At 40.0% G+C, this 115,343-nt stretch carries 106 protein-coding genes, 5 pseudogenes and 1 riboswitch (2 of these 112 cut by a window edge); of the genes and pseudogenes, 83 read left to right on the plus strand and 28 right to left on the minus strand.

The features are described from left to right. The 4 genes in view from FBF73_RS02760 to FBF73_RS02775 are tightly spaced (at most 10 nt apart) and all read left to right on the plus strand, a layout consistent with a single transcriptional unit that may run on beyond the window. Positions 1–223 carry the final stretch of an ABC transporter permease gene (locus FBF73_RS02760; RefSeq protein ID WP_124788148.1) on the plus strand. Its footprint begins 1,274 nt before the window's first position, so only the last 223 of its 1,497 coding nucleotides appear in the window; the start codon falls outside the window, past its left edge; it ends in the stop codon at positions 221–223. Further along, positions 223–1,149 carry an oligopeptide ABC transporter permease OppC gene (gene oppC, locus FBF73_RS02765; protein WP_124788147.1) on the plus strand — a complete coding sequence of 309 codons (927 nt, stop codon included), beginning with the start codon at positions 223–225 and terminating at the stop codon, positions 1,147–1,149. The genes FBF73_RS02760 and oppC overlap by 1 nt, the downstream gene beginning before the upstream one ends. 8 nt (positions 1,150–1,157) lie before the next feature. Continuing rightward, a complete protein-coding gene (locus tag FBF73_RS02770; protein WP_124788146.1) occupies positions 1,158–2,225 on the plus strand; it encodes an ABC transporter ATP-binding protein in 1,068 nt (355 codons plus the stop codon). Between the two features lie 10 nt (positions 2,226–2,235). Then, positions 2,236–3,162: an ATP-binding cassette domain-containing protein gene (locus FBF73_RS02775; protein ID WP_124788145.1), complete on the plus strand. Its 927-nt coding sequence runs from the start codon at positions 2,236–2,238 to the stop codon at positions 3,160–3,162. A 90-nt stretch (positions 3,163–3,252) separates the two neighbouring features. Here the strand turns inward: FBF73_RS02775 and FBF73_RS02780 are convergent, their stop codons facing one another. Both FBF73_RS02780 and trkA read right to left on the minus strand, forming a co-directional pair. After that, complete coding sequence (locus FBF73_RS02780) at positions 3,253–4,692, minus strand: TrkH family potassium uptake protein (RefSeq protein WP_136936911.1); 1,440 nt, start codon at positions 4,690–4,692, stop codon at positions 3,253–3,255. A gap of 3 nt (positions 4,693–4,695) precedes the next feature. Continuing rightward, positions 4,696–6,045 (minus strand): Trk system potassium transporter TrkA, encoded by a 1,350-nt coding sequence (gene trkA / locus FBF73_RS02785; RefSeq protein ID WP_136936912.1) that lies wholly within the window; start codon positions 6,043–6,045, stop codon positions 4,696–4,698. A 187-nt stretch (positions 6,046–6,232) separates the two neighbouring features. Between trkA and FBF73_RS02790 the strand changes: the two are divergent. The 12 genes and pseudogenes from FBF73_RS02790 (at position 6,233) to pheT (ending at position 17,854) form a co-directional block, all read left to right on the plus strand. After that, positions 6,233–6,618, plus strand: a pseudogene (locus FBF73_RS02790) (SAM-dependent chlorinase/fluorinase). Positions 6,619–6,633: 15 nt separating this feature from the next. Further along, entirely contained in the window at positions 6,634–7,179 is a 546-nt protein-coding gene (locus FBF73_RS02795; RefSeq protein WP_000795929.1) for an ECF-type riboflavin transporter substrate-binding protein, read from the plus strand. 167 nt (positions 7,180–7,346) lie between these two features. Then, a complete protein-coding gene (locus FBF73_RS02800) occupies positions 7,347–9,029 on the plus strand; it encodes an ABC transporter ATP-binding protein (protein ID WP_136936913.1) in 1,683 nt (560 codons plus the stop codon). After that, a complete protein-coding gene (locus FBF73_RS02805; protein WP_136936914.1) occupies positions 9,014–9,844 on the plus strand; it encodes an energy-coupling factor transporter transmembrane component T family protein in 831 nt (276 codons plus the stop codon). Before FBF73_RS02800 ends, FBF73_RS02805 begins: the two co-directional genes overlap by 16 nt. A gap of 315 nt (positions 9,845–10,159) precedes the next feature. Beyond that, positions 10,160–10,672 (plus strand): GNAT family N-acetyltransferase, encoded by a 513-nt coding sequence (locus FBF73_RS02810; protein ID WP_136936915.1) that lies wholly within the window; start codon positions 10,160–10,162, stop codon positions 10,670–10,672. 283 nt (positions 10,673–10,955) lie between these two features. Next, entirely contained in the window at positions 10,956–11,459 is a 504-nt protein-coding gene (locus tag FBF73_RS02815) for a tRNA (cytidine(34)-2'-O)-methyltransferase (RefSeq protein WP_125392910.1), read from the plus strand. A 59-nt stretch (positions 11,460–11,518) separates the two neighbouring features. Further along, positions 11,519–11,753: riboswitch (FMN riboswitch) on the plus strand. A gap of 164 nt (positions 11,754–11,917) precedes the next feature. Beyond that, a complete protein-coding gene (locus tag FBF73_RS02820) occupies positions 11,918–12,481 on the plus strand; it encodes an ECF transporter S component (protein ID WP_000185823.1) in 564 nt (187 codons plus the stop codon). Further along, positions 12,471–13,121 carry a phosphatase PAP2 family protein gene (locus FBF73_RS02825; protein ID WP_136936916.1) on the plus strand — a complete coding sequence of 217 codons (651 nt, stop codon included), beginning with the start codon at positions 12,471–12,473 and terminating at the stop codon, positions 13,119–13,121. The genes FBF73_RS02820 and FBF73_RS02825 overlap by 11 nt, the downstream gene beginning before the upstream one ends. A gap of 27 nt (positions 13,122–13,148) precedes the next feature. Further along, a complete protein-coding gene (locus FBF73_RS02830) occupies positions 13,149–13,568 on the plus strand; it encodes a hypothetical protein (RefSeq protein ID WP_000867293.1) in 420 nt (139 codons plus the stop codon). A gap of 4 nt (positions 13,569–13,572) precedes the next feature. Continuing rightward, positions 13,573–14,022 carry a GNAT family N-acetyltransferase gene (locus FBF73_RS02835; RefSeq protein WP_025171197.1) on the plus strand — a complete coding sequence of 150 codons (450 nt, stop codon included), beginning with the start codon at positions 13,573–13,575 and terminating at the stop codon, positions 14,020–14,022. Positions 14,023–14,293: 271 nt separating this feature from the next. After that, on the plus strand, positions 14,294–15,340 hold the full coding sequence (gene pheS / locus FBF73_RS02840) for a phenylalanine--tRNA ligase subunit alpha (RefSeq protein WP_031237702.1): 1,047 nt from the start codon (positions 14,294–14,296) through the stop codon (positions 15,338–15,340). A 108-nt stretch (positions 15,341–15,448) separates the two neighbouring features. Continuing rightward, positions 15,449–17,854, plus strand: coding sequence for a phenylalanine--tRNA ligase subunit beta (gene pheT, locus FBF73_RS02845; protein ID WP_136936917.1), 2,406 nt, complete (start codon positions 15,449–15,451; stop codon positions 17,852–17,854). Here pheT and FBF73_RS10205 read toward each other — a convergent pair. Further along, positions 17,851–17,973 (minus strand): hypothetical protein, encoded by a 123-nt coding sequence (locus FBF73_RS10205; RefSeq protein ID WP_276605822.1) that lies wholly within the window; start codon positions 17,971–17,973, stop codon positions 17,851–17,853. The genes pheT and FBF73_RS10205 overlap by 4 nt on opposite strands. Before the next feature lie 116 nt (positions 17,974–18,089). Between FBF73_RS10205 and FBF73_RS02850 the strand changes: the two genes are divergently transcribed. The 4 genes from FBF73_RS02850 to rpsI all read left to right on the plus strand — a co-directional run bounded on the left by FBF73_RS02850 (position 18,090) and on the right by rpsI (position 21,252). Next, positions 18,090–18,983: an ABC transporter ATP-binding protein gene (locus FBF73_RS02850; RefSeq protein ID WP_124788135.1), complete on the plus strand. Its 894-nt coding sequence runs from the start codon at positions 18,090–18,092 to the stop codon at positions 18,981–18,983. Further along, positions 18,980–20,179 carry an ABC transporter permease gene (locus FBF73_RS02855; RefSeq protein ID WP_136936918.1) on the plus strand — a complete coding sequence of 400 codons (1,200 nt, stop codon included), beginning with the start codon at positions 18,980–18,982 and terminating at the stop codon, positions 20,177–20,179. The genes FBF73_RS02850 and FBF73_RS02855 overlap by 4 nt, the downstream gene beginning before the upstream one ends. Positions 20,180–20,394: 215 nt before the next feature. Continuing rightward, on the plus strand, positions 20,395–20,841 hold the full coding sequence (gene rplM / locus FBF73_RS02860; RefSeq protein WP_001044624.1) for a 50S ribosomal protein L13: 447 nt from the start codon (positions 20,395–20,397) through the stop codon (positions 20,839–20,841). A gap of 18 nt (positions 20,842–20,859) precedes the next feature. After that, positions 20,860–21,252, plus strand: a complete 393-nt coding sequence (gene rpsI, locus FBF73_RS02865) for a 30S ribosomal protein S9 (RefSeq protein WP_049512020.1) — start codon at positions 20,860–20,862, stop codon at positions 21,250–21,252. A 106-nt stretch (positions 21,253–21,358) separates the two neighbouring features. Here the strand turns inward: rpsI and FBF73_RS09975 are convergent, their stop codons facing one another. The 7 genes from FBF73_RS09975 to FBF73_RS02900 all read right to left on the minus strand — a co-directional run bounded on the left by FBF73_RS09975 (position 21,359) and on the right by FBF73_RS02900 (position 27,201). Next, positions 21,359–22,576 (minus strand): site-specific integrase, encoded by a 1,218-nt coding sequence (locus FBF73_RS09975; RefSeq protein ID WP_169435164.1) that lies wholly within the window; start codon positions 22,574–22,576, stop codon positions 21,359–21,361. 66 nt (positions 22,577–22,642) lie between these two features. Further along, positions 22,643–22,906 carry a helix-turn-helix domain-containing protein gene (locus tag FBF73_RS02875; RefSeq protein WP_136936919.1) on the minus strand — a complete coding sequence of 88 codons (264 nt, stop codon included), beginning with the start codon at positions 22,904–22,906 and terminating at the stop codon, positions 22,643–22,645. 48 nt (positions 22,907–22,954) lie between these two features. Next, complete coding sequence (locus FBF73_RS02880) at positions 22,955–24,346, minus strand: Rep family protein (RefSeq protein ID WP_136936920.1); 1,392 nt, start codon at positions 24,344–24,346, stop codon at positions 22,955–22,957. Between the two features lie 213 nt (positions 24,347–24,559). Continuing rightward, positions 24,560–25,309, minus strand: coding sequence for a type IV secretory system conjugative DNA transfer family protein (locus tag FBF73_RS02885; protein WP_084920340.1), 750 nt, complete (start codon positions 25,307–25,309; stop codon positions 24,560–24,562). After that, positions 25,303–25,899: a hypothetical protein gene (locus tag FBF73_RS02890; RefSeq protein WP_240798238.1), complete on the minus strand. Its 597-nt coding sequence runs from the start codon at positions 25,897–25,899 to the stop codon at positions 25,303–25,305. The genes FBF73_RS02885 and FBF73_RS02890 overlap by 7 nt, the downstream gene beginning before the upstream one ends. Positions 25,900–25,972: 73 nt before the next feature. Continuing rightward, positions 25,973–26,365, minus strand: a complete 393-nt coding sequence (locus tag FBF73_RS02895; RefSeq protein ID WP_125416924.1) for a hypothetical protein — start codon at positions 26,363–26,365, stop codon at positions 25,973–25,975. A gap of 500 nt (positions 26,366–26,865) precedes the next feature. After that, positions 26,866–27,201 (minus strand): helix-turn-helix domain-containing protein, encoded by a 336-nt coding sequence (locus tag FBF73_RS02900; protein ID WP_125416926.1) that lies wholly within the window; start codon positions 27,199–27,201, stop codon positions 26,866–26,868. A gap of 144 nt (positions 27,202–27,345) precedes the next feature. Between FBF73_RS02900 and FBF73_RS02905 the strand changes: the two genes are divergently transcribed. Further along, a complete protein-coding gene (locus FBF73_RS02905) occupies positions 27,346–29,955 on the plus strand; it encodes an SEC10/PgrA surface exclusion domain-containing protein (RefSeq protein WP_136936922.1) in 2,610 nt (869 codons plus the stop codon). A gap of 376 nt (positions 29,956–30,331) precedes the next feature. Here FBF73_RS02905 and FBF73_RS10085 read toward each other — a convergent pair. Together FBF73_RS10085 and FBF73_RS02920 are read right to left on the minus strand one after the other, a co-directional pair. Next, positions 30,332–30,688, minus strand: a pseudogene (locus FBF73_RS10085) (tyrosine-type recombinase/integrase); the annotation flags it as partial. Positions 30,689–30,766: 78 nt separating this feature from the next. Then, the gene (locus tag FBF73_RS02920) at positions 30,767–31,975 is read right to left on the minus strand and encodes an ATP-binding protein (protein ID WP_136936923.1); all 1,209 of its coding nucleotides are present in this window, start codon (positions 31,973–31,975) and stop codon (positions 30,767–30,769) included. A 363-nt stretch (positions 31,976–32,338) separates the two neighbouring features. On the opposite strand from FBF73_RS02920, the pseudogene FBF73_RS10230 reads away from it, so the two are divergent. From FBF73_RS10230 to FBF73_RS02935, 3 genes and pseudogenes are all read left to right on the plus strand, one after another. Further along, positions 32,339–32,608: pseudogene (locus FBF73_RS10230) on the plus strand (type ISP restriction/modification enzyme); the annotation flags it as partial. Between the two features lie 307 nt (positions 32,609–32,915). After that, positions 32,916–33,986, plus strand: coding sequence for a PD-(D/E)XK nuclease family protein (locus FBF73_RS02930; protein ID WP_136936924.1), 1,071 nt, complete (start codon positions 32,916–32,918; stop codon positions 33,984–33,986). A 186-nt stretch (positions 33,987–34,172) separates the two neighbouring features. Beyond that, on the plus strand, positions 34,173–35,606 hold the full coding sequence (locus FBF73_RS02935) for an ATP-binding protein (protein WP_102210587.1): 1,434 nt from the start codon (positions 34,173–34,175) through the stop codon (positions 35,604–35,606). 523 nt (positions 35,607–36,129) lie between these two features. On the opposite strand, the pseudogene FBF73_RS02940 reads toward FBF73_RS02935, so the two are convergent. From FBF73_RS02940 to FBF73_RS02975, 7 genes and pseudogenes are all read right to left on the minus strand, one after another. Beyond that, positions 36,130–36,889: pseudogene (locus FBF73_RS02940) on the minus strand (tyrosine-type recombinase/integrase); the annotation flags it as partial. 192 nt (positions 36,890–37,081) lie between these two features. Continuing rightward, entirely contained in the window at positions 37,082–43,585 is a 6,504-nt protein-coding gene (locus tag FBF73_RS02950; protein ID WP_136936926.1) for an alpha-L-fucosidase, read from the minus strand. Between the two features lie 338 nt (positions 43,586–43,923). Further along, positions 43,924–44,400: a glutathione peroxidase gene (locus tag FBF73_RS02955; RefSeq protein WP_136936927.1), complete on the minus strand. Its 477-nt coding sequence runs from the start codon at positions 44,398–44,400 to the stop codon at positions 43,924–43,926. Then, positions 44,400–44,975, minus strand: a complete 576-nt coding sequence (locus FBF73_RS02960; RefSeq protein WP_136936928.1) for a DUF3278 domain-containing protein — start codon at positions 44,973–44,975, stop codon at positions 44,400–44,402. The genes FBF73_RS02955 and FBF73_RS02960 overlap by 1 nt, the downstream gene beginning before the upstream one ends. Before the next feature lie 12 nt (positions 44,976–44,987). Continuing rightward, positions 44,988–45,329: a hypothetical protein gene (locus FBF73_RS10090; protein WP_136936929.1), complete on the minus strand. Its 342-nt coding sequence runs from the start codon at positions 45,327–45,329 to the stop codon at positions 44,988–44,990. A gap of 9 nt (positions 45,330–45,338) precedes the next feature. Continuing rightward, positions 45,339–45,881, minus strand: coding sequence for a DUF3278 domain-containing protein (locus FBF73_RS02970; RefSeq protein ID WP_136936930.1), 543 nt, complete (start codon positions 45,879–45,881; stop codon positions 45,339–45,341). 15 nt (positions 45,882–45,896) lie between these two features. Then, on the minus strand, positions 45,897–46,091 hold the full coding sequence (locus FBF73_RS02975; protein ID WP_001082471.1) for a helix-turn-helix transcriptional regulator: 195 nt from the start codon (positions 46,089–46,091) through the stop codon (positions 45,897–45,899). Positions 46,092–46,256: 165 nt separating this feature from the next. Here FBF73_RS02975 and rsmH point away from each other — a divergent pair, with 165 nt between their 5' ends. From rsmH to mraY, 4 genes are read left to right on the plus strand one after another with little or no spacing between them, the layout of a single operon-like run. Continuing rightward, positions 46,257–47,207: a 16S rRNA (cytosine(1402)-N(4))-methyltransferase RsmH gene (gene rsmH / locus FBF73_RS02980; protein ID WP_049551041.1), complete on the plus strand. Its 951-nt coding sequence runs from the start codon at positions 46,257–46,259 to the stop codon at positions 47,205–47,207. Positions 47,208–47,218: 11 nt separating this feature from the next. Continuing rightward, on the plus strand, positions 47,219–47,536 hold the full coding sequence (ftsL, locus tag FBF73_RS02985) for a cell division protein FtsL (RefSeq protein WP_136936931.1): 318 nt from the start codon (positions 47,219–47,221) through the stop codon (positions 47,534–47,536). Between the two features lie 3 nt (positions 47,537–47,539). After that, a complete protein-coding gene (pbp2X, locus tag FBF73_RS02990; RefSeq protein WP_136936932.1) occupies positions 47,540–49,795 on the plus strand; it encodes a penicillin-binding protein PBP2X in 2,256 nt (751 codons plus the stop codon). A 1-nt stretch (position 49,796) separates the two neighbouring features. Continuing rightward, a complete protein-coding gene (gene mraY / locus FBF73_RS02995; RefSeq protein WP_124788474.1) occupies positions 49,797–50,777 on the plus strand; it encodes a phospho-N-acetylmuramoyl-pentapeptide-transferase in 981 nt (326 codons plus the stop codon). 72 nt (positions 50,778–50,849) lie between these two features. Here mraY and FBF73_RS03000 read toward each other — a convergent pair whose 3' ends face one another. Further along, positions 50,850–56,243 carry an SIALI-17 repeat-containing surface protein gene (locus FBF73_RS03000; RefSeq protein WP_136936933.1) on the minus strand — a complete coding sequence of 1,798 codons (5,394 nt, stop codon included), beginning with the start codon at positions 56,241–56,243 and terminating at the stop codon, positions 50,850–50,852. A gap of 316 nt (positions 56,244–56,559) precedes the next feature. On the opposite strand from FBF73_RS03000, the gene FBF73_RS03005 reads away from it, so the two are divergent. From FBF73_RS03005 to yidD, 10 genes are all read left to right on the plus strand, one after another. Then, on the plus strand, positions 56,560–56,808 hold the full coding sequence (locus FBF73_RS03005) for a YneF family protein (protein ID WP_000364990.1): 249 nt from the start codon (positions 56,560–56,562) through the stop codon (positions 56,806–56,808). Positions 56,809–57,008: 200 nt separating this feature from the next. Then, complete coding sequence (gene racE / locus FBF73_RS03010) at positions 57,009–57,803, plus strand: glutamate racemase (protein WP_136936934.1); 795 nt, start codon at positions 57,009–57,011, stop codon at positions 57,801–57,803. Beyond that, on the plus strand, positions 57,800–58,771 hold the full coding sequence (locus FBF73_RS03015; protein ID WP_000182419.1) for a nucleoside-triphosphate diphosphatase: 972 nt from the start codon (positions 57,800–57,802) through the stop codon (positions 58,769–58,771). The genes racE and FBF73_RS03015 overlap by 4 nt, the downstream gene beginning before the upstream one ends. Next, positions 58,747–59,268 (plus strand): metallophosphoesterase, encoded by a 522-nt coding sequence (locus tag FBF73_RS03020; protein WP_020902175.1) that lies wholly within the window; start codon positions 58,747–58,749, stop codon positions 59,266–59,268. Before FBF73_RS03015 ends, FBF73_RS03020 begins: the two co-directional genes overlap by 25 nt. Next, entirely contained in the window at positions 59,265–59,726 is a 462-nt protein-coding gene (gene cbpB, locus FBF73_RS03025) for a cyclic-di-AMP-binding protein CbpB (RefSeq protein WP_124788472.1), read from the plus strand. Before FBF73_RS03020 ends, cbpB begins: the two co-directional genes overlap by 4 nt. Continuing rightward, entirely contained in the window at positions 59,723–60,457 is a 735-nt protein-coding gene (gene xerD / locus FBF73_RS03030; RefSeq protein ID WP_311766544.1) for a site-specific tyrosine recombinase XerD, read from the plus strand. Before cbpB ends, xerD begins: the two co-directional genes overlap by 4 nt. Then, complete coding sequence (locus FBF73_RS03035; RefSeq protein WP_124788470.1) at positions 60,457–61,185, plus strand: segregation/condensation protein A; 729 nt, start codon at positions 60,457–60,459, stop codon at positions 61,183–61,185. Before xerD ends, FBF73_RS03035 begins: the two co-directional genes overlap by 1 nt. A gap of 18 nt (positions 61,186–61,203) precedes the next feature. Beyond that, positions 61,204–61,773 carry an SMC-Scp complex subunit ScpB gene (gene scpB, locus FBF73_RS03040; protein ID WP_124788469.1) on the plus strand — a complete coding sequence of 190 codons (570 nt, stop codon included), beginning with the start codon at positions 61,204–61,206 and terminating at the stop codon, positions 61,771–61,773. Next, positions 61,760–62,482 carry a pseudouridine synthase gene (locus FBF73_RS03045; RefSeq protein ID WP_001222228.1) on the plus strand — a complete coding sequence of 241 codons (723 nt, stop codon included), beginning with the start codon at positions 61,760–61,762 and terminating at the stop codon, positions 62,480–62,482. The genes scpB and FBF73_RS03045 overlap by 14 nt, the downstream gene beginning before the upstream one ends. Next, positions 62,482–62,724, plus strand: coding sequence for a membrane protein insertion efficiency factor YidD (gene yidD / locus FBF73_RS03050; RefSeq protein WP_084927008.1), 243 nt, complete (start codon positions 62,482–62,484; stop codon positions 62,722–62,724). Before FBF73_RS03045 ends, yidD begins: the two co-directional genes overlap by 1 nt. Positions 62,725–62,834: 110 nt before the next feature. On the opposite strand, the gene FBF73_RS03055 is transcribed toward yidD, so the two are convergent. The 4 genes from FBF73_RS03055 to FBF73_RS03070 all read right to left on the minus strand — a co-directional run bounded on the left by FBF73_RS03055 (position 62,835) and on the right by FBF73_RS03070 (position 66,556). Further along, complete coding sequence (locus FBF73_RS03055; RefSeq protein ID WP_136936935.1) at positions 62,835–63,806, minus strand: siderophore ABC transporter substrate-binding protein; 972 nt, start codon at positions 63,804–63,806, stop codon at positions 62,835–62,837. Between the two features lie 95 nt (positions 63,807–63,901). After that, positions 63,902–64,654: an ABC transporter ATP-binding protein gene (locus FBF73_RS03060; protein WP_136936936.1), complete on the minus strand. Its 753-nt coding sequence runs from the start codon at positions 64,652–64,654 to the stop codon at positions 63,902–63,904. Next, complete coding sequence (locus FBF73_RS03065; RefSeq protein WP_061864536.1) at positions 64,651–65,607, minus strand: iron chelate uptake ABC transporter family permease subunit; 957 nt, start codon at positions 65,605–65,607, stop codon at positions 64,651–64,653. Before FBF73_RS03065 ends, FBF73_RS03060 begins: the two co-directional genes overlap by 4 nt. Beyond that, positions 65,597–66,556, minus strand: coding sequence for an ABC transporter permease (locus FBF73_RS03070; protein ID WP_061864537.1), 960 nt, complete (start codon positions 66,554–66,556; stop codon positions 65,597–65,599). The genes FBF73_RS03065 and FBF73_RS03070 overlap by 11 nt, the downstream gene beginning before the upstream one ends. Positions 66,557–66,786: 230 nt before the next feature. Here FBF73_RS03070 and pepA point away from each other — a divergent pair, with 230 nt between their 5' ends. Together pepA and FBF73_RS03080 are read left to right on the plus strand one after the other, a co-directional pair. Then, positions 66,787–67,851: a glutamyl aminopeptidase gene (pepA, locus tag FBF73_RS03075; protein WP_124788465.1), complete on the plus strand. Its 1,065-nt coding sequence runs from the start codon at positions 66,787–66,789 to the stop codon at positions 67,849–67,851. A gap of 19 nt (positions 67,852–67,870) precedes the next feature. Further along, on the plus strand, positions 67,871–68,167 hold the full coding sequence (locus FBF73_RS03080; RefSeq protein ID WP_124788464.1) for a bacteriocin immunity protein: 297 nt from the start codon (positions 67,871–67,873) through the stop codon (positions 68,165–68,167). A gap of 97 nt (positions 68,168–68,264) precedes the next feature. On the opposite strand, the gene FBF73_RS03085 is transcribed toward FBF73_RS03080, so the two are convergent. Continuing rightward, positions 68,265–69,896 (minus strand): Na/Pi cotransporter family protein, encoded by a 1,632-nt coding sequence (locus tag FBF73_RS03085; protein WP_124788463.1) that lies wholly within the window; start codon positions 69,894–69,896, stop codon positions 68,265–68,267. 337 nt (positions 69,897–70,233) lie between these two features. Between FBF73_RS03085 and FBF73_RS03090 the strand changes: the two genes are divergently transcribed. The 14 genes from FBF73_RS03090 (at position 70,234) to dnaJ (ending at position 87,231) form a co-directional block, all read left to right on the plus strand. Next, complete coding sequence (locus tag FBF73_RS03090) at positions 70,234–75,222, plus strand: endo-beta-N-acetylglucosaminidase (protein WP_136936937.1); 4,989 nt, start codon at positions 70,234–70,236, stop codon at positions 75,220–75,222. A 282-nt stretch (positions 75,223–75,504) separates the two neighbouring features. Beyond that, positions 75,505–76,701, plus strand: a complete 1,197-nt coding sequence (locus tag FBF73_RS03100; protein WP_136936938.1) for a phosphoglycerate kinase — start codon at positions 75,505–75,507, stop codon at positions 76,699–76,701. Positions 76,702–76,779: 78 nt separating this feature from the next. Beyond that, positions 76,780–76,995, plus strand: a complete 216-nt coding sequence (locus tag FBF73_RS09980) for a hypothetical protein (protein WP_169435165.1) — start codon at positions 76,780–76,782, stop codon at positions 76,993–76,995. A 135-nt stretch (positions 76,996–77,130) separates the two neighbouring features. Next, entirely contained in the window at positions 77,131–77,658 is a 528-nt protein-coding gene (locus FBF73_RS03110; RefSeq protein ID WP_000119915.1) for an FUSC family protein, read from the plus strand. 76 nt (positions 77,659–77,734) lie between these two features. Continuing rightward, positions 77,735–78,091 (plus strand): transcriptional repressor GlnR, encoded by a 357-nt coding sequence (glnR, locus tag FBF73_RS03115; protein ID WP_000659548.1) that lies wholly within the window; start codon positions 77,735–77,737, stop codon positions 78,089–78,091. Between the two features lie 36 nt (positions 78,092–78,127). Next, the gene (gene glnA, locus FBF73_RS03120; protein WP_125447809.1) at positions 78,128–79,474 is read left to right on the plus strand and encodes a type I glutamate--ammonia ligase; all 1,347 of its coding nucleotides are present in this window, start codon (positions 78,128–78,130) and stop codon (positions 79,472–79,474) included. Positions 79,475–79,587: 113 nt separating this feature from the next. Continuing rightward, entirely contained in the window at positions 79,588–79,908 is a 321-nt protein-coding gene (locus tag FBF73_RS03125) for a PadR family transcriptional regulator (RefSeq protein ID WP_045612791.1), read from the plus strand. After that, the gene (locus FBF73_RS03130; protein WP_136936963.1) at positions 79,908–80,483 is read left to right on the plus strand and encodes a DUF2812 domain-containing protein; all 576 of its coding nucleotides are present in this window, start codon (positions 79,908–79,910) and stop codon (positions 80,481–80,483) included. Before FBF73_RS03125 ends, FBF73_RS03130 begins: the two co-directional genes overlap by 1 nt. A 34-nt stretch (positions 80,484–80,517) precedes the next feature. After that, entirely contained in the window at positions 80,518–81,030 is a 513-nt protein-coding gene (locus FBF73_RS03135) for a DUF2812 domain-containing protein (protein WP_136936939.1), read from the plus strand. A 160-nt stretch (positions 81,031–81,190) separates the two neighbouring features. Beyond that, positions 81,191–82,225, plus strand: a complete 1,035-nt coding sequence (hrcA, locus tag FBF73_RS03140; protein WP_004261010.1) for a heat-inducible transcriptional repressor HrcA — start codon at positions 81,191–81,193, stop codon at positions 82,223–82,225. Between the two features lie 26 nt (positions 82,226–82,251). Then, positions 82,252–82,785, plus strand: coding sequence for a nucleotide exchange factor GrpE (gene grpE / locus FBF73_RS03145; protein ID WP_136936940.1), 534 nt, complete (start codon positions 82,252–82,254; stop codon positions 82,783–82,785). A 371-nt stretch (positions 82,786–83,156) separates the two neighbouring features. After that, positions 83,157–84,980, plus strand: coding sequence for a molecular chaperone DnaK (gene dnaK / locus FBF73_RS03150; RefSeq protein WP_000034661.1), 1,824 nt, complete (start codon positions 83,157–83,159; stop codon positions 84,978–84,980). A 216-nt stretch (positions 84,981–85,196) separates the two neighbouring features. After that, positions 85,197–86,081, plus strand: coding sequence for a hypothetical protein (locus tag FBF73_RS03155; RefSeq protein WP_136936941.1), 885 nt, complete (start codon positions 85,197–85,199; stop codon positions 86,079–86,081). Between the two features lie 13 nt (positions 86,082–86,094). Then, entirely contained in the window at positions 86,095–87,231 is a 1,137-nt protein-coding gene (dnaJ, locus tag FBF73_RS03160) for a molecular chaperone DnaJ (protein WP_136936942.1), read from the plus strand. A gap of 278 nt (positions 87,232–87,509) precedes the next feature. Here the strand turns inward: dnaJ and FBF73_RS03165 are convergent, their stop codons facing one another. Both FBF73_RS03165 and FBF73_RS03170 read right to left on the minus strand, forming a co-directional pair. Then, positions 87,510–87,797: a hypothetical protein gene (locus tag FBF73_RS03165; protein ID WP_049487998.1), complete on the minus strand. Its 288-nt coding sequence runs from the start codon at positions 87,795–87,797 to the stop codon at positions 87,510–87,512. A gap of 9 nt (positions 87,798–87,806) precedes the next feature. Continuing rightward, the gene (locus tag FBF73_RS03170) at positions 87,807–88,217 is read right to left on the minus strand and encodes an HIT family protein (RefSeq protein WP_001278317.1); all 411 of its coding nucleotides are present in this window, start codon (positions 88,215–88,217) and stop codon (positions 87,807–87,809) included. 67 nt (positions 88,218–88,284) lie between these two features. Between FBF73_RS03170 and FBF73_RS03175 the strand changes: the two genes are divergently transcribed. Both FBF73_RS03175 and FBF73_RS03180 read left to right on the plus strand, forming a co-directional pair. Next, positions 88,285–89,016 (plus strand): ABC transporter ATP-binding protein, encoded by a 732-nt coding sequence (locus FBF73_RS03175; protein WP_124788454.1) that lies wholly within the window; start codon positions 88,285–88,287, stop codon positions 89,014–89,016. After that, positions 89,013–90,062 carry an ABC transporter permease gene (locus FBF73_RS03180; protein WP_136936943.1) on the plus strand — a complete coding sequence of 350 codons (1,050 nt, stop codon included), beginning with the start codon at positions 89,013–89,015 and terminating at the stop codon, positions 90,060–90,062. The genes FBF73_RS03175 and FBF73_RS03180 overlap by 4 nt, the downstream gene beginning before the upstream one ends. 61 nt (positions 90,063–90,123) lie before the next feature. Here FBF73_RS03180 and FBF73_RS03185 read toward each other — a convergent pair whose 3' ends face one another. After that, positions 90,124–90,453 (minus strand): hypothetical protein, encoded by a 330-nt coding sequence (locus FBF73_RS03185; RefSeq protein WP_049510125.1) that lies wholly within the window; start codon positions 90,451–90,453, stop codon positions 90,124–90,126. Positions 90,454–90,748: 295 nt separating this feature from the next. On the opposite strand from FBF73_RS03185, the gene FBF73_RS03190 reads away from it, so the two are divergent. The 27 genes and pseudogenes from FBF73_RS03190 to FBF73_RS03325 all read left to right on the plus strand — a co-directional run. Next, positions 90,749–91,486: a response regulator transcription factor gene (locus FBF73_RS03190; protein WP_136936944.1), complete on the plus strand. Its 738-nt coding sequence runs from the start codon at positions 90,749–90,751 to the stop codon at positions 91,484–91,486. Positions 91,487–91,499: 13 nt separating this feature from the next. Further along, positions 91,500–92,838: pseudogene (locus FBF73_RS03195) on the plus strand (GHKL domain-containing protein). A 68-nt stretch (positions 92,839–92,906) separates the two neighbouring features. Beyond that, complete coding sequence (locus FBF73_RS03200) at positions 92,907–93,263, plus strand: hypothetical protein (RefSeq protein WP_070481788.1); 357 nt, start codon at positions 92,907–92,909, stop codon at positions 93,261–93,263. Positions 93,264–94,123: 860 nt separating this feature from the next. Continuing rightward, positions 94,124–94,528, plus strand: coding sequence for an immunity protein (locus tag FBF73_RS03210; protein WP_125411463.1), 405 nt, complete (start codon positions 94,124–94,126; stop codon positions 94,526–94,528). A gap of 45 nt (positions 94,529–94,573) precedes the next feature. Beyond that, positions 94,574–94,822 carry an immunity protein BlpZ gene (gene blpZ / locus FBF73_RS03215; protein ID WP_125411462.1) on the plus strand — a complete coding sequence of 83 codons (249 nt, stop codon included), beginning with the start codon at positions 94,574–94,576 and terminating at the stop codon, positions 94,820–94,822. A 29-nt stretch (positions 94,823–94,851) separates the two neighbouring features. After that, positions 94,852–95,457: a CPBP family intramembrane glutamic endopeptidase gene (locus FBF73_RS03220; protein ID WP_125411461.1), complete on the plus strand. Its 606-nt coding sequence runs from the start codon at positions 94,852–94,854 to the stop codon at positions 95,455–95,457. A 271-nt stretch (positions 95,458–95,728) separates the two neighbouring features. Then, on the plus strand, positions 95,729–96,340 hold the full coding sequence (locus FBF73_RS03225; protein ID WP_125411460.1) for a CPBP family intramembrane glutamic endopeptidase: 612 nt from the start codon (positions 95,729–95,731) through the stop codon (positions 96,338–96,340). A gap of 162 nt (positions 96,341–96,502) precedes the next feature. Beyond that, positions 96,503–97,297 (plus strand): cell cycle regulator CcrZ, encoded by a 795-nt coding sequence (gene ccrZ, locus FBF73_RS03230; RefSeq protein ID WP_000362999.1) that lies wholly within the window; start codon positions 96,503–96,505, stop codon positions 97,295–97,297. Continuing rightward, entirely contained in the window at positions 97,294–97,929 is a 636-nt protein-coding gene (trmB, locus tag FBF73_RS03235) for a tRNA (guanosine(46)-N7)-methyltransferase TrmB (RefSeq protein ID WP_125411459.1), read from the plus strand. The genes ccrZ and trmB overlap by 4 nt, the downstream gene beginning before the upstream one ends. Before the next feature lie 126 nt (positions 97,930–98,055). After that, positions 98,056–98,535, plus strand: a complete 480-nt coding sequence (gene rimP / locus FBF73_RS03240; protein ID WP_136936945.1) for a ribosome maturation factor RimP — start codon at positions 98,056–98,058, stop codon at positions 98,533–98,535. Positions 98,536–98,578: 43 nt separating this feature from the next. Further along, positions 98,579–99,715: a transcription termination factor NusA gene (nusA, locus tag FBF73_RS03245; RefSeq protein WP_000032285.1), complete on the plus strand. Its 1,137-nt coding sequence runs from the start codon at positions 98,579–98,581 to the stop codon at positions 99,713–99,715. A gap of 21 nt (positions 99,716–99,736) precedes the next feature. Then, a complete protein-coding gene (rnpM, locus tag FBF73_RS03250; protein WP_125411458.1) occupies positions 99,737–100,030 on the plus strand; it encodes an RNase P modulator RnpM in 294 nt (97 codons plus the stop codon). After that, on the plus strand, positions 100,023–100,322 hold the full coding sequence (locus FBF73_RS03255; RefSeq protein ID WP_001041390.1) for a YlxQ-related RNA-binding protein: 300 nt from the start codon (positions 100,023–100,025) through the stop codon (positions 100,320–100,322). Before rnpM ends, FBF73_RS03255 begins: the two co-directional genes overlap by 8 nt. 16 nt (positions 100,323–100,338) lie before the next feature. Then, a complete protein-coding gene (gene infB, locus FBF73_RS03260; protein WP_136936946.1) occupies positions 100,339–103,131 on the plus strand; it encodes a translation initiation factor IF-2 in 2,793 nt (930 codons plus the stop codon). A 251-nt stretch (positions 103,132–103,382) separates the two neighbouring features. Further along, on the plus strand, positions 103,383–103,733 hold the full coding sequence (gene rbfA, locus FBF73_RS03265; protein WP_001273601.1) for a 30S ribosome-binding factor RbfA: 351 nt from the start codon (positions 103,383–103,385) through the stop codon (positions 103,731–103,733). Positions 103,734–103,940: 207 nt separating this feature from the next. Continuing rightward, on the plus strand, positions 103,941–104,123 hold the full coding sequence (locus FBF73_RS03270; RefSeq protein ID WP_136936947.1) for a hypothetical protein: 183 nt from the start codon (positions 103,941–103,943) through the stop codon (positions 104,121–104,123). Between the two features lie 265 nt (positions 104,124–104,388). Beyond that, on the plus strand, positions 104,389–104,622 hold the full coding sequence (locus FBF73_RS03275) for a DUF1858 domain-containing protein (RefSeq protein WP_136936948.1): 234 nt from the start codon (positions 104,389–104,391) through the stop codon (positions 104,620–104,622). After that, the gene (locus FBF73_RS03280; protein ID WP_136936949.1) at positions 104,622–105,956 is read left to right on the plus strand and encodes a DUF438 domain-containing protein; all 1,335 of its coding nucleotides are present in this window, start codon (positions 104,622–104,624) and stop codon (positions 105,954–105,956) included. The genes FBF73_RS03275 and FBF73_RS03280 overlap by 1 nt, the downstream gene beginning before the upstream one ends. Positions 105,957–105,965: 9 nt before the next feature. Next, a complete protein-coding gene (locus FBF73_RS03285; RefSeq protein ID WP_049540673.1) occupies positions 105,966–106,220 on the plus strand; it encodes a DUF1912 family protein in 255 nt (84 codons plus the stop codon). 95 nt (positions 106,221–106,315) lie between these two features. After that, positions 106,316–106,711, plus strand: coding sequence for a helix-hairpin-helix domain-containing protein (locus tag FBF73_RS03290; protein ID WP_000038635.1), 396 nt, complete (start codon positions 106,316–106,318; stop codon positions 106,709–106,711). A gap of 282 nt (positions 106,712–106,993) precedes the next feature. Beyond that, positions 106,994–107,572: a flavin reductase family protein gene (locus FBF73_RS03295; protein WP_125452855.1), complete on the plus strand. Its 579-nt coding sequence runs from the start codon at positions 106,994–106,996 to the stop codon at positions 107,570–107,572. Further along, positions 107,559–108,119, plus strand: coding sequence for a GNAT family N-acetyltransferase (locus FBF73_RS03300; protein ID WP_136936950.1), 561 nt, complete (start codon positions 107,559–107,561; stop codon positions 108,117–108,119). Before FBF73_RS03295 ends, FBF73_RS03300 begins: the two co-directional genes overlap by 14 nt. Next, a complete protein-coding gene (locus FBF73_RS03305) occupies positions 108,119–108,697 on the plus strand; it encodes an AAA family ATPase (RefSeq protein ID WP_136936951.1) in 579 nt (192 codons plus the stop codon). Before FBF73_RS03300 ends, FBF73_RS03305 begins: the two co-directional genes overlap by 1 nt. After that, positions 108,690–111,341 (plus strand): valine--tRNA ligase, encoded by a 2,652-nt coding sequence (locus tag FBF73_RS03310; RefSeq protein WP_136936952.1) that lies wholly within the window; start codon positions 108,690–108,692, stop codon positions 111,339–111,341. Before FBF73_RS03305 ends, FBF73_RS03310 begins: the two co-directional genes overlap by 8 nt. Before the next feature lie 78 nt (positions 111,342–111,419). Next, positions 111,420–112,802 carry an Eco57I restriction-modification methylase domain-containing protein gene (locus tag FBF73_RS03315; RefSeq protein ID WP_136936953.1) on the plus strand — a complete coding sequence of 461 codons (1,383 nt, stop codon included), beginning with the start codon at positions 111,420–111,422 and terminating at the stop codon, positions 112,800–112,802. A gap of 10 nt (positions 112,803–112,812) precedes the next feature. After that, positions 112,813–115,212, plus strand: a complete 2,400-nt coding sequence (locus FBF73_RS03320; protein WP_136936954.1) for an ATP-binding protein — start codon at positions 112,813–112,815, stop codon at positions 115,210–115,212. Position 115,213: 1 nt separating this feature from the next. Then, a protein-coding gene (locus FBF73_RS03325) for a hypothetical protein (protein WP_049493614.1) crosses the window boundary here: on the plus strand, positions 115,214–115,343 show its 5' end (the start). The gene runs 506 nt beyond the window's last position; only the first 130 of its 636 coding nucleotides appear in the window; its start codon is at positions 115,214–115,216; the stop codon falls past the right edge of the window.

The following is a 115,343-nucleotide window of genomic DNA, read 5'->3' on the forward strand; positions in this document are numbered from 1 at the left end:
CGTTATCGGGGTTATCGGTGGTGCAACTCTTACTGAAACAGTCTTCGCCTTCCCAGGTATGGGTAAAATGTTGATTGACTCTGTTAAGGCGTCAAATAACTCGATGGTAGTTGGTCTTGTCTTCATCTTCACATGTATTTCTATCTTCTCACTCTTTGTAGGGGATATCTGGATGACAATGCTTGACCCACGTATTAAATTGACAGAGAAAGGAGGCAAATAATGTCAACAATCGATAAAGAAAAATTTCAGTTTGTAAAACGTGACGATTTTGCCTCTGAAACGATTGATGCACCAGCTTATTCATACTGGGGGTCTGTCTTCAGACAGTTTCTGAAGAAAAAATCGACAGTTGCTATGCTAGGTATTTTGGTCGCTATTATTTTAATGAGCTTTATTTACCCAATGTTCTCAGATTTTGATTTCAACGATGTAAGTAAGGTAAATGACTTCAGTGCTCGCTTTATCAAGCCTAACGCTGAACATTGGTTTGGTACAGATAGTAATGGTAAATCCTTGTTTGATGGGGTTTGGTTTGGTGCGCGTAACTCTATCCTCATCTCTGTAATTGCTACTTTTATTAACCTTATAATTGGTGTTATTGTTGGTGGAATTTGGGGAATTTCAAAATCCGTTGACCGTATCATGATGGAAGTTTATAACATTATTTCAAACATTCCATCTCTCTTGATTGTTATTGTCTTGACGTACTCAATTGGTGCTGGTTTCTGGAATTTGATTTTTGCCATGAGTGTGACAACTTGGATTGGGATTGCTTATATGATTCGTATCCAAATCATGCGTTATCGTGATTTAGAATACAACCTCGCTTCTCAAACTCTTGGAACACCTACCTTTAAAATCATCGTCAAAAATATTATGCCACAATTGGTATCTGTTATTGTATCTACGATGACATTGATGTTGCCAAGCTTTATCTCTTATGAAGCCTTCCTTTCCTTCTTTGGATTAGGACTACCTGTGACAGTTCCAAGTTTGGGACGTTTGATTTCAGACTATTCACAAAACGTTACGACCAACGCTTACCTATTCTGGATTCCATTAACAACATTGATTTTGGTATCCTTATCTCTCTTTGTTGTTGGTCAAAACTTAGCGGATGCTAGTGATCCACGTACACATAGATAGGAGTAAATATGACAAAAGAAAATAATGTAATATTGACTGCTCGCGATATTGTCGTGGAATTTGACGTTCGTGACAAAGTGTTAACGGCTATCCGAGGAGTGTCTCTGGATTTGATTGAAGGGGAAGTTCTTGCCTTAGTAGGTGAGTCTGGTTCTGGTAAATCTGTATTAACAAAAACTTTTACAGGAATGTTAGAAGATAATGGGCGTATTGCTCAAGGAAGTATCGACTATCGTGGACAAGACTTGACTGCTCTGGCTTCTAACAAGGAGTGGGAGAAGATTCGTGGTGCTAAAATTGCGACCATCTTCCAAGATCCTATGACAAGTTTGGATCCAATCAATACAATCGGTAGCCAAATTACAGAAGTTATCGTTAAACACCAAGGAAAAACAGCCAAGGAAGCTAAAGAAATGGCAATCGACTATATGAAAAAAGTCGGAATTCCAGAAGCTGAGAAACGTTTTGAAGAATATCCTTTCCAATATTCGGGTGGGATGCGTCAACGTATTGTTATTGCGATAGCTCTTGCTTGTCGTCCAGATATCTTAATCTGTGATGAACCTACAACTGCCCTTGATGTAACTATTCAAGCACAAATTATTGATTTGCTTAAAACCTTGCAAAATGAGTACCACTTTACCATTATCTTTATCACACATGACCTTGGTGTGGTAGCAAGTATTGCAGATAAAGTAGCGGTTATGTACGCTGGGGAAATTGTAGAATATGGAACTGTTGAGGAAGTCTTCTACGACCCACGCCATCCATATACCTGGAGTCTCTTATCTAGCTTACCTCAGCTTGCTGATGATAAAGGTGAATTATACTCTATCCCAGGAACACCGCCATCTCTTTATACTGAGTTGAAAGGTGATGCTTTTGCCCTTCGTTCAGATTATGCTATGCAAATTGACTTTGAACAAAAAGCACCTAAGTTCTCTGTTAGTGATACTCACTGGGCTAAGACTTGGTTGCTTCATGAAAATGCTCCTAAAGTTGAAAAACCAGGAGTTATAGCAGATTTGCATGACAAGATTCGTGATAAAATGGGCTTTGCTCATCTAGAAGACTAGGAGGAAGGAAATGTCTGAAAAATTAGTAGAAATTAAAGATTTAGAAATTTCCTTCGGTGAAGGAAGTAAGAAGTTTGTTGCAGTTAAAAATGCAAACTTCTTTATCAACAAGGGAGAGACATTCTCTCTTGTAGGTGAATCCGGTAGTGGAAAAACAACCATTGGTCGTGCTATTATTGGTTTGAACAATACAAGCAAAGGTGAAATTATCTTTGATGGTCAGAAGATTAATGGGAAAAAATCACACAAGGAATCATCAGAGCTGATTCGTCGTATTCAGATGATTTTCCAAGACCCTGCAGCCAGCTTGAATGAGCGTGCGACAGTTGATTACATTATCTCGGAAGGTCTTTATAACTACCATTTGTTTAAAGATGAAGAAGATAGACAAGAAAAAGTTCAAAAGATGATTCATGAAGTTGGGCTTTTAAAAGAACACTTGACCCGTTACCCACACGAGTTTTCTGGTGGTCAACGTCAGCGTATCGGGATTGCCCGTGCCCTTGTTATGGAGCCTGATTTCGTTATTGCAGATGAGCCCATTTCAGCCTTGGACGTTTCTGTGCGTGCCCAAGTTTTAAACTTGCTTAAGAAATTCCAAAAAGAGTTAGGTTTGACTTATCTCTTCATTGCTCATGATTTGTCAGTTGTTCGCTTTATTTCAGATCGTATCGCAGTTATTTATAAGGGTGTTATTGTAGAGGTTGCAGAAACAGAAGAATTGTTTAATAATCCAATTCATCCATATACTCAGGCCTTGCTTTCAGCTGTACCAATTCCAGACCCAATCTTGGAACGCAAGAAGGTCTTGAAAGTATATGATCCAGATCAACATGATTATGAGACAGATAAGCCATCTATGGTAGAAATTCGTCCAGGTCATTATGTTTGGGCTAATCAAGCGGAAGTAGCTCGTTATACAGCAAATCTTAGATAAGATAATACTACGAGAGGACTATTTGGTCTTCTCATTTTTAGTTTAAAAAATCCCCTTTTACGATTTTGTAAAAGGGGAGTAATGTTGTAATTAACGTTTAGACCAAGTTCTCTTCATAAAGAGAAGTAGGATTGGATAAATCTCCAAACGACCTGCAATCATTGCAAAGGAGAGGAGAATTTTTGAGATAGGACTAAAGATTGAGAAACTAGAAGTGGTTCCTAGAATAGGTCCTATATTATTGAAACAGCTAAAGACAGCGCTGGTCACAACCAGAAAATCGTTGCTATCTAGGCTGACAATAAAGATAAGGGATAGCAAAATCATAGCATAGATAACAAAGTACTTGAGAATCTTATGCTGGGTATCTTTGTCAATTACCGTTTTATTAACATGGAGGGTCAAGACACGGTGGGGCGATAGGATTGACAAAATTTGATTTTTAGCAATTTTTGAAAGGATAAGGCCTCGAATAATCTTGAGTCCACCTGCGGTTGAACCAGCAGAACCACCGATTGCCATGAGGAAGAGAAGGATAAACTGAGAGAAGAGGGGCCAGTTGGTAATATCTCCGTAACCAAAACCAGTCGTTGTAATGATATTGGAAACCTGGAAGAAGGCCATTTCAAAGCTCTTTGAAAATCCTGGGTAGAGATAGAGGGTATTAAGGCTAATCAAGCCTGTAGAAAGTAGCACGATGAGCAAGTAAGCACGAAGTTCCTCGTCACCAAAGAAGGCTTTGACGCGGCGGAGCATGAGGTAGTAGTAGAGATTGAAATTTATCCCAAAAACCAAAACTCCGATACTAACTAGATAGGTAATCAGTGAGCTACCATAGTGGGCGATTCCATCGTTATAGACTGTAAAACCTCCTGTACCTGCTGTTCCCATGGCAATGACAAAACTATCAAATAGGGGCATGCCAGCCAGATAATAGATGATGACAAAGAGGGAAAAGAGAGCTAGATAAAGGAGATAGAGAATCTGGGCAGTGTTTTTTAGTTTGGATACAACCTTGCCAAAAACAGGGCCAGGAACCTCAGCCTTCATCACTTCTAAGTGGCTATTCTTGGCATTATCCATAATAGCAAGTGCAAAAACAAGTACTCCCATCCCTCCAATCAAGTGGGTAAAACTTCGCCAGAAGAGGAGGGAACGACTGAGAACCGAAACGTCGTTCAGAATAGTTGCTCCAGTAGTTGTAAAGCCCGAACTGATTTCAAAAAAGGCATCGATAACGCTGGGAATTTGACCAGCAAAAACAAAGGGGAGACCGCCAAAGAAAGACCAAAGGATCCAACAGAGGGCCACAATCAAGATTCCCTCCTTGGCATAAATCCGTTGATTTTTTGGCTTTTGTAAAATTCCTGAGCCACCTAGTAATACGAGAATCCCAATCGTTGTAAAGAGGGATGTAAAGACTTGGCTCGATTCATGGTAGTAGATGGCAATCGCAACAGGAACCAAGAGGAGAACAGCTTCAATCAAAAGTAACTTTGAAAGGAGGTAACGAATCATACTTTTATTCATTTCTTACCTCACGATTAAATCATAAATCTTGGTGATGTTTGGCAACAGGGTTGTTACTAGGAGCTTGTCTCCGACTTCAAGCGTATCCTCCCCAGTAGGGAAAATAGTCTTGCCCTTTCGAATGATAGCTGCAATAAGAACCCCTTTTTTCAATTTCAGTTGAGAAAGAGGTTTGGCAGTCATTTTATTGGCTTCCTTGATATGGAATTGTAGGGTTTCGATTTGGCCATTTGCTAGATGGTGCATGGCTTGAAGGTCTGAATACTGGGCATTAACACGGCCACGAATAAAGTGCATGATTGTATCTACAGCGATGATTTTCGGAGTGATAATGCTTGAGAAATCAGGCGCATGAATAATTTCAAGGAGACTAGTTCTGTTAACCTTGCTAATATTTTTTTGCACCCCGACACTATCCAGGAACATAGAAGTAATAATATTCTCTTCGTCAACTCCTGTTAGGGTTGCTACTGCATCATAGTTTTGGGCACTTTCTTCTAGCAGGATATCTTTTGCGGTACCATCTCCTTGAACGATGTAGAGATTTGGGAATTTCTCACTAAAGAAACGTGCCCGTTCAGGGTTAATCTCGATGACTTTGGTATCGATACGACTGTCTTTGAGAATACCTAGTAGATAATAGGCAATTCTACCTGCTCCAACGATGAGAAGGCTCTTCACGGCACGAGATTTGAAATAATTATGGAAGAGCATCATATCAACACGGTTACCAGTGACAAAGATTCTATCTTTATCATGTATGGTCATATCACCACTTGGGATGATAATTTGATGATCCCTCTCTATGGCGCAGACAATGACGTTGCCAAATTTTTTCCGAAAATCAGAAATGGGCATTTGGCAAAGACCGCTAGTGGATTTGACGACAAATTCCATGAGGCTAACGCGTCCACCAGCAAAGCGTTCGACAGATAGAGCGTTGGGAAAGTCAATGATGTTGGCGATAGCGCGGGCAGCCAAGAGCTCAGGGTTAACGATAAGAGAAAAGCCGAGAATATTCTTTTCTTTGAAATAAGAGTTAGAGTATTCAGGATTTCGCACTCGAACGATGGTTTCTTTAGCCCCCATTTTCTTAGCTAGAACGGCTGCAATCATGTTCACTTCATCGTACTCAGTCAGGGCGATAAAGATATCACAATCTTGGACACTGGCTTGCTCAAGGATGGTAAAATCAGCCCCGTTACCAAGGATACCCATGATATCAAAGCGACTGACAATATGATTAAGGACGGCTTCGTTTTGTTCAATCAGCAAAACATCGTGCTTTTCTGCAACCAAGGAGCGACAGAGGGCAGAACCAACTTTTCCCCCTCCGACAAGGATAATTTTCATAATAAAACCTACTTCTTCATTATGTAACTATCATACCTTTTTTCAAGAAAAAATGCACCTACTAGCTAATAACAAGAGCTTTTAGTGAAATTTTGCTATAAGGTAAAACTATAGACTAACCAATTGAAATAGCTATTAGCGACTTTCTAGAAAATATGGTATGATAAAGGACATACAGGGAGACAAAATGAATAATAATTTACTGGTATTACAATCAGATTTTGGTCTGGTTGATGGTGCGGTATCGGCTATGATTGGAGTAGCTTTAGAAGAGTCTCAAACCTTAAAAATTCATCATTTGACGCACGATATCACACCTTATAATATTTTTGAAGGGAGCTATTGATATTCTGGATGTTCGTTTTGGACCTCTATCACGCTGATATGCTGGTCTATCAAAATCAGGTTGTTTATGGCAAATCATTTGCAGATGTGAGAATTGGGCAACCAATCCTTTACATCAACTCTCTCTATCGTTTAGGTCTGGCTATCAACCAAGGTTCCTTTGCCAAGGCCTATAATGTGGGTGTCGGTTCATCTTGGACCATTGAAATAAAGAAAATAGAATCATAAAATAGGAGAATATAGATGAAAAATCAATCAATTAAACAAGTTGTTGCTATCGGTGTTGGAGCTGCGCTCTTTGTTGTCATCGGGATGATCAGCATTCCGACACCCGTTCCAAATACAAGCATCCAGCTTCAGTATGCGGTACAGAGCCTCTTATCTATCATTTTTGGCCCTCTAGTGGGACTACTTGTTGGTTTAATTGGGCATGCAGTGAAGGACTCTCTTGCTGGCTACGGTCTGTGGTGGACTTGGATTATTGCTAGTGGTCTCTTTGGTCTAGTCGTCGGACTCTTTAGAAAATACATTCGAGTAACACAGGGTGTTTTTGAGTTGAAGGATATTGTCTTCTTTAACCTCATTCAGATTGTTGCAAATGCTCTTGTTTGGGGTGTCTTGGCACCACTTGGAGATGTTGTGATTTATCAAGAAGCAGCAGAAAAAGTATTTGCCCAAGGGATTGTTGCGGGAATTGCTAATGCTGTAACTGTAGCTATCGCAGGTACTCTTCTCTTGCTAGCTTATTCACGTACGCAGACTCGTTCAGGAAGTTTGAAAAAGGATTAACATAAAGGAAAAGGCTGGGCAACCAGTCTTTTTGCTGTTTATAGGCTAGTCGGGTAAGCAATTTAGGCTAGGAATCTTGTTGGCGCTAAGTTTTTAAGAGAAGAGACTGCAAGAAGGGTTCGATTTATGATAAAATAGAAGTCTAAGAAGCGAATGAAGAGAGTAAGATGAAAGAAGCTATAATTGAGTGGAAGGATTTCTCTTTCCAGTATGAAACGCAACAAGAACCGACCTTGCAAGGAGTGGACTTAACTATTTATAAGGGAGAGAAAGTTTTAATTGTTGGGCCATCTGGGTCAGGCAAGTCTACCTTGGGTCAGTGTTTGAATGGGATTATTCCAAATATTTACAAGGGTCAGACATCTGGAGAATTTTTGATCAAAGGACAAGCAGCCTTTGATATGAGCATCTATGATAAATCTCATCTGGTCAGTACAGTTTTGCAGGATACAGATGGGCAGTTTATCGGTCTGTCCGTGGCAGAAGATTTGGCTTTTGCTCTGGAAAATGATGTGACAGCTCTAGATGAGATGAAAAATCGTGTTCATAAATGGGCAGAAAAGTTGGACCTTATTTCTTTACTGAATCAGCGTCCTCAGGATTTGTCAGGTGGACAAAAGCAACGGGTTAGTCTGGCTGGTGTTTTGATTGATGAAAGTCCGATTCTCTTGTTTGATGAGCCACTCGCCAATCTGGATCCCAAGTCAGGTCAGGATATTATCGAATTGATTGATCAGATTCATAAGGAGGAGGGGACGACGACCCTTATTATTGAGCACCGTTTGGAGGATGTTCTGCATCGCCCTGTTGATCGGATTGTCTTGATAAACGATGGTCGTATCCTCTTTAATGGTGACCCTGATCAGTTACTGGCGACTGATTTATTGACACAAAATGGAATCCGGGAACCCCTTTATCTAACCACTCTCCGTCAATTGGGTGTGGATTTAGTCAAGGAAGAACAATTAGCAGATCTGGATAACTTGTCTATCTCAAAAGGTCAGGTTCAGTTGCAGAATGAACTGGTAAAAGAAACTCCAGAATTGCAGTCACTCTTTAAATTAGAGGAACTGTCTTTTTCTTATGATGATAGACCGATTTTAAAATCCATTTATCTGGATATTAAAAAGGGCGAAAAGATTGCCATTGTCGGGAAAAATGGAGCAGGGAAATCAACCCTAGCCAAGGCCATAAGTAGCTTTATCCAGACGGAAGGTCGCTATCTGTGGGAAGGGCAGGATATCAAAGGAGATTCAGTTGCAGAGCGGGCGGAACGAGTAGGCTATGTGCTGCAAAATCCTAATCAAATGATTTCAACCAACATGATCTTTGATGAGGTGGCTTTGGGACTTCGTTTGCGAGGTGTGGATGAGCAGGAAATTGAAACGAGAGTCTATGAAACCTTGAAAATCTGTGGTCTCTATGAATTCCGTAATTGGCCCATTTCTGCCCTGTCATTTGGTCAGAAAAAACGTGTGACTATTGCATCGATTTTGGTCTTGGGGGCTGAAATTATCCTCTTAGATGAACCAACTGCAGGTCAAGACCAGAAGAACTATACTGAGATTATGGAATTTCTCGAAGAGTTGCATCAAAAAGGTCATACCATTGTCATGATTACCCATGATATGCAATTGATGCTGGATTATTCAGACCGAGCCCTTGTCATAGTGGATGGGGAATTGATTGCTGATACTGATCCAGCTAGTCTGTTGAGCAATCCTGAGCTGTTAGTAAAAGCCAACCTAAAAGAAACTTCAATCTTTAATTTGGCCAAGAAACTAGACGTGGATCCACTTGCTTTAACGGCATTTTACAAAGAAAGGAGAGAAGGATGCAAGCAAAATTAATCGGTTACCAGTATAGAGATACTGTGATTCATCGCTTGTCAGGAGCTGGGAAACTCCTCTTTTTCATTCTGGTATCATTGGCGGCCATGATTAGCTATGATACCAGACTGCTTGTTCTGATTGCTATCTTTTCGGTCTTTCTCCTCTATTTGTCAGAAATCCGTTTTAAAGATGTTTCCTTTGTAGCCGTTTTTGCGACGGTATTTGCCGTTTTAAACGTCTTGATGGTTTATCTCTTTTCTCCCGAGTATGGGGTGGGACTTTACGGAGAGAGAAGTGTGATTTGGCAGGGAATCGGTGCCTACACTCTGACCAGCCAAGAGCTCTTTTATCTGCTAAATCTGGCCATTAAGTATCTTTGCACCATTCCTCTGGCTATTATCTTTTTGATGACAACCCATCCTAGTCAGTTTGCTTCCAGTTTAAATCAAATCGGTGTGCCTTATAAGATTGCCTATTCTGTCAGCCTGACCTTGCGCTATATTCCAGATTTGCAGGAAGAATTCTTTACTATCAAGATGTCTCAGGAGGCGCGTGGGATGGAATTATCTAAGAAAGCTTCTCTCATGCAACGAATCAAAGGCAATCTGCGCATTATTACGCCCTTGATTTTTAGCTCGCTAGAACGCATTGATACTATAGCTACAGCTATGGAGCTTCGGCGCTTTGGGAAAGAGAAAAAACGCACTTGGTATAGTTATCAAGCCTTGAGAAAAGGAGACTATCTTACCTTGCTCTTGGCAGCCTTGTTTTTAGTAACTAGTTTACTACTTATCTTGCAGAATCAGGGACGATTTTACAACCCTTGGAAATAGTATTGTCAAAGTTTTTATTAGATAAGTAAAGAGAAATTATTCTATAACTTTTTATTGATAGATTGTATGAGAAATAAAGTTAATAATTGTATGCTTGAAACTTTTTGACAAAATATGAATTAGTTTGTCTACTTTATAGTAGAATTTACACTACAAAATCAAAGTTATTCAAATATAATCATTTTCAACTAAGTTCAGTGTCATAATGTGGAGACGATATAAAATAGTAAAAGTACTTAATTTAAATCGTGTTAATTTCACTTTGTGTAAACATGAGAAAATTTGAATGTATATAATGACGGGAGATGATTTACAATGATAAGTTTAGAGCTGTTGTCTGAAGAAAATAGTTTAGACGTCTATTTTTTTGAAAAAGAGAATCAAGAGTATTTTGAACGAAATTTATCTCCTAGACCAGCTAACTATTTTGATTTAGAAGGTTTTAAAGAAATTACGAGGGAATTGTTAACGGAACAAACGAATCGGGATGTCTACATGTATCTTATCAGAGATTCGCAAGGCGTTATGGTTGGAAGAATTAATTTAAGTGTTTTAGAGAATAATCGAAAAACAGCAGAGCTTGGGTATAGGATTGGGGAAAATGTTAGCAATTTAGGTTATGCCAGCGAAGCGGTTAAATTCGTTTTAGAAAAGGCCTTTACTATTTATGGTTTACATAGGATTATCGCAGGGACGGCAACGGACAATCTGGCCTCTCAGAGAGTGCTTTTAAAAAATGGCTTCATCTTTAGTAGGGTTATAGAAAATGACTTACAAATTCATAATGAGTGGCTTCATACAGCAGTATTTGAAATAACGAGGTCATAATATCATCATTCCCAGTCCACAGATAGGTATAAAAGAGTAAGCAATTTTTGCAGATATTTAAGAATTTTCTCCTAGAAACCCCAAGAAATAGCTTGAAAAAATTGAAAAAATCAAGTCGTTTCTATTGACAATGATTCTGAAAGTGTTATACTAAGAAAGTAGTTTCGCTGATTTACTTCAAACCTGTTGTGAGGTAAGTTAACGATGCCTTAACCACGCTGTTTGCTGAGCTTGACTCCGGGCAGTGTGGCTATTTTTTTGCAATGGTAAAAGGAAGCAAGTCATGACAAATCACATTGTATTATTTGAACCACAAATTCCACAAAATACAGGCAATATCGCGCGTACTTGCGCTGCGACTAATTCTTTCCTCCACATCATCAAGCCCATGGGCTTTCCTATCGATGACCGCAAGATGAAGCGAGCTGGGTTGGATTATTGGGATAAGCTAGAGATTTATTTTTACGACAGTTTAGAAGATTTCATGTCTCAGATGAAGGGAAAACTCTATCTGATTTCGAAATTCGCTGAGAAAGTGTATTCTGATGTGGATTTATCGACTAACGAAGACCATTATTTTCTCTTTGGACGCGAAGACAAGGGTTTACCTGAGGACTTTATGCGAGAACATCCTGAGAAGGCTCTCCGTATTCCTATGAATGATGAACATGTTCGCAGTCTCAATGTGTCTAATACCGTCTGTATGATTGTCTATGAGGCTCTTCGCCAGCAGAACTTTGCAGGTCTTGAGCTTGTTCATACCTATGAAGTGGATAAATTGAAATAAAAAATGAAAATGAAAATGAACAAAATGCTTGCGCTTGCAAGCGTTTTTTGTTATGATAAAAGAGTCTTCAGGGCAGGGTGTGATTCCCGACCGGCGGTGACTTTAACTAGGAAATGATCTTTTCCTTTTATACTTTGTTGACAAGCTTTGCCTAACCAGAAGTTATGCCTACAGCTTGTCGCCTAGTCTAAAAGAAAAATCTCTATTTCCTTCTCTTTAAAGAAGTCCGCGAGCGCAAGCTGATGTGGTGAGATTCCACAACCGACAGTATAGTCTGGATGGGAGAAGACGAAAGAATAGCTTTGTCTGTTCTGATAGATTTATAGCTAGATTGTAACCGCTTGCTTTTATTTTCTTTGATAGAGTGAGAGGGAACTTTTGGGATATAAAAAGTGAGAATAGATAGAGGAATCCTTTCTAACTTCTTCTGATTTTATAGAAAATTGGAGGAACCTGTTATGACAAACACACGTCGACTTTCGACCATTGCAATTTTATCAGCCATCTCATTTGTGCTGATGTACTTTGACTTTCCGCTTTTACCAGCGGCGTCCTTCCTCAAGATCGAATTTAGTATCTTGCCAGTCCTTGTGGGTCTGGTGGTCATGGATTTGCCTGCTGCTCTAGGAATTCTCTTGCTTCGCTCACTCTTGAAATTGCTTCTTAATAGTCAAGGAGTGAATACTTACATTGGTTTGCCGATGAATATCGTAGCTTTGGGAGTTTTTGTCATCGTATTTGCTTTGATTTGGAAAAAGGAACGGACAACCCTTCGTTTCCTACTAGGCTCTCTAGCTGGGACTATTGGTTTAACCGTGGCTATGTTGGTTCTCAACTATGTTTACGCTGTTCCTTTGTACGCTAAGTTTGCTAACTTTGATATTGGAAAAATTTTGGGACTTTCCAACTACCTAATGACCATGGTATTACCTTTTAACTTGATTGAGGGTGTAATCTTTTCCGTTTCATTCTGGTTGTTGTACGTCCTTTTGAAACCAACCTTAAAACATTATGAGAGATAAACAAACATTTTTAATGAAGGGCAGTTTTGCCCTTTTACTTTTCGTTATTCTTGGCTACATGGTCAAATTTTACCCTGAAACGCTGGTCGGTTTTGACCAACCGATACAGACTGCCGTTCGAGGAGACTTACCAGATTATTTGACTATTCTTTTCCGCGCCATCACACGCTTGATTGATATTCCAGTGATTATCACTTGGGTTGTCATTACAGCTTTTGTCTTTTATCGTAATCGGTGGAAGATAGAAAGTTTCTTCATGCTGGGAAATCTGGCTTTGGCAGGACTTTTAATCGTGACCTTTAAAAATATCTACCAGCGCCCGCGACCAGCTATTTTACACTTGGTTGAGGAGAAGGGATTTTCTTTCCCAAGTGGCCATTCTCTGGCTGTAACCTTGATGGTAGGCACTCTGATTGTCATTCTCAGTCAACGGATGAAAGACCCAGTCTGGAGAAAAATCGTACAAATCGTCCTTGGCCTCTACCTAGTCAGTGTGTTGGTATCAAGGGTCTATCTGGGAGTTCATTATCCATCAGACGTTCTTGCCAGTCTCTGTGTGGGCTTGGGAGTCTTGTTTATCGAGTTTCCCTTCTATGACAAGCTACGCTTCCAATGGCGATTTAAAGGCAAGCAGAAGTGAGTATCAAATTCCCTTGAGGAGAAAGAAATGAAAGTCAATATAGCAGATCTTCATCCGACTCAACTATACTTATCAGAAAAGAAGTTGCAAGATATTCAGATGCTTTACCAGTCGGCAGAAACAATCCAAGTCGATCCAATCAGTATTCTTGCCTTTGGAGATTGCTTGTTGATTACAGATGGGCATCACAGGGCTTATCAGGCTTTATTGGCAGGTCGGGATACGATTTCTGCTGAGTGGGATAGAGATGGTGGTGATGAACTATATCATCTCTATGCGCAAGCCTGCGAAGAAAGAAAAATTTACTCTGTTCTGGATTTAAAAAATCATATCTTAGCTCAAGATGAGTATGAAGCAAAATGGTATAACTGGTGTGATGGTTTTAATCAAGCAGCAACTCTTTTGTTGAAAAGGAAAGCAGATGAAACAGACCCTACAAATAGATAATTCACTGCGTCTTGTTCCTTATTATAAGGTCAATCATTGTGAAGAAGCTCTTGCTTGGTATCAGGATGTGAACTTGGTTCACCTCGTAGATGGGGTGAAGCTTCCTTATAGTCAAGAAACTTTGGAAGCCATGTATTCCTATTTGGATCAGCATGGTGAGCTTTTTTGGATTGAAGTCAAGGAGAAGGGTGAATGGTTTCCAATTGGGGATGTTACACTATCTCAGGACAATCTCCCCATTGTGATTGGAAATCCCGCTTACCAACATCGAGGACTTGGAAAAAAGATCCTAAGTACTTTGATTGAATTGGCTCGAATAAAAGGATGGAAAGAATTGAGAGTCAAGGAAATCTACACTTACAATCATGTATCTAGGCGCTGTTTCAAGTCGCTTGGATTTGTGGAAAATGGAGCAACAGAAAAAGGAACGAGTTTTGTATTGAAATTAGTCTAATCTAACTTGTTTTTTAACTCAAAATCTGATAAACTATGTAGTAATTGAATAGAAATCTGCAAGACTAGTAACTCAAGGGAAGTATATCAGGGAGGAGAGCCGTGACTGCAAGCTCTTTATATGAAAGCTGGGTGAATTCACTTGCGCATGGATTTAGAAATGAAGGTCTGACTTGTCAGATGAAAACGGATGGTACCGCGTGTCAACGCTCCGAGTGGAGTTTTTGGCATGTGGTTTTCTTTTTATCTGATAAGCGACTGATGGAGGAATTATGTCAACTATTGAAGAACAATTAAAAGCGCTTCGTGAAGAAACGCTGGCTAGCTTGAAGCAGATTACTGCTGAAAATAAAAAAGAGATGCAAGATTTGCGTGTCTCTGTCCTTGGTAAAAAGGGTTCGCTCACTGAAATCCTCAAAGGGATGAAAGATGTTTCTGCTGAGATGCGTCCAATCATTGGGAAACACGTCAATGAAGCTCGTGATGTCTTGACAGCAGCCTTTGAAGAAACAGCTAAGCTCTTGGAAGAAAAGAAAGTCGCAGCTCAACTGGCTAGCGAGAGTATCGATGTGACGCTTCCAGGTCGCCCAGTTGCTACTGGTCACCGTCACGTTTTGACACAAACCAGTGAAGAAATCGAAGATATTTTCATTGGGATGGGTTACCAAGTCGTGGATGGTTTTGAAGTGGAGCAAGACTACTATAACTTTGAACGTATGAACCTTCCAAAAGACCACCCAGCTCGTGATATGCAGGACACATTCTATATCACAGAAGAAATCTTGCTACGTACTCACACGTCTCCAGTTCAGGCGCGTGCTATGGATGCCCATGATTTCTCTAAAGGTCCTTTGAAAATGATCTCACCAGGGCGTGTGTTCCGTCGTGACACAGACGATGCGACCCACAGTCACCAGTTCCACCAAATTGAAGGCTTGGTTGTTGGGAAAAATATCTCTATGGCTGATCTTCAAGGAACCCTTCAGTTGATTGTGCAAAAAATGTTCGGTGAAGAGCGTCAGATCCGTCTGCGTCCATCTTACTTCCCATTCACAGAGCCATCTGTTGAGGTGGATGTTTCTTGCTTCAAGTGTGGTGGAGAAGGCTGTAACGTATGTAAGAAAACAGGTTGGATCGAAATTATGGGTGCCGGTATGGTTCACCCACGTGTCCTTGAAATGAGTGGTATCGATGCGACTGTTTACTCTGGATTTGCCTTTGGTCTTGGACAAGAGCGTGTAGCTATGCTCCGTTACGGAATCAACGATATCCGTGGATTCTACCAAGGAGATGTCCGCTTCTCAGAACAGTTTAAATAAGATTGAAACATGTAATACAGTCCTAGTCAGGTAAATGGTAAGGGCTGACTCGAAGAAAAAGAAAGGAATTGAAAAGGTCTTACTTGGTGGGATCTTACAATCAGAATTATGCTTGTATCTTATAAATGGTTAAAAGAATTGGTGGACATTGATGTGCCATCACAAGAGTTGGCTGAAAAAATGTCAACTACAGGGATCGAGGTAGAAGGTGTGGAAACACCTGCTGCCGGTCTCTCAAAAATTGTCGTCGGTGAGGTCTTGTCTTGCGAAGATGTGCCAGAAACTCACCTCCATGTTTGTCAGGTTAACGTTGGCGAAGAAGCAACCCGTCAAATCGTCTGTGGTGCCCCAAATGTGCGTGCTGGTATCAAGGTTATGGTGGCTCTTCCAGGAGCTCGCATCGCTGACAACTATAAAATCAAAAAAGGAAAAATCCGTGGCTTAGAGTCACTTGGGATGATCTGTTCGCTTGGCGAATTGGGAATTTCTGACTCAGTTGTGCCTAAGGAATTCGCAGATGGCGTTCAAATTTTGCCAGAAAATGCCGTTCCAGGTGAGGAAGTCTTCTCATATCTAGACTTGGATGATGAAATCATCGAACTTTCCATCACTCCAAACCGTGCGGATGCCCTTTCTATGCGTGGGGTGGCTCACGAAGTGGCAGCCATCTATGACAAGGCAGTCAACTTTAAAGAATTTACTCTAACAGAAACTAACCAAGCTGCGGCAGATGCCCTTTCTGTGGGCATTGAAACAGACAAGGCACCTTACTATGCGGCCCGCATCTTAGACAATGTGACTATTGCACCAAGTCCACAATGGTTGCAAAACCTTCTCATGAACGAAGGCATCCGTCCCATCAATAACGTTGTAGACGTGACAAACTACATCTTGCTCTACTTTGGTCAACCTATGCATGCCTTTGACTTGGATACCTTTGAAGGAAATGACATCCGTGTGCGTGAAGCGCGTGCTGGTGAAAAATTGGTGACTTTAGATGGTGAAGAACGTGACTTGGACGTGAATGACTTAGTTATCACTGTCGCAGACAAGCCAGTAGCCCTTGCAGGTGTCATGGGCGGTCAAGCAACAGAAATTTCTGAGAAATCTAGTTGTGTCGTCCTTGAAGCTGCAGTCTTCAACGGAAAATCAATCCGTAAAACCAGCGGTCGTCTTAACCTTCGTTCTGAGTCATCTTCTCGCTTTGAAAAAGGAATCAATGTGGCAACAGTCAATGAAGCACTTGATGCGGCAGCTAGTATGATTGCCGAACTTGCCGGTGCGACGGTGCGTAAAGGCATCGTTTCAGCGGGTGAACTTGATACCTCTGATGTGGAAGTTTCTTCAACTCTTGCTGATGTTAACCGTGTCCTTGGTACAGAACTTTCTTACGCGGATGTAGAAGACGTCTTCCGTCGTCTTGGCTTTGGTCTTTCTGGAAATGCAGATAGCTTTACAGTCAGCGTCCCACGTCGCCGTTGGGATATCACCATCGAAGCGGACCTCTTTGAAGAAATTGCTCGTATCTATGGATATGACCGCTTGCCAACCAGTCTTCCAAAAGATGACGGTACAGCTGGTGAATTGACTGCGACACAAAAACTTCGCCGTCAAGTTCGTACCATTGCTGAAGGAGCAGGTTTGACAGAAATCATCACCTATGCTCTAACAACTCCTGAAAAAGCAGTTGAGTTTACGGCTCAACCAAGTAACCTTACTGAACTCATGTGGCCAATGACAGTGGACCGTTCTGTCCTCCGTCAAAATATGGTTTCAGGTATCCTTGATACGGTGGCTTATAACGTAGCTCGTAAGAACAAAAACTTGGCCCTTTACGAGATTGGAAAAGTCTTTGAACAAACAGGTAATCCAAAAGAAGAACTTCCAAATGAGATCAACAGTTTTGCCTTTGCCTTGACAGGCTTGGTTGCTGAAAAAGACTTCCAAACAGCAGCAGTTCCAGTTGATTTCTTCTATGCTAAAGGAATCCTTGAAGCCCTCTTTGCTCGTTTGGGACTAGAAGTGATCTATACAGCTACAGCTGAAATTGAAAGCCTCCACCCAGGTCGTACAGCTATGATTTCACTCGGTGATCAAGTTCTTGGTTTCCTTGGTCAAGTGCATCCAGTCACTGCCAAGGCTTACGATATTCCAGAAACTTATGTAGCTGAGCTCAACCTTTCAGCCATCGAAGTAGCCCTTCAACCTGCTACTCCATTTGTAGAAATTACTAAATTCCCAGCAGTCAGCCGTGACGTTGCCCTTCTCCTCAAGGCAGAAGTGACTCACCAAGAAGTTGTGGACGCCATCCAAGCTACAGGCGTGAAACGTTTGACAGATATCAAACTCTTTGACGTTTTCTCAGGCGAAAAATTGGGACTTGGTATGAAGTCAATGGCTTATAGCTTGACTTTCCAAAATCCAGAAGATAGCTTAACGGACGAAGAAGTCGCACGCTACATGGAAAAAATCCAAGCTTCTCTCGAAGAAAAAGTGAATGCAGAAGTGCGTTAAATCATCAATCCATCCTTTGGGGTGGATTTTTGCTTTTCAAATAACAATTCAGGATTAAAAATGGACAGTTGAGGAACAGAGAAGATAAATTGGAGTTTACCAGTGTATAATGTACTCATAACTCAAAGTACCCTAAGATTTTTTACTAAAATGAGGATGATAAAAATGGACATAAACCATTGTAAAGGCTATCAAAAAGGAGTATAATGAGTGCAAGACATTTCGGAGGTGAAAGATGCTAGAAGTAAGAAGTCTAGAGAAAAGTTTTGGACCCAAGCAAGTTTTGTTTGGTATTGACTTTCAAGCGCGACCAGGTCGTATTTTGGGACTAGTCGGAAAAAATGGTGCTGGGAAAACAACGATTTTCCACAGTATTTTGAAGTTTTTAGAATACCAAGGAGAAATTAGTCTGGATGGGCAGGATATTCGTCAGGAGACCTATGCTCGGATTGGCTATCTGCCTGAAGAACGCAGTCTCATGCCTAAATTGACAGTCCTTGAACAAGTTCGCTATTTGGCGACTCTAAAAGGTATGGATGCCAAGGAGATCAAGGAAAAACTCCCTCAATGGATGAAGAGGTTGGAAGTGAAAGGAAAGCTGACTGATAAAATTAAGAGCCTGTCAAAAGGAAATCAGCAGAAGATTCAGCTCATCATTACTCTGATTCATGAGCCAGACTTGATTATTTTGGATGAGCCTTTCAGTGGATTGGACCCAGTCAATACAGAATTGCTCAAGCAAGTCATTTTTCAAGAAAAAGAACGTGGGGCAACTATTATCTTTTCTGACCATGTCATGACTAACGTCGAGGAACTTTGTGACGATATTCTCATGATTCGAGATGGTCGTGTGGTCTTGCATGGACCAGTTCAGGATGTCCGCAATCAATACGGGAAAACGCGTCTCTTTGTTTCAAGTGAACGAAGCAAGGAAGAATTGGAAAGTCTTCCTCATGTCAAGCAGGTGAGCTTGACCAAACAAGGCAGTTGGAAATTAATCTTAGATGATGAGAGTGCTGGAAGAGAACTCTTCCCAATCTTGACTCAAGGGCAATATATCGCAACCTTTGACCAGCAAGCGCCAACAATCGATGAAATCTTTAAACTAGAATCAGGGGTGGAAGTATGAGAAATATGTGGGTTGTAATGAAAGAAACCTATCTTCGACACATCAAGTCGTGGAGTTTCTTCTTTATGGTGATTTCACCATTCTTGTTTATCGGTCTCTCTGGGGGAATTGGCTATCTTCAAGGCTCTTCTATGGCTCAGAGTGGCAAGATAGCAGTAGTCAGCACTGTTCCAGCTGTGACAGAAGGTCTTAAATCTACCAATGGTCTCAATTTTGATTATCAGGATGAAGCAAGTGCTCAAGCTGCTATCAAGGATGAAAAATTAAAAGGCTATCTGACCATTGACCAAGAGGATAGTGTCTTGAAGGCAGTTTATCACGGTGAAACTTCCCTTGAGATTGCTATTAAGCTAGGAGTAACGAGTAAGTTAAATAATCTTCAAGGTCAACTCAATCGTTCGGCAGCTAATTTGTCACAAGAGCAGGAAAAACGCTTGGAGCAAACAGTTAACTTTACGGAGAAAATTGATGAATCCAAGGAAAATAAAAAAATGATTCAAACCTTTGCGGCCGCAGGGCTTGGTTTATTCCTTTATATGATTTTGATTACCTATGCTAGTGTCACTGCTCAGGAAGTGGCTAGCGAGAAAGGAACCAAAATTATGGAGGTGGTCTTCTCTAGTATCCGAGCTAGTCATTATTTCTACGCTCGCATGCTAGCTCTGCTTCTTGTGATTTTGACCCATATTGGCATTTACGTCGTGGGTGGACTTGCTGCCATTCTTCTCTTTAAAGACCTACCAATCTTGGCACAATCTGGTATTTTAAACCATATAGGAGAGGCTTTCTCGCTCAACACCTTATTGTTTGTCTTGGTTAGCCTCTTTATGTACGTTGTTTTAGCAGCCTTCCTAGGTTCTATGGTTTCTCGTCCTGAGGACTCAGGAAAAGCCTTGTCGCCTTTGATGATTTTGATTATAGGTGGTTTTTTTGGAGTGACAGCTCTAGGTGCAGCTGGTGACAATCTCATCTTGAAGATTGGTTCTTATATTCCCTTTATTTCGACCTTCTTTATGCCATTTAGAACCATTAATGGCTATGCAGGGGGAGTAGAAGCATGGATTTCACTTGCTATTACAGTGATTTTTGCAGTGGTAGCAACAGGATTTATCGGACGCATGTATGCCAGCCTAGTCCTTCAAACGGATGATTTAGGCCCTTGGAAAACCTTTAAACGTGCCTTATCTTATAAATAGAAGAGCCTCGCGAAAGCGAGGTTTTTTAGAGATAAAAAGAGTGGAATTCAGAAAAATATTTTTCATATCTATTGACTTTTAGGGGTGAAATTTGGTATTATAGTAGGCGGTATTGTTTACCCCATTTGAAAGGCCCCGGAACCTTCCAAATACTTTTCGATGGGAAGGAACACCCATCATCGTAAACAAAAATCGAACTATATATAGGAGAAATCATGAACAAAACAACATTTATGGCTAAACCAGGCCAAGTTGAACGTAAATGGTACGTAGTTGACGCAACTGATGTACCACTTGGACGTCTTTCTGCAGTAGTTGCTAGCGTACTTCGCGGAAAAAACAAACCAACATTTACACCACACACTGATACAGGTGACTTTGTGATTGTTATCAATGCTGAAAAAGTTAAATTGACTGGTAAAAAAGCAACTGATAAAATCTACTACACTCACTCAAACCACCCAGGTGGATTGAAACAAATCTCTGCAGGTGAACTTCGTTCTAAAAATGCAGTACGTTTGATCGAGAAATCAGTTAAAGGTATGCTTCCACACAATACTCTTGGACGCGCTCAAGGTATGAAGTTGAAAGTATTTGTTGGAGCTGAGCACACTCACGCTGCACAACAACCAGAAGTTCTTGATATTTCAGGACTTATCTAAGGAAAGGAACAATAAAGTATGTCACAAGCACAATATGTAGGTACTGGACGTCGTAAAAACGCTGTTGCACGCGTTCGCCTTGTTCCAGGAACTGGTAAAATCACTGTTAACAAAAAAGATGTTGAAGAGTACATCCCACACGCTGACCTTCGTCTTGTAATCAACCAACCATTTGCAGTTACTTCAACTGTAGGTTCATACGACGTTTTCGTTAACGTTGTAGGTGGTGGATACGCTGGTCAATCAGGAGCTATCCGTCACGGTATCGCTCGTGCCCTTCTTCAAGTAGACCCAGATTTCCGCGATTCATTGAAACGCGCAGGACTTCTTACACGTGACTCACGTAAAGTTGAACGTAAGAAACCAGGTCTTAAGAAAGCTCGTAAAGCATCACAATTTAGTAAACGTTAATCAATCCGATTATATCAACGTTTCAAAGCACTCAAAAGTTTACCTTATGGGTGCTTTTTTCGTTTTTTTTTGAAAAGTTTACCTCAAAGTTTACCTTATTTTTACCTTATTGTTTTAGAGACTTTAAAGCAAATTCACCAACTGCCATAGGAACTACATTAGAAGTATTGACATAAATCTGTGTTGTTCCTGTGTCACTGTGTGTTAGAGCTTCAGAAATAGCTTCTAAGCTCATTCCTGCTTGTTTAGCAAGCGTTGCTCCTGTATGTCGCAGTTTATGAGGTGTAGCATGTGCCAGCTCTTTATGTCGCTTTCTAATGCTTTTCATTTTATTGTTTAGATAGTCAGCATGTAAAGGCTTGTTGATGTTTCCTTTTGTGTCGATATATGTAAAAACAAATTGTTCTGGATTACTGATGATACCAAACTTTGCTAGTTCATATCTTTGTTGTTCTTTCCAAGATGTAAGAAGCTGAAGTAAGTCATTAGAAATAGAGAAAATAGTTTTCTTATTTCCCTTAGTAGATTTTACTTGTCCATATCTATCTAAAGCTTGAATTAGCTGAATCTGTGATTTTGAAAAGTCGATATGTTTCCATTGAAGAGCATAGGTTTCAGATTTTCTATCGCCTAAGAAAAAAGTAAGATAAAATAGGACATAATCTTTAAGGGTTATTTTATCATTGTCTAAATCTTCTTGAAATGCTGAGAACCATTCTTGGAGTTGTTCATGAGTTAGATATAAATCTTCCTCTCTCTTTGACTCTGCAAGCTGAATCTTTTTAGTGGCTTTTATTCTTCTTAATATTTTTGCAACTTTATTAGCTTCTATATACTCAAGTTCTTCGGCCCAGTCAAAAATGGAAATTACATAACTACGTAAAGATTTGAAGTTTGCATATTCATTAGCCTTAGATGTCATTAGATTTAGGATAACTTGCTTATTTTGGTTTAAAAACTGTATCGTATAGTTTCCAAGAAGTGGCAGTATATGTTTTTCAAAACAGGTTTTGGTATTAGCAATTGTTGACCTGCTTGGTGGTTTAGAAGTAGATGTAGTTTGACCTGCTTTATAAGAGTCCCACCAGATATTGTTATAGAAGTCTGAGAAAAGAATATCTCCTTTTGCAAGTCCTGTAAATTCATTATCTTCTATTTGATTTAACTTGGTAAGCAAGTCTATCTCAGCTTGCCTTGCCTCCTTTCTAGTTTTAAATCGCTTATCGTAATAGTTGCTATTGACAATTCCAAGTGGCATTCGTGCTTCTATTGGGATATAGATTTTTAAACGAAAAGTACCGTTCTTTGTCTTACTGATAGGCATGATACCCTCCTTGTGTATCGAACCAGAAAATATCATGACTATTATAAAACAAAAATATAGATATTTCTAGTTTTGTGAGTAAAGCCATGAATTAATGGCTTCTTTATTAAATCGTATAGTCTTGCCTATTTTTATTGTAGGCAGTCCTTTCTTGATCCAACTATCTAGAGTATTGTTTGATATACTCAAGTAGTGGCAAGCCTGCTGTTTGTTTAAAAAAGGGCTTTCAAGGTTACTATGGTGCAGCTTCTTTTTAATTTCTTTTTCGATTAGTTCAGCGAGTAAGTGCTGAATTTGTTGAACTTGTTCGTCTGGTAAAATGACTTGCATGTATTCCTCCGATGTATGGTATAATAGAGGTATCAAGAGATACCCTGTTTACTTTTCTTGATTATCTGTAACCTCGTCCTCGCTCGCCAAAGTTTCGGATGGGGTTTTTATTTTGTTATAATCCCAGTGCTCCCATTTATTATATAGTCCAACTGTAGATACTAACATGGATAGTAATTCTTCTTTACTTGTCGCTTCGTTGTCAGTTGTGAAATCGTATGATAACGATGTCGTTTGGTCAGTGCCTGGAATTTTCACAATTCTGTCTATAGTTCGTTTAGGTTGTGATTCATGGAAAGTAATGTTATCGCTGTTTCCCCTTAAGGTTACTAGATGAGCGATTCTTCTAATGTATTGTGATAAATCTTCACGATTATTGCCTTTGGTGTGGTAGAAGAAGGTCAAAGGATGTTTAGAACTTGTGATAATAATGACCTTAGCAGCGCCTATTTTATTTTGATAACGAGCTGAGATAGGGCTAATATTATAAGGGTCTAATAGTTTCAGCCAGTCTGAAGCGGTTAGGCTATCTCCTCGAACGTCATCAAGAAAAAGAATCTCTTCTCCGTTTACTTCATCAAACATATTTGTACCTGCAGTCAAGACTGATTTCCAGTTTTGATTATTCAGTTTTGCTAACTGAATAAGACTTTTTGCTATCTCTTTTGCAAATGTTGACTTGCCAAGTCCAGAGGCACCATGTATGAATAGGATTGTCTTCTTGAATTTCTTGTTTTCCAGTTCATCCTGTGTCATAGTTCCTTTGATTTCTCCAATGGTACGAAAGGTATCGTTTATCTTAGTTTTGTGGACTGCATAAAGCATGTGATAGTCTTTATTCAGAAGCATTTCCTTTTTGGTGATGTTTCCGTTCAGAATGTTATCGATTAGCAAATCAATATCTTTGTAGGTTTGTTTTACCTCTTTTTTGGCTTTACCTTTCAGCCAGCTTACATGTCTTTCGTGATAAACTTCTAAATAGTTTTTACCTGTTAGAGTAATCACTTCATCAGGGCTGTATTGATACTTATCTTTATCTTTGGCATGAATTAAGTAAGCTAACAAGTTATCGTAGCCATATCTACCAGATTTAGCTTTCTCAAGATACTGAGGTTCTAATCCTATTTTTACTGCTAAATCAGTAAGTGTAGCACCTTTTGAAAATTTTAGTAAGGCATGGATATGAGGTTCTTTTAGTTTGGAAATTGTTGTTCTAGTTACGCTGTCAAAAGCAAGTGATGTATCTTTATCATGCTTAATTGTATATGCTTCAGTAACCGTTGCGACTTCACTAACTCTTCTGACTATTTCCTCAAGAATTTTTTCGATATTTTCGGACTTAATGAGTTCTTCATTCCAACCATTCTTCCAATAAGTCGTATCAAAATATTGTGTAATTGCTACAGAAGTCAAAAGTGCTTCTTTTTTCTTTGTTGCCATGTATAATTAACCTTTCATTATTAACTATTCTTTAATTATTCTTTTAACTATTCTAGTGTTAGACCGTTGACAAGCCCAGTCTAACACGCGTAAAGAATAGTTAGAGTTAAAATCTTAGATGTTTTTTGCCTACCGTAGGTGGGCAAGTCATCTGAGCTAGTCCATGCTGGAGTAAAATGAACGACCTCTTCGGGTCGCCCCAGCCTGCCCAATCTAGATGACTTGCTCTTTGGGTTTATATCTATCCAACATTTCTAGTAAAACTGCCTGCATTTTTGACATATCTCTGATATTAGCAACTTTAACTTTAATTGGTTGACTACCATCAAAAACTTGAAACCAACCATGTTGCTTGGGTAGAGTAGCTAGTTTTTGCCCTGGGGCTAGATCAAAAATACTGCTCGAAATAGTTGAGCGACTAGCAATAGAGCCTAAGCCCAAAACTGCTCCAAATTGATTTCTTAGCGAGCTATTGCCCAACACCTCTGCCATGAGGTCTTGGCTGACGCAGAGTAATTTTATACCAATAGAACGTCCTTGCAAGAGTATGATTTTCAGCTGATGTTGAGTCTCTTTTTTCTGCTTGCTAGGTAATGATTCTATAAGACTTGTCGTTTCTTCACAGAAAAGTATAAGAGAGTTTCTAGGTCGGCTTCTATCAGCTTTTCTACTTAAAAGTTCATTATAAACTACCTCAATCGCTTTATATGAATTATCTCCAAAGAAACAGTTCGGAGATGATTCAGCGAATAACCAGTCCTCTGATTTAGGGTCACAGGCGACTAGCATCGCTCTTTTATCACTTGGTAAACGAGAAGTTTTATAGGCAATGTCAGCAAGCATTGCGTGAGCTACAATGCTCTTCCCGCTACCAGTTTGTCCTAGTATCAGGAGATGTGGGATAGTTTTCTCCCAACCTATTCTTTGACCTGTAAGGGGTATCAAAGGTTTTGTATCTACCATAAATCAATATCCTCAAACTCTTCCTTAGTTTCAACTTTAGATGCTCGAGCCATTCTATTATAGCTTGCTTCATCTATTATTTTAACATCGAATTTAGCAACCCAACCAGCACCAATATTCATTTCTATGTGCATATAGTCAAGAGCAAATTCATTTGTGTATTTAGCCAACACACCCATGAAATACTCTTCAAGCTCTTTTTGAGAGTTTGTGTCAAGATTATGAGCGAGATAGACCCAAACATCTACACCACCAGTAGTAGCAGGATTTATAGTTTTTAACTGTAAATCTTGAGATAAGTTTTGATTGAGATGATTGACTACGTTGTGTAAGATAGTAGCTTTTCGAGCTTGTAATTGTTCATCAGATTTTTTCTTCAACAACCAAAGAATGACATTTCGGATCAATGTGGTTATAGTCTTAACTTGCTTGCCTGTTAACAAAAGACATTGTTCCCATAGATTTTCATTTCTCTTAACAACCTCATCTGACAAAATGAGAAACTGTCGTTTTAGAGAGATGTGTAGAATATTAAGACCTTGCCATAGGAACAGTACAATAAAAAGATAGGATAGTATTTTTATTAGCATATGTTTTATCTCCTTTTTATAGTGAGTAGTTATCATCTACACAATGCAGATGATAACTCACTATTTTTATCACTTATTTTAATGAAATATCGGAAAGCTCAGCTACAAGAGCGAGTCCGACTGGTTGCTTCAACTTGTCAAGAACAAATGACAAGTCATACTTGTTAAGTACGATATCAGCGTTTATCAAACCATCTAAATTTTCGTTTTGATAGTTCTTCAGCTTTACTCGGAAGGTTGGACAGTAAGCTGATTGAAAGATGCTAGAGAACTGTTCATAGAGTTCGACATCTACGCATGTAAGAGATGCCCATGAACGTTGATTTTCTTGACCTTCATTGATGATTCCGCTATTTGTATCAACTACTTTGATTTCTGAGGGGATATCAACAGAAGTTGATAAAGCATTTAAAAATGCTCTTGCGCTTTCGTGGTTGCCGACGATTAAATTTTTTTCTTTTGACATGTTAATTCCTCTTTGTCTTTACATGGTCAGACTTTTTAGAATGCTGACAAGTGATTTTAATCTTTAATGATAACAAGTTATTAAATGTTATCAATTTAACTCATATAGTACATTTTTCATCACCCCAAACGTTTAGTTTCAAATACTATATCGCGAGGGGGTTCCTTCAGTTACGTCATTTTAATATTAAAAATTAAATTATCTCAAAAATACGCCATTGTATAAATATTATAGTATAGGTAGTCAAAAATTTACGCCAGTGGATATATATTATGGCATGATGTTGTTCTAAATTTTCGTCAGACTCTTCTTATTTTGCTCAGGTAGTTAGACCTCTTCGCTGGGATACCCATTTTTTAAGTTGTTTTGATTAGTCATTTTCGGTAGGGAGAAAGAATTTGAGCTAGGGTCTTAGAAATTTTTTAACCATAGCGAAGAACATTCGGTTTTTATTTACAGGAGAATAAAATAAAACCAAGTCAATTTTTTTGTGACTTGGTTTATGTTTCTATTTCGTCAATAAGCTGTATCATTAGCTTGAGAACTCTTTCTTGTTTACTAGGTGTTAGTTCCTTAATTTTATATATTAGTTTATTTATTAAAGGATTGCTTTCGGTTACGGATATATCGAAAAAAGTCTCTATATCTGTATCAAGTGCATCCATAATTTTTTGTAATGTTTTTATTTTTATATTAGGCTCAAGATTTTCTAGTTTGTACGTGTATTTCAATGGTAGATCCGCCAGCTCCTCTAGTTGCTGTTGAGTCAAATTTTTTTGAAGTCTCAGTAATCGGATTCTCTTACCTAGATAAGATTGTAGATTTGTTTTTGTCATATCAGTACCCCTTAAATCCTATCATACTCAATTTTATAGTCTTAAAAAACTACTATAAAAGAGAAATGCTATATAAAATAGTTTTAAAACACTACAATGTGTGATAAAATAGGACTATAGAACTATCAAAAGGAGATTTATAAGATGGAATTACAAAAAGGTCACGGAACCATCAAGAAACTGCGTACTGGCGCAGTTATTTCAACGCTTGCAATCTCGGCTCTAGGGGTATCTACTGGGGTATCAGCAAGCGAGGTTGAAGTAGCTGTTAACGAGCCTGCAACTAGGGTTGTTGCTAAGGACGAGGTTGTTCCTAAAGTTCCTAGTCAAGCTGATGTTGACAAGGCTAAGGATGAATCGGATAAGGCTAGTCAGAATGTAGCTAAGCAAAAAGAAGTTGTTGCAACTACTGAAGCAAAGATTACCGATGCTGAAAAGGCTATCTCTGACACTACTAAAAAAGTAGAAGAAGCTAGTTCTGTTACACCTGAGAAGGTTGCTGAAGCTAAGGCTGACGCTGACAAGAAAGCCAGTGAGCTTGCGACTTCTGAGAAGACTGTAGCTGATGCTGATAAGTCTGTATCTGCCACTGCTGAAAAGGTTGCTGACCAAACTAAGGTAGTATCTAATGCTGAGAAAACTGCCACTGCTACGGCTAATAAGGTAGCTGACGCTCAGAAAAAAGTAGATTCTCTTTCATCTACTACTGACACTACCCAACTTGAAAAAGAGGTAGCTAAGCTTACTAACAAAGTCGCTGAAGACACTAAAGCCGTATCGACTGCTCAGACTAAACTTGATAATGGTAAAAAAGCTCAATCTAACAAAGACCAAGCTATCAAAGACGCTCAAGCTGGGGTATCTAGCGCTGAAACTAAACTCGGTCAAGCCACTACAGCCCTTGCTAATGCTAAAGCTGACCAATCTAACAAGGATAAGGCAGTCACTTCTGCTAAAGCTGACCTCGAACGTGCTAAAGAAGAGTTGGCAAGTGTTGACGGAGGTCAGGCAAAACTTAATATTAGTTCTGAGTATGTTAGACTTCTAAGAGAGTACTCTAATACTAAAAATATGTCTTTCTCAGACCAGCTAAAGGCTTTAGGTAAAAAAGAACTAGAAAACTGGGGTATTCTCGGTGCAGAAGGTAACCCTAACAAGTATAAGGCTCCAGAAAAAGATAAAAATGTTCGTGTAGACATTAAAAATCTTACTCCCGAGGTAGAGCGTGAAATCAACCTATTCACTGCTGACCTTATCAACCAAATCCGTGATGCTTTTGGCAGACCACGTGCTATCGTAACAGAAGACTCTATGCGTATTGCTCGAGAAGTTGCAAAAGCATCTAAAGAAGAAGAAAACCACGACTTTGAAGCTATGGACAAGGTAGGTAATGCTAATGGTGTTCTTATCTCAGAAAACCTTGGTTTCAGAGATAAAGGGGTATCAAACTTAGCAGAGCTTAAAGAATCTATCTACGAAAACATTCTTATCGGATTATTCCTAGATTCTGACTCTGAAGAACGTTTAAATTGGGCGCATGCTCTTAGTTTTGCTCGTCTAAGTGATATTAACAAACCTGACCTAGTTTATCAAAACTACATAGGTGTTGGTTTCCAACCTACAAGCGAAGGTAACTTCAATATCCACATCGACGGTACATCTGATAATGGTATTTCCGAAAATGCCAAATTCAATAAAACCAAAGTAGTTGAAGCAAACAACAACACTAAGGCTCTCCAAGAAAAACTCTCACTGGCTCAATCAACTTATGATGATGTAGTCAAAGCCTCTCAAGAAGCTAAAACAGCCGTTCAATCAGCCCAAACTGCCTACACTAATGCAGAAACAGCTCTTGCTAATGCTCGTACTCATCTCTCTGACTTGCTAGGTAACAAGATTGATGTTCCAGTTCTTGAAAAGGCTCTTGCTGACGCTAAAGACAAATTAGCACAGGACACTAAAGCTTTGCAAACTGCTAAGGAATCGCTTGCTCTAGCTAAATCAAACGCTACTGACAAGGCTAAGGCTCTTGCTGAAGCTAAGACAGCTCTTGCAACTGCCAAAGCAGAGCAATCAAACGCTAACCAATCACTTGAAACTGCCAAAGGTGAATTGGAAGTCCTTACTAAGGCTCATGATGTAGCAGTCTTGGCTCGTAAGTCAGCTGGTCAAGACCTTGCTCGTAAACGTGAAGCGTCTAAAGAGGCTACTGATACTCATACAGTGCTTGAACTTGCTCTTACTAAGCGTGATGAAGTCCTTAAGGCTTTGGACAAAGAGCTTACTGATGCTAAATCTAAGCTTGGTGTACTTCGTGCTGAGTTGAAGACTGCTAAGGACGAGTTGGCTCGTCTTGAGGGTATCGCTGAAGCTAAGGCTCGTGTCCATGCTAACTTCAAGCAACTCAAAGCCGACCATGACGCATACCTTGCAGAACAACAACGCTTGCAGGCTTTGAAAGAAAAAGAAGATGCAATCCGTAAAGCAGGTGGAGAAGTTAAACCTGTCCTTGATGCTGACGGTAAAGTGGTTGATGTTGTGGATGCGAAGGCACAAAACAAACCAGTTAATGTGGCTACAGTAGGAACTAAAGACGATAAAACATATCAAGCTCCTGCAAAAGCTACAAATACAAAAGCAGAACCTAAGAAACAACTTCCAAATACAGGAACAAAGGATTCAGGACTTTTAGCATTGCTTGGAGCAAGTCTTGGACTCCTCGCTTTAGCAGGAAAACGAAAATATAATAGATAAAAAGAAAGAGAGCGGTGGCTCTCTTTTCTAATGGAAACAAATTAGTATACATGTAAAAATTTTATATAAGGTAAATTTTTGATATTCTGGTTCGATTTTTGCTTATTTTTTATGAAAGTTTACCTTATTTTAATGAAACTGATTGAAATTAGTTGAAATTTTATTTTTTGAAAACTTATGAAAACGTTGATTTTAAAGCACTTTGAAATTAGATGAAATAAGTGGTGCCCCAACCAGGTCTTAAGAAAGCTCGTAAAGCATCACAATTTAGTAAACGTTAATCAATATGACTATATCAACGTTTCAAAGCACTCAAAAGTTTACATTATGGGTGCTTTTTTCTATACTTTCTAAAAAAATTTGCCCTAAAATTACCCTACTTGTTTTTAAGATGTTGGTAGGCAACTTGTCCAGCAGATAATGGAACTATGTTTGAAGCATTAACATAAGTTTTAGTTGTAATTGTATCGCTATGAGTTAATGCTTCAGAAATGGCTTCTAAGCTCATTCATGCCTTTTTAGCAAGTGTCGCTCCTGTATGTCGTAATTTATGAGGTGTAGCATGTTTAAGTTCTGGATGACGACGTTTGACAGATTTCATTTTATTATTAAGATAGTCAGAGTGTAGAGGGCTATTAACATTACCCTTCATATCGATATAAGTAAAGACATATTGTTCATCGGATTGGATAATTCCAAACTTTGATAGTTCAGCATTTTGATGTTTTTTCCATATATTTTGTTAGGATTTGGGTAGAATCATTGATAACAGACTGTTGCAAATCTAGTTAGCTATATGATTTATGATTATCTACTTTTCTAGTAACCAATCTATGATATTTTTCTTCTCAATTCCATTGTAATTGGCTGTTGGCTGAATCGTATCCATTGTTAATAGATACTTGGGGAATTGATCTTTAATGGCTTCTAGTGGTCTAAGTTCTCTGTCTAGTGTTTCTGGAGCAAGTGTTGTTTCACTGACTTGATAATAAGCGTAGTGGCCAAGATCAGTTACAACAACAAAATCAACCTCATATTTATCTAAATTACCAACATATACCTGTGAATATCTACGTCTCAATTCCAAATAGACAATATTTTCCAAGATATGCCCAATATCTTCTTTGTGGTCTGGTAATAGGAGATGTCGTAAACCTAAATCAACGGGATAATATTTTTCTAAGCGTTGCAATAATGCTCTGCCTTTTACATCAAAACGTGGAACGGAATAAAAAAGTAAACTGTCTGTCAAAGTCGTCAAATAATTTTCCAAAGTATTATGGGATATTGAAACATTTTGGCTGAGCAGGGTATTACGAATCTTATTTGTTGATATTAAGCTACCTGTACTACTGAGAAGGGTTCGGACAATGCGCTCAATAATAGTAGGATTTGGATTTCCTAATCTAGTGACAATATCATTTAACAGTATTGAGTTATATATTCCTCTTAGATAGTCAATTTTTTCAGCGTAAGATGATGTTTGCAATAAGTAAGGGAAAGCACTAAAGAGATAATTGTTAAAAATTTCTGTTGTATTCAGATTTTCTGAGAGAGATTGACCTGATAGGTATTCTTCAAATGACAATGGAAGAACTTCTATCTCAACATACCGACCAGTCAAGTTTGTTGCTAATTGGCTACTCATAAAGTAGGCGTTTGATCCAGTCAAATAGAGGTCAACATTTGGCAAGATGAATAGACTATCTGCTACCAGTTCAAATTTTTCAACATGTTGAATTTCATCTAAAAAGATATAGTATGTTTTTTCCTCAACTAATCTTTCTTTTATATAAGCGAATAATGTTTGAAAATCTCGCAGGTCATAATAACTCAGATCTTCAAAATTGATGGATATGATTTGATCCTCGTCTACTCCAGTTGCTAGTAACTCCTCTTTATAGAGTTGAAAGAGAACAGATTTACCAGCTCGTCTAACTCCACTCACAACTTTGATGATTGGCCGATCACGATGTCTTCTTAAAAAGTCTAAATAATGTGGTCTTTTAATATAGTTCATAATAGTTACCTCAAAGATAGTATAATATAAATAGTAATTATTTTCAAATATTTAGAAATAATCTGTTATTTGTTTTGTTATTTTTAAATATATAGAAATAATATCTTCAGAATAGAAAAAGAAATTGTCCAGGAATGAAGAAACTGTACATTTGTTGTTAAACTGTACATCATCTTTGTGATACAGTAGTTCGTCTTTCTTAATTACATAAGCTCCGAAAACTAAAAAAGTGATAACCCTTTGATAACCTCTCGATTTTTAAAAGGGTTATATATGTAAAAATTGAGGATTTATCTCTCAAAATTACTTGATTTTAGTGATAATTTACCATAAATATAATAATGTAGAAAAAACAAAGTTTTATATATTGAAACTGGGAGAAGATTATCCGATATACACCTTCATTATGAAGACGTTCCTGTTTATGAAGATGTAATTGTTGATAGAGCAGATAAACTATCTTATAAGGTAACTAAAATGAAGTTTGCTAATAAACGTGATGAAAATGGTAAATCAGTGAATGACTTATCCGTAATCATATTTAATAGTGATATCACTATTAGTAATATCCCCGAAAAGGCCTATGAATATGTTGTAAATGGGTGCTCTGCTATTGGATGGATTATAGATTAGTATCAAGTCAAAACTGATAAAAAATCTGGAATCACTGATGATCCAAATGATTATAGTGATGATGAAAAGTATATTTTCAATTTGCTATTGAGAATTATTAATATATCTATCCAAACGATTGATTTAATAAATAGTTTATCTAAATTCGAAGTTGATGAATAGTTTTTAATAAGGAGATAAATACATTGTCTAATGTGTATTTGTCTTCTTTTATTTAAATTAAATTTTCAATAAATTGATTAATTTATTTTATGGTATAATAAAAACAAGTAAATTACATTAATTATCATAGTAAAGGAATTATTAAATGGAAAATTATAATGAGTTATTAATTCTTAGGAATAAAATAGAAAATACACTGAATTATCAACTGTCACTAAGTAATTTAGAATTATATCATAGCAATCTATTTGCTGTTGTTCTGGAGAAGTCTGAATTTATTAATCATAAGTTTTTTAGTAATGTTATTGATATTAATAAAAAATATACAGATTTAAAGGTTTACAGAGAAAAAAATTCGATTGATTTAACTATCGAGGTTATTGATGAGGATAGAAGGGCTCATGTTATTTTTATAGAAAATAAGGTTAAGTCTTTACCAGAAAAAAGTCAATTAATTCGTTATTCTGAAAAAGATTCTAATGCTAAAGGAATACTTCTTAGTTTAGTTAACCCTGGATTTGATTTGCCTGGTAGTTGGTTTAGAAAAAGTTATGGTGAGCTAATTTACTATTATCGTGATTTGCTTGATAAAGTAGATGAGACTTTTAGATTATTCTTAACAGATTATATTGATTATATGGAGAATATAGAAGAGTTTATTGGAATGGTAAGTTATAGTGAATCATACTATTTTGAAGAGTCTATTAATAAAGTCCTTGAAGGTATGAGATTAAGGTCGCTTATAGAGAAGATTCATTATACGAATTTAGAGAATCAGATTGCAAGTTCAAAGTATGAAACATACTCAGGTCGAATAAGAGGAGCACATTTTTTGGGAATTAATCTTCCTATCGATGGTACTACGTCATCATTTGATATTCAGATACAAGGAAATCAATATAGACATAAGGTTAATTTTTCTCTTGAAGATAAAGCGAAATTAGGTGATTTAGAAAGAATATGTGAGATTATAAAAGAGAAAACTTGTTTATATAATTTCAACCTAGAGGATAATCCAATTTTAGAAAAATCATCTTCAAGAAAAAAATGGAAAACATATGGTAAAAAAGATTATTATGATTATGCTCGTATAAAAAAACAGGTATCTAGTGAAGATTTGATTAATTATATAAGAACGGATATTAAGAAAATTGAAGCGGATCTGAAAATTGTTAAAGATATTATTTTAGAAAATATTAAATCAACAACTAAATAAAAAAATTAAATACTGGTGGAGCAGTATTGATAAGTATAAATCTTCTAAAGTATTTATATATTAAGGTTGAAAAGTGTATTCGCCCTCATCATAATGAAAACCCTAGCCTATTATCTTAAGGAAAACAGATTCAGTAAGGAATGCAGAATAATCATTATTATTTAACCAAAAATTAGGAGAAAACAAATGAAATATGATTTTAGTTACTGGCAATTTTCGCCGGAAAATCAATATTTGGATAGAAAATCAGCGCGTAAGAAACCACAAGAATTGCTTAAGCATTTGATTGCCTTTGCTAATGCTGATGGAGGTCAGTTGATTATTGGGATTGAAGATGAAAAGCAGGACAATATTATCACTGGTTTTAAGGATGGGAAAGCCTATCCGATTGATGATTTCAAAAAGATAGACCGAGAGATGCGGGATACACCGTTGGACTTATCTTTTGAGGAAATACCTGTGGTTAATCATAAGGGAGAAGACGACCTGATTCTAATTATCTCAGTTGAATTATCATCGAATCGAGTGATTGCCGCTCCAAATGATGAAGTTTATCTACGACAGGGAGACGAATCAGTCAAGTTGAGTTATGAGCAACGTATACAACTTAGTTACGATAAGGGACAGCGTTTCTTTGAAGATGAGATCATTGAAGATGCTACATTAGATGATATTGATGAACTGTTAGTTCAGGACTTTAAGGAACATTTTGATATTTCAGAACGTTCAACTGAGGAGATATTAAAGGCAAGGCGGTTTCTTATTAATGGTAAATTGACAAAGGCAGCTATTCTTATCTTTGGTAAGTATCCTTCCGCATTTTTCCCTCAAGCACGTGTTCGTTTTCAACGATTTGATGGAGTAGATGTAGGTACAGGAAGTGAATTTAATGTTATTAAGGAAGTAACGTTTGATGATGCATTGCCTAAATTAATTGTTAAAGTTAGAGATTTTATTCGAACCCAGCTACGAGAGTTTCAGTATCTAGATAGTGATGGTAGATTTCAGATACTTCCAGAATATCCTGAATTTGCTTGGTTTGAAGGAATTGTAAATGCAGTAACCCACAGGAATTATTCAGTATACGGAGATCATATCAGGGTATTGATGTTTGATAATCGTCTAGAGATTCATAGCCCAGGAAAACTACCGAATATTGTAACTGTTGAGAATATAAGACATGAACGTTTTTCTAGAAATCCGCGTATAGCTCGTACCTTAACTGAATTTGGATGGGTCCGAGAAATGAATGAGGGAGTAAAACGAATCTATTCTGAAATGGAATCTGCTTTTCTCCATGAACCGTGTTACTCTGAACCAGGTAACAAAGTAGTTTTAACATTAGAAAACAGTATTACAAGTAGAACATTGAGAACACGTGATTCTTTGGAAAGTAAACTTAGAGATTATAGTGATTTAAGTGTTGATGAAAAACTATTGATACAGTATATGTACAATACAGCAGAACCTATGACAACTAAAAAAGTAGCAGAGTTCTTAGGTAGGAGTGTTTCTTACTCGTCGAAATTATTGAAAACGTTGAGAGCAAAAGGCATTTTAACATGGTATGGGACAAGTACGAAAGATCGCAGTCAATACTATAAATTAGAAATGAAATAAAAACGAAGAAAAACGAAGAAAAACGAAGAAAACATAATTACTAATTAGTGAACTTATAAAGTAAGCTTTCTTATAAATTCATTAAATTCATTCGCTTTATAGTTTTGCAATTCAGTTGTTTGTATGGGAATGTGATTTGTATTATACATCATTTCACAACAAGTAACGAAACGAAGAAAAACGAAGAAAAACGAAGAAAAATAAATCGTTGTTTCTCAATTACATAAGCTCCGAAAACTAAAAAAGTGATAACCCTTTGATAACCTCTCGATTTTTAAAAGGGTTATATATGTAAGGATTGAGGATTTATCTCTTAAAATTACTTGATTTTAGTGATAATTTACCATAAATATCATGATGTAGAAAAAACCAGGTCTTAAGAAAGCTCGTAAAGCATCACAATTCTCAAAACGTTAATCAATACGATACTATCAACGTTTCAAAGCACTCAAGAGTTTACCTCATGGGTGCTTTTTTCATGTTTTTTTGAAAAGTTCACCTCAAAGTTCACCTTATTTTCACCTCATTGTTTTAGAGACTTTAAGGCAAATTCACCAACTGCCATAGGAACTACATTAGAAGTATTGACATAAATCTGTGTTGTTCCTGTGTCACTGTGTGTTAGAGCTTCAGAAATAGCTTCTAAGCTCATTCCTGCTTGTTTAGCAAGCGTTGCTCCTGTATGTCGCAGTTTATGAGGTGTAGCATGTGCCAGCTCTTTATGTCGCTTTCTAATGCTTTTCATTTTATTGTTTAGATAGTCAGCATGTAAAGGCTTGTTGATGTTTCCTTTTGTGTCGATATATGTAAAAACAAATTGTTCTGGATTACTGATGATACCAAACTTTGCTAGTTCATATCTTTGTTGTTCTTTCCAAGATGTAAGAAGCTGAAGTAAGTCATTAGAAATAGAGAAAATAGTTTTCTTATTTCCCTTAGTAGATTTTACTTGTCCATATCTATCTAAAGCTTGAATTAGCTGAATCTGTGATTTTGAAAAGTCGATATGTTTCCATTGAAGAGCATAGGCTTCAGATTTTCTATCGCTTAAGAAAAAAGTAAAATAGGACATAATCTTTAAGGGTTATTTTATCATTCTCTAAATCTTCTTGAAATGCTGAGAACCATTCTTGGAGTTGTTCATGAGTTAGATATAAATCTTCCTCTCTCTTTGACTCTACAAGTTGAATCTTTTTAGTGACCTTTATTCTTCTTAATATTTTTGCAACTTTATTAGCTTCTATATACTGAAATTCTTCTGCCCATTCAAAGATAGAATGAACTGCAGCCCAAAAGCTAGATTTTTTCTGTCTAACTTTTTGGGGTCAGTTCAATAATCATTCTGTTTTATATATACTAAGCCATCCATAAAAATTTATGGATGTTTTTTGATTTATATATAGAAAAAGAGAAGACCGCTGGTCTTCTCTTTGGGGGAACTAGAATCATTGAAAAGAATTAAGTAAAGATTTTAATTAGTCTTTGAAATTCTTTTGGAAGATGAGTAGAGACAATACTGAAGTAATAGCAGCCAAGAATAAGAAGGCATTTGCTTCTTGCTCTCCAGTTTCTGGGAGTTGTTTTTCCTTGTCTTGTTTAACAGTAGTAGCAACAGGTGCTTTTTCATCTTTTCTTGGTGAATCTTCTGTTACAACTGCAGGAGCTGGTTTTTCAGTTTCTCTAGGTAGAACATACTCAGGGAGAGTAACAACTGGTGGCGCCTCTTTTCCTACAGAACTTTGTTTAGTTCCGACTTCAATCACTCGGTCTAGAGCTGGAGTTGATTTGGTTTGGACTACCCTGCGATTGCTGCCATCTACTTCTACATACTCAATTAGCAGGCTGTCTTTCCCTTCTGCTAGAACTTGTTCTTTCCCTTTGTCTAAGTTTGGATTTTCGCGACGGATAGTCTTGAATGGTACTGCCTTCTTGACAATATCCAAACTTGGAAGTTTAAAGATAAGGTCCTTAACTCCCTCTTCAGGACTTGAAGAAGTAATTGGTTTTTCAGGTTCTTTTGGTAGAAGGTACTCAGGAAGAGTTACAACTGGTGGAGTATCTGTTCCTACAGAGCTTTGTTTCGTTCCAACTTCAATCACTCGGTCTAGAGCTGGAGTTGATTCAGTTTGAACTACCTTACGATTGCTGCCATCTACTTCGACATACTCGATTATAGCACCATCTTTCCCTTCTGCTAGAACTTGTTCTTTCTCTTTGTCTAATTGTGGATTTTCGCGACGGATAGTCTTGAATGGTACTGCCTTCTTAACAATATCCAAACTTGGGAGCTGGAAGACAAGTTCTTTAACCCCTTCTTCAGGACTTGAAGAAATAATTGGTTTTTCAGGTTCTTTTGGTATAAGGTACTCAGGAAGAGTCACAACTGGTGGTGTCTCTGTTCCTACAGAACTTTGTTTCGTTCCAACTTCAATCACTCGGTCTAGAGCTGGAGTTGATTCAGTTTGAACTACCTTACGATTGCTGCCATTTACTTCGATATACTCGATTATAGCACCATCTTTCCCTTCTGCTAGAACTTGTTCTTTCCCTTTGTCTAATTGTGGATTTTCGCGACGGATAGTCTTGAATGGTACTGCCTTCTTAACAATATCCAAACTTGGGAGTTGGAAGACAAGCTCTTTAATCCCTTCTTCAGGATTTGAAGAAGTAATTGGTTTTTCAGGCTGTTTTGGTTCAACTGGTTGTTCTGGTTGGCTAGGTTGCAATTGCTTGATTTGTTCAAGAGCGTTATTGAGGGCTTTATTGACGTCTTCTTGAGTCTTAGCGTCTTGGATAGCTGCGATCGCTTTATCAGTAATTTCAACTAATTTTTTCTTAGCATCGTTGTTAGCACCAAGTTCAGCTACTTTTTTCTCGATAGCTTCAGTCAGGCTAGCCATAGCCTTATCATAATTGATTTCAGGCTGTTCCGGTTGTTTTGGTTCAACTGGTTGTTCTGGTTGGCTAGGTTGCAATTGCTTGATTTGTTCAAGAGCAGTGTTGAGAGCTTTGTTGACATCTTCTTGAGTCTTCGCTTCTTGGATAGCTGCGATCGCTTTATCAGTAATTTCAACTAATTTCTTCTTAGCATCGTTGTTAGTACCAAGTTCAGCCACTTTTTTCTCGATAGCTTCAGTCAGGCTAGCCATGGCCTTATCATAATTGATTTCAGGCTGTTCAGGCTGTTTTGGTTCAACTGGTTGTTCTGGGCTTGTTTCGTCTTCAGGTTTTTGGTAATTTTCGTCTTTGCTAAGAATGTCTTGCAAAGCAGTGACTGTTGACATCACATCTTGTACATTTACCGTATCAGAACTTAATTGTGCAGTGAGTTTATCAAGATTAGACTTGAACGCTTGGCGTGCAGTTGCAGTATCTTTTAATCCAGCAGGGTTAAAATTAGACAAGTCTTCTTTCCATTTAGAGATAGATTGAAGGATTTCTGCTTTGCTGTATAGCTCGCTGCCTTCGCCTTTTGTAATGAATTGATCCACTTGCATACCGATATTTTTGGTTAAATCATTCTTGTCAGGGTCTAGTTGGAGAGTTACTGCGTGCAAGTTTTCATCAAGTCCTTTTAGGCTGACTAGAGTCTGGTCACCTTGGCGTTGGGCAGCGTGACCGCTAAAGTATTTCTTGCCATCAATAATGGATGCATTTCCCATTCCATCTTGATAGGTGACTTCCTTACCGTCAAGGAATACTTTATAGACACCATGACCTGGGTCAACAAATCCTTTGATTTCTAAGCCTGTACCATAGAAATAAGCAGTCACAGTTGTCTTTTTCTTCTGATCCTCTGTCAGATGTCCAAATGATACCCATGATTCAGTGTTTTGGTATTTGCCAGAAGAGTTGGTTTCGTGTCTCCAGCCAGGACTGTAATCTAATTGGCTAGCCTGGTCGTCGTAATTTGTCTGATTCGTCTTCAATAAATCAGCCTTCATTACTCGAATAGTTGCGTCGGTAGCAAAACCGAGTAGGGCACCATCAGACGCAGAAGTGAGTTTGGCTTTGAAGTCAAAGATTGAGTCAGCTTGTTCGGTGAAGTCGATAGTTGGAATGGTAACAGTTTTCTCTGTTTCACCATCTGCAAAGGTCACATCTTGAGTTGTATCTTGGTAAACCTTACCGTGAACACCTGTTCCAGGTTCTGTAATGAAGCGAACGGTAGCAGCTCCCTTGCTTCCACCAACACGCTTAATTGTAACAGTAACAGGTTTTCCTTTTTCGACATCGTAAGAAGTTGCTTCAAGCTCAAACATACCCTTGTTGTTATTGTTTAGAGTGTAGATTCCTTCTGTAGCAATTGGTTCACCTGTTTTGTTAACGAGAGTAATAGTGTGTTCTCCAGGCGCTAAATCACCAGTTTCGTAAACTTTTTGGCTACGTTTACGGCTACTGTTCTTGGTTTGTACATCTGCGACTTTTTGACCATCCACGAATACAGACATTTCACCATGGCTTGGATCTACTGTTGATACGATGTAAGCCTTGGTTCCTGTGAAACGATAGGTGACTTTGGCGTCTTTCTTGTTGGTCCACATAGAAGTACCGCGGATACCTTCCGATTCATTGTACCAAGTTGTACCTTCCTTGTCAGCCGTTGTATTTGAGTGGTATTCTAGTCCAAGAGGATATCCATCATTCTTTTCGATAGTGCTTGGGGTTTTATAGACTGAGAAGTTGGTTAGGATTGGTGTAGCTTGTGAGCCAGTAATCGTAACTCGGATTTTTTGTGCTTCTACAGGTTGGCCCTGGATCAAACGACGATAGCCTACGGTTGAACCTTCACCATATGGAACCCAACGTCCGTTGATCTCGACTTCAATTTTGAATCCAGAAATACGTTGCCCTTTAGCAATATCTTCTTTTAGTTCAACGACATCAAAGCGTCTCTTTTGTCCCAAATCGACTGTGAAGCTACCAGTTGTAGCATCATTTGAAAGTGCCCAGCTGGTATCGTCTTTACCATCAGTCAGGTGGCTTTCCTTGTAGAGATGGTTCTGACGAGTAGAACTTGCTGTGACAGTCGCTCCTTTGGCAAAGTCAGTCGCATACATTTGGTCTAGGGTCGCCTTGAATTCTTTCAAGCGAGCCACGTCAGCATCTGCGAATTTACCTTCTTTGTTTGGTGGAATGTTGAGAAGAAGTGGCGTTCCACGACCAACAGACTTGAAGTAGATATCCATCAATTCTTTGAGGGATTTTGGTTGCTGGTTATCGTGGTAGAACCAACCAGAACGGATTGAAACGTCTGCTTCTCCTACAGAGTACATATCTCCGTCAGGGTCACCGTGGTTAAGGTATTCGTTCTTAACATTTTCGGTGATGTTTGCTTTCTTGACCTTATGCCATACAGGGTCACCGGCGATACCACGCTCATTTCCAATCCAACGGACACTTGTTGGTTCGGCAGAGAAGATAGCGATATCTCCTTCAGCTTCCTTGATGTATTTGAACCACTCATCAAAAGTATAGGTTACTTTTTGGGCACCGCTACCGCGTGCTCCATCCATCCAGACTTCGATAAATTTACCCTTATTACCGTATTTTGGATTACCAAGGATTTCTTTTAGTTGATTGAGGTAGTATTCGTTGTATTCTTTTTGAGTAGCTACCTTATATTTAGGGCTATTAACATCCCATGGTGATAGGTAAACACCCATGTTCATATCGTATTTAGTAGCCGATTTAGAGATTTCTTCTAGAAGGTCACCTTTTCCATCTTTCCATGGGCTTGCAGCTACGGTATGATTTGTATATTTAGATGGGTAAATAACGAAACCATCGTGGTGTTTGACAACCATAATAGTTCGTTTAAAACCAGTTTCCTTTAGAGTACGGATCCATTGGTCTGTATCTAAGTTAGTTGGATTGAAGTTTTTAGGATCCTCATTTCCATGTCCCCATTCAGAATTAGTATAAGTATTCATACCATAGTGGATGAAGGCAGCTAATTCTTCCTTGTGATAATCAAGTTGAGCCTTGCTTGGAAGCGGACCGTGATTTCCGATTTCTGTTTCTTTATCTTCTGGGTGAGCAGCAGGTAAAACATTTGAAGTCGGATTAGAGCTATCAGAGATTTTTTCGTATTCAAAGACGACATCATTCACACCCTTGTGCTGGATGCTGGCTTCTAAGCGTGGAGTGATCGCGCGGTAGCCTGCGATTTCTTTTGCTTCAAAAGTGTTTACAAAGGGAACCTCGTATTCTTTTCCGTCATTATTATCAGTAACAACATCTGATAATTCTTGCTCTGAGCCTTTCAAGCGATAATGAATGGCAAATGAACCTTTATTCACTTTATAAACCACCTTGATGACCCGTGTTCCTGGAGCTGTTTTGCTGACGACGTTGTAGGTCCACTCATCTTTGAGTTGTTTGTTGATTTCGACGCCATCAATAGAGACAATCTGGTATTTCTCTTGATTTTTTGTATAGAAGTCGGTCTTAGCGATTTCTTTTTTGAAGTCATAATCAAAAGCTGTTCCAACTTCAGTTTTTTCAACAAAAGTATCATCAGTTTTGATTGGATTACCAGTTTCATCTACGTGTTGAACCACTACACGTCCGTAATCGATTCCTTTAATGAGTGTCGCAACACCATTTTCATCGAAAGAATATTGATTTTCACCAATAACAGCAGTTTTATTTCTGAACATTTCTCCTTCAGGAGTAAAGTAATATCGTTTCCCGTTATCACCTTGGTACCAACCTTTGATACCATATTTTGCGATAATATCTTTTACCCATTTGACTTGCTCAGGTGAGAGGACGATCCCACCACCGAAACGATCTTTGTCAGGGATGCCGTTTTCGATTGTGCCATGTTGGTGAACACCGACTACTTTACCATCACCGTTGATAATACCAGCACCTGAAAGGCCTGAAACAGAAGTCATATGATAGGTGATGCCTTTTGAGCCTTTATTATCATAATTATCAACAGATTTCACGACACCATCAGCCTTGTAAAGTTGACCAGCTACAATTGGTTTTTTGAGCTCAGGTGAGCTTGAATCAGTCGGATATCCAATCGTGCTAACAGGATCTCCTGGTTGATATGTTTTGTTTTCTGCCAAGGGAACAAAGGTAGCAGCTTTATTTGGACTAGCGATTTGAAGAGGAACAGGTGCTACAACAGCAGCCAAGTCATTTTGATATCCTTTTCCAAATTCTTTCTTGTTCCAAAAATGAATATCTTCTTCTTTGAAAAGAGTAGTATTACCCGTTACAGGTTGAGAATTGCGAACAGCAGAATTGGAACCGAGGTTATAGTAAAACTTAGCAGAATCTCCACCTCGAATATGTCCTTCTTTTGTATCACGGTCTGATTCTAAAAAGTTGTGAGCGACAGTCAAGATGACATTTGGTGCTACAAAAATACCAGAACCAGACACGATATAGCGTTGAGAACCACCATTGTAAATAGTGTAAATCATACTAGCAGCAGTAGCAGGTTGTCCCTCATAAGGGACGTGCTTCAAATCTAGACCACCGTTGATAATCGCACGATTACCATTTTCAACTTCTTTTGGAAGTTCTTCCTTGTTTTTTAGAATGCTTTCTGTCTCAACTTTAGGGCTATCCTTCTTGTCTACGATTGCTGAAGTATCTATGTTTTTTACGGGCGTATCAGGATAAGCTTGATCGTGGATTTCTTCAGGAAGTAAGTCAGTAGTCGTAGTCTTAGTATCTGCTACAGATTTTTCTTCTGCTGGTTTAACAGTTTTCTCTGCTTGCTGTGACTTTTGAGGTGTAGAGATTACAGGACTTTCATTTTTGATTTCTGGTTTAGTTTTTTCAGCCTCGGCCAATTTTTCTATGTTTGGTTGAGAACTTGTAGCTTCAATTTTTGCTTCGTCAGCTAGTGCTGTTCCAGATGCAAAAAAAGCGAGACCAACCATAACCGAAGCAACACCAACGGTTAATTTTCTGATGCTAAAAGTTTGCCCTTTTTCAAAAAGGTATCGATTCATAATGTACTCCTAGTTTGAATAAAGACAGTCAGCTACTGTCTGAGCCCAAGTATGACTTGGAAACGATTTTCTTTAATGATAGTTAATTTGTGCAATAGTTTGAGTATAACCTTCCTCCTATTTAAGCGCTTTCATCTTAAGATAAAAAAATTTAAATTGCCATCTTAATCTTTAAAATGACCCAAAAACCTTAATATAACAAATATACTAAATTATTCCAAGAAATGCAATAGAGAAATGTAAGAAAATCAATCTAACTTAAAGAAATTCATTTGCTTTTTAAAGAAAAAATACATCCTTTCAAAAATTAAACTAAATGAAAGGATGTATTCAAAAAATCAGAGTAATTTTTGTATGGCCTCTTCAATTTGTTGTGGGTCTGTTTTGGAAGAGAAGCGTTCAAAGACTTGCCCATCTCGACCGATGAGAAATTTAGCGAAATTCCATTCGATTCGTTTTCCTAGTGGACCAGATTCCTGGTCTTTCAACCAAACATAGAGGGGATCTGCCTCCTTACCGTTGACCTTGATTTTGGCAAAACGTGGGAAGGTGGTTTGATAGTGTAGGCTACAGAAGGCGTTGATTTCTTCTGCGTTACCTGGTGCTTGTCCCATAAACTGATTGCAAGGGAAGTCTAAAATCTCAAAACCTTGTTCTTGATAGCAATCATAGAGTTCTTGGAGACCTTGGTACTGGGGTGTTAAACCACATCCAGTAGCAGTGTTGACAACCAAGAGAACTTTCCCACGATAGGCATCTAGTGAGATTTCTTGATTGTCTTGATTCAAGACTGAAAAATCGTATAGTGAAGTCATTACTTGCTTTTCTCCTTCTGTTTGGTGTTTTTAGGAGTTTTTTCCTCCTGTAGGGATAGAAAGCCGTAGGTCAGGGTTCCAAAAATGCTACCGATAATCAGGCCATACATCAGGAAAGGAACACTTTTATAGAATTGCATGAGCAACTTCCCAAAATCTGAAAAGGACATTTGCTGAACGAAGACTTTATGAAAGATGAGTAGGGTAAAGAGGCCAATCTGAAGTCCGATAAACACAATCCAGCTTCGGAATTTGATTTGGGCTTTGCTGTAGGTTTTGAGGATAATTTCTGACTTGTCATCTTTTTCCAGATGGAGTTCTTTGACGGCTCTTTGAGTTTTTAAGGTAATGAAAAAAATGAGTCCAGAGTAAACGTAGGGCATGGCATAGCGAACGGCTTCTATGAAGCGTCCAAATAACAGATAAAACAAGAAGAGGAAGAAGGAAGAATAAACGATTTGAACCATAGAACGGGCACAAGCCTTGTAGATAATCTCTTGTCGGCATTCATCAAAAGGGCCTTGGATATGAAAGAGATTTCGAAGTAAGCGAGTGGTGAAGTCTTCTTTTTTCATGCTGATAACCTCCTAAATGAGCGGTTTTTGATTGACTTCTTTAACGAGTTGATAGAAAGTATAGAAGTAAATCAAGCTAAAAGTGCTACAAATTGTTAGAAATACTAGGTATCTCCAATCTGCAGAACTCCTTAAAAGTTGTGGGAAGGATACGAGGATAAAACAGAGAGATACGTTTAGAAGGCGTATTTTTTGGGATTGGATTTTCTGAAGTCTTTGTCCCTTATTCAACAAAGGAAGAAATAAAAGGAAGATAATCAAGAAAGGACGTGTAATTTGTCCAGAAACTAGGAAAAAGGTAATAAAGATACTGACAAAGATGTGACTGATTAGTAAAGTTAGTAATGATTTCATAGGTACCTCCTAATCCTCATCTTGATCCTTCTTAGCTTTTGCAATGCGACGGGAGATGAGGAACTGTATGCTCGCTCCGAAGAAAATAGAACCGAGAATGCTTGATACACCATTTCTTATAGTGAGGAGAGAATGAAAATAGTCCTGACCTTCACCTATGAGTATATGGAGAAGAGGAGTTATAAAAAACATCCATAGACCAAAGAACAAACCTGCTTTAAGACCTGGGTAGTATAGTTGCTTACTTTCTTTCTCGCTCAGCATATCTGGATCAATAGCTGTAATCCCTGTTTTTTTCATTTGGTAGGTGACATAGCCAGCAGCGATGAGGGCAATCACTAAAATCAGAGGAGGATAGATTAGAGCCACTTCTTGAGGGTATTTATAGACCAGAAGGAGTGGAATAAGATTTCCGAAAATCATCAGATAAAAGAGGATGATAAAGACTTGGTTCCCAATACGATCGGCCTCACGCCGTTTGTATTCGTCAAGGGGACCAGAAATACCGTATGTGCGTTTAATAAGTTTTTCCGTGAAGGTTTCTTTTTTCATGAGTTGGCTCCTTTTTTAAAAGTTATCCTCCCAAAAGAGACTGTTGAGGTCAGTTTGGAGGCTGCGGGCGAGATTGAGACAGAGTTCCAGTGTTGGATTGTACTTGTCGTTCTCAATCATATTGATGGTTTGTCTCGAGACACCGATATCCTTGGCGAGTTCGAGCTGGGAAATGCCTAGTTCCTTGCGAAATTCTTTCACACGATTCATCTGTTCTCCTTTCTGATTTATGTCGTATATATTTGACTATATTATATTCTTCTATGAAATAGATGTCAAGCATATTTGACATATTTCTTAAAGAAATCTTACTTTTTTTGACCTATTTGTCTGACTAGTGCAAGCTATTCGGATTTGTGGTAAAATAGATAGGATATGACAAAAGAATTTCATCATGTAACGGTCTTACTCCACGAAACGATTGATATGCTCGACGTAAAGCCTGACGGTATCTACGTTGATGCGACTTTGGGTGGAGCGGGCCATAGCGAATATTTATTAAGTAAATTAAGTGAAAAAGGCCATCTCTATGCCTTTGACCAGGACCAGAATGCTATTGACAACGCGCAAAAACGTTTGGCACCCTATATCGAAAAAGGGATGGTAACCTTTATCAAGGATAATTTCCGTCATTTACAGGCACGTTTGCGCGAAGCTGGTGTTCAGGAAATTGATGGAATTTGTTATGACTTGGGAGTGTCTAGTCCTCAATTGGATCAGCGTGAGCGTGGTTTTTCTTATAAAAAGGATGCGCCACTGGACATGCGGATGAATCAGGAAGCTAGTCTGACAGCCTATGAAGTGGTGAACCACTATGACTATCATGACTTGGTTCGAATTTTCTTCAAGTATGGAGAGGACAAATTCTCTAAACAGATTGCGCGTAAGATTGAACAAGCACGTGAAGTCAAGCCAATCGAGACAACGACTGAGTTGGCTGAGATTATCAAGTCGGCTAAGCCTGCCAAGGAGCTCAAGAAAAAGGGTCACCCTGCTAAACAGATTTTCCAGGCTATTCGAATTGAAGTTAATGATGAACTGGGAGCAGCAGATGAGTCCATCCAGCAGGCTATGGAGATGTTGGCTCTAGATGGTAGAATTTCAGTGATTACCTTTCATTCTTTAGAAGACCGCTTGACCAAGCAATTGTTCAAGGAGGCTTCAACAGTGGAAGTTCCCAAAGGTTTGCCTTTCATCCCAGATGATCTCAAGCCCAAGATGGAATTGGTGTCCCGTAAGCCAATCTTGCCAAGTGCAGAAGAATTAGAAGCTAATAACCGCTCGCATTCAGCTAAGTTGCGCGTGGCCAGAAAAATTCACAAGTAAGAGGGGAAAAGATGGTAGAAAGAATCGAAAAAACAAGCCAGTCGCTGCAAACCAAGTTTAAGAGATTTTCACGAGTAGAGAAGGCATTTTATCTTTCGATTGCTTTGACTACAACTGTTTTAGCGATTAGCGTTGTGTTTATGCAGACAAAGCTATTACAAGTTCAGAATGAATTGACCAAGGTTAATGCTCAGATAGAAGAAAAGAAGACAGAACTAGATGATGCCAAGCAAGAGGTTAATGAATTGATTCGTTCAGAACGTTTGAAAGAAATTGCAAACTCGAAGGATTTGCAGTTGAATAACGAAAATATCCGAACAGCGGAGTAAGATATGAAACAATTGAAAGAAAAAATTATCCGTTTTGCAGTTCGTAATCGTAAATCACCAGAAGAAAATCGCCGAAGAGTAGGGAAGAGTCTAAGTTTATTGGCAGTCGTACTCTTCGCTGTCTTTTTGGTCAACTTTGCGGTCATTATTGGAACGGGTAGTAAATTTGGTAAAGACTTGGTCAAAGAGGCTAAGAAGGTTCACCAGACAACGAAGACCATTCCGGCGAAACGAGGAACCATCTATGATCGAAATGGAACGCCAATAGCAGAAGATGCGACTTCTTACAATGTGTATGCTGTTATTGACAAGACCTACAAGTCGGCTACTGGGAAAGTTCTTTATGTAGAAGATTCACAATTTAGTAAAGTTGCAGAAATTTTTCATAAATACCTGGAGATGGATGAGTCCTATGTGACAGAACAACTTGCTCAGCCCAATCTGAAACAGGTATCGTTTGGTACAAAAGGAAATGGTATTACTTATGCCAATATGATGGCTATTAAAAATGACCTCAAGACTGCTGGTGTGGAGGGGGTTGATTTTACAACTAGTCCTAACAGGAGTTATCCGAATGGTCAGTTTGCTTCATCATTTATTGGTCTAGCTCAACTTCATGAAAATGAAGATGGTAGCAAGAGTTTATTAGGGACATCTGGTTTAGAGAGTTCTCTAAATAGAATCCTTGCGGGAACAGATGGGATTATCACTTACGAAAAAGATCGTCTGGGAAATATTGTACCAGGTACAGAGCAAGCTTCTCAACAAACTGTAGACGGGAAGGATGTTTATACCACTCTTTCAAGTCCCTTGCAGTCCTTCATGGAAACACAGATGGATGCATTTCAAGAAAAGGTAAAAGGCAAGTACATGACAGCTACCTTGGTCAGTGCTAAGACAGGTGAAATCCTCGCTACTACTCAAAGACCTACCTTTAATGCAGACACTAAGGATGGTATCACTAAAGACTTTGTTTGGCGCGATATCCTCTATCAGAGTAACTATGAGCCAGGATCAACCATGAAGGTGATGATGTTGGCAGCAGCTATTGATAATAAGACTTTCCCTGGTGGAGAATACTTTAACAGTAGCGAGTTGAAACTGGCAGATGCAACCATTCGAGATTGGGACGTTAACGAAGGTTTGACAAGTGGTGGAACGATGACCTTTTCTCAAGGTTTTGCCCACTCTAGTAATATCGGGATGACCTTGCTCGAGCAGAAAATGGGAGATGCGACTTGGCTGGATTATCTCAATCGCTTTAAGTTTGGGGTGCCGACGCGTTTTGGTCTGACTGATGAGTATTCAGGTCAATTGCCTGCAGATAATATTGTTAATATTGCCATGAGTGCATTTGGTCAGGGGATTTCTGTAACGCAGACCCAGATGCTACGTGCTTTTACAGCCATTGCCAATGATGGTGTTATGTTAGAGCCGAAATTTATCAGTGCCCTTTATGACCCTAATGACCAATCTGTTCGTAAATCTCAAAAAGAGGTTGTCGGAAATCCTGTATCGAAAGAAGCGGCATCAGTCACGCGTGACCATATGGTTATGGTTGGAACAGACCCTACATATGGAACCATGTATAACCACAGTACAGGCAAGGCAACTGTCAATGTTCCAGGTCAGAATGTGGCCCTTAAATCAGGAACTGCGCAGATTGCGGATGAGAAAAATGGTGGTTACCTTACAGGTTCAACCAACTACATTTTCTCAGTTGTTTCCATGCACCCAGCGGAGAATCCAGACTTTATCCTCTATGTAACGGTTCAACAACCTGAGCATTATTCAGGTATTCAACTTGGAGAGTTTGCCAATCCAATTCTTGAAAGAGCCTCAGCTATGAAAGAATCACTTAATCTGCAGTCAACTGCTAAGAATTTGGAGCAGTTTAGTAAGACTACAAGTTATGCAATGCCTGCAACTAAGGATTACACGCCGGGTGATTTAGCAGAGGAATTACGACGTAACCTTGTTCAACCAATCGTTATTGGAACAGGAACTAAGATTAAAGATAGTTCTGTTTCTGAAGGGAATAATTTGGAAGCCAATCAGCAAATCTTAATCCTATCTGATAAGCTTGAAGAAATGCCGGATATGTATGGATGGACACAGGAAAATGTTCAAGCATTTGCCAAATGGTTGAACATTGAAATAGAGTGGGATGGTACAGGTAAAACGGTTCAAAAACAGAGTGTTCGTGCCAATACTGCCATCAAAGATATTAAAAATTTGAAAGTAACTTTAGGAGATTAACATGATTAGTTCCATTAGTGCTGGAATTCTTAGCTTTTTATTAACAGTTATTGGTATTCCAGCCTTTATCCAATTTTATCGAAAAGCCCAGATTACTGGCCAGCAGATGCATGAGGATGTCAAGCAGCATCAGGCAAAAGCTGGAACTCCAACCATGGGGGGACTTGTTTTCCTCGTTGTTGCAGTTGTGGTGAGTTTCCTCGTCGCTCTTTTTTCAAAACAATTGACCAACAACGTTGGTATGATTTTGTTTATTTTGGTCTTGTATGGCTTGGTTGGTTTTTTAGATGACTTCCTCAAGGTCTTCCGTAAAATCAATGAGGGCCTTAATCCCAAACAGAAATTGGCTCTTCAGCTGCTAGGTGGCGTCATTTTCTACCTTTTTTATGAGCGTGGGGGCGATATGCTCTCTGTCTTTGGTTACCAAGTGCATCTAGGGATTTTCTATATTATCTTCGCTCTTTTCTGGCTAGTCGGTTTTTCAAACGCAGTGAACTTGACAGATGGTATTGACGGTTTAGCGAGTATTTCCGTTGTGATTAGCTTGTCTGCTTATGGAGTTATTGCCTATGTGCAAGGTCAAATGGATATCCTTCTAGTGATTTTTGCCATGATTGGTGGTTTGCTTGGTTTCTTTGTCTTTAACCATAAGCCTGCTAAGGTCTTTATGGGAGATGTGGGAAGTTTGGCCCTAGGTGGAATGTTGGCAGCTATCTCGATGGCCCTCCACCAAGAATGGACTCTCTTGATTATTGGAATTGTTTATGTCTTTGAAACAACTTCAGTTATGATGCAAGTCAGTTATTTCAAACTGACAGGTGGTAAACGTATTTTCCGTATGACGCCTGTACATCACCATTTTGAGCTTGGAGGATTGTCTGGTAAAGGAAATCCTTGGAGCGAGTGGAAGGTTGATTTCTTCTTTTGGGGAGTGGGGCTTCTAGCAAGTCTCTTGACGCTAGCCTTTTTATATCTACTGTAAAAAAATAATCCTTTATTGACAAAGAAATCAGGATGAAGCTTATCTTCATCCTGATTTTTGTGTGGTTAAACGTTAGTTTGATTCATCCTTTTTACTCTTAAGTAGAAAAGTTGCTGTTAGGACTAGACTCAATCCTGACAAGAATAGTAGTGGATTGGATGTTTCACCAGTAGCTGGAAGTTGTTCTTTAGGAGAATCATTTACAGATTGAACAAGGTCTGGACTAGATGAAACTTGCTCAGAGCTATTGGCTAATGGTTTGATATCTGTTTCACTTGGTTTTTGCTCTGCAGTAGTTGATGCTCCATTAGCTTGATAAACGACTGCATAGGTGCTGAAATGACTAGTCGTAAATTCTGCCATTCCCTCGCGAATAGTAAAATCGAGTGCCTGTAACTCTTTTGATGGAGTTAGGTAGTAAACATTTTCGACAGCAGAGGAAATAGGCAAGCGAACCAAGACAGCTCCTTTTGGTTGCAAACTCTGGTCTGTTGGATTTTTAAGGTGAAGATCGTAAGCATCATAGGTCTTACCAAATAGTTCTTGAGCTAATACACGTCTGCTAGAAATGTGAGAAATTCCCTCTAAGTCAGTCGCACCTCCAATAATTTCAACTTTAGTCTTTTCATCTTTTAAGATACGAAGTTTATATTCAGGAACAGAAACCGTAGGCGCTTGCTCTTGTCCTGCTGTGCCGATAGGCTTCGTGTACTCAGGAATAGAAACAGTAAGTAGTTGTTCTAGTCCCGCTGTCCCGACAGGCTTCGTGTACTCAGGAATAGAAATAGTAGGCGCTTGTTCTTGTCCTGCTGTACCGATAGATTTAGTGTATTCAGGAACAGAAACAGTAGGTATTTGTTCTATTCCTGCTGTGCCGATAGGTTTAGTATATTCAGGGATAGAAACGGTAGGTGGCTGTTCTAGTCCCATTGTGCCGATAGGTTTAGTATACTCAGGAATAGAAACGGTAGGTGGCTGTTCTAGTCCCATTGTGCCGATAGGTTTAGTATACTCAGGAATAGAAACTGTAGGTGGTTGTTCCAGTCCCGCTGTCCCGACAGGTTCAGTGTACTCAGGAATAGAAACCGTAGGCGCTTGTTCTTGTCCCACTGTTCCGATAGGCTTAATATATTCAGGGATAGAAACGGTAGGTGTTTGTTCTAGTCCTGCTGTGCCGATAGGCTTAGTGTATTCAGGAATTTCTACAATAGGAGCAGGGTCATCTCCCTTGCTTGTAGTTGGCTGCTGATTCTCAACCTTCTTCTCATCCTTTTTGGTAAAGACAGCTACTACAGAATTGCTTGTCGTATTTCCCTGGATAGAATAAGCTTCTATCGCATTTCCAACTTTTCGATTGGTTTCGTCAGGGATAGGGATTTGTACCTGATTATCTTGGATTGATAAGACAGTCTGATCTCCAGTCGTAACTAGATGATTATCGTCTATCCTGCGTAAAACGAGTGGATCTTTGATGCCTGGGAAGGTCACAGCGATGGCTTCCCAATCTCCAGCTGGAAGAGTTAAAGAGATGTTTTTATCCCCTTCCTTAAGTGGTGCGATACTTGGACTATCCAAGCTTACAGCTGGAGCTTTAATCACATCAAATGAATCTAGAGAAATTTTCTTGCGACCTGCTGGTGAATTTGGATCAACTTTCAATGTCAAAATATGATTACCATCGGTCAGATTAGTAAATTCTCCAATTAAGGTTGCCTTTTGGGTAGCGCCAGCTGTGTAGAAATCTAGACTTGGCATTTCTTTGCCATCTAGTGTCACGAGAGCTTTTCCAAGAGCGGAGGTTTTGAGTCCGTAAATTCGAATACCTGTTCCAGTAAATGGAATGGTTGCCTGAGCTTCTGAAGCAGTACTTGGGTCACTGTTATTGATGTCCGCATATTTTTCTGTGCTCTTATATAATTCAGTATCGCTCCAATCTTTGAATTGAGATCCGTATTGAATGCGAGAGTCACGGTCATCCATTTTTTCAATAGTTGTTCCTTGTCCAGGCAAAACTTTAAAGTAGTCTAAGGAAATTTTGGAACGTTCACTTCCACGGTGTTTATGCTCTTGTTTTACAGTGATAGTCATCACATGAGCACCATCTGACAATCCTGTGAAGCGACCGATAAGGCTACCTTTTTCAGTTGCACCTGCAGTATAGAAGTCCAGTTCACCGACTGATTTACCATCGATTTTGACTTCAGCGATTCCCAATTGAGATGATTTGAGACCATAGATTTCAATGCCAACACCATTGAAAGGAATGGTTGCTGTCGCATCTTTATCTGTATAGTTACCTAGTGAAAGGTCGGCAAACTTCTCTGTTCCTCCAAATAATTCTGAGTCTGCCCAGTTTCCAAATGCAGAACCGTATTGGATTCGGCTATCACGGTCATCCATCAATTGGTTATAGGTTTCGACATTGGCCTTTTCGGATACCTGTGTAGAAACATTACCCAGCATAGCCTTAACAGTATAAGTGTAGGCGAGTTGAGGGTCGAGTGAACGGTCGATAAAATGGGTTTGATTGGTCACAAATTCTCTGCTTGCAGAGGTTTGGCCAGATTCGTCTTTCACTTGTCTTTGGATAACATAGTGGGTAGCGCCTTCTACTTGGTTGAAGGTAAGTTCGGCAGTGACGCCATTTTGTCTAACTGCTGTCAGACTGGTTACACGACCAGGGAAATGTTCAAAGGTAATGACATCACCTTTTTGTGTTGCCAGTTGAATGCGGCCATCTTTAAGAACAGTTGCTTTGACAGATTTGCCATTAACCTTAACCTGACTGGCTTCGATATTTGGATAATCTACAACTAGGTCTCCACCGACATTTGAAAGGAAGGACAAGCTTTGCAAGTTTTTATCTTTCCACTTCATGCTGACTTCAAAGTTACCACGGGCAACCAGACCAGAAACCTGACCGTCTTTCCAAGCATCTGGAAGGGCTGGCAATGGTGCAATGTAGCCAGTGTGTGATTGGAGAAGCATTTCTGCAATCCCACTGGTTGCTCCAAAGTTTCCATCGATTTGGAAAGGTGCGTGCGTATCCCAAAGGTTTTCAAGAGTTGAATATTTGAGCTGTTCAGCGAGCAAGCGATGAGCACGGTTACCGTCTAAGAGACGAGCCCAGAGGTTGATTTTATTGGCCTTAGACCAACCAGTACCACCATCTCCGCGATGGTTCAAAGTTGCACGCGCAGCTTCTAAGTATTCAGCCTGATCCTTGCTAAAGAGTGTACCTGGGAAGAGGCCAACTAAGTGGGAAACGTGGCGGTGGTTATTTTCAATCCCTTCATTAGTGAATTGTGGACTGTCTTCCTCGTACCATTCCTTGATGCGTCCCTCTTTGTTGATGTGAAGTGGTTTGAGTTTGTCAAATTTAGCCTTGACCTCTGTAACTAAGTCTTTGTCGACATTCAGATGGTTGGCGACTTCCATGTAGTCATGGAATAGCTGCCAGACTAGTGATTGGTCAAAGGTATTTCCAATGGTAATAGTACCGTGTTCAGGTGAATAGGATGGAGAAGATACCCAACGGTCGCTGGCCTGGTCATAGTGTAAGAAGGAATTCCAGAACTTAGCTGTTTCCTTGAGCATTGGATAGATCTTTTCTTTGAGATAAGTCTCATCCTTGGTGAATTTATAGTAGTCATAGACGTTCTGCATCATCCAGGCATTAGCTGCTGGCGACCAACCCCAATAGTAATTCCAACCAGGAGTAGTCCAGCCAAATGGTGTCGCCTGAGTATGAACCAGCCAGCCATTTTCTTGTCCATCTTTGGATTCGATACCGGCGTATTCCTTAGCAGCGATACGGCCATAGTAACGCATATCGTCAATGTAATTGATCATTGGCTTGGCTGTTTCAGCTAGATTACTCATGTAGGCTGGCCAATAGTTCATTTGCAAATTGACATTGAGGTGGTAGTCAGCGTTCCAAGGTGGATTGTCTACGGCATTCCAGACTCCTTGTAGGTTGGCAGGAAGGGCATCTGTCCGATCACGAGACGAACTAATCAATAAATAACGTCCGTATTGGAAGAAAAGTTCTTCCAGTTTTTGCCCTTTTGTTGGGTTATAGGTTTGAAGGGCCTCTTTTGTTGTTTGAGCAGTATTGCTTCCACCTAGGTTTAGTTTAACTCGGTTAAAGAGACTTTGATAGTCTTTGATATGGTCCTTTTTAAGTGTCTCGTAGTCTTTGCTCTTAGCTGCTTCGACAATCCCTTTAACTGTTTTTTCGAGGTCAATGTCTTTGCGATAGTTTGTTTTAGGATTTTGAGCAAAGTTAGTCTTGGCACTGAGTAAAAGCGTAGCATAGCTGGCCCCTGTGACCGTTAAACTATCCTCATGAACAGTAACTTTTCCGTCCGTTTTAATTCCTAGATAGGATGCAAACTGGAGGCCATTATCTTTGACTGTACCTTTTAGTAGGATACCATTTGGGTCTGTCGTAACATGGCCACTCTTGTAGTTAGAATACTCCGCTGAGTAGTTTCCGTTAGCAAGTAAATCTTCTGTTAAGCTATTCCAAACTGTAAAATCAAGTTTTTTGTCCCCTTTTTGGGTCAAGTGAGTAACAGTAACATCATCAGGGTAACTTGAGAAGGTTTCTCTTTTAAAGGTCGTTCCATCTTGGGTGTAAGAAGTGGTTGTAGTGGCTTCTGTGATATCCAAACCACGGTGATAATCTGTTACCGTATCCAGACCTTTTTTCTGGTTATTGAAAACCATGGATACATCACCAAAGGCTAAATAACGTCCATATTGGGAATTGTTTGGACCAACTAGATTTCGCTCGGCTAATCGTTTGGCTTTTTGGCGGTCTCCATCCTCGAGAGCCTTACGAATTTCTGCTAAAATTTTATACCGTTCTTGATAGTTTCCTCCATTATAGTCGGTACTGTCGGGACGCGGTCCACCTGACCAAAGAGTTTTTTCGTTGTATTGGATTCTCTCCTCTCCGATGAGACCAAAAACCTTAGCACCCATTTCACCATTCCCAACTGGGAGTGCTTGTTTTTCCCAGCCATCATAGGAAGGAGCTGTTGGTCGATCATAGTTTAGCTGATAGTTGCTTTGTTCTGTCACAGGTAGTTCTTGTTTTTCGGTTTCCTTATTTTCATTAGATTTTACAATAGCCTCAGTACTGGCTTGATTAGTTGTAGCAGAAGTAATATCAGCCTCAGCGGGTCTGCTTTCAGAAGCACTATTATCGGCTAGAACTGGTTTTGTATGATCAATTGCTTCGCTTGGCTGTGTGTGCTCGGTTGATTCAGTTGTTTTCGTAACGGTATCTGTCTTAGCTGTAGTTTTCTCTAGTGTAGACTCATTTTGCTTTACTTCAATAGTATCAGCTGAGACGGTATGACTAGCTAGAAAAACCGCTCCAAGCAAAACAGAGGCTGTGCCAACTGTTAGCTTTCGAATACTGTAGCGACAGGATTTCTCCCTAAATAAATTTCCCATAGAAATCTCCTCTCATTTATTGTAAGCGCATTCATTTTTTCTTAAAAAAATATAATGCCCTATTTACAGTCTGATATAGACCGATTTTATTCATACCATTTTAATATAACAAATAAAACCAGAGAAAGCAAGGGATTTTCATATGAAGTTATAGTTTTATATAATGTCACTGGAAACTGATTAGACAAGTAGTCAAAGATACGAATGTATAAGGCGACTATGTATTGGTATCGTCTTGAAAGCGTAAAACAAACTGGTCAGGGTGGCTAGTTTATGGTATAATGAAAGAGACTCAAAAAGAAACAGGAGAAATATGATGGATTTACTATTAGCAATTGTATTGATTGTGCTAGCTTTTCTAGGAGGAGCTCTTGGAGGAATGTACTTGGTTCGTAAGCAAATTGAAAAAGAATTCGCTGACAACCCACGTTTGAATGCTGAAGCAGTTCGTACTCTTTTGAGTGCAAATGGTCAAAAACCAAGCGAAGCTAAGGTACAACAAGTTTACCACCAAATCATCCGCCAACAAAAGGCAGCCCTTGCTAACAATAAAAAGAAAAAATAAATAAGGAAAAGTCTGGGATGAAAGTTCCAGACTTCTCACTATGTTGGCTAAGGGTTTAGGAATGAGACTTTTTCCTTGCATTCTATTGATATTTGATTATGATTAAGAGAGATAGTTATTGATTAGGCTGTCATTCAGTTCATAAGGATGAATAATCATAATGAACTATCAATCAGAAAAAAGACTAGAAAGAAGACTGTATGGATAATCGACCAATTGGTTTTTTGGATTCGGGTGTCGGGGGCTTGACCGTTGTGCGCGAGCTCATGCGTCAGCTTCCCCATGAAGAAATCGTCTATATTGGGGATTCGGCACGGGCGCCTTACGGGCCCCGTCCTGCTGAGCAAATTCGTAAATATACTTGGCAGTTGGTCAACTTTCTTTTGACCAAGGATGTCAAAATGATTGTCATTGCTTGTAATACTGCGACTGCGGTCGTCTGGGAAGAAATCAAGGCTCAACTAGATATTCCGGTCTTGGGTGTGATTTTGCCAGGGGCTTCAGCAGCCATCAAGTCCAGCCAAGGTGGGAAAATCGGAGTGATTGGAACACCCATGACAGTACAATCAGACATCTACCGTCAGAAAATCCATGATTTGGATCCGGACTTACAGGTGGAGAGTTTGGCCTGTCCCAAGTTTGCTCCCTTGGTTGAGTCAGGTGCCCTGTCAACCAGTGTCACCAAGAAAGTGGTCTATGAAACCCTGCGTCCCTTGGTTGGAAAGGTGGATAGCCTGATTTTGGGTTGTACCCATTATCCACTCCTCAGACCTATTATTCAAAATGTCATGGGGCCCAAGGTTCAGCTCATCGATAGTGGAGCAGAGTGTGTACGAGATATCTCAGTCTTACTTAATTATTTTGAAATCAATCGTGGTCGCGATGCTGGACCACTCCATCACCGTTTTTACACAACAGCCAGCAGCCAAAGTTTTGCACAAATTGGTGAAGAATGGCTGGAAAAAGAGATTTATGTGGAGCATGTAGAATTATGACAAATAAAATTTATGAATATAAGGATGACCAGGACTGGTATGTCGGCTCATATAGTATTTTTGGTGGTGTCCGGACATTGACTGATGAAGACTTGGATTTTCCTCTATTTGAGTTTGCCCAAAGATTTCGAGATGAGGAACAAGGTTTTCCTATTTCTGTGATTGTTTTACGCTATGGTTCTCTCTACCGTTTATTGTCTTTTGTGGTAGATATCCTCAACCAAGAAATGGGACGAAATCTGGAAGTCATCCAACGTCAGGGAGCTTTTCTCTTGATTGAAAATGGGCAACTCCTGCATGTAGCATTGCCTAAAGAAGGGGTCAATGTTCATGATTTCTTTGAGACAAGCAAGGTCAGAGAAACCTTATTGATTGCGACTCGTAACGAGGGCAAGACCAAGGAATTCCGAGCTATCTTTGACAAGCTAGGCTACGATGTGGAAAATCTTAATGACTATCCTGACTTGCCTGAAGTAGCTGAAACAGGCATGACCTTCGAAGAAAATGCCCGTCTCAAGGCAGAAACCATTTCTCAATTAACGGGCAAGATGGTTTTGGCAGATGACTCTGGTCTCAAAGTCGATGTCCTTGGTGGCTTGCCAGGTGTATGGTCAGCTCGTTTTGCAGGAGTGGGAGCTACTGACCGTGAAAACAATGCCAAACTCTTGCACGAATTGGCCATGGTCTTTGAACTCAAGGACCGCTCGGCTCAATTCCATACAACCCTAGTCGTAGCCAGCCCAAACAAGGAAAGCTTGGTTGTTGAAGCAGACTGGCCTGGCTACATTAACTTTGAACCTAAGGGTGAAAATGGCTTCGGCTATGACCCTCTCTTCCTTGTAGGAGAGACAGGCAAGTCCTCAGCTGAATTAACCCTTGAAGAAAAAAATAGTCAATCTCACCGTGCCTTAGCTGTTAAGAAACTTTTGGAGGTATTTCCATCATGGCAAAGCAAACCATCATTGTAATGAGCGATTCTCATGGCGATAGCTTGATTGTGGAAGAAATCCGTGATCGCTATGTAGGCAAAGTTGACGCCGTTTTTCATAACGGCGATTCTGAACTGCGTCCTGATTCTCCCCTTTGGGAAGGCATCCGTGTTGTTAAAGGGAACATGGACTTCTACGCCGGCTACCCAGAACGTTTGGTGACCGAGCTTGGTTCGACCAAGATTATCCAAACCCATGGTCACTTGTTTGACATCAATTTCAACTTTCAAAAGTTGGACTACTGGGCTCAGGAAGAAGAGGCCGATATCTGTCTCTATGGTCACTTGCATGTGCCAAATGCTTGGATGGAAGGAAAGACTCTTTTTCTAAATCCAGGTTCCATCAGTCAACCACGTGGGACCATCAGAGAATGTCTCTATGCTCGTGTGGAGATTGATGATAGTTACTTCAAAGTCGACTTTTTGACACGAGACCATGAGGTGTATCCGGGCTTGTCCAAGGAGTTTAGCCGATGATTGCCAAGGAGTTTGAGACTTTCTTGTTGGGGCAGGAGGAAACTTTTTTGACCCCTGCTGAAAATCTAGCTGTGTTGATTGATACCCACAATGCGGATCATGCGACACTCTTGCTCAGTCAGATGACCTATACCCGTGTTCCTGTTGTAACAGATGAAAAACAGTTCGTTGGGACGATTGGGCTCAGAGATATTATGGCTTATCAGATGGAGCATGACTTGAGCCAAGAAATCATGGCGGATACGGATATTGTTCATATGACCAAAACGGACGTAGCGGTTGTTTCGCCTGATTTTACCATTACCGAGGTCTTGCACAAGCTGGTAGATGAGTCCTTCTTGCCGGTTGTGGACGCGTCAGGGATTTTCCAAGGGATTATCACGCGCAAGTCTATCCTCAAGGCTGTCAATGCCCTCTTTCATGACTTTAGTAAGGAATATGAGATTCGATGCAAATGAGAGACAGGATTTCAGATTTCTTAGAGGGAAAGCAGGGTTTATCTGCCAATTCTAAGCAGTCCTATAAGTATGATTTGGAGCAATTTTTAGATATTGTAGGTGGGCGGATTTCGGAGACTAGTCTCAAGATTTACCAAGCCCAGCTAGTCAATCTAAAAATCAGCGCTCAAAAGCGGAAGATTTCGGCCTGTAACCAATTTCTCTACTTTCTCTATCAAAAAGGGGAAGTGGAAAGCTTTTACCGTTTGGAATTAGCCAAACAAGCTGAAAAGAAGACCGAAAAGCCGGAACTCTTAGACCTAGACTCTTTTTGGCAGGAAAGTAATTATCCAGAAGGACGCTTGCTGGCGCTTCTTATCTTGGAAATAGGGCTCTTGCCGAGTGAGATTTTGGCTCTCAAGGTTGCGGATATCAATCTGGATTTTCAGGTGCTGCGAATCAATAAGGCTTCCCAACAGAGGATTGTCACTATTCCCACGACCTTGCTTTCAGAATTGGAACCCTTGATGGGGCAGACCTATCTCTTTGAAAGGGGAGGGAAAGCCTATTCCCGTCAGTGGGCCTTCCGTCAGCTAGAGTATTTTGTCAAGGAGAAAGGTTTTCCATCCTTATCAGCTCAAGCCTTACGGGAACAGTTCATTCTAAGACAGATAGAAAAGAAGATCGATTTGTACGAAATTGCAAAAAAATTAGGATTAAAAACAGTCCTGACCTTAGAAAAATATAGATAATGGATATTAAATTAAAAGATTTTGAAGGACCCCTGGATTTGCTTTTGCACCTGGTTTCTAAGTATCAGATGGATATCTACGATGTGCCCATTACGGAAGTCATCGAACAGTATCTAGCCTATGTCTCAACCCTGCAGGCTATGCGTCTGGAAGTGACGGGTGAGTACATGGTTATGGCCAGTCAGCTCATGCTGATTAAGAGCCGCAAACTCCTTCCAAAGGTAGCAGAAGTGACCGACTTGGAGGACGATCTAGAGCAGGATCTTCTCTCTCAAATCGAAGAATACCGCAAGTTCAAGCTCTTGGGTGAGCACTTGGAAGCCAAGCACCAAGAACGGGCCCAGTATTATTCTAAAGCACCGACAGAGTTGATTTACGAAGATGCGGAGCTTGTGCATGACAAGACGACCATTGACCTCTTTTTGGCTTTTTCAAATATCCTAGCCAAGAAAAAAGAGGAGTTTGCACAGAATCACACGACTATCTTGCGAGATGAGTATAAGATTGAGGACATGATGGTTATCGTGAAAGAGTCCTTGACTGGACGAGATCAATTGCGCTTGCAGGATTTGTTCAAGGAAACCCAGAATGTCCAAGAGGTCATTACCCTCTTTTTAGCAACCCTAGAGTTAATCAAAACTCAGGAACTAATCCTCGTGCAAGAGAAGAGTTTCGGAGATATCTATCTCATGGAAAAGAAGGAAGAAAGTCAAGTGGCCCAAAGCTAGACTTGATAGAGAGGAAAGATGAGTACTTTAGCAAAAATAGAAGCGCTCTTGTTTGTAGCGGGTGAAGATGGGATTAGAGTCCGCCAGTTAGCTGAACTCCTCTATCTGCCACCGACAGGCATCCAACAGAGTTTAGAAAAATTAGCCCAGAAGTATGAAAAGGACCCAGATTTCAGTTTGGCTCTGATTGAGACTGGTGGTGCTTATAGATTGGTGACCAAGCCTCAGTTTTCAGAGATTTTAAAGGAATATTCCAAGGCACCTATCAACCAGAGTTTATCTCGAGCTGCCCTTGAGACCTTGTCCATCATTGCCTACAAGCAGCCCATTACTCGGATAGAAATTGATGCCATCCGTGGGGTCAACTCGAGTGGGGCTTTGGCAAAGTTGCAGGCTTTTGACTTGATCAAAGAAGACGGGAAAAAAGAAGTGTTGGGTCGCCCCAACCTCTATGTTACTACGGATTATTTCCTAGATTATATGGGGATAAACCATTTAGAAGAATTGCCAGTGATTGATGAGCTTGAGATTCAAGCTCAAGAAAGCCAATTATTTGGTGAAAGGATAGAAGAAGATGAGAATCAATAAGTATATTGCCCACGCAGGTGTGGCCAGTAGGAGAAAAGCAGAAGAGTTGATCAAGCAAGGCTTGGTGACGGTTAACGGCCAAGTGGTACGTGAACTAGCAACCACTATCAAGTCAGGCGACAAGGTCGAAGTTGAAGGTCAACCTATCTATAACGAAGAAAAGGTCTATTATCTGCTTAACAAACCACGCGGTGTCATTTCCAGTGTGACAGATGACAAGGGCCGCAAGACGGTTGTCGACCTCTTGCCCAACGTGAAGGAACGCATCTACCCTGTAGGTCGTTTGGACTGGGATACATCAGGAGTCTTGATTTTGACCAATGATGGGGATTTTACGGATGAAATGATTCACCCTCGTAATGAGATTGACAAGGTCTACGTCGCGCGTGTTAAAGGTGTGGCAAATAAGGACAATCTCCGCCCCTTGACCCGTGGACTTGAGATTGATGGCAAGAAAACCAAGCCGGCTGTCTATGAGATTCTCAAAGTGGACCCAGTTAAAAACCGCTCTGTGGTGCAGTTGACCATCCATGAAGGGCGTAACCACCAGGTTAAAAAGATGTTTGAAGCTGTCGGCCTTCAAGTAGATAAGTTGTCGCGGACTCGTTTTGGACATCTAGACTTGACAGGACTCCGTCCAGGAGAATCTCGTCGTCTTAATAAAAAAGAAATCAGCCAACTACACACCATGGCTGTAACCAAGAAATAATGAAACGAATTTTAATAGCGCCTGTGCGCTTTTACCAACGGTTTATCTCACCAGCCTTTCCACCCTCTTGTCGCTTTGAGCCGACTTGCTCAAACTATATGATTGAGGCTATTGAAAAACATGGCTTCAAGGGTGTTTTGATGGGCTTAGCTCGGATTTTACGTTGTCATCCCTGGTCGAAAACAGGTAAGGACCCCGTCCCAGACCACTTTTCACTCAAACGGAATCAAGAAGAAAAATGAGGCTGGGTAAAATTATTTTAGTGAAATGATAAAAACGCATCCTATCAGGTTTGAGTGAACTTGATAGGATGCGTTTTATCATGTAAAGATGTGCTTGAGTTTGAAGTTGCTTATTTCAAGCCTTTTTGTGCGTCTTCAATCATGAGTTTAGTTGATTCAAGACCGCCTCCGCTTAGATACCAGAGGTCTGGTGTTAGTTGGATAATCTTACCATTTTTAGCGGCAGGTGTTTCAGCGATAAGGGCATTTTCTAGGACGCCATCGTTGCTTGAGTTGTCACCACCGATGGCAAGGGTACGGTTGATGACAAAGAGGATATCAGGATTGATTTCTTTGACACTTTCAAAGCTGACTTCTTGTCCGTGGCGTGAGTCTTCAAATTTTGTATCAGTTGGTTTGAATTTCAAGGTTTGATACAAGAAAGAGAAACGAGATTGGGCACCAAAGGCAGCCATTTTTCCTTCATTGAGGAGGATAGCAAGGGCTTTTTTGTCAGAACTTTCGTTTTTAGTAGCGACTTCTTGGATGCTCTTGTCTAGCTTGGCCAATTCTTCCTTGGCTTTCTGTGTACCTGTTTCCCCAAAGGCGCCTGCTAAGGATTCAATGTTAGTTTTAGTTGAAGTCCAGTAGTCGTCCTTGCTTGCTTGGAAGAGAACGGTTGGGGCGATTTCTTTGAATTTATCTACGAATTTTTGTGTACGTAGGGAAGCAATAATCAAATCAGGCTCAAGGGCGGCGATGGCTTCTAAATCTGGCTCAACCATAGAGCCAACATTTTTAACTTTTCCAGCTAGGTCTTTGAGATAGGTTGGTACTGTTTTTGTAGGCATTCCAACGATATTTTTTTCAAATCCTAGAGCACGAATAGTATCAGCAGCGCCGAGGTCAAAGGTAACAATTTTTTCAGGAACTTTTGAAAGTTTTACTTCGTCCAGTGAGCTTTTAATGATCACTTCTGTTGGAGCAGAGCTGCTTGTTTCCGACTTACTAGTGCTTGAGTTTGTGTTTGTACTACATGCACCAAGTAGGAGCAAGAAACTGGCTATTAGGGCAGTGAGGTAAAGTTTAAGGGATGTTTTCATGATTTCTCCTTTTTAAAATGTGATAACGATTTAGGGAGTCTCTTGATCTTATTGACTAAGAGACTGAAGGTTCTCTAACTTGAGCTTCTATGTTACTAGCTATAGATACAGATCTTTTTGCCATTTATATCAGCTAGCGTGATAGGAATCTCATAGAGTTGACTGAGCAGATCAGACTGCATGATTTGATTGGTTGTTCCCTTGCTAAAGACTTGACCGTCCTTGAAGGCGACAATTTCATCTGCATACTGACTGGCCATGTTGATATCGTGGAGGACGATGATAATGGTCTTGCCGAGTTCCTCCACCAGTCTCCGAAGAATCTGCATCATGCTAACGCTTTGCTTGATATCAAGATTGTTGAGCGGTTCGTCTAGTAAGATAAAGTTCGTATCCTGGGCCAGTACCATAGCGATAAAGACCCGCTGGAGTTGTCCCCCAGATAGACTATCGATGTAGCGGTCTTTTAAGTTGGTCAGTTCTAAATAGTCCAGAGTTTCTCGGATTTTTTCCCAATCTTCTGCCCTCAGTCGACCTCGGCTGTAAGGAAAACGTCCAAAACTGACTAGTTCTTCAACCGTCAATTTGGCTTGGTAATTAATCTTCTGCTTTAGGATGGTCAGTTCTTGGGCTAGTTCTTGCGAATTCCAACTCTCGATTTCACGACCTTTGATACTGAGAATTCCCTGATCTTTCTTGGTCAGTCTGCTCATGATGGAGAGGAGAGTCGATTTTCCAGCACCATTTGGACCAATGAATGCTGTCAGTTTCTGAGGACTGACTTCAAGCGTAATACCTTGCAAAATATCCTGTTTTTGAATGGATTTGTCAATGTTTTCCAGTTTCACTGACGCGCCCTCCTGTAGAGTAAGATAAAGAATAAGAGACCACCTACGCTCTCGATGATCATGCTGATGCGAATTTCCAGCGCAAATACTCGTTCAATCAGGGCCTGCCCCAAGGTCAAACTGATAAATCCGACCAGAATAGCCACTATAAAGAGTAACTTATGTCGATAGTCTTTGACGATTAGGTAGGTGAGGTTGGCCAACATAAAACCGAAGAAGGCCATAGGTCCTACCAGGGCAGTGGCCGTTGAAGTTAAAAGTACGATACCCCAGAGGAGCTCTTTCTGTTCTTTTTCCACATCGAGCCCCAATATCTGAGCTGTTTCTCTTTGCAGATGCAAGACATCCAGAATGACTGCTTTCCGAAAGAAAAAGATGGTCAAAGCAAGGATAATCAGAGAACTGATGGCTAGGATGGAAGTGTTGAGATGTTGAAAGGAGGCAAAGAGACTGTTCTGCAGTTTATCGTATTCGTTTGGATCCATCAGGACCTGAAGGAAGGTACTGATATTTCGAAAGAGACTTCCGAGGGCTAGACAAATCAGCAGGATGAAGACCAAATCTTGTTTCATCAGCGTCTTCAAGTAGCCTTGTAAGGCAAGAAAGAAGAGGGATTGAAGCATAAGCAAGACTAGAAATTCTAAGATAGGAGACTTTTCAAGCTGTAGAAATTTGCTTTCAAAAACCAGTAGTAGAGTTTGCAGTAGGACGTAGAAGGATTCGATTCCTAAAATACTTGGCGTCAGAAAGCGATTTTCCGTCAGGGTTTGAAAACTAATGGTCGAAATCCCAGTCGCGATGGCTACCAAGAGATAAACGATGATTTTTTGGGAACGCAACTTCCAAGCAAAGGCTGACAAGTGAGTGATGGGCCAAAAGTAGAGAAGGCAAGCTCCGATGGCAAGAATAATGAGAATCCAGAAGAGCTTGGTATGTTTGCTTTTAGACTGCATCTTTTCGTCCCCCTCTCCAGAGAAGTAAGATAAAGACGAGGCTACCAATGATTCCTAGTAGAAGACTGACAGACAGCTCATAGGGCCGAATCAGAACTCGGGATAGGATGTCGCAAGCCAGAACTAGATTGGCACCGACCAGTGCTACGATGAGTTTGGTCTGACTTAGATTATCTCCATAGCGCTTGCGAACAAGATTGGGAACAATAACTCCGAGAAATGGTAAGCCACCCACAGTAATCATGGTGACACTAGTCGTTAGCGCCACCAAAAAGAGGGCTAGTTTTTCAAGTAAGGAGTAGGAAATCCCCAAACTTTCACTGGTTTCTTTTCCTAAATTCATGATGGTAAAGGTTTTGGATAATTTCCAAACGGATATCAGGATAATGAGCCCTAAGAAGAGCCACTCATACTGATGAGTCTGAATCATGGAGAAGGAGCCCTGGGTCCAAGCTGTCATACTCTGAACCAGATTGAAACGATAGGCGATAACTTCTGTCACAGAACCGATAATCCCGCTATAGATGATTCCAATCAGAGGCAACATCCACCTTTCCTTTACAGTAAAAATGGTCATAAAGGCTAGGAAGAAGAGAGTAAATACGATGGATGAAACAAAAGCAAAGAGCATCTTTTGAGTCAGACTAGCCGATGGAAAGACAAAGAGGCTCAATACCATTCCTAGTTTGGCAGCTTCAGTGGTTCCAACTGTACTTGGAGCAGCAAACTGATTTTGAGTGATAGTCTGCATGAGAAGTCCTGCCATACTCATACTAGAGGCGGTCAGGAGAATGCTGATGGTTCTTGGGAGACGGGACTCTTGAAAGAGAAGCCAGGTCTGCTGGTCGAAATCAAAGAGCTTTCCCCATGAAAAATCACTGGTTCCAATGCTAATAGAGAGAAAGACTAGGAGTAGAAGTAAGCCAATTAAATAATGAGAAAGTTTCATACCCCGTCCTTTCATGTATATTTGGTATCGAAAGATACCTGCGAATATTACTGTAACACGATTTTTCTAATCTGTCAATAAATTTTCTGAAAATTTAATGTATAAAAAAATTCCTGAAAGAACATCTGTCTCTCTTTTTTATAGGAAAAGAGAGTAAAAATCTATCCACCTTCCCGCTATCCTTCTCCTATAAAAAGTGGTAAAATGGATGAAAGAAAGAAGGAACTGAAATGACAACATTATTTTCAAAAATCAAAGAAGTAACAGAACTTGCTGCGATCTCAGGTCATGAAGCACCTGTCCGTGCTTATCTTCGTGAAAAGTTGACACCGCACGTGGATGAAGTGGTGACAGATGGCTTGGGTGGTATTTTTGGTATCAAACATTCAGAAGTTGCGGATGCACCGCGTGTCCTGGTCGCTTCTCACATGGATGAAGTTGGTTTTATGGTTAGTGAGATCAAGCCAGACGGTACTTTCCGTGTCGTTGAAATTGGTGGCTGGAACCCTATGGTTGTCAGCAGCCAACGTTTTAAACTCTTAACACGTGATGGTCGTGAAATCCCTGTAATCTCAGGCTCTGTCCCTCCACATTTGACACGTGGAACAGGTGGACCAACCATGCCAGCTATTTCAGATATTATTTTTGATGGTGGTTTTGTGGATAAGGCTGAGGCAGAAAGCTTTGGTATCCGTCCTGGCGACACCATCGTACCAGATAGTTCTGCAATCTTGACAGCCAATGAAAAAAATATTATCTCAAAAGCTTGGGACAACCGCTACGGTGTTCTTATGGTTAGCGAGTTGGCGGAAGCTCTGTCAGGTCAAAAACTGGGAAATAAACTCTATCTTGGCTCTAACGTCCAAGAAGAAGTTGGTCTCCGTGGAGCTCATACTTCCACAACCAAATTTGACCCAGAAGTCTTCTTAGCAGTTGACTGCTCACCAGCTGGTGATGTCTATGGTGGCCAAGGCAAGATTGGGGATGGAACCTTGATTCGTTTCTACGACCCAGGTCACTTGCTTCTCCCAGGAATGAAGGATTTCCTTTTGACAACGGCTGAAGAAGCTGGTATCAAGTACCAATACTACTGTGGAAAAGGCGGAACGGACGCTGGTGCAGCCCATCTGAAAAATGGTGGTGTCCCATCTACAACAATCGGTGTCTGCGCTCGTTATATCCACTCTCACCAAACCCTCTATGCGATGGATGACTTCCTAGAAGCGCAAGCTTTCTTACAAGCCTTGGTGAAAAAATTGGATCGTTCAACGGTTGATTTGATTAAAAATTATTAAACTTAAGGAGGTGGTAGGGATGGTAGAACCAAACCTAGAAAGCCTTGTAAAAGATCTTTACAATCATGCTCGACATGATTTGAGTGAAGATTTAGTTGCTGCTCTCCTAGAGACTGCTAAAAAACTGCCTACTACAAATGAGCAATTGCTGGCAGTCCGTCTCTCAGGCCTGGTCAATCGTGAATTGCTCCTAAATCCTAAACATCCAGCACCTGAATTGATAAACTTGGCTCGCTTTATTAAAAGAGAAGAAGCCAAGTACAGAGGAACCGCGGTTTCTGCTATTATGTTTGGCGAACTCTTTAAAATGCTTTGATTCCATTGCGGATCAAAGCATTTTTCTATAAGTTAAAAAAAGTAATTCTTGGTTAGGAAAAGAAAAAGCCATCCTATTTAGGATAGCTTTTTGGTTATCAGATTTGTTCAGCGATGACTTTTTCAGCTAGGTTCATAGCGTGGTCAGACACTCGAGTGTAGTGGGAAATGATGTCGATAAAGTTGACCCCAGCTTGTGTTGAACACTCGCCCTTATTAAGGCGTTTGATGTGGGTCTTTCTGAGAACACGCTCCATATTGTTGATTTCTTTATGGCGTTCAATCAGACTTTGAGCTTTTTCAATATCATTGTTTTCTACACTATCAAGGGCATCCTTGATAAAGCCAGTGGTTTTTTGATAGATATCAGCCAATTCCTGCAAAGCAGCTTCAGAGAACTCAACATTTTTACGTTGAAGATAGTCAGTCAGGTTGAGAAGAGCTTCTGCGTGGTCCCCAATCCGTTCCAAATCACGGGATGAATCCAGGATGTTGGTCAGAACTTCACTTTCTTTCTGGCTAAGGGTCTCGCTTGAAAGAGTAATCAGGTAACGAGTCAATTTTTCATCAATGGTATTGATGGCTTCTTCTGTCTTGTGTCCTTTTTCAGCAACTTTTTCATTGAGGTCAATGATGTAGTTGTATGAAAGGTCAAAGGCTTTAGAAGCATAATTTCCTAAGTGTAGGAGTTCTTTTTTGGCATTTCCGAGAGCGATTGATGGAGCTTGTTTAATCAAATGCTCATCAAGATAAAGCGGCTCGTACTTGACAACTTCATCTTCACCAGGGATGAGCTTGGTTACAAAGAAAGCCAAGGCTCCGATGAATGGAAATTGTACAATGGTGTTACTTACGTTAAAGGCACCGTGAGAGAAGGCGATGGTCATCTCAGGTGAGAGATGAAGGAGTGCTTGGAAGTACTCAATCATAGCAGTGAAGGGGCCTAAGAAGATTAAGCAAAGAATAGTTCCTAAAACGTTAAAGGTAACGTGGGTTGCAGCAACGCGTTTCGCAGAGACATTGGCTCCAGCTGCCGCGATGATAACGGTTAAGGTTGTTCCGATATTATCTCCGAAGAGAACTGGTAGAGAACCATTAAGGTCAAGGAATCCACCTGCATAGAGACCTTGCAAAATCCCGATTGTCGCAGAAGAAGCTTGGATGAGAACGGTAATCACTGCACCAGCAAAAACTCCTAAAATAGGATTTTGTCCCAAGGTTACCATATATTCCTTGAATTGTGGTAAATCTTTAAGAGGGCTCATACCAGCACTGATGAGATTGAGGGCGTAGAAGATTCCCCCTACACCAAACAGGATGCGCCCGATATTATTTGCTGTTCTATTTTTTGTAAAAAATAGGAACATGGTTCCAAGGAAAATCAAGGGTAAAGCATACTCACCAAGCTTGAAACCGATGATAAAGGAAGTGACGGTAGTTCCGATGTTGGCCCCCATGATAATTCCGATAGCCTGTCTAAGAGTGAGAAGGCTAGCGCTGACCAGTCCAACCGTGATAACTGTAACCCCTGTACTTGACTGAATCAGGGCAGTCACGACAATTCCGACTAGAACACCTAAAAAGGGATTGCTAGTGTACTTGTCAATGTAAAAACGAAGGCGATCTCCAGCAGCTTGTTGCAAACCGTCTCCCATGGTCTTGATACTATATAAGAATAGTCCCAGACCACCTAAAAAATGAAATAAAATTTCCTGCCAATTAATGGACATTTCTTTTTCCTCCGAAAAATAATAACGGAATTTCTCCTATTCTATTTTAAAGGATAAAAGTAAATCTAACAAGTGTTTAGATGAAATTTTCCTAAGAAAAGGCAACTTTCTTTAAAAATAGTGAGTAAATTTACTTTCCAAGGGTGGGTTTATGGAATTATGTCTAAATTTTACTGATTATTATCCTAGTTATAGTTTTTATGTTAATTAGATTGACATCGCTTTCATATAGGATAAAATGAAGATGATCCTGTTCTGATGGTTGTCATGAGAACAGTTACTTTTTGCAAAAAAGTAAAGCGCTTACTTTTAATTTTTATTTTAATAGGAGGAAAAGATGAAAGATCTATTCTATGAAAAACGTTGCCGTTACAGCATTCGTAAGTTGTCAATCGGGGCTTGTTCCTTGATGATCGGTTCAGCTTTGTTTACGAGTCCAGTCCTCGCCGAACAGCTCTCAGTCTCTGACACAGCAGTAAATACGAGCGCTCAAGCGACAAGTACTAATGAGACAACTAATCCAGATACTGCAGCTATCGAAAAACAATTATCGGAAGCAGAGAACAAAGTAGCTGAGCAACCAATTTCAGAAAACACTCCAGCAATAACGGATTTGGTTAATGAAAAAGAAGAAGCGAAGCCTGCTCCGACGGATAAAGCTGAAAAACCTGCTCAACCAACTGACAAAGAAGGAGTCAAGCCTGAGGAAGCGCCCCAAGTAGTTGAGAAGAAAGCAGATAAACCAATTCTAGCAGACGTTCCTAAAAATGAAGAAAAGAGTCTCCGACCAAAAGAAATCAAATTTGATACTTGGGAGGATTTGTTGAAATGGGAACCGGGTGCGCGTGAAGATGATTCCATCAATCGTTCCTCAGTTGAACTAGCCAAGCGCCATAGAGGCCAGCTGGTGAATGAAAAAGCAAGTAGAAGAGCCAAGGTTCAGGCGCTAGCAAATACCAACTCAAAGGCTAAAGACCACGCTTCTGTTGGTGGAGAAGAATTCAAGGCTTACGCCTTTGACTACTGGCAATACTTGGATTCAATGGTCTTCTGGGAAGGTCTAGTCCCAACCTCAGATGTCATTGATGCAGGCCACCGTAACGGGGTTCCTGTATATGGTACACTCTTCTTCAACTGGTCTAATAGTATTGCAGATCAAGAAAAATTTGTTGCTGCTTTGAAACAAGATGAGGATGGAACCTTCCCTATTGCCCGAAAACTTGTCGACCTTGCTAAGTACTATGGCTTTGATGGGTATTTTATCAACCAAGAAACAACGGGTGACTTAGTAACGCCACTTGGTGAAAAAATGCGTCAATTCATGCTTTATACAAAAGAATATGCGGCAAAAGTCAACCATCCAATCAAGTATGCTTGGTATGATGCCATGACCTATAAATATGGTCGTTACCACGAAGATGGTCTAGGTGATTACAACTACCAGTTCATGCAAAAAGAAGGTGACAAGGTCCCTGCGGATCAATTATTTGCCAATTTCAACTGGAATAAGGAAAAGAATGACCACTCTGTAGAAATGGCAAAATGGCTGGAACGTAGCCAATACGATGTCTTTGCAGGATTGGAATTGCAACAAGGTGGTTCTTATAAGACAAAAGTTAAATGGGATGCCCTCTTAGATGAAAAAGGCAAGTTACGTTTGTCACTTGGACTCTTTGCACCAGATACAATTACCAGTCTAGGAAAAACAGGTGAAGATTACCATAAAAACGAAGATATCTTCTTCACAGGTTACCAAGGAGATCCGACAGCTCAAAAACCAGCGGACAAAGAGTGGTATGGGATTGCTAATTTAGTTGCAGACCGCACACCAGCAGTAGGCCGGACCTTCACTACCTCCTTTAATACAGGCCATGGTAGAAAGTGGTTTGTAGATGGAAAGGTTTCTAAGGATTCTGAGTGGAACTACCGTTCGGTTTCAGGTATCTTGCCAACATGGCGCTGGTGGCAAACTTCAACAGGGGAAAAACTTCGTGCAGAATATGATTTTACAGATGCCTACAATGGCGGAAATTCCCTTAAATTCTCTGGTGATGTAGCTGGTAAGACGGATCAGGATGTGAGACTTTATTCTACTAAGTTAGAAGTAACTGAGAAAACCAAACTTCGTGTTGCCCACAAGGGAGGAAAAGGTTCTAAAGTTTTTATGGCCTTCTCTACAACTCCAGACTACAAATTCGATGATGCAGATGCATGGAAAGAACTGACTTTATCTGATGACTGGACGAATGAAGAATTTGACCTTAGTTCATTAGCTGGAAAAACCATCTATGCAGTCAAACTCTTCTTCGAGCATGAAGGAGCTGTAAAAGATTATCAGTTTAACCTAGGTCAATTAACAATTTCAGACAATCACCAAGCACCACAAGCGCCTACAGGCCTTTCTGTGGTGAAACAATCTCTTAAAAATGCCCAAGAAGCTGAAGCAGTGATTCAATTTTCGGGTAATCAAGATGCAGATTTCTATGAAGTCTACGAAAAAGATGGGGATAACTGGCGTTTGTTGACAGGTTCATCTGCTTCAACCATCTACTTGCCAAGAGTTAGCCGTTCTGCTAATGCGACTGGTTCGACGCAAGAATTGAAAGTCGTTGCAGTTGGTAAAAATGGCCTTCGTTCAGAAGCTGCGACGATATCCTTTAACTGGGGCATGACTGTTCAGGATACGACTCTCCCAAGACCTTTGGCTGAAAATATTGTTCCAGGGGCAACAGTTATCGGTAGCACTTTCCCGAATACCGAAGGTGGAGAAGGTATTGAAGGTATGTTGAACGGTACCATTACCAGTCTTTCAGACAAGTGGTCTTCAGGACAATTGAGCGGTAGTGTCGATATTCGTTTGACTCAACCACGTCGTGTTGTCAGATGGGTGATGGATCATGCGGGAGCTGGTGGGGAGTCTGTTAACGATGGTTTGATGAACACCAAGGATTTTGATATTTACTACAAGGATACAGATGGCGAGTGGAAACTAGCTAAGGAAGTTCGTGGCAATAAAGCCCACGTTACAGATATCACTCTTGACAAACCAATTACCGCCCAATACTGGCGTTTGCATGTCATTACATCTGATAACGGAACACCTTGGAAGGCCATTCGTATCTACAACTGGAAGATGTACGAAGCCTTGGACACAGAAAGTAAAAATATTCCAATGGCTAAAGTAGCAGCTCGTTCACTTGGAAACCATCAAGTTCAACTCGGCTTCTCTGATGTCCCAGCTGGTGCGACCATCACCGTTTACGACAAGACAGACTCACAAACACCAATTACAACCTTGAAGACTGAAACTGGTGGCGATCTGGCAACAGCACCATTGGCCTTTGACAAGCAACCAACTCTCCTCTACTATCGTACCCAACTACCTGGCAAAGAAATCAGTAACACCTTGGCAGTAGCGATTCCGCAGGATGAAAGAAAAATTGCTGCGGTTAGCCTGGAAAAAGAACCTAAAAAGACGGTTTACAAAGAGGGAGAAAAACTGGACCTCAGAGGCGGAACACTCCGTGTTCAATACGAAGGGGGACGATCCGACGAGCTGATTAACCTTACTCACTCAGGTGTGACGGTATCTGGATACGATGATCATCAAAAAGGGGGACAAAACCTAACACTTCAATACCTTGGTTTACCAGTGTCAGGTGATCTAAAAGTCCAAGTGACAGGACAGGATGAAGGAAAAACAAAAGAAGTAGCGGGCTTGTATATTACTAAGAAACCAAAAACAGACTACCTAGTAGGAGAAAAACTGGATCTCTCTGAAGGTCGCTTTGGTGTTCTCTATGATGATGAGGCAGAAGAGACTCACAGTTTTACTGATGAAGGTGTTGAAATCACGGGCTACGATGCTCAGAAGACTGGACGCCAGACCTTGACCCTGCATTACAAGGGGCACACAGCTGAGTTTGATGTCTTGGTTTCTCCAAAGGCTGCAGTTAATGATGAATACCTTAAACAAGAAATCACTGCTGCCCAAGGCCGTCAGTCAACCCTTACTTATACCTTCTCAAGTGAGGACAAACAAGCTGTACTAGTAGAGAAACTCAATGCAGCGAAAGCTGTTGCAGAAAACCATGATGCCAGTCAAGAAGAAGTCAACAAAGCCTTGAATGAATTGAAACAAGCTGGAGCGGACTTAGATGGAAATCAACGTTATCAGACAGCTAGAGAAGAATTGGAAGGCTTGCTCGAATCCGTCCGTGAAAAAGATCCTAAATCTGAGTTGATTGAACAAGCAGAAACTTTGTTGGCTTCAGAGATGCCAACTCCACAAGCTTTTGCGGACATGAAAGAAAAGCTGAATAAGAAACTAGCTCCTGCAGAAGAGAGCCATCATGTTGGTAGCATGGATCTAAGTGAAGTAGCCCCAACAGTTGAGGTCCTCCCTGAACTAGTTGTTGAAACTGAAACAACAGCCTATGAACGTCAAGAGCGACCAAATGCGAACCTTCTTAAAGGTCAACGTCAACTTGTCCAAAAAGGAGAAGAAGGGCAGATTCGTCGTCTAGTAGAAATAGATGCTCAAGGAAATCGTATCCTTCGTACAACAGAAATTCTCAAGGAATCTGTTCCAGAGATTACCGAAGTAGGTACAAAAGTTCTATCAAGCAATCAACCAGCAGGAGGAGTTAAAGATTTAGTTCTGGAAACTCCGAAACTAGAAGTTGAAGAAATTGCAGTATCCTTTGAACGTCAAGAACGTCCAAACTCAGAACTTCTCAAAGGACAAAGCCAGCTAGTTCAAGCAGGTGTGGAAGGACAAGTTCGTCACTTTGTAGAAGTAGATATCCAAGGCAAACGCACTCATCGTTCGACTGAGGTAGTCAAGGAAGCAATCCAAGAAATCATCGAAGTTGGAACAAAAGTTCTATCAAGCAACCAACCAGCAGAAGGAGTAAAAGACCTAGTTTTAGAAACTCCGAAACTAGAAGTTGAAGAAGTTACAGTATCCTTTGAACGTCAAGAACGTCCAAATTCAGAACTTCTCAAAGGTCAACGTCGTATTGTGCAAGCTGGAGAAGAAAGACAAATTCGTCGTTTTGTAGAAGTCGATGCCCAAGGCAATCGTACCCTTCGTACAATAGAAGTTCTCAAGGAAGCTCTTCCAGAAATTGTTGAAGTTGGAACGAAAGAAGAGCAAGACTCTCAAAAAACAGGTCAAGCTCTTTTAGCAACACCGACAAATGAAAAAGTAGGTAAAGAACTTCCAAATACTGGAGTAACAAGAAATGCTAGTCTAGTAGCACTAGGAATCCTCGGAGTGATGAGTGGATATGGCCTACTTGCTGGAAAGAAGAGAGAAAACTAATCGATTTAGGATTCTTGCATTTCCTCATAACAACTAAAAACAAGGTTTGACTAATCTGCAGTCAAACCTCGTTTTAACTAGTAAAAATCAGTGGAAGAATGAGATGGGTTAACTAGTTTTTCTTGTATTACTTAGTGATTTGGAAAGGTTTTTCTAGTTTTGATTTTCAGAGATGCTAGTTTTTGTTGCAAGAAAGAACTGGAAAAGTTTAGGGTTTTTCTATCTCTTTTGCTGATTTTGTGATATAATTAACACGTATAAAAAAAGAAGGAGTCATATCTAATGGCAAAATTGACTGTTAAAGACGTTGAATTGAAAGGGAAAAAAGTTCTCGTTCGTGTTGACTTCAACGTACCTGTAAAAGATGGCGTGATTACCAACGACAACCGTATCACTGCAGCTCTTCCAACTATCAAGTACATCCTTGAACAAGGTGGACGTGCTATCCTCTTCTCTCACCTTGGCCGTGTGAAAGAAGAAGCTGATAAAGCTGGTAAATCACTTGCTCCTGTAGCTGCTGACTTAGCTGCTAAATTGGGCCAAGACGTTGTTTTCCCAGGTGTAACTCGTGGTGCTGAATTGGAAGCAGCTATCAACGCTCTTGAAGATGGACAAGTTCTCTTGGTTGAAAACACTCGTTACGAAGATGTTGACGGCAAAAAAGAATCTAAAAACGATCCTGAACTTGGTAAATACTGGGCATCACTTGGAGATGGTATCTTCGTAAACGATGCATTCGGTACAGCTCACCGTGCACACGCATCTAACGTTGGTATCTCAGCAAACGTTGAAAAAGCAGTTGCTGGTTTCCTTCTTGAAAACGAAATTGCCTACATCCAAGAAGCAGTTGAAGCTCCAGAACGTCCATTCGTGGCTATCCTTGGTGGTTCAAAAGTTTCAGACAAGATCGGTGTTATCGAAAACTTGCTTGAAAAAGCTGATAAAGTCCTTATCGGTGGTGGTATGACTTACACATTCTACAAAGCACAAGGTATCGAAATCGGTAACTCACTTGTAGAAGAAGACAAATTGGATGTTGCGAAAGCTCTTCTTGAAAAAGCAAACGGTAAATTGATCTTGCCAGTTGACTCAAAAGAAGCAAACGCCTTTGCTGGTTACACTGAAGTACGTGACACTGAAGGTGAAGCAGTTTCTGAAGGCTTCCTTGGTCTTGACATCGGTCCAAAATCTATCGCTAAATTTGACGAAGCTTTGACTGGTGCCAAAACAGTTGTATGGAACGGACCTATGGGTGTATTTGAAAACCCAGACTTCCAAGCTGGTACAATCGGTGTGATGGACGCTATCGTGAAACAACCAGGTGTTAAATCAATCATCGGTGGTGGTGACTCAGCTGCCGCAGCGATCAACCTTGGTCGCGCAGACAAGTTCTCATGGATTAGTACGGGCGGAGGTGCATCAATGGAACTTCTCGAAGGTAAAGTATTGCCAGGCTTGGCTGCACTTACAGAAAAATAATTTCAGTCCGTTAGTCTCTACAAAATCCTGATTTTGTAGAAAAAGGAACAAAACTGAAACGTTAACAAAAAGGTGGCTATGTCACCTTTTTGTGCTAGTGGAGGTATTTGTGACGCGGTGGTGGGGCATCAATGGAACTTCTTGAAGGTAATACTCTTCGAAAATCAAATTCAAACCACGTCAACGTCGCCTTGCCGTACTCAAGTACAGCCTGCGGCTAGTTTCCTAGTTTGCTCTTTGATTTTCATTGAGTATAAAGTTCTTCCAGGACTTGCAGCCTTGACAGAAAAATAAGATTTTATAAACAAATCAAAGGAGAGAGGAGTGAAAGTTCCTCTTTTCTTTTGCTCAAAATAAAAACGCTTCCTATCAACTATTCCTCATAAAATCAGCCAATTTATGATAAAATGGAAATAGAAAGTTGAGATTATGAGTTATTTTAAAAAATATAAATTCGATAAATCCCAGTTCAAACTTGGTATGCGAACCTTTAAAACAGGTATTGCTGTTTTTCTAGTTCTCTTGATTTTTGGTTTTTTTGGCTGGAAAGGTCTTCAAATCGGTGCTTTGACAGCCGTTTTTAGCCTGAGAGAGAGTTTTGATAAGAGTGTTCATTTTGGGACTTCGCGTATTCTAGGAAATAGTATCGGTGGCCTCTATGCCCTGGTCTTCTTCTTATTAAATACCTTTTTCCACGAAGCCTTTTGGGTGACCTTGGTAGTTGTTCCAATCTGCACCATGTTAACCATTATGACAAATGTAGCCATGAATAACAAAGCAGGTGTTATTGGTGGTGTAGCGGCTATGTTAATCATTACCCTATCGATTCCGAGTGGCGAAACAATTTTGTACGTATTTGCGCGTGTATCAGAAACTTTCATGGGAGTTTTTGTCGCAATTCTCGTAAATTACGATATTGACCGTATTCGACTCTTTTTAGAAAAAAAAGAAAAATAATGTTACATTTTATAACATTATCAATTGACGTTTGTCTTTTTTTAGACTATAATAGACAGAAAGAAGGAAATTGTAAATGAAGGAAAAAGAATTTCGCCGAAACATGGCTGTTTTTCCTATCGGCAGTGTTATGAAGTTGACCGATCTATCGGCGCGTCAGATTCGTTATTATGAAGATCAAGAGTTGATTAAGCCTGATCGAAATGAAGGGAATCGTCGCATGTATTCCTTGAATGACATGGATCGTCTGCTTGAAATCAAAGATTATATCTCTGAAGGTTATAATATCGCTGCCATTAAGAAAAAATATGCTGAACGTGAAGCGAAATCCAAGAAAGCGGTGAGTCAGACTGAAGTGCGTCGTGCACTTCACAATGAACTCCTCCAACAGGGTCGCTTTGCTTCAGTACGGTCACCTTTTGGTCGCGGTTAGGCAACCGCAAGTAGTCATACATTAAGGAGAAAACTCATGCCAATCACAGCTGCAGATATTCGTCGTGAAGTCAAGGAAAAAAATGTTACCTTTATTCGTCTCATGTTCTCAGATATTTTGGGAACCATGAAAAACGTCGAAATTCCTGCCACAGATGAACAGTTAGATAAAGTCTTGTCAAACAAGGCTATGTTTGATGGATCTTCTATCGAAGGTTTTGTACGTATCAATGAATCAGATATGTACTTGCATCCTGACTTGGATACATGGACAGTCTTCCCTTGGGGAGATGAAAACGGAAGTGTTGCAGGTTTGATCTGTGATGTCTATACAACAGAAGGTGAACCATTTGCAGGTGACCCTCGTGGTAATCTCAAACGTGCTCTTCGTCACATGGAAGAAGTGGGGTTCAAATCCTTCAACCTTGGGCCAGAGCCAGAATTCTTCCTATTTAAACTGGATGAAAATGGTGACCCAACACTTGAAGTAAATGATAAGGGTGGCTACTTTGATTTGGCGCCTACTGACCTTGCGGACAATACACGTCGTGAGATTGTGAATGTCTTGACCAAAATGGGATTTGAAGTAGAAGCCAGTCACCACGAGGTTGCGGTTGGACAACATGAGATTGACTTTAAGTACGATGAAGTTCTCCGTGCTTGTGATAAGATTCAAATCTTTAAACTTGTTGTTAAAACCATTGCTCGCAAACATGGTCTTTATGCAACCTTTATGGCAAAACCAAAATTTGGTATTGCTGGATCAGGTATGCACTGTAATATGTCCTTGTTTGATGCAGAAGGAAACAATGCCTTCTTTGATCCAAATGATCCAAAAGGAATGCAGTTGTCAGAAACGGCCTACTATTTCCTTGGCGGTTTGATCAAGCATGCCTACAACTATACTGCCATCATGAACCCAACGGTTAACTCATACAAACGTTTGGTTCCAGGTTATGAAGCGCCTGTTTACATTGCTTGGGCTGGTCGTAACCGTTCGCCACTTGTGCGCGTGCCTGCTTCACGTGGTATGGGAACTCGTCTTGAGTTGCGTTCAGTGGATCCGATGGCAAACCCATACATCGCTATGGCGGTTCTTTTGGAAGTTGGTTTGCATGGTATTGAAAACAAAATTGAAGCACCAGCTCCTATCGAAGAAAATATCTACATCATGACAGCAGAAGAGCGTAAGGAAGCTGGCATTACAGACCTTCCATCAACTCTTCACAACGCTTTGAAAGCTCTGACTGAAGATGAAGTTGTTAGAGCAGCTCTTGGAGAACATATCTATACTAGTTTCCTTGAAGCTAAACGAATCGAATGGGCAAGTTATGCAACCTTCGTTTCACAATGGGAAATTGATAACTATTTAGATCTTTACTAATATAGAAGAAAGATTGCCTGAGGGCGATCTTTTTTCTTGCGTTTTATATCGAGGTGTGATATATTTTTTATAACGAAGTGCGATATATCGAATTGAATAGGAGGTGGTTATAAATGGAATTAACGGATAAGATTCGTCGAGTTTATCTTCCGATGACGGAAACGGGCTTTTATATCTTGTTCTGTCTGCAAAAGGAAGGTCATGGTTATAGTATTACGCAAAAGGTCAAGGAGATGACGGATTCGCAAGTTTCGATTAGTCCTGGAACTATGTATGGAACCTTGTCAAAAATGGAAAAGGATGGTTTGATTTTCTTTGTCCGCGAAGAGGAAAAACGGAAAATCTATCAGATAACAGACTTGGGACGAAAAGTCTTAGATATTGAATTGAAGCGTATTGAACGGCTCTATAGAAACAGTCGGGAGGAAGGATGATGGAAAAGAAAATTGTTTATCGAATTTTTACAATTGCGGATTATGAGAGGGAGGCTCTATACTTTAGAGAAATGCATGCTAAAGGCTGGAAACTTAGGAAAGTAAGCTATTCTATCTTATTGTTTGCAGTTAAGTATACCTTTGAAAAGTGTCAGCCTGAGCAAGTGTCTTATCAGTTGGACTTTTATCCTATGAAAAAATCAGAGAGAGCCTCCTATTTACAACTATTTAAAGGCTGTGGCTGGGAGCATATTACAGACTTTAATAGTTTTTCTTATTTTAGAAAAGCACATTCTGAAATTGAATCGAATGCAGAATTTGAAATCTATAATGACGCGGCCGGGAAGTTAGCTATGGTGAATCGCATTTTAAGACTGCGATTAGTACCTGTTTTACTTTTGATAGCCATACATATACCATTCTTATTTAAATTGCTCAATAGAAGTAATGCGTATGGTCTATGGAGTTTACTTGCGGTCGGGCTAGATATTTTCTTATCTTTGATCCTTTTGTTAATGGTTTCTTCTATTGGCTGGAAGTTATGGCATAAAAAGAAGGAATTATCAGATTTATGATAGGGTAGGTATGCTCAAAATTGGAGGGGAAGTCATGATAAATAAAAAGCAATTTCGAATCTTCACTATTCTTGATTTGGACAAGAAGGAAGAATATTTACATGAGATGCATTTGAAAGGTTGGAGGTATAGAACTAGTCGTTTTGGTTTGTTCTATTTTGATCAATCTCAACCAGACGATGTCATATACTGTATCTATGATTCTAGATTTCTTAAAAAATATAAGCATGAACTGCAAGATTTTAGAGATAGAGGTTGGGAATTAATAGGAGCAGGTTCTTGTTCGATTCTTCGTAAATCGTCTTCTGATATACTTTCAGAGGATCAAGTCTATATGAGTAAGGGGCTCAGATGGAAAGTTATGCGATCTAGACTTCGTTCCTGTACAGCTACTTTCTTAGGTGGTCTTGTTGTCTGTATGAGTCTATTTAAAGAGGAGCTTTCTATGTCTTTCTTTATTATTTTTCTTTTATATGCTTTTCTGATTTCTTATCTAATCTATGGTTTTTTTAGACTTAAAAGGAAATACCAAGTAGATGAACAGTGAGTTTTTAGGTCTTCAGACTGATTTTTAGCACTCTTGATAAAAGAGTGCTAATTTTTTGAGTTTTTATCTTGACATTCTCTTTTAAGGGTGTATAATAGAATCATAAGTTAGCACTTAAGTGTATCGAGTGCTAATTGATCAGACAGAGAGGAGTGATGAGGTGGTTACAGAGCGTCAGCAGGATATTTTAAATCTGATTATTGACATCTTTACCAAAACGCACGAACCTGTCGGATCCAAAGCCTTGCAAGAGTCTATTAACTCTAGCAGTGCTACCATTCGTAATGACATGGCGGCTCTAGAAAAGCAAGGTTTGCTTGAAAAGGCTCATACTTCAAGTGGTCGGATGCCAAGTGTTGCTGGTTTTCAGTACTATGTGAAACACTCACTGGATTTTGACCGACTGGCTGAAAATGAGGTTTATGAGATTGTTAAAGCCTTTGATCAGGAATTCTTCAAATTGGAGGATATTCTGCAAGAAGCTGCTAACCTGCTGACAGACTTGAGTGGCTGTACGGTAGTAGCACTGGATGTTGAGCCGAGCAGGCAACGTCTGACAGCCTTTGATATCGTTGTTTTGGGGCAACATACAGCCTTGGCAGTATTCACCCTAGACGAATCGCGAACGGTTACCAGTCAGTTTCTAATTCCAAGGAACTTCTTGCAGGAGGATTTGCTGAAATTGAAGAGCATCATTCAGGAACGTTTCCTCGGCCACACCGTTCTAGATATTCACTACAAGATTCGGACGGAGATTCCGCAGATTATCCAGCGTTACTTCACAACAACGGATAATGTGATCGATCTCTTTGAACACATCTTTAAGGAAATGTTCAACGAAAACATTGTAGTGGCGGGCAAGGTCAATCTCTTGAATTTTGCTAATCTGGCAGCCTATCAGTTCTTTGATCAGCCACAAAAGGTGGCTCTGGAGATTCGTGAGGGGCTGCATGAGGATCAGATGCAAAACGTCCGTGTTGCAGACAGTCAAGAGTCCTGTCTAGCTGACCTAGCGGTGATTAGTAGCAAGTTCCTCATTCCTTATCGGGGAGTTGGAATTCTAGCCATTATCGGTCCGGTTAATCTAGATTACCAGCAATTGATCAACCAAGTCAATGTAGTCAATCGTGTTTTGACCATGAAATTGACAGATTTTTACCGCTACCTCAGCAGTAATCATTATGAAGTACATTAAGATTGAAATCATTAAAGGAGGCGAAAATGGCCCAAGATATAAAAAATGAAGAAGTAGAAGAAGTAGAAGAAGTCCAAGAAGAGGAAGTTGTGGAAACGGTAGAAGAAACAACTCCTGAGAAGTCTGAGTTGGACTTGGCAAATGAACGTGCAGATGAGTTCGAAAACAAATACCTTCGTGCTCATGCAGAAATGCAAAATATCCAACGCCGTGCCAATGAAGAGCGTCAAAACTTGCAACGTTATCGTAGCCAAGACTTGGCAAAAGCGATTCTCCCTTCTTTGGACAACCTTGAGCGTGCACTCGCAGTTGAAGGTTTGACAGACGATGTCAAAAAAGGATTGGAGATGGTGCAAGAAAGCTTGATTCATGCTTTGAAAGAAGAAGGAATCGAAGAAATCGCAGCCGATGGAGAATTTGACCATAACTACCATATGGCAATCCAAACTCTTCCGGCAGACGATGAACACCCAGCAGATACAATCGCACAAGTCTTCCAAAAAGGCTATAAACTCCATGACCGCATCCTGCGCCCAGCAATGGTGGTAGTGTACAACTAGGCAATTCTGACGGTAGCTAAAGCAACTCGTCAGAAAACGGCAATCGCTGTGGCGTTTGCCTAGCCTCCTTACTAACTCGTCGTCGAAATAATATCGATTTCGACTCCTCGTGTCGTAACATAATAGAAAACTTGTCCGAAACGACACTAAACTATGAAAGAAAGATAAAAAGCAAGCCGAAGGCTTGCAAGGAAGATATTTCCCGCCGTGGTGAAAGTTTCAGTAGCTTTTGCTACTGAAACAGGGGATTTTTGAGACAATAGGCTCAAAAATAAGTGATGAAATCCCGAAGGGAGTTGCTCACGTCCCCACCACTTAAGGGAAATATCAAAAAAATCAAAATTCGAATTAAAATTTAAGGAGAAAAACACATGTCTAAAATTATCGGTATTGACTTAGGTACAACAAACTCAGCAGTAGCAGTTCTTGAAGGAACTGAATCAAAAATCATCGCAAACCCAGAAGGAAACCGTACAACTCCATCTGTAGTCTCATTCAAAAACGGCGAAATCATCGTCGGTGATGCAGCAAAACGCCAAGCAGTAACAAATCCAGATACAGTTATCTCTATCAAATCTAAGATGGGAACTTCTGAAAAAGTTTCTGCTAACGGCAAAGAATACACTCCACAAGAAATCTCAGCTATGATTCTTCAATACTTGAAAGGTTATGCTGAAGACTACCTTGGCGAAAAAGTAACTAAAGCAGTTATCACAGTTCCAGCTTACTTCAACGATGCTCAACGTCAAGCAACAAAAGACGCTGGTAAAATCGCTGGTCTTGAAGTAGAACGTATTGTCAACGAACCAACTGCAGCAGCCCTTGCTTACGGTTTGGACAAGACTGATAAAGAAGAAAAAATCTTGGTATTCGACCTTGGTGGTGGTACATTCGACGTCTCTATTCTTGAATTGGGTGACGGTGTCTTCGACGTATTGTCAACTGCAGGGGACAATAAACTTGGTGGTGACGACTTTGACCAAAAAATCATTGACCACTTGGTGGCAGAATTCAAGAAAGAAAACGGTATTGACTTGTCTACTGACAAGATGGCAATGCAACGTTTGAAAGATGCAGCTGAAAAAGCGAAGAAAGACCTTTCTGGTGTAACTTCAACACAAATCAGCTTGCCATTTATCACTGCAGGTGAGGCTGGACCTCTTCACTTGGAAATGACCTTGACTCGTGCGAAATTTGACGATTTGACTCGTGACCTTGTAGAACGTACAAAAGTTCCAGTTCGTCAAGCCCTTTCAGATGCAGGTTTGAGCTTGTCAGAAATCGACGAAGTTATCCTTGTTGGTGGTTCAACTCGTATCCCAGCCGTTGTCGAAGCTGTTAAAGCTGAAACTGGTAAAGAACCAAACAAATCAGTAAACCCTGACGAAGTTGTTGCTATGGGTGCTGCCATCCAAGGTGGTGTCATCACTGGTGATGTCAAAGACGTTGTCCTTCTTGACGTAACACCATTGTCACTTGGTATCGAAACAATGGGTGGTGTCTTCACAAAACTCATCGACCGCAACACTACTATTCCAACATCTAAATCACAAGTCTTCTCAACTGCGGCAGACAACCAACCAGCCGTTGATATCCACGTTCTTCAAGGTGAACGCCCAATGGCAGCAGATAACAAGACTCTTGGACGTTTCCAATTGACAGATATCCCAGCTGCACCTCGTGGAATTCCTCAAATCGAAGTAACATTTGACATCGACAAGAACGGTATCGTGTCTGTTAAGGCCAAAGACCTTGGAACTCAAAAAGAACAAACAATTGTCATCCAATCAAACTCAGGCTTGACTGACGAAGAAATCGACCGTATGATGAAAGATGCAGAAGCTAATGCTGAAGCAGATAAGAAACGTAAAGAAGAAGTTGACCTTCGTAACGAAGTAGACCAAGCTATCTTCGCAACTGAAAAGACAATCAAGGAAACTGAAGGAAAAGGTTTCGACGCAGAACGTGACGCTGCCCAAGCTGCCCTTGATGACCTTAAGAAAGCGCAAGAAGATAACAACTTGGACGATATGAAAGCGAAACTTGAAGCATTGAACGAAAAAGCTCAAGGGCTTGCTGTTAAACTCTACGAACAAGCCGCTGCAGCACAACAAGCTCAAGCAGGAGCAGAAGGCGCACAAGCAACAGGAAACGCGGGCGATGACGTCGTAGACGGAGAGTTTACGGAAAAATAAGATGCAAAACCCGTTAAAACCTCACAGTGAAAATAGGAAATCTGACGCAGAAACTTTAGTTTCTAGGAAGATTTGTCTTTTTCACCAAGAGGTTAGGGCGTGCTCGATTTAGCATTACTAGTTTGATTTTTAAAACTCGAATGTCGTAATGATAAGAAGAAATCCAGAGGTTGCAACCCAGCCTCTGTTTTTCGATAAGATAGGTGATGTAATATTATGAAAAAAATTAAACTTCTGTTTAAAAATCATTGGCAATTACTTGTTATTGAAGCAGTAATAGTACTGATATATGGCCTTGCATCTTATTATATAGATAAAAATCCAGTAGGAAACTTTACTATGCTATCAATAATATTTTCAAATGAATTTTTTGTGGCTATATTGGTTGCAATTGGGGCAATTTATTCTTGGTTTGCAAGTAAGGCAGATTACGAGTATAATAAAAATCTTGAAATGCTCAAAGATATTGATAAAATTCACGACTATTATCAAGATAAAGATAGTTTTCCGGATGTTGTTAAGTCTTGTCAAGGACATATTAATGATTTGAAGAAAATAGAGAAATATAAGGGGACTTTTTTATATACTTACTTGTCATACATTGAACACAAAAATGGACAACATAAACAAGAAGAAGAACAGTTTGATGAACAGAGTGAAAAAACATTTATTAAAAATCAAACTGATAATAGTTATAAAGAAAAAAGAAGTTTAAGTTCTATTAAGAATGAGATAGGAAAAGAATTAAGTATTAATAAAGAATACATTAAATACAGTAGAAATTACAAAGATGAAGGTTTTTGGTGGTCAACATGGTATTCTTTAGACGAAAACTTAATAGATAAGATTCCAGATGATAAGGTGATTTTATTTTTTACAAGTGTGAACGGCCAATACAAAGGTGTTAAAATTAAAGGAAATCAACTAAAAAAACTATCTAAAAATATGAAAGCAAGTAACAGTAAAACAGGTAATAAGACTTATGATTTTTATATTAGATTAAGAAGAGAAGATAATACATATCATGAATGTCGTAATGATATTCCTTTATCAAAATATGAAATAGAAGAAGTTGATTTAAATTTTTTAAACAAGGAATAAGAAGGTATCTTGTATGAACAATACTGAATTTTATGATCGTCTGGGGGTGTCAAAAAACGCTTCGGCAGACGAAATCAAAAAGGCTTATCGTAAGCTTTCGAAAAAATATCACCCAGATATCAACAAGGAGCCTGGTGCTGAGGAAAAGTACAAGGAAGTTCAGGAAGCCTATGAGACTTTGAGTGACGACCAAAAACGGGCTGCCTATGACCAATATGGTGCGACTGGAGCCAACGGTGGCTTTGGTGGTGCTGGTGGTTTCGGCGGTTTCGATGGGGCAGGAGGCTTCGGTGGTTTTGAGGACATCTTCTCAAGTTTCTTCGGCGGAGGCGGTGCTTCGCGCAATCCAAACGCTCCTCGCCAAGGGGATGACCTCCAGTATCGTGTAAATTTAACCTTTGAAGAAGCTATTTTCGGAGCTGAAAAAGAAGTTAAGTACAACCGTGAAGCAAGCTGTCGTACATGTAATGGCTCTGGTGCTAAGCCAGGGACAAGTCCAGTCACTTGTGGACGCTGTCATGGCGCTGGTGTCATTAACGTTGATACACAGACTCCGCTTGGTATGATGCGTCGCCAAGTAACCTGTGATGTCTGTCATGGTCGCGGAAAAGAAATCAAAGATCCATGTACAACCTGTCACGGAACAGGTCATGAAAAACAAGCCCATAGCGTACATGTGAAAATCCCTGCTGGTGTAGAAACTGGTCAACAAATTCGCCTAGCTGGTCAAGGTGAAGCTGGCTTTAACGGTGGACCTTATGGTGACTTGTATGTAGTGGTTTCTGTGGAAGCCAGCGACAAGTTTGAACGTGAAGGAACCACTATCTTCTACAATCTCAACCTCAACTTTGTCCAAGCAGCTCTTGGTGATACAGTAGATATCCCAACTGTTCACGGTGATGTTGAATTGGTTATCCCAGAGGGAACTCAGACTGGTAAGAAATTCCGTCTACGTGGCAAGGGAGCTCCGAGCCTTCGTGGCGGTGCAGTTGGGGACCAATACGTTACTGTTAATGTCGTAACACCGACAGGTTTGAACGACCGTCAAAAAGCAGCACTGAAAGAATTTGCAGCTGCGGGTGATTTAAAAGTCAATCCAAAGAAAAAAGGCTTCTTTGACCATATTAAAGATGCCTTTGAAGGAGAATAAAGCAAAAAGAGCCGTTGGGCTCTTTTTGTTTATAGATTTTTTAAAACTTTCCTTAAGTAATGACGGACGGTAGCGACCTTCTTCGAAGTTCCATACCTAAACTTTGAGCCTAAGTCTCAAAGTTTCCGGACACCTGAAACCAAGCTGTTTCAGGTGTTTTCATTACGGCGGAAAGTCTTCGATTTAGTTGTGAAATGGTGAATGAGTTGCCTAAATTATGATGTATAGTTAATGGGATATAACTTGTTTACCTTTTAAAAAAGAGCCGTTGGGCTCTTTTACTTATCTTCAGTTTCCTGTGTTTCTTTAATCACAGCTAGTCTAGTCTGGATATCCTTTTCCAAGACTTTAAATTTGTAAGTCAGGTCTTCTTGATATTCCTTGATGAGTTCTTTTTGCTGGTCAATGATTTGCAGGCTATTTTGGATAATATCTACATCGTCCTTGATAGCTTGAACGCGGTCAGTGGTATTCAAGACTTCATCTGTGATGGTTTGGCGATTTTTTGTAACCAGATAACTTCCGGCTGCAGCTCCTGCAAATAGCAGTAAATTGGATAATTTCATGGCAACTCCTTAGGCATTTTTGATGGTTTCAGCGACTTGAGCAAGTTTGTCAAAGTCTGGTTCGTGGGCGATAAAATCAATCTTGAGGTCATCGTCCGCACTGTAGCGAGGCACGAGGTGAACGTGGGTATGAAAGACGGTTTGCCCTGCGATTTCTTCACAGTTGGCAATGATATTCATGCCAGCAGCCTTGGTAGCTTTCATGACTTTTTGAGCGACTTTTGGTACTTGGGCAAAGAGTTGGCTGGCGCTAGTAGCGTCCATTTCCAAAAGATTGCGATAGTGTTCTTTGGGTACGACTAAGGTGTGTCCTGGTGTCACTTGAGAGATATCAAGAAAGGCAAGAACCTGCTCATCTTCATATACTTTTGAAGCAGGAATTTCCCCTGCGATGATTTTACAAAAAATGCAATCTGACATAAAATCTACCTCTACTGTATTGAATTTTGATATAATATAGCTACATTATACCAGATTTGGAGAAAATATGTTAGAAATTAAAAACCTGACAGGTGGCTATGTCCATGTACCTGTCTTGAAAGATATATCCTTTACTGTTGAAAGTGGGCAGCTGGTCGGTCTGATTGGTCTCAATGGTGCTGGGAAATCGACGACTATTAATGAAATTATCGGTCTGTTGACACCTTATAGTGGCTCCATCAATATCAATGGTCTGACCCTGCAAGGAGATGCGACTAACTACCGTAAGCAAATTGGCTACATTCCTGAGACACCTAGTCTGTATGAGGAATTGACCCTCAGAGAGCATATCGAAACGGTTGCCATGGCTTATGGTATTGAGCAAAAAGTGGCTTTTGATCGAGTGGAGCCTTTGCTAAAAATGTTCCGTTTGGACCAGAAATTAGACTGGTTTCCTGTTCATTTTTCAAAAGGGATGAAGCAGAAGGTCATGATTATCTGTGCTTTTGTGGTGGATCCGAGTCTCTTCATCGTGGATGAGCCTTTCCTTGGTCTTGATCCGTTGGCTATTGCAGACTTGATTCAGCTTTTGGAAGTGGAAAAGCAAAAGGGTAAGTCCATTCTCATGAGTACCCACGTGCTGGATTCGGCGGAGAGGATGTGTGATGCCTTTGTTATTCTCCACAAGGGTGAGGTGCGTGCTAAGGGAAATCTCCTGCAACTGCGCGAAGCCTTTGACATGCCTGAGGCTAGTTTGAATGATATTTACTTGGCTCTGACCAAAGAGGAGGAGCTATGAAAGACTTGTTTTTAAAGAGAAAGCAGGCTTTTCGTAAGGAGTGTCTTGGTTATCTGCGCTATGTTCTCAATGACCACTTTGTCTTGTTCCTGCTTGTCCTGCTGGGCTTTTTAGCCTACCAGTACAATCAACTCTTACAAGATTTTCCTGAAAATCATTGGCCCATCCTTTTGTTTGTAGGAATTACGTCTGTTTTACTTTTGCTTTGGGGAGGAATTGCCACCTATATGGAGGCTCCAGACAAGCTCTTTCTCTTAGTTGGAGAAGAGGAAATCAAACTCCATCTTAAGCGTCAAACTGGCATTTCCCTAGTCTTTTGGCTCTTTATCCAGACCCTTTTCTTGCTGTTATTTGCGCCCTTATTTTTAGCGATGGGTTATGGCTTGCCTGTCTTCCTAATCTATGTGCTTTTATTGGGAGTAGGTAAATATTTCCTCTTTCGTCAAAAGGATAGTAAATTTTTCACGGAAACTGGACTGGACTGGGACTATGTCATTTCTCAAGAAAGCAAGCGTAAGCAAGTCTTGCTTCGTTTCTTTGCCCTCTTTACGCAGGTCAAGGGAATTTCAAACAGCGTCAAACGTCGTGCCTATCTGGACTTTATCCTAAAGGCTGTTCAGAAGGTGCCTGGAAAGATTTGGCAAAATCTCTATCTGCGTTCTTATCTACGAAATGGAGACCTCTTTGCGCTCAGTCTTCGTCTGCTCTTGCTTTCCATACTGGCGCAGGTCTTTATCGAGCAAGCTTGGATTGCGACAGCAGTGGTGGTTCTCTTTAACTACCTCTTGCTATTCCAGTTGCTGGCTCTCTATCACGCCTTTGACTACCAGTATTTGACTCAACTTTTTCCACTGGACAAGGGGCAAAAGGAAAAAGGCTTGCAGGCGGTTGTCCGAGGATTGACCAGTTTTGTTTTACTTGTGGAATTAGTCGTCGGCCTTGTGACATTCCAAGAAAAACTAGCCCTTCTAGCCTTACTGGGAGCTGGTTTGGTTTTACTAGTCTTGTATTTACCTTATCAGGTCAAACGTCAGATGCAGGACTAACATTGCCTATATGACACTAAAAAAGAAGTTGAGTTCAGTCTGTCTCAACTTCTTTTATTTTCTACAGGATAATGGTTGGTCCGTAGAGACTCAACTTTGTCTTGACTTGGTCAAAGTGGAAGCGGTCATAGGCCCGCCAAGCGGCGCGAGTAGGAGCATCTGGGTCAAGAGCGCTGAGTCCCATGAGAAGACTGGAAGTCTGGTAAAATTTTTCCAGTTCAATCAAGACTCGATTATCCACTGTTTCAGCCTTGGCTAGAAAGCCAAGAATAGAGTTTAATTGCTCTTGAAAGCGGACGTCGTCAGCGCTTGCCTGTCTGCATGCTTGATAGGCTTTGTTTAAGTCAGTAATCAAAGTCTGAGCTCTTTTGATGGGGTCTGTATCTGTCATGAGAATTCCTCCTCTAATCTGGGTGCTAGTTTTGATTATAGCAATTGTGTTTTGATACTGTTAGTCTATCACTTTTATCTCCTTTTTCGCCTTCAAATCTTTAATTGCCCTTGAAATTTCCTGAATGGTACTGTTAAGATTTTATGATAAAATAGTTGTAAGATTATCATGCTTATTTGAGGAACAAGATACCTTTCAGGAGCGTTAAAGGCCTGTTTAGGATTTGGTGGGCTTGTATCATAGTATTTTTGCTATTCTCTTTTTAGGAAGAAATTGAAATATGGAGAGTAAAAAGATGAGAATATTTGTTTTAGAAGATGATTTTTCCCAACAGGCTAGAATTGAAACGACGATTGAGAAACTTTTGAAGGAACATCATATTACTCCGAGTTCTTTTGAAGTTTTTGGTAAGGCAGACCAGCTGCTGGCAGAGGTGCATGAGAAGGGAGCCCATCAGCTATTCTTTTTGGATATTGAGATTCGAAATGAGGAGATGAAGGGTCTGGAGGTGGCTAGAAAGATTCGGGATCGGGATCCTTATGCTCTCATCGTCTTTGTGACGACTCACTCGGAGTTTATGCCCCTGTCCTTTCGCTACCAAGTCTCTGCTTTGGACTACATTGATAAGGCCCTTTCGGCAGAGGAGTTTGAATCTCGTATCGAGACAGCCCTTCTCTATGCCAATAGTCAAGACAGTAAGAGTCTGGCGGAAGATTGCTTTTACTTTAAATCAAAATTTGCCCAATTCCAGTATCCTTTTAAAGAGGTTTATTATCTTGAAACATCGCCCAGAGCCCATCGTGTTATTCTCTATACCAAGACAGACAGGCTGGAATTTACAGCGAGTTTAGAGGAGGTTTTTAAGCAGGAACCCCGTCTCTTGCAGTGCCATCGCTCTTTTCTCATCAATCCTGCCAATGTAGTTCGTTTGGATAAGAAAGAAAAACTTCTTTACTTTCCCAATGGTGGAAGCTGTATGATAGCGCGTTATAAGGTCAGGGAAGTGTCTGAGGCTATCAATAACTTACACTGAGTGAGGAGAATTTATGTATATTTTTTGGATGATATTGTATTCACTAGCTATTATTGGGCTAGAAATTATCATGTTCTTTAAGGTAGATGGAATTAGTCTCACTTTCGATAGAATTTTTAAGGCCTTTCTTCTAAAATTTCTTCTAGCAGCAATTGTTACAACTTTTAAATTTTTAGTCTTGACTGACTATCTGTCATACTTTATAGAACCCTTGTTCGGCATCAGCTTATCTCTCTTATTGTTAAGAGAGCTTCCTAAAAAACTCCTTTTCTTTTATGGTCTCTTTCCAATTGTATTGATGGATATCTTTTACAGAAGTGTTTCCTATTTTGTGTTTCCGTTTTTGGGGCAAGGGATTGTAGATGGAGATGGAAATCCTCTCTTTTTGTTGATTATGCTATTCGTTTGCTTCATAGTATTAGTCTTTTTGAAATGGTTGGACTATGATTTTACTAGATTGAGAAAGGAGTTTCTCGATAAAGGTTTTCAACAGTCCCTGACTAAGATTAACTGGATAATGGGGGCTTACTTTCTAGTCATGGAAAATCTGTCTTACTTTGAATATGCATACAATATCCAATCAAAGACTGTTCGCCATCTCATCCTAGTCTTTTACCTACTCTTTTTTATGGGGATGATCAAGAAATTGGATACCTATTTGAAGGACAAACTTCATGAGAGACTGGACCAAGAGCAGGTCTTGCGCTACAGAGATATGGAACGCTATAGTCGGCATATAGAGGAACTTTACAAGGAAGTGCGGAGTTTTCGCCATGACTACACCAACCTCTTAACCAGCTTACGTCTGGGCATTGAAGAGGAGGATATGGAGCAGATAAAAGAGGTCTACGACTCGGTCTTAAAGGATTCTAGTCAGAAATTGCAGGACAACAAATATGACCTTGGCAGATTGGTGAATATTCGGGACCGTGCCCTCAAAAGTCTTCTAGCAGGGAAATTTCTAAAAGCCAGAGATAAGAACATTGTCTTTAATGTCGAAGTTCCTGAGGAGATTCAGGTTGAGGGGATGAGCCTACTTGATTTTCTAACCATTGTGTCTATCCTTTGTGACAACGCTATTGAAGCTAGTGCAGAGGCTAGTCAACCTCATGTTTCAATCGCCTTTTTAAAAAATGGAGCACAGGAGACCTTTATCATCGAAAACTCCATCAAAGAAGAGGGTATAGATATTCTCCTTTGGAGCCAGTTCTAAAGGGGAGGAGAGAGGAGTTGGTCTCTATACCGTCATGAAAATTGTGGAAAGCCATCCCAATACCAGCCTGAATACCACCTGTCAAAATCAAATCTTTCGTCAGGTTTTAACGATTCACTCGATGTCAGTTGATGATTAGAAGATTTGTGGAAAGAAGTACTGCCTAAAGTCATCAATTAAAATACTATAGTATGCGAGGTATCATAAATGAATAAGAAATCCTATTTTATCATCTGTTCTACGTTGATCATAGCATCGAATCTTCTCATGATTTCCGTGGTGAACAAGGGAGAAGAAACTGGGAGCAATCTGTTTGTGATTGCTATAGCCTGTGTTATGTTACCATCATTCTTATATGCAGTTGAAAACAGACTTACTTCAATGGTAAGAGTAGAATCAATACTCCTGATTCAGTTGACAGTTATATCCCTACTCCGTCTTATCAACAGAATAGGGAGTACGCCTGAAATCCTCAACATTATCATTACCCTTATCGCTTTGGCAAGTGGGACAGCTGCTATTCTTGTTGCAATCATGAGAATATATGAGAACAGACGGAAGTAAGGCTGAATAGCTTTCGATGTATTTTCACATTGTTAAATTCCCATAGGGCAAGTATGTTTTCATGCTTGCTTTTTTAAATTTTTTACAATTAAAGATGTTTTGATGACCATTTGTGATTTGGATGGAAAATTTTAAAAAATAGTAGTATACTAACCTTATTAAGGTTGTAATAGGACGAAAGTAAAAAGAGGTATTCCTCGTGAATGCAAAAACAATTTTACAATTGGCTATTATGGTTGCTTAAAGGCTTGAGCCTGTAAGTAGAGGAACTGTACTTGGAGGTAATTATGGATTTCAAAAGTTTTCTTATTGCTTTTGTTGTTAGTATGTTTGTTTCTTTTATTACTTATTTAATTAGGAAAAAATTTTAAAAATCTCCAAAGAAGAATAAAGATAGATCTAATTAGATAAAAAGATTTTTTATCGCTAGTTTAATCTACAGTGGAGTTTCTTTAATATTGTTTCGCCTGTTAAAATGATATGTGATAGCAGGATAAAAAATCTACAAATTAAGTTGGTATCAATATGGTGTAAAGGGCAAGTATGTTTTTCATGCTTGCTTTTTTAAATTTTTTACAATTCAAGATGTTTTGATGACCATTTGTGATTTGAGTGATCTAAGGTCAAAATGAGTGCTATACTAGCAGTGTAAAGGTTGTAGCTCAACTAAGATAAAGCATACATTTAGGAGAAAATCTTATGAAGAAAAAAATACTGATCATTTTCGTTCTGTATCTGATTATGTCCACCTTTCTTTATCCGCTTAGGGAGAGTATTTGGTATCATCTATTTTATACCATAGCCTATATGATTGCGGTTGTGATCTATTTTGCTTTAACTAAAAAGAAAGGAGCAAAGAAATGAAAACTTTTCTTGCTAAAAAACGGAACATCTTCCTTGCGAGATTGTTCCTAGGTCAGTTGCCCTTACTTGTCTCTACTTATCTATTTCTATCTCGTCAGTTTTTAAATTTTTCTGTAGTTCTCCAATTTCTTTTGGTGGTTATTAACTTAGCTTCCATTTTGGTCACTGTTTACCTCACTAGGGAAATGAGGATAAGAGAGTTTGAAGATGATGATTTGGTTAGTCCTAGAACCAATCAACTTATGTATATCGGCTTGACAGGTTTTATGTCTATTATATGTTTGTATAGGGGTATCACAGCAGGAGAATTCTACCAACAATTAATTGCCTATATTGGCGCTATTCTCTGCTTGATTATCATGCTTCTACTCATTTGGGGCTTGAAGTATTATAAAAAGTAGGGAAGAACTTGCGGCTAGTCTATAGTCTGATAAGAGGAGGTCATCATGTATAAACGCTTATTTTTCCTAGATTCCAAAACCTTAGACTGGTTGACTCCTTATATTCTGGTCTTGGCTTCTGACACCATTGCCTTTAATGTTTTTGTGCTAACCTTTGTATCTGCGGTGGTCTTTAATTCCCTAAATTCCCTGCTAGCTTTAATGGCTATATTCTTAGGGGCTGGCTATGTGGTCGGATTTTGGTTACTCAAATGGTTTGTTTTGGAAAGGCTAGAACTAAAGAATGACGTGTAGGGAGTCTGTTTGGTGGGGAGGCTAGTTTTATGAGAATTTTTAATAAGTGCCATGCCTTGTTTTTGGGATTTTTAGTATTTGCAATCGTTGGTGCAGCGGGTTATTCCATTAATCAAGGGGATTATTTTCAACACCAGTACACATTCATTGTTGTAAAGAGTCTCTTGCTTTTCCTTAGTTTTGGCTATGCGAAATGGTTTGATATGATTTCTTTTGGGATGTTAAGCAGGAAACAACTCTTGCTGTTCATTGGAATTTTTCTTCTCACTGTGCTTGTAAGTATTAGCTATCATGCTTTTTTCTCAGTTGTTTCTGGTGCTTCGGATCAACACCTTGAGGAAGCTAGTAAAGGACTTTCGCTTTCTTTTATTGTTAGTGCTACAGTTTTGGCACCTATCCAGGAGGAATTCATGTTTAGAGGGATTCTTCAAGGTGCAGTTTTTGATAATTCTTGGCTGGGGCTTGTACTGACTTCCTCTCTCTTTTCTTTCATGCATGAACCTTATGATATTCCTTCGTTTTGCTATTATCTTTTCGGGGGCTTGTTGCTGGGCTTTGCTTATAAAAAGAGCCAGAATTTGTGGGTTTCTACTCTAGTCCATATGTTTTACAACAGTTTGCCACTCTTAACTTAAACTCAATGAAAATCAAATAGCAAACTAGGAAACTAGCCGCAGGTTGCTCAAAAGACTGTTTTTGAGGTTGCAGATAGAACTGACGAAGTCAGCTCAAAACACAGTTTTGAGGTTGTGGATAGAACTGACGAAGTCAGTAACCATACCTACGGCAAGGCGACGTTGACGTGGTTTGAAGAGGTTTTCGAAGAGTATAAAATGGTTTGTTTTGGAAAGACTAGAGTTAAAGGATGACTTGTAGGGAAGTTTGTTTGTTGAGGAGGATAATTTTATGAAGTTTTTTGATAAATTTCATGCCTTTTGTTTTGGATTTTTAGTACTACTAATCGTCATTACAGTTCCTTATACGATTAACCATGGGGATTTTTTTCAAAATGAATCTGAATTGATTATTGTAAGTCTTCTAGTAACCTCGATGAGTGTTGCTTATGCTAGAAAGTTTGAAATGATTTCTTTTGGGATGTTAAGCAGGAAACAACTTTTACTTTTCATTGCAATCTTTCTTCTAAGTATGCTTGAAACGCTGGTTTATATTCATTTCTTCGCTGTTTCTTCTGGCGCAGGAGTTCAACACTTGGCGGAAGTCAGCAGAGGAATTTCTCTGTCTTTGATTTTGGCTACCTCAGTTTTTGGTCCCATACAGGAGGAACTCATTTTCAGAGGGCTTCTTCAAGGTGCCGTTTTTGACAATTCTTGGTTAGGGCTTGTGCTAACTTCCTCTCTCTTTTCTTTTATGCATGGACCTTCTAATGTCCCTTCGTTTATTTTTTATCTACTTGGGGGTTTGTTGCTGGGATTTGCTTATAAAAAGAGCCAAAACTTATGGGTTTCTACTCTAGTTCACATGTTTTACAATGCTTGGCCACTCTTATATTATTTATAAAAATCATGAAAAGGTAAGCAGAAGACGGTGCTTGCCTTTTTCTTTCTAGAATGATATCCCAAGCCAATCCAGAGGCTTTTCTTTGAGAATCAGGTCTGGAGCGGTTGACGAATAGGCCAAAAACTAGTAGAATAGTAAGGAAACTTTATACGGAGGAAAGAAATGGATTTGGGTGATAATGAGCTAACACTGACTCCCATACCTGGGAAAAGTGGCAAGGCTTATATGGGTAGCTATCCTGATGGGAAGCGTATCTTTGTAAAAATGAACACCTCTCCAATCCTACCTGGACTAGCTAGAGAACAAATTGCTCCACAATTATTATGGAGTCGCCGTTTGGCAGATGGGCGTGATATGTGTGCTCAAGAATGGTTGACTGGCAAGATATTGACCCCCTATGATATGAATCGTAAACAAATCGTCAATATTTTAACCCGCCTTCATCGCTCACGTCCGTTGATGACACAGTTGAGTCGTTTGGGATATGCCATGGAAACACCTGTAGATTTACTACAGTCTTGGCAGGAAACGGCTCCAGATGCTTTGCGTAAAAATCATTTTATCAGTGAAGTGATGGCTGATTTACGTCAGACTATTCCAGGATTTAGAGAGGACCATGCGACCATTGTCCATGGAGATGTACGACATAGTAATTGGATTGAGACAGACAGTGGCTTGATTTATTTGGTAGATTGGGATTCGGTTCGTTTGACCGACCGCATGTTTGATGTGGCCCATATGCTCTGCCATTATATTCCAGAACATCAGTGGAAGGAATGGTTGACCTACTATGGTTACAAGTATAATCAAACGGTATTAAATAAATTGTATTGGTACGGTCAATTATCTTACTTGAGCCAGATTTCCAAGTATTATATGAACCAAGATTTAGAAAATGTCAATCGGGAGATTCATGGCTTGCGTCACTTCCGAGACAAGTATGGAAAGAGAAGATGAGAGTTAGAAATCGTAAAGGGGCGACAGAATTACTAGAGGCAAATCCCCAGTATGTGGTCCTTAATCCCTTAGAAGCAAAGGGGAAATGGCGGGACTTGTTTGGCAATGATAATCCCATTCATGTGGAAGTTGGAAGTGGAAAGGGTGCCTTTGTTTCAGGTATGGCCAAACAAAACCCTGATATTAACTATATCGGGATTGATATTCAAAAGTCTGTTTTGAGCTACGCCTTAGACAAGGTTCTTGAAGTTGGAGTGCCGAACATCAAACTCTTGTGGGTAGATGGTTCTGATTTGACTGACTATTTTGAAGATGGTGAGATTGATCGCTTGTATCTGAATTTTTCAGATCCATGGCCTAAAAAACGCCATGAAAAGCGTCGTTTGACCTACAAGACCTTCTTGGATATCTTCAAGCGTATCTTGCCTGAAAATGGAGAAATTCATTTCAAGACGGATAACCGTGGCTTGTTTGAGTACAGCCTAGTGAGCTTTTCTCAGTATGGCATGAAACTCAATGGTGTCTGGTTAGATTTACATGCCAGTGATTTTGAAGGCAATGTCATGACAGAATACGAGCAAAAATTCTCCAACAAGGGGCAAGTTATCTATCGAGTTGAGGCAGAATTTTAAGAAATAGCCTAAAATCAGGCTGTATAAGTGCTTTTGCTTTACATAAGTTGGCAAACGTGCTATACTAATAGTAAGAATATGAGAAAGAGAGGCGGGGAAATATCTTCGCCTCTTGCTTATGAGGAGGTGGACGCAATCGCAACAATCGTAGAATTAGTCAGAGAAGTTGTAGAACCTGTCATAGAAGCGCCTTTCGAACTCGTGGATATCGAGTATGGAAAGATTGGCAGTGACATGATTCTCAGTATTTTTGTAGATAAACCTGAAGGAATTACCTTGAACGACACGGCAGACTTGACAGAAATTATCAGTCCTGTCCTAGACACCATCAAGCCAGATCCCTTCCCAGAACAATATTTCCTAGAAATCACCAGTCCAGGCTTGGAACGTCCTTTGAAAACGAAGGATGTCGTAGCTGGAGCGGTTGGAAAATACATTCATGTCGGGCTCTACCAAGCCATCGATAAGCAAAAAGTCTTTGAAGGAACCTTGTTGGCCTTCGAAGAGGACGAGTTGACCATGGAATATATGGACAAGACGCGTAAGAAAACCGTCCAAATTCCATACAGTTTAGTATCAAAAGCACGTTTAGCAGTAAAATTATAGAAAAAGAAAGGATAGCTTTTGAGGATTCAAAAGTGAAGAAAACATGAGTAAAGAAATGCTAGAGGCCTTCCGCATTTTGGAAGAAGACAAGGGAATCAAAAAAGAAGATATCATCGACGCAGTAGTAGAGTCGCTTCGTTCCGCTTATCGCAGACGTTATGGTCAATCAGACAGCGTAGCTATTGACTTCAACGAAAAAACAGGTGATTTTACAGTTTATACCGTTCGTGAAGTGGTTGATGAAGTATTTGATAGCCGTTTGGAAATCAGTTTGAAAGATGCTCTTGCCATTAATTCAGCCTATGAACTTGGTGATAAAATCAAGTTTGAAGAAGCACCAGCTGAGTTTGGTCGAGTAGCAGCCCAATCTGCCAAACAAACCATCATGGAAAAAATGCGCAAGCAAACACGTGCCATCACTTACAATACTTACAAAGAACATGAGCAAGAAATCATGTCTGGTACAGTAGAACGCTTTGACAACCGCTTTATCTATGTCAACCTTGGTAGCATCGAAGCCCAATTGTCAAAACAAGACCAAATTCCTGGAGAAGTTTTTGCTTCTCATGATCGTATTGAAGTTTATGTCTACAAGGTTGAAGACAACCCTCGTGGTGTCAACGTCTTTGTTAGCCGTAGCCATCCAGAAATGATCAAACGCTTGATGGAGCAAGAAATTCCAGAAGTTTATGATGGAACTGTTGAAATCATGAGCGTAGCTCGTGAAGCTGGTGACCGTACTAAGGTTGCAGTTCGTAGCCACAATCCAAATGTGGACGCTATCGGTACAATCGTTGGACGTGGTGGAGCTAATATCAAGAAAATCACTAGCAAATTCCACCCAGCTCGCTATGATGCTAAGAGTGACCGTATGGTGCCAATCGAAGAAAACATCGACGTTATCGAATGGGTAGCTGATCCAGCTGAATTTATCTACAATGCTATCGCTCCTGCTGAAGTTGACCAAGTTATATTTGATGAAAACGACAGCAAACGTGCCTTGGTGGTTGTACCAGATAACAAGCTTTCTCTTGCCATTGGTCGTCGTGGACAAAACGTGCGCTTGGCAGCTCACTTGACTGGTTACCGTATTGATATCAAGTCTGCTAGCGAATTTGAAGCCATGGAAGAAGCTGGTTCGGTAGATTTGGAAGCAGAAAACGATACTGTAGAAGAATAAAAGCTGCTAGAGGAGGGAAAGATGAAAACAAGAAAAATCCCTTTGCGCAAGTCTGTCGTGTCTAACGAAGTGATTGATAAGCGTGATTTGCTCCGCATTGTCAAAAACAAGGAAGGACAAGTCTTTATAGATCCGACAGGCAAGGCCAATGGCCGCGGCGCTTATATCAAGCTAGACAATGCAGAAGCCTTAGAGGCGAAAAAGAAGAAGGTCTTTAACCGCAGCTTTAGCATGGAAGTGGATGAAAGCTTTTATGAAGAGTTGATCGCTTATGTGGATCACAAAGTGAAAAGAAGAGAGTTAGGACTTGAATAAGCAAAAGATAAGCAATCTCTTGGGGCTTGCTCAGCGAGCAGGTCGGATTATATCGGGTGAAGAATTGGTGGTCAAGGCCATTCAAGATGGCAAGGCCAAGTTGGTCTTTCTAGCCCATGATGCTGGGCCCAATCTAACCAAGAAGATTCAAGATAAAAGTCATTATTATCAAGTAGAAATTGTAACCGTGTTTTCAACACTGGAATTAAGCATAGCAGTCGGAAAATCGAGAAAGGTTTTGGCTGTGACAGATGCTGGATTTACAAAGAAAATGAGGTCTCTTATGGAATAGAAGAGGAGGACATGATTTGTCTAAGAAAAGATTGTACGAAATCGCAAAAGAACTTGGAAAAGAAAGTAAAGAAGTTGTAGCGCGTGCAAAAGAGTTGGGCTTGGATGTGAAAAGCCACTCATCAAGTGTGGAAGAAGCTGTCGCTGCAAAAATCGCTGCCAGCTTTAAGCCTGCAGCTGCTCCGAAAGCAGAAGCAAAACCTGCAACACCAAAAGCAAGTGCAGAAAAGAAAGCCGAGAAATCTGAGCCAGCTAAACCAGCTGTAGCCAAGGAAGAGGCAAAACCAGCTGAGCCAGTTGCTCCTAAAACAGAAAAAGTAGCAGCTAAACCGCAAAGCCGTAATTTTAAGGCTGAGCGTGAAGCCCGTGCCAAAGAGCAGGCAGAACGACGCAAGCAAAATAAGGGCAATAACCGTGACCAACAACAAAACGGAAACCGTCAGAAAAACGACGGCCGTAATGGTGGAAAACAAGGTCAAGGCAAGCGCGATAATCGTCGTTTTAACGACCAAGCTAAGAAACAGCAAGGCCAGCAAAATCGTGGCAATGAGCGCCGTCAGCAACAAGACTTCCAGCCAAAACAAGCTGGACCACGTGTTGACTTTAAAGCCCGTGCAGCAGCTCTAAAAGCAGAGCAAAATGCAGAGTACGCACGTTCAAGTGAGGAACGTTTCAAGCAGACTCAGGCTGCCAAAGAAGCCTTGGCCCAAGCTAACAAACGCAAGGAGCCAGAGGAAATCTTTGAAGAAGTGGCTAAGTTAGCTGAACAAGCGCAACAAGTTCAAGCAGTGGTTGAACCAGCTCCTGTAGCTAAAGAAGCGCCAGTGGATACACGTCGTAAAAAACAAGCTCGACCAGACAAAGAACGTGATGATTATGATCACGAAGAAGATGGTCCTAGAAAACAACAAAAGAATCGAAGTAGTCAAAATCAAGTGAGAAATCAAAAGAATAGTAACTGGAATAACAACAAAAAGAACAAAAAAGGCAATAATAAGAACAACCGTAATCAGGCTCCAAAACCTGTTACAGAACGTAAATTCCATGAATTGCCAACAGAATTTGAATATACAGATGGTATGACCGTTGCGGAAATCGCAAAACGTATCAAACGTGAACCAGCTGAAATCGTTAAGAAACTTTTCATGATGGGTGTTATGGCCACACAAAACCAATCCTTGGATGGGGAAACAATTGAACTCCTCATGGTGGATTATGGTATTGAAGCCAAACAAAAGGTTGAAGTGGATAATGCCGACATCGAACGTTTCTTTGTCGAGGATGGTTATCTCAATGAAGATGAATTGGTTGAGCGTCCACCAGTTGTAACTATCATGGGACACGTTGACCACGGTAAAACAACACTCCTAGATACCCTTCGTAACTCTCGTGTTGCGACAGGTGAAGCGGGTGGTATCACTCAGCATATCGGTGCCTACCAAATCGTGGAAAATGGCAAGAAGATTACCTTCCTTGATACACCAGGACACGCGGCCTTTACATCTATGCGCGCGCGTGGTGCTTCTGTTACCGATATTACTATCTTGGTCGTAGCGGCAGATGACGGGGTTATGCCTCAGACTATCGAAGCCATTAACCACTCAAAAGCGGCCAACGTTCCAATCATCGTAGCCATTAACAAGATTGATAAACCAGGTGCTAACCCAGAACGCGTTATCGGTGAATTGGCAGAGCATGGAGTTATGTCAACTGCTTGGGGGGGAGATTCTGAATTTGTTGAAATCTCAGCTAAATTCAACCAAAACATCGAAGAATTGTTGGAAACAGTCCTTCTTGTGGCTGAAATCCAAGAACTCAAAGCAGACCCAACAGTGCGTGCGATCGGTACAGTTATCGAAGCTCGCTTGGATAAAGGAAAAGGTGCGGTCGCAACCCTTCTTGTGCAACAAGGTACCTTGAATGTTCAAGACCCAATCGTTGTCGGAAATACCTTCGGTCGTGTCCGTGCTATGACCAACGACCTTGGTCGTCGTGTTAAGGTAGCAGGTCCATCAACACCAGTGTCAATCACAGGTTTGAACGAAGCGCCAATGGCGGGTGACCACTTTGCTGTCTACGAAGATGAAAAATCTGCGCGTGCGGCTGGTGAAGAACGTGCCAAACGTGCCCTTATGAAACAACGTCAAGCTACCCAACGTGTCAGCCTTGAAAACCTCTTTGATACGCTTAAAGCTGGTGAACTCAAGTCTGTTAACGTTATCATCAAGGCCGACGTACAAGGTTCTGTTGAAGCCCTTTCTGCCTCACTTCAAAAGATTGACGTGGAAGGTGTCAAAGTTACCATCGTTCACTCAGCGGTCGGTGCCATCAACGAATCAGACGTGACCCTTGCTGAAGCTTCAAATGCCTTTATCGTTGGTTTCAACGTACGCCCTACACCACAAGCTCGTCAACAAGCAGAAGCTGACGATGTGGAAATCCGTCTCCACAGCATTATCTATAAGGTTATCGAAGAGATGGAAGAAGCTATGAAAGGGATGCTTGACCCAGAATTCGAAGAAAAAGTTATCGGTGAAGCAGTTATCCGTGAAACCTTCAAGGTATCTAAAGTGGGAACTATCGGTGGATTCATGGTTATCAACGGTAAGGTTACCCGTGACTCTAAAGTCCGTGTTATCCGTGACGGTGTCGTTATCTATGACGGTGAACTTGCAAGCTTGAAACACTACAAAGACGACGTCAAAGAAGTTACAAACGGTCGTGAAGGTGGATTGATGATTGATGGCTACAATGATATCAAGATGGATGATGTGATTGAGGCTTATGTCATGGAAGAAATCAAGAGATAAGATTTTTTGCTCCTTTCTTAGGTGGTGAGGGACGCAAGCAAACCGATGGTTTCATTGCTTATTTTTGAGCCTAGGGTCTCAAAAATCCCCTGTGATGGGACTGATAAATCAGTTCCATCACTTTCACCACGGCGAAAGAAGCAGATGATTTCAAATTGAACTTCGTTCCAATTTGAAATGAAAATCAATAAATTTAAAAATAGCTAGGTCTGCTGGCCTAGCTTTTGGTTCAAAGTAGAGAAAGGAATATCATGGCAAATCATTTCCGTACGGATCGTGTGGGCATGGAAATCAAGCGTGAAGTCAATGAGATTTTGCAAAAGAAAGTCCGTGATCCGCGTGTCCAAGGCGTGACCATCACAGATGTTCAGATGCTGGGTGACTTGTCTGTTGCCAAGGTTTACTACACCATTTTGAGTAACCTTGCTTCAGATAACCAGAAAGCTCAAATCGGGCTTGAAAAAGCAACTGGCACCATCAAACGTGAACTTGGTCGCAATTTGAAATTGTACAAAATCCCAGATTTGACATTCGTCAAAGACGAATCCATCGAATATGGAAATAAGATTGACGAGATGCTACGCAATCTGGATAAGAACTAAGAAGAGGGGCAACCCTCTTTTTTGGTGGGGAAAAAGGCAATAAAGCATGCTGGCGGAATCTTTCTAGACTTAAACATTATTAAAAAGCTTTATTAAATTTAGCTTGTATGATAGTATAGGAATTAGAAAGAGTAAATTTCACAGAAATGGCCAGTAAGACTGGTATCGTTAATATTTTGAAAGTGTAGTTAAACGAGGGAAGATAATATGGGACTCATAAAAACTCTAGCTAAAACTTACGGTAATTACTTTTTGACCGTACAAGGTGTAAAAGTAATGAAAACGATAAAGAAAGATGACAATGTTGTTGTCGGTCTAGGTAAACTTTTTATTGCAGACAAGTTAATGGATACGGCTTGGTGGCTCATAAAGCCAGAGGAGAAAGAATGAAATTTTTCTGGGCAATTCTTGCCATTCTTTTTATCAAACCGATTATTGGGATTATGAAATTCCTGTGGATGTTCATCTCTTTTGCATTCCAATTGCTGTTTTACAAGCTATTATTTAAAATATTGGATTGGCTCTTTAGACTTATTTAGGTCATAATTCAAATCGCCGAGAACTAGCAGGAACTACACTGCTAGTTTTTTAATCTCTTTCCATATGGTATAATATAAGCAGTAAAATCATTTTAGAACATACAATGGAGGTCGTCATGGATAATATCATCGATGTGTCAATTCCTGTTGCAGAAGTGGTGGATAAGCATCCAGAAGTCTTGGAAATCCTAGTGGAGCTTGGATTTAAACCCCTTGCCAATCCCTTGATGCGCAATACAGTTGGTCGTAAAGTATCACTCAAACAGGGTTCTAAGCTGGAAGGAACACCTATGGACAAGATTGTCCAAACACTGGAAGCAAATGGTTACGAAGTGATTGGATTAGACTAATGGCAGATGAACGGATTCATATCCTACGGGATATTTTGTTAGAATTGCACAATGGTGCCTCTCCTGAGTCGGTTCAGGAGCGTTTTGATGCGACCTTTGCGGGTGTCTCAGCCATCGAGATTTCCCTCATGGAGCATGAGCTGATGAACTCAGACTCAGGTGTCACCTTTGAAGATGTCATGGAACTCTGTGATGTCCATGCCAATCTTTTTAAAAATGCTATCAAAGGTGTCGAAGTAGAGGATACTGAGCATCCAGGCCACCCAGTTCGCGTCTTCAAGGATGAAAATTTGGCCCTCCGTGCTGCCTTGATTCGCATTCGGAGATTGTTAGATACCTATGAGTCGATGGAAGACGAGGAAATGCTTGCGGAGATGCGCAAGGGCTTGGTCCGTCAAATGGGCCTTGTAGGTCAATTTGATATTCATTACCAACGTAAAGAAGAACTCTTCTTTCCTATCATGGAGCGCTATGGTCACGATTCCCCCCCTAAGGTCATGTGGGGAGTGGATGACCAGATTAGGGAACTCTTTCAAACAGCTTTAGCGACGGCCAAGTCACTACCTGAAGTGCCGATTTCCACTGTAAAAGAAGATTTTGAAGCCTTTGCGACAGAGTTTGAAAGTATGATTTTCAAGGAAGAGTCCATCCTTCTCATGATTCTCCTTGAGTCCTTTACTCAGGATGACTGGCTTCAGATTGCGGAGGAGAGCGATGCCTATGGCTATGCCATCATCCGTCCGTCTGAGAAATGGGTTCCAGAACGCCAGAGTTTTGTTGAGGAAAAGGGTGCAGAGGAGCCCGTACAACTAGATACGGCAGAAGGTCAAGTTCAGCAAGTTATCGATACGCCAGAAGGACAGTTTACCATTACCTTTACCCCTAAGGAAAAGGAATCAGCTTTGGACCGCCACAGTCAACAGGCTTTTGGGAATGGCTATCTTTCAGTCGAGCAGGCCAACCTCATCCTCAATCACCTCCCTATGGAGATTACCTTTGTCAATAAAGACGATATTTTCCAATATTACAATGACAATACGCCAGCTGATGAGATGATTTTCAAACGGACACCGTCCCAAGTCGGACGGAATGTCGAACTCTGCCATCCGCCTAAGTACTTGGACAAGGTCAAGACTATCATGAAGGGACTTCGTGAGGGGACAAAGGATAAGTATGAAATGTGGTTCAAGTCTGAGTCACGAGGCAAGTTTGTCCACATCACTTACGCAGCAGTGCACGATGAAGACGGAGAATTCCAAGGTGTGCTGGAATACGTTCAGGATATCCAGCCCTACCGAGAGATTGATACGGACTATTTCCGTGGATTAGAATAAGGAGAAAAAATGAGTTACGAACAAGAATTTATGAAGGAATTTGAAGCCTGGGTCAATACCCAGATTATGATCAACGACATGGCACATAAGGAAAGCCAAAAAGTCTACGAAGAAGACCAAGACGAGCGTGCCAAAGATGCTATGATTCGCTACGAAAGCCGTTTGGATGCTTATCAGTTCTTACTTGGTAAGTTTGAAAACTTCAAATCAGGCAAGGGATTTCATGATTTGCCAGAAGGCTTATTCGGTGAGCGAAATTATTAAACGAGAAAGATTCTTGATTTTTTACTAAAATCTTGATAGAATATTTATATTAAATCCTTGTCAGAGCAGGGGTTTTTTATTGAAAGGATTTTATCATGTCAAAGAAACTCAATCGTAAAAAACAATTACGAAATAGCCTCCGTCGTGCAGGTGCCTTTTCAAGTACTGTGACTAAGGTTGTAGAAGAGACAAAAAAAGTCGTGAAACGTGCAGAACAGTCAGCAAGCCAAGCTGGTAAGGCTGTTTCTAAAAAAGTTGAACAAGCAGTAGAAGCTACCAAAGAGCAAGCTCAAAAAGTAGCCAATTCTGTAGAAGATTTTGCAGCAAACTTGGGTGGACTTCCACTTGATCGTGCCAAAACTTTCTATGATGAAGGGATCAAGTCTGCTTCAGATTTCAAAAACTGGACTGAAAAAGAACTCCTTGCCTTGAAAGGAATCGGCCCAGCTACTATTAAGAAATTGAAAGAAAATGGCATCAAGTTCAAGTAATTTTTCTTGTTCCTTGCATTTCCGAAAAAATCTTGCTACAATAGAGCCGTTAGAGGTGTTTTGAATCCCGCATTTTACAGAAAGTGGCGGCGCTGAGAAGTCCACAAATGTGTCAAAACTAGTTGCTAATGGATGAAAAATTGAAATAAAAGTGTCTTTTTGTTTTAAAGACGAGAGTTGCGGGCCTTGCCCGAAATTGGGTGGTACCGCGGATAAACACATTCGTCCCTGTCATGTAGATGGCAGGGCTTTTCTTTTGTGTCTTAGTCAAAGGAGGTTGTTATGAAACAATCATTTAAAACTAATAAACTATACTATGGCTTTCCTGTTTTTATTTTAGGATATCAAGATCAGAATTTTGGCTATAACATCACGACCTGTAGTTCCTCTTATAGTCTAGGAGATTGGATTGTGATTGGAGTCGTTGCGAAAGAGAATGCCGCAGAGCAGATTAAGCATTATCAGCAGTTCACCGTGAATATCCCTGATGAAAATCTCATGCTCGAGATGGAGCAGGCTGGTTTTATCAGTCATCAGGAGAAATTGGAACGTTTGGGAGTGCATTATGAAATTTCTGAACGAACTCAGGCACCGATTTTAGAGGATTGTCCAGTCGTTTTGGATTGTCAGGTAGATAGGATTGTTGAGGAAGAGGGAATTTGTCATATTTTCGCTAAGATTGTTGAGCGACTTGTTGATCCAGAACTTTTGGATGAAAAGGGACATTTTAGAAATGAACTGTTTGCCCCAACCTATTTCATGGGAGATGGATATCAGCGCGTCTATCGTTATCTGGACAAGCGTGTAGATATTAAGGGGAGCTTCATCAAAAAAGCGAGGAAGAAGGATGGCAAGAGCTGAATTATCAGAACGATTAGAAACCGAACGACTCGTCCTACGAGTTCGTACAGTGGCAGATGCTGAGGATATCTTTGACTATGCTAGTCTCCCAGAGGTTGCCTATCCAGCAGGCTTTCCTCCAGTCAAAACCTTGGAAGATGAGGTTTACTATCTAGAGCATATCCTTCCTGAGCGCAATCAAAAGGAAAATCTCCCATCTGGCTATGGGATTGTCGTCAAAGGAACCGATAAAGTCATTGGTTCTGTTGATTTCAACCATCGCCATGCGGATGATGTGCTAGAGCTTGGCTATACCTTGCATCCAGACTATTGGGGTCGAGGCTATGTACCAGAAGCAGCGCGTGCCTTGATTGATCTAGGCTTTCAAGAATTGGGGCTTCACAAGATAGAACTGGTCTGCTTTGGATACAATGTCCAAAGTCAACAAGTCGCTGAGAAACTTGGTTTCACTCTTGAAGCTCGCATTCGAGATCGTAAAGATGTTCAAGGAAACCGCTGTGACAGTCTGATATATGGTTTGCGGAGGAGTGAGTGGGAGGTAATTTGATGCATGTTTTCATCGTTGGTGCTCCGGCCTCAGGAAAAATGACGATCGGTCAAGAACTATCTCGACTAACGGATGCTACCCTCTTTTATAACCATCAAGCCATCGATTTTGCACTAGAAATCTATCAGGATTATACAGAGGAGATGTGGGAATTTGTTCGTGGAATCACCTTTTCTTTCCTTGGGGCAAGTGCAAGAAATCAGCGATCAGTGATTTTAACAGACGTGATTGATTTTTCAAATCAGTACCAGATGATGTATTTGAAGCAAATTCAAGGTTTGTTGAATGACTATCATCAAGAGATTCTTTTTGTTGAATTGGAAGCAAGTCTTGAGGAGCGTTTACGTCGAAATCGAACGGAGAACCGGTTGAAGCACAAACCCTTGAAACGACATATTGAGGTATCTGAAAGAGAAATTTTAGAGACTGCTGAAACACTTCAATTAAATTCCCAGCATCAACTGAATGAGTTGCACCACTACTTTAAAATAAATAATACGAATTTGTCTGCAGAAGAAGCTGCTAAGCAGATTCAAGATAAAATGAATACAATAGAGAAAGGACACACACATGTCTAAAGAACTTTCACCTAAATACAATCCAGCCGAGGTTGAGGCTGGTCGTTACCAAAAATGGCTTGATGCTGATGTTTTCAAGCCTTCAGGCGATCAAAAAGCCAAGCCTTATTCAATCGTGATTCCACCACCAAACGTAACTGGGAAACTTCACCTTGGTCACGCTTGGGATACGACTTTGCAGGATATCATCATCCGTCAAAAACGCATGCAAGGCTTTGATACCCTTTGGCTTCCAGGAATGGACCATGCTGGGATTGCAACTCAAGCTAAGGTTGAGGAGCGCTTACGTGGTGAGGGCATTACACGTTATGACCTAGGTCGTGAGAAATTCCTCGATAAGGTTTGGGAATGGAAAGACGAATATGCCACTACTATCAAGGAACAATGGGGCAAGATGGGGCTCTCTGTAGACTACTCTCGTGAGCGTTTCACTCTTGACGAAGGTTTGTCAAAAGCTGTTCGTAAGGTCTTTGTGGACCTTTACAAGAAAGGTTGGATCTACCGTGGTGAGTTTATCATCAACTGGGACCCAGCTGCTCGCACAGCCCTTTCTGATATCGAAGTTATCCACAAGGACGTAGAAGGTGCCTTCTATCACATGAACTACATGCTAGAAGACGGCTCACGCGCCCTTGAAGTTGCCACAACTCGTCCTGAAACTATGTTTGGGGACGTTGCTGTTGCGGTCAATCCAGAAGACCCACGATACAAGGACTTGATTGGTAAAAACGTCATCCTTCCAATCGCTAACAAACTCATCCCAATCGTTGGAGATGAACACGCAGATCCTGAGTTTGGTACTGGTGTCGTGAAAATCACACCTGCCCATGATCCAAACGACTTCTTGGTTGGTCAACGCCACAACTTGCCACAAGTAAACGTCATGAACGACGACGGAACTATGAATGACTTGGCCTTCGAATTTGCAGGCATGGACCGTTTTGAAGCTCGTAAGGCAGTCGTTGCTAAGCTGGAAGAAATCGGTGCCCTCGTTAAAATCGAAAAACGTGTCCACAGTGTTGGTCACTCAGAGCGTACTGGTGTTGTGGTTGAGCCACGCTTGTCTACGCAATGGTTCGTCAAGATGGACCAATTGGCCAAGAATGCTATTACCAACCAAGACACAGAGGACAAGGTCGAATTCTACCCACCTCGTTTCAATGATACCTTCCTCCAATGGATGGAAAATGTCCACGACTGGGTGATCTCTCGTCAGCTCTGGTGGGGGCACCAAATCCCTGCTTGGTACAATGCTGAGGGTGAAATGTACGTCGGTGAAGAAGCTCCAGAAGGTGACGGATGGACTCAGGACGAAGACGTCTTGGATACTTGGTTCAGTTCTGCCCTCTGGCCATTCTCAACCATGGGCTGGCCTGATGTTGACTCAGAAGACTTTAAACGTTATTATCCAACATCAACTTTGGTGACTGGTTATGATATTATCCCGTTCTGGGTGTCTCGGATGATTTTCCAAGGTTTGGAATTTACTGGCAAGTCGCCATTCAAAAATGCCTTGATTCATGGTCTCATTCGTGACGAGCAAGGACGCAAGATGTCTAAGTCACTCGGAAACGGGATTGATCCGATGGATGTTATCGAGAAATACGGTGCCGATGCCCTTCGTTGGTTTCTTTCAAACGGTTCTGCACCAGGCCAAGACGTGCGCTTTTCTTACGAGAAAATGGATGCTTCATGGAACTTCATTAACAAGATCTGGAATATCTCTCGCTACATCCTCATGAACAATGAAGGCTTGACTCTTGAGCAAGCGACTGCCAATGTGGAAAAAGTTATCAGCAAGGAAGCCGGAAATGTCACAGACCGTTGGATTCTCCACAATCTCAATGAAACTATCGGAAAAGCTACTGCCAACTTTGATAAGTTTGAATTTGGTGTGGCTGGTCACATCCTCTACAACTTTATCTGGGATGAGTTTGCGGACTGGTACGTTGAGTTGACCAAGGAAGTCCTTTATAGCGACAATGAAGAAGAGAAAGTCATCACACGCTCTGTTCTCCTTTACACTTTGGACAAGATCCTTCGTCTCCTTCACCCTATCATGCCGTTCGTGACAGAGGAAATCTTTGGACAAATCTCAGAAGGTTCTATCGTGACAGCAGCATACCCAATTGTCAACCCAGTCTTTGAAGATCTTGCGGCTCACACAGGTGTCGAAAGCCTCAAAGACTTGATCCGCGCCGTTCGTAATGCCCGTGCGGAAGTAAACGTTGCTCCAAGCAAGCCTATCACCATTCTTGTTAAGACAAGCGATAGCGACTTGGAAGCCTTCTTTAACAGCAATGTCAACTACATCAAACGCTTTACAAATCCAGAACACTTGGAAATCGCATCAACCATCCCTGCACCTGAACTCGCAATGTCAAGCGTCATCACAGGAGCAGAAATCTACTTGCCACTCGCAGACCTCCTCAATGTCGAAGAAGAATTGGCTCGTCTCGACAAGGAACTGGCTAAATGGCAAAAAGAACTGGACATGGTCGGCAAGAAGCTCTCTAATGAACGCTTCGTAGCCAACGCCAAACCAGAAGTCGTCCAAAAAGAACGCGACAAACAAGCCGACTACCAAGCTAAATATGATGCGACCGTAGCACGTATTGATGAGATGAAGAAGTTGGTGAAATAAACACAGAAACACGGTGATGAGCCGTGTTTTTTTGGTATAATGAATAAAACGTTAGAAAGCGATCTATAAATAACAAATATGGAAAAATTCCAAGTTTTCACCCCTGAAAAATATGTTCATTTTATGCTTGATAAGGTAGAATATGATGGGAAAAATATACTTAAAAAATATTTTTTAGAGAATTCTGTAGGTGAAGGAAATATTTTGTGTGTAGCAATTAGAAGATACATTGAAGTAGCACTTAAGCACAGATATTCCACTTCATCCATAAAATCTGATTTAGAAAAATACTTTGTTGCTTTTGAAATTGACCCTCAATTAAAGGAAAATTGTTTAAGAAATTTAGATAATATTGCTTTGGAACACGGAATTCAAGAGGTAAACTGGCAAATTCTTTCTGATGATTATTTAAGATACAATCTTAAAATGAGATTTGATTTTATTGTTGGTAATCCTCCATATATCACCTATCAAGAACTTAATACTATGGATAGAAGTTTCTTGAAAAATAATTTTACTTCTTGTAAAAAAGGCAAATTTGATTATTGTTATGCTTTCATCGAAAAGAGTTTACTAGATTTGAAAAAAACGACAGGAAAAATGTGTTATCTAATCCCTAATAGCATATTTAAAAATGTTTTTGCTGAAAATCTAAGAGAAATATTAAAAAAAAATATTCTACAATTAATTGATTACAGACATACGCATATTTTTGGGAGAATTCTAACATCATCAGCAATTATGGTCATTGATAATTCTAAAATATGTAATTACTTAGAATATATTGATAGTGATTTTAATAAGTCCTTTCTTATAAGAAAAGAAGATTTAGGGTCTAAATGGTATTTTACTGAAAATATCGAATTTAAAGTTAATCAGTTAACCTTTGGAGAGTTATTTAAAGTCTCAAATAGCGTAGCTACATTAGCGAATAAGGTATTTCTAATTCCCGAGCAAGAAGATTTGGACTTGGAGGATGAAATTTTAAAACCTGCGGCTAGTCCAAGAAAGTTATCAAAAAATATTGTAGATAAAATTATTTTCCCATATAAGTTTGTAAATAATGAACTTAGAAGATATCCTAGAGAAGAGTTTGAAAGAATCTTTCCTAAAACAACTAGATATCTTCGAGAATGGAAAGATGTTTTAGATAACAGAAAATCTGATGGGGAATGGTTTGAGTATGGTCGATCACAAGGTTTGAAATTCATGAATCAGGAAAAATTAATGATTTCATCGGTAATTACTGAGAAAGTAAATGTATACGAGTTAGATTCTCAAATGATACCATATTCGGGATTTTATATTATTCCATTAGCAGAAAAAGGTCTTGATTATGCAAAAAAAATACTTGAATCAGAAGATTTCTATAACTATATAGAAACTAGAGCAATTAATGCGAGTGGAAAATCAATTCGTATATCCGTGAATGATGTAAAAAATTATCCAATAAGAGTATGAGGGACGGACAATGGCTGAAAAAGTGAAAGAAATAAGTTTTAAATCAACAACAAGAACGGTAAACCTTCTAGGGAGAGATAATGTACTAGATTATAGAAGTGCGATATTAGAATTAGTAAAAAATAGTTACGATGCATTTTCGAATCAAGTAAATATTCGAATAATAGGAAAAGATATAACTATTAACAAAAGAAAAGACAAAAAAGCTACTTCTATAGAAATAATTGATTACGGTCAAGGAATGAGTTTGGATAAAATCATTAATGTCTTTTTTACATTGGGAACGGATGATAAAACTCATACTCCTTCAATAAAATACCAAAAATATGAACGTGTAATGAATGGTTCTATGGGAATCGGTAGATTATCACTGGGGAGACTGGGGAATGTCAGTCGTGTTATTACTTCGGATGGTAGTGAAGCATATAGATTTAGTATCAATTGGAATAACTTCATAACGGGAGAAGCTTTAGATACTGTAAAAGTAAATATTGAACAATTATCATTGAATGAGTTCATTTCAGAGTATACTAATAGAGGTTTAGAAAACCCCAAATGCTCAGGAACAATTTTAATAGCCAGTGAGTTGAAAGATGAATGGTTACTATCAGATAAAGGACAATCGGGGACAAATTATTCTCTATTGAAGCTAACTTTAAATAAATTAAAAAACCCTCTTAAATTAGAAAAATCAGGCGAATTTAAAATTATATTAGACTACTTTGAAGAAAAAGAAGAAATAGAGCCTTCTTTAGCTGATGTTTCAACAGATGCAGAAATTTCGTTTGCTTTTTCACACGACAGTGATATGTTAATCTTAGAGGGGTATTTTGATGAAATTGATATTAGTCAATTACCGCCGGATTTTGTAAATGCGAAATTCGATAAACTAAAAGATTATATTCAAGAAAAGAGTGGTAAAAAAAGAAGTAGATACCATTTTGAGAGAGAGTTTAAAATTTCAGAGTATATCCCTGATAAAATACCTAATAATCCGATAGGTGATTTTGATGGAGTTCTCTATTTTACAAAGAAAACGGGTTCTAATAAGTATCCTTTTTTAAAGAGACCAGCAATGGGAACAAATACTGTTGATATTGAACCCGGAATCTTATTATATAGAGATGGTTTTAGGATTAGACCTTATGGTGAGGTTGATACTATCGGGTTTGACTGGGTTGGAATTGAAAAAGAAAGAACTAAAAATCCAGCTGGTGTTGGCCGTAGTAGCTACATAATGCAAGCAAACCAGTTGAGTGGTTATGTAAACATCACCAAGGAAAAAAATGGAGGGTTTGAAGATCAAGCTAATCGTGAAGGTTTAAAAAATAGTGCAGAGTTTGAATATCTTGAGAGTGTTATTCTCAGAATTGTAAAAGATTTTTCTTCTGTGCGTTCAGAAATTATTATTTTATATAATGAATTTTTGAAAGAGAAAGCTGATGTTCCACTTTTTAGTGAAAGAGGAAAGAAGACAAAGAAAAAGTTAGACAGTCTTGTTAATAAACACCAGGGAAATTTACAAGGACTTTATAAAGATCCGGAGTATGAGGCACTGGTCTCTAATCCCCAATCGTTATTTGAGATGTATTCACTACAGGATACTACTGAGGAAGAGAATAGTTCACTTGTTAGTGAGGGTGATACGTTACGAACTATGGCAACTCAAGGAATAGTTATGTCAACTTTTGCACATCAAATTAAGAATGATAAGATGTTCTTTAAAACGATTCCTCAAAATTTAAAAGATATAGGAGACCATTATTCAATACTTTTTAAATCGGATTTTCATGAGATTAAGAAAAGGTATAATTTATATGATTTTTCGGAAGCGGTTGAACGCAAAACAACCAATATATTAGGATTTATAGAAAGTAGTGTCAATAATCCAACAAGGGATAAGAAAGAAAAAATTAATCTATCTTCTTATCTTTTTAAAGTTTATTCTTGGTGGGATAGTTCAATAAGAGATAATTTTTATTCGTATGACTATTTGATTAATGGTAAATCCTCTCTAGAAGCTTTACCTGAGACAATAAAAAATATTTATGTTTATGCAAGTGAAACGCAGTTAGATAGTATTTTCCTAAATTTAATAACTAATTCTTATAAAAGTTTTAAATCACCGAATAAAATCAACCATAGAATTATCAATATTTCTTTAGAAGTTATGGAGGATACACTAATTAAGATTACCTATGAAGATAATGGTAATGGTTTGAATAAGAAAATTGAAAACCCAAATTTTATTTTCGAACCATATAAATCTTATAATAAAGGTGGGACTGGAATGGGAATGTCAATTTTATCCTCAGTTGTATCTAATTTAAAAGGAGATAAAGAGTTATTATCTAAGCCTGGGGAAAGAGGCTTTAAAATTAAAATGACTTTAAAAGGTGGAGTGGAATAGAATGTCTGATAAAAAAATAATTTATTATATTGACGATGATGAAGATACTATGTATACATTAGGGGAATTAGAGCAAAAATTTTCTAAAAAGGGCTATAGCGTTGAATTTTTGGGAATAATAAATGAAAAAT

The organism is Streptococcus mitis, from assembly GCF_005144795.1.
Taxonomy (GTDB): Bacteria; Bacillota; Bacilli; order Lactobacillales; family Streptococcaceae; genus Streptococcus; species Streptococcus mitis_BB.

Coding starts and splice junctions, on each gene's coding strand:
- FBF73_RS03155 (WP_136936941.1), top strand. CDS start 85,197: ATGAAAAAAATTAAACTTCTGTTTAAAAATCATTGGCAATTACTTGTT.
- FBF73_RS03170 (WP_001278317.1), bottom strand. CDS start 88,217: ATGTCAGATTGCATTTTTTGTAAAATCATCGCAGGGGAAATTCCTGCT.
- FBF73_RS02775 (WP_124788145.1), top strand. CDS start 2,236: ATGTCTGAAAAATTAGTAGAAATTAAAGATTTAGAAATTTCCTTCGGT.
- oppC (WP_124788147.1), top strand. CDS start 223: ATGTCAACAATCGATAAAGAAAAATTTCAGTTTGTAAAACGTGACGAT.
- FBF73_RS03290 (WP_000038635.1), top strand. CDS start 106,316: ATGTCAAAGAAACTCAATCGTAAAAAACAATTACGAAATAGCCTCCGT.
- pbp2X (WP_136936932.1), top strand. CDS start 47,540: ATGAAACAATTGAAAGAAAAAATTATCCGTTTTGCAGTTCGTAATCGT.
- FBF73_RS03185 (WP_049510125.1), bottom strand. CDS start 90,453: ATGACAGATACAGACCCCATCAAAAGAGCTCAGACTTTGATTACTGAC.
- FBF73_RS02895 (WP_125416924.1), bottom strand. CDS start 26,365: ATGTCAAAAGAAAAAAATTTAATCGTCGGCAACCACGAAAGCGCAAGA.
- glnA (WP_125447809.1), top strand. CDS start 78,128: ATGCCAATCACAGCTGCAGATATTCGTCGTGAAGTCAAGGAAAAAAAT.
- FBF73_RS02805 (WP_136936914.1), top strand. CDS start 9,014: ATGCAAGCAAAATTAATCGGTTACCAGTATAGAGATACTGTGATTCAT.
- FBF73_RS03070 (WP_061864537.1), bottom strand. CDS start 66,556: ATGAAACTTTCTCATTATTTAATTGGCTTACTTCTACTCCTAGTCTTT.
- FBF73_RS03000 (WP_136936933.1), bottom strand. CDS start 56,243: ATGGGAAATTTATTTAGGGAGAAATCCTGTCGCTACAGTATTCGAAAG.
- FBF73_RS02960 (WP_136936928.1), bottom strand. CDS start 44,975: ATGAAAAAAGAAGACTTCACCACTCGCTTACTTCGAAATCTCTTTCAT.
- dnaK (WP_000034661.1), top strand. CDS start 83,157: ATGTCTAAAATTATCGGTATTGACTTAGGTACAACAAACTCAGCAGTA.
- FBF73_RS03135 (WP_136936939.1), top strand. CDS start 80,518: ATGATAAATAAAAAGCAATTTCGAATCTTCACTATTCTTGATTTGGAC.
- FBF73_RS03020 (WP_020902175.1), top strand. CDS start 58,747: ATGGCAAAGCAAACCATCATTGTAATGAGCGATTCTCATGGCGATAGC.
- FBF73_RS03125 (WP_045612791.1), top strand. CDS start 79,588: ATGGAATTAACGGATAAGATTCGTCGAGTTTATCTTCCGATGACGGAA.
- FBF73_RS02825 (WP_136936916.1), top strand. CDS start 12,471: ATGAGAGATAAACAAACATTTTTAATGAAGGGCAGTTTTGCCCTTTTA.
- grpE (WP_136936940.1), top strand. CDS start 82,252: ATGGCCCAAGATATAAAAAATGAAGAAGTAGAAGAAGTAGAAGAAGTC.
- FBF73_RS03175 (WP_124788454.1), top strand. CDS start 88,285: ATGTTAGAAATTAAAAACCTGACAGGTGGCTATGTCCATGTACCTGTC.
- pheS (WP_031237702.1), top strand. CDS start 14,294: ATGTCAACTATTGAAGAACAATTAAAAGCGCTTCGTGAAGAAACGCTG.
- rsmH (WP_049551041.1), top strand. CDS start 46,257: ATGACAAAAGAATTTCATCATGTAACGGTCTTACTCCACGAAACGATT.
- FBF73_RS10090 (WP_136936929.1), bottom strand. CDS start 45,329: ATGAAATCATTACTAACTTTACTAATCAGTCACATCTTTGTCAGTATC.
- FBF73_RS02885 (WP_084920340.1), bottom strand. CDS start 25,309: ATGGTAGATACAAAACCTTTGATACCCCTTACAGGTCAAAGAATAGGT.
- FBF73_RS03300 (WP_136936950.1), top strand. CDS start 107,559: ATGGCAAGAGCTGAATTATCAGAACGATTAGAAACCGAACGACTCGTC.
- rpsI (WP_049512020.1), top strand. CDS start 20,860: ATGTCACAAGCACAATATGTAGGTACTGGACGTCGTAAAAACGCTGTT.
- ftsL (WP_136936931.1), top strand. CDS start 47,219: ATGGTAGAAAGAATCGAAAAAACAAGCCAGTCGCTGCAAACCAAGTTT.
- xerD (WP_311766544.1), top strand. CDS start 59,723: ATGAGAGACAGGATTTCAGATTTCTTAGAGGGAAAGCAGGGTTTATCT.
- rplM (WP_001044624.1), top strand. CDS start 20,395: ATGAACAAAACAACATTTATGGCTAAACCAGGCCAAGTTGAACGTAAA.
- FBF73_RS03130 (WP_136936963.1), top strand. CDS start 79,908: ATGGAAAAGAAAATTGTTTATCGAATTTTTACAATTGCGGATTATGAG.
- FBF73_RS02780 (WP_136936911.1), bottom strand. CDS start 4,692: ATGAATAAAAGTATGATTCGTTACCTCCTTTCAAAGTTACTTTTGATT.
- trkA (WP_136936912.1), bottom strand. CDS start 6,045: ATGAAAATTATCCTTGTCGGAGGGGGAAAAGTTGGTTCTGCCCTCTGT.
- FBF73_RS02875 (WP_136936919.1), bottom strand. CDS start 22,906: ATGCAAGTCATTTTACCAGACGAACAAGTTCAACAAATTCAGCACTTA.
- FBF73_RS02930 (WP_136936924.1), top strand. CDS start 32,916: ATGGAAAATTATAATGAGTTATTAATTCTTAGGAATAAAATAGAAAAT.
- glnR (WP_000659548.1), top strand. CDS start 77,735: ATGAAGGAAAAAGAATTTCGCCGAAACATGGCTGTTTTTCCTATCGGC.
- rbfA (WP_001273601.1), top strand. CDS start 103,383: ATGGCAAATCATTTCCGTACGGATCGTGTGGGCATGGAAATCAAGCGT.
- mraY (WP_124788474.1), top strand. CDS start 49,797: ATGATTAGTTCCATTAGTGCTGGAATTCTTAGCTTTTTATTAACAGTT.
- FBF73_RS02935 (WP_102210587.1), top strand. CDS start 34,173: ATGAAATATGATTTTAGTTACTGGCAATTTTCGCCGGAAAATCAATAT.
- ccrZ (WP_000362999.1), top strand. CDS start 96,503: ATGGATTTGGGTGATAATGAGCTAACACTGACTCCCATACCTGGGAAA.
- FBF73_RS02975 (WP_001082471.1), bottom strand. CDS start 46,091: ATGAATCGTGTGAAAGAATTTCGCAAGGAACTAGGCATTTCCCAGCTC.
- FBF73_RS02770 (WP_124788146.1), top strand. CDS start 1,158: ATGACAAAAGAAAATAATGTAATATTGACTGCTCGCGATATTGTCGTG.
- FBF73_RS03090 (WP_136936937.1), top strand. CDS start 70,234: ATGAAAGATCTATTCTATGAAAAACGTTGCCGTTACAGCATTCGTAAG.
- FBF73_RS02850 (WP_124788135.1), top strand. CDS start 18,090: ATGCTAGAAGTAAGAAGTCTAGAGAAAAGTTTTGGACCCAAGCAAGTT.
- FBF73_RS10205 (WP_276605822.1), bottom strand. CDS start 17,973: ATGAGTACATTATACACTGGTAAACTCCAATTTATCTTCTCTGTTCCT.
- FBF73_RS03200 (WP_070481788.1), top strand. CDS start 92,907: ATGAATAAGAAATCCTATTTTATCATCTGTTCTACGTTGATCATAGCA.
- blpZ (WP_125411462.1), top strand. CDS start 94,574: ATGTATAAACGCTTATTTTTCCTAGATTCCAAAACCTTAGACTGGTTG.
- pheT (WP_136936917.1), top strand. CDS start 15,449: ATGCTTGTATCTTATAAATGGTTAAAAGAATTGGTGGACATTGATGTG.
- FBF73_RS02950 (WP_136936926.1), bottom strand. CDS start 43,585: ATGAATCGATACCTTTTTGAAAAAGGGCAAACTTTTAGCATCAGAAAA.
- FBF73_RS03110 (WP_000119915.1), top strand. CDS start 77,131: ATGAGTTATTTTAAAAAATATAAATTCGATAAATCCCAGTTCAAACTT.
- cbpB (WP_124788472.1), top strand. CDS start 59,265: ATGATTGCCAAGGAGTTTGAGACTTTCTTGTTGGGGCAGGAGGAAACT.
- FBF73_RS03310 (WP_136936952.1), top strand. CDS start 108,690: ATGTCTAAAGAACTTTCACCTAAATACAATCCAGCCGAGGTTGAGGCT.
- FBF73_RS02955 (WP_136936927.1), bottom strand. CDS start 44,400: ATGACTTCACTATACGATTTTTCAGTCTTGAATCAAGACAATCAAGAA.
- scpB (WP_124788469.1), top strand. CDS start 61,204: ATGAGTACTTTAGCAAAAATAGAAGCGCTCTTGTTTGTAGCGGGTGAA.
- FBF73_RS02890 (WP_240798238.1), bottom strand. CDS start 25,899: ATGCTAATAAAAATACTATCCTATCTTTTTATTGTACTGTTCCTATGG.
- FBF73_RS09980 (WP_169435165.1), top strand. CDS start 76,780: ATGTCACCTTTTTGTGCTAGTGGAGGTATTTGTGACGCGGTGGTGGGG.
- FBF73_RS03005 (WP_000364990.1), top strand. CDS start 56,560: ATGGATTTACTATTAGCAATTGTATTGATTGTGCTAGCTTTTCTAGGA.
- FBF73_RS02970 (WP_136936930.1), bottom strand. CDS start 45,881: ATGAAAAAAGAAACCTTCACGGAAAAACTTATTAAACGCACATACGGT.
- FBF73_RS02820 (WP_000185823.1), top strand. CDS start 11,918: ATGACAAACACACGTCGACTTTCGACCATTGCAATTTTATCAGCCATC.
- FBF73_RS03190 (WP_136936944.1), top strand. CDS start 90,749: ATGAGAATATTTGTTTTAGAAGATGATTTTTCCCAACAGGCTAGAATT.
- FBF73_RS02830 (WP_000867293.1), top strand. CDS start 13,149: ATGAAAGTCAATATAGCAGATCTTCATCCGACTCAACTATACTTATCA.
- FBF73_RS02880 (WP_136936920.1), bottom strand. CDS start 24,346: ATGGCAACAAAGAAAAAAGAAGCACTTTTGACTTCTGTAGCAATTACA.
- yidD (WP_084927008.1), top strand. CDS start 62,482: ATGAAACGAATTTTAATAGCGCCTGTGCGCTTTTACCAACGGTTTATC.
- racE (WP_136936934.1), top strand. CDS start 57,009: ATGGATAATCGACCAATTGGTTTTTTGGATTCGGGTGTCGGGGGCTTG.
- FBF73_RS02795 (WP_000795929.1), top strand. CDS start 6,634: ATGAAAAATCAATCAATTAAACAAGTTGTTGCTATCGGTGTTGGAGCT.
- FBF73_RS03045 (WP_001222228.1), top strand. CDS start 61,760: ATGAGAATCAATAAGTATATTGCCCACGCAGGTGTGGCCAGTAGGAGA.
- FBF73_RS03305 (WP_136936951.1), top strand. CDS start 108,119: ATGCATGTTTTCATCGTTGGTGCTCCGGCCTCAGGAAAAATGACGATC.
- FBF73_RS02815 (WP_125392910.1), top strand. CDS start 10,956: ATGACAAATCACATTGTATTATTTGAACCACAAATTCCACAAAATACA.
- FBF73_RS03270 (WP_136936947.1), top strand. CDS start 103,941: ATGGGACTCATAAAAACTCTAGCTAAAACTTACGGTAATTACTTTTTG.
- FBF73_RS03100 (WP_136936938.1), top strand. CDS start 75,505: ATGGCAAAATTGACTGTTAAAGACGTTGAATTGAAAGGGAAAAAAGTT.
- FBF73_RS02900 (WP_125416926.1), bottom strand. CDS start 27,201: ATGACAAAAACAAATCTACAATCTTATCTAGGTAAGAGAATCCGATTA.
- FBF73_RS03065 (WP_061864536.1), bottom strand. CDS start 65,607: ATGCAGTCTAAAAGCAAACATACCAAGCTCTTCTGGATTCTCATTATT.
- nusA (WP_000032285.1), top strand. CDS start 98,579: ATGAGTAAAGAAATGCTAGAGGCCTTCCGCATTTTGGAAGAAGACAAG.
- FBF73_RS03285 (WP_049540673.1), top strand. CDS start 105,966: ATGAGTTACGAACAAGAATTTATGAAGGAATTTGAAGCCTGGGTCAAT.
- pepA (WP_124788465.1), top strand. CDS start 66,787: ATGACAACATTATTTTCAAAAATCAAAGAAGTAACAGAACTTGCTGCG.
- FBF73_RS03225 (WP_125411460.1), top strand. CDS start 95,729: ATGAAGTTTTTTGATAAATTTCATGCCTTTTGTTTTGGATTTTTAGTA.
- FBF73_RS03280 (WP_136936949.1), top strand. CDS start 104,622: ATGGCAGATGAACGGATTCATATCCTACGGGATATTTTGTTAGAATTG.
- FBF73_RS02810 (WP_136936915.1), top strand. CDS start 10,160: ATGATAAGTTTAGAGCTGTTGTCTGAAGAAAATAGTTTAGACGTCTAT.
- FBF73_RS03080 (WP_124788464.1), top strand. CDS start 67,871: ATGGTAGAACCAAACCTAGAAAGCCTTGTAAAAGATCTTTACAATCAT.
- FBF73_RS03015 (WP_000182419.1), top strand. CDS start 57,800: ATGACAAATAAAATTTATGAATATAAGGATGACCAGGACTGGTATGTC.
- FBF73_RS02905 (WP_136936922.1), top strand. CDS start 27,346: ATGGAATTACAAAAAGGTCACGGAACCATCAAGAAACTGCGTACTGGC.
- FBF73_RS03210 (WP_125411463.1), top strand. CDS start 94,124: ATGAAAACTTTTCTTGCTAAAAAACGGAACATCTTCCTTGCGAGATTG.
- dnaJ (WP_136936942.1), top strand. CDS start 86,095: ATGAACAATACTGAATTTTATGATCGTCTGGGGGTGTCAAAAAACGCT.
- FBF73_RS03165 (WP_049487998.1), bottom strand. CDS start 87,797: ATGAAATTATCCAATTTACTGCTATTTGCAGGAGCTGCAGCCGGAAGT.
- FBF73_RS03035 (WP_124788470.1), top strand. CDS start 60,457: ATGGATATTAAATTAAAAGATTTTGAAGGACCCCTGGATTTGCTTTTG.
- FBF73_RS03315 (WP_136936953.1), top strand. CDS start 111,420: ATGGAAAAATTCCAAGTTTTCACCCCTGAAAAATATGTTCATTTTATG.
- FBF73_RS03320 (WP_136936954.1), top strand. CDS start 112,813: ATGGCTGAAAAAGTGAAAGAAATAAGTTTTAAATCAACAACAAGAACG.
- FBF73_RS02800 (WP_136936913.1), top strand. CDS start 7,347: ATGAAAGAAGCTATAATTGAGTGGAAGGATTTCTCTTTCCAGTATGAA.
- FBF73_RS03295 (WP_125452855.1), top strand. CDS start 106,994: ATGAAACAATCATTTAAAACTAATAAACTATACTATGGCTTTCCTGTT.
- FBF73_RS03085 (WP_124788463.1), bottom strand. CDS start 69,896: ATGTCCATTAATTGGCAGGAAATTTTATTTCATTTTTTAGGTGGTCTG.
- FBF73_RS03220 (WP_125411461.1), top strand. CDS start 94,852: ATGAGAATTTTTAATAAGTGCCATGCCTTGTTTTTGGGATTTTTAGTA.
- FBF73_RS02855 (WP_136936918.1), top strand. CDS start 18,980: ATGAGAAATATGTGGGTTGTAATGAAAGAAACCTATCTTCGACACATC.
- FBF73_RS03055 (WP_136936935.1), bottom strand. CDS start 63,806: ATGAAAACATCCCTTAAACTTTACCTCACTGCCCTAATAGCCAGTTTC.
- FBF73_RS03180 (WP_136936943.1), top strand. CDS start 89,013: ATGAAAGACTTGTTTTTAAAGAGAAAGCAGGCTTTTCGTAAGGAGTGT.
- trmB (WP_125411459.1), top strand. CDS start 97,294: ATGAGAGTTAGAAATCGTAAAGGGGCGACAGAATTACTAGAGGCAAAT.
- rnpM (WP_125411458.1), top strand. CDS start 99,737: ATGAAAACAAGAAAAATCCCTTTGCGCAAGTCTGTCGTGTCTAACGAA.
- FBF73_RS02920 (WP_136936923.1), bottom strand. CDS start 31,975: ATGAACTATATTAAAAGACCACATTATTTAGACTTTTTAAGAAGACAT.
- FBF73_RS09975 (WP_169435164.1), bottom strand. CDS start 22,576: ATGCCTATCAGTAAGACAAAGAACGGTACTTTTCGTTTAAAAATCTAT.
- FBF73_RS03275 (WP_136936948.1), top strand. CDS start 104,389: ATGGATAATATCATCGATGTGTCAATTCCTGTTGCAGAAGTGGTGGAT.